Below are 114,234 nucleotides of genomic sequence, written 5' to 3' on the forward strand. Positions count from 1 at the left end.
CGGCTCGCGCCCGCAGGTGGAAGAGCAGCTGGCGCTGCGCCATGTCGAATCGCAATTTGTCGAGGGCGTGCGCGTGACCGACAACGCCGCGCTCGAATGCGCCAAGGAAGCCGCCGGCGAGCTGCGCCTGGACATCGAGGCCGCATTCAGCCAGGGCCTGCCCAACACGCCGATGGCCGGCGCCCAGCTGTCGGTGATCTCCGGCAACTTCGTCACCGCGCGCCCGGTCGGCATCGTCAACGGCACCGACTACCAGCACACCGGGCTGGTGCGCAAGATCGACGCCGAATCCGTGCGCATGTCGCTGTCGCACGGCAAGGTGGTGCTGCTGTCGCCGCTGGGCTTCTCGCCCACCGGCCAGGCCTTCAACCTGTCGATGGAAGACGTGGCCAGCGCCACCGCCACCGCGCTCAAGGCCGACAAGCTGATCTTCATCACCGAGGTGCCGGGCGTGCCCGATCCGGTCGGCAAGATGATGCAGGAAATGTCGTTGCGCACCGCGGTGGAGCGGCTGCAGAACAACCACCTGCCGCCGGACGTGGCCAACTACCTGCAGCACCTGGTCAAGGCGCTCAAGGGCGGCGTGCCGCGTGCGCACCTGATCCCCTACTCGCTCGACGGCGCCGTGCTGCTTGAACTGTTCCTGCACGACGGCGTCGGCACCATGCTGTCCGACACCGACCTGGAAAGCCTGCGCGAGGCCACGCTGGACGACGTCGGTGGCATCGTGCAGCTGATCGCGCCGCTGGAGCAGGACGGCACGCTGGTGCCGCGCGGACGCCACCTGATCGAGCGCGATATCGCCAACTTCTCGGTGATCGAGCACGACGGCGTACTGTTCGGCTGCGCCGCGCTGTACGACTACCCGCGCGAGAACATGGGCGAGATGGCCTGCCTGACGGTATCGCAGGAAGCCCAGGGCACCGGCGACGGCGAGCGCCTGCTCAAGCGCATCGAGCGCCGCGCCCGCGCGCTGGGCCTGGAGCGCCTGTTCGTGCTGACGACCCGCACCGAGCACTGGTTCCTCAAGCGCGGTTTCGTCCACGCCACCGTCGACGACCTGCCCGAGGACAAGCGCAAGCTCTACAACTGGCAGCGCAAGTCGATGGTGCTGATGAAAAAACTGTGAAGCCGTAGGGGCAATCGCCGCTGTGCCGCGGCCGGCTGCCCCGCTTGGCTACAATAGCGCCAGCGCCGAAGCTCTCACGAACATTCCAAGGAGTCCCCATGGCCCGCACGGTCCATTGCATCAAGCTGAACAAGGAAGCCGAAGGCCTCGACTTCCCGCCGCTGCCCGGCGAACTGGGCAAGAAGATCTGGCAGAACGTGTCGAAGGAAGCCTGGGCCGGCTGGCTCAAGCACCAGACCATGCTGATCAACGAGAACCGCCTGAACATGGCCGATGCGCGCGCGCGCCAGTACCTGCTCAAGCAGACCGAGAAGTACTTCTTCGGCGAAGGCGCCGACCAGGCCCAGGGCTACGTGCCGCCGCAGGCCTGATCCGCGCCGGCCAGCAAAAAAAAGGGGTGCCTGAGGCACCCCATTTTGTTTGGCAGCGGGCGTCGGCTCAGTAGTCCGTGCGCTGCACGCCGTCGCCGGTGCCGAGCAGCAGCACGTCGGCGCCACGCAGCGCGAACAGCCCCACCGTGACCACGCCGGGCACCTGGTTGACGGTCTGCTCCAGGCCGCGCGGATCGTCGATCTTCAGCCCGGCCACGTCGAGGATCACATTGCCGTTGTCGGTCTTGTAGATGCCGCCTTCCTTGGTCATGCGCAGGCGCGGCTGGCCGCCGAGCGCCTGCAGCTTGCGCGCCACCGCGGCACGTGCCATCGGCACCACCTCGACCGGCAGCGGGAAGTTGCCCATGGTCTGGACCAGCTTGCTGCCGTCGGCGATGCAGACGAAGCGCCTGGCCACCGAAGCGACGATCTTCTCGCGCGTGAGCGCCCCGCCGCCGCCCTTGATCATGGCGCCGCTGGCGTCGATCTCGTCGGCGCCGTCGACATAGACCGGGATCTCGTCAACCTCGTTCAGGTCCAGCACCTTGAAGCCGTGCTGCTGCAGGCGCCGCGTGGAAGCCTCGGAGCTCGACACCGCACCCGCGAAGCGCTCCTTGAACGCCGCCACGGCGTCGATGAAAAGATTGGCGGTGGAGCCGGTGCCTACGCCGAGCACGGCACCTTCGGGCACTTCCTGCTTCACGTAGTCGGCGGCGGCTTGCGCGACCAGCGCCTTGAGTTCATCCTGAGTCATGACAACAGCCAGATTGCGTTGGGGGAGGGTAGGAGAAGTCCATCACTGGACTCCTCCCCCCTAAGAACCGTACGTGCGAGTTTCCCCGCATACGGCTCAAGCCTTTACAAAGTGATTGAACTTATTCAAACACCGGTTTCACAGCAATTTTACCGTAGTGATGAACTTGGACATGGCAATCGGGGTGCAGCAATACGCGATTTCCTAGAGCATCTGAACCCCCAAGAATCCGGGGTTCGATGTGATGGTCATCCCATCCAGTCTCGTCGTTCAACGCGCCTTGACACACCGCGCACAAGCCCCGCTGAGAAACGTACAGCTTTGCCCATTGCTTACGGTACGACATGCGATCTGCCATGCGTTCCTGTCGCAATTTCTCACCATACATCTCCTGCGCCGGGTCGAAGGGATGGTAGTCCGCCCGCACCTTCTTGTGCCGCCGGATGAGCGTACTCGGAATCGAATACAACTCCATCCAGTAGCGTTCACCTGCCTTGTTCACAGCAGTGGTTCCGAACACCCAGTTCCGATCCCCAACTGAGGCGTAATACTTCTTTCGCACCCATTCGGAGTTCTTCCCTCGATGTCGCCGTTTTGCCCACCTCCATAGAGCCCTAAAAATCAGGTTTTCCATTCGGGTGAACGCCGCCTTCGCTACCACCGGGCAGTGATACTGCGCCCAGCCCCATAGCATCGGGTTCAGCAGTCGAATCAATTTCTCCTGCTTGACCGTCTTGTTTGCACTGATGACCTCCTTCACCTTGCTGTAGAACGCTTTCACGTTCTTCTTGCCTGGCTTGATGAGCAGCTTTCCCGAATACTTCCGGAAATTCCACCCCAGAAAGTCAAAGCCGTCAGCGATATTGACGATCCGCGTTTTCTCCGTCGATAGCGTCAGCCCCCGTACTGCAAGGAACCGTTCTACCCACGGCTTCACTTCGTTTTCTAACACCTCCGGCGTATTACCGGTGATCACGAAGTCGTCCGCATAGCGCACAACATTTACTTTGAGCTTCTTTGTTTTGGCGACGCCCAGCTTAGTTCGGAAGAACTCCTCCAGTTGTCGTTCCAATCCATTCAGTGCCACGTTTGCCAGAGTCGGGGAGATGATTCCTCCCTGCGGTGTTCCAGCGTCGGTCGCCTGAAACTGGCCCTGAAATACCACGCCAGCCTTCAACCACTTCCGAAGGATTGCTTTGTCCATCGGGACATTGCGTTCCAGCCAGTCGTGACTGATATGGTCGAAGCACCCCTTGATATCCGCTTCCAGCACCCATTGGGCCGAAGCCTTCTGGGATAGGGATACGAATAGCTGAGACATGGCATCGTGAGTCGAGCGATTGATCCGAAACCCGTAAGAGTTTGGATCGCTCGTCCCTTCGGACACCGGTTCCAGCGCCAGCAGATACAGCGCCTGCATGGCTCGGTCGTGCAGGGTCGGAATGCCCAGAGGGCGCTTCTTCCCATTCGACTTGGGGATGTAGACCCTCCGTAAAGGCCGTGGCCTGTACCCCCGGCGCTTCAACCTCCCGATGGCTTCCCACCGGGCTTCAGACGTTTCCCACTTTACGCGATCGACTCCCGCCGTCCGCGCACCTTGGTTCATCGCCACTCGCCGCACCGCCGATGCCTTGGCGGACCACGAGCGGGTCAGGGACCTTTGCAAGGCTTTTACCCTGCGCCAATCCCCTTCCTGTGTTGCCTTCGCAATTCGAATCTGCATTACCCGAACGTTCCGGTCGACGCGGCGCCAATCAATGTCGCCCCATCTTTGCGGTACGCCGGAAGGCGCAGATTCATCCTTGCGGATCAATGCTTCCATGCTGCCCTCCTATCTTGAGGATCTTCCCCAACATCGAGAGACAACATGCCCCTTGAGGGACAGGTTGTCCCTCAAGGGAAGAAAAATTAAACAAGCGAGTTTAGTCAGCCGTCTTGCGACGAGAAGACCAGTTGGAAGTCTGCCCGCTTTCGCGTGGGATGATGTTTCAACCCCTATCCGAGCCATTACAGCCCGGCATTCGCTTTTTCCAACCTCCCATACCCGCACAGCCGACAGCGTTCCTTACGGTTCGCCTGCCTGAGTCGTACAGCACTCCGGCAGCCATACGGGCTTACCACGTTCCCCACGCGTTACAAGACTGGGTTAGGACCTGCCTCTTCGCCGATGGTCTACTGACGACGTATCCCGAGTTTCCAGCGGGATAACCGACCACATACCATTTTGGTTAGTGCCACTTAGTAGCGTAAGCACCGTACTACTCACGACGTTTATCAGCAGTTCACATATGTTGCCCTTACCAGTCAGCCTAGCTCCTCGACCGATGCTACTTCGGTCTGCTACCCACGGACCTCACGGCCCCTGAGCACCCTTGCGGGGGCTACATTGTCAGAAGAGCTTCACACCTCACCGTTACCAGTGACGCATGTCTCCCTAGGCTACTACCAGTCGCATGGCAGGTTCTCTATCGAGGCACCCGCACGGGCGTACTCGACCGAACAATAACGCATGGAGCCTTCGGCTCCGGGACCTCACTTCCTTACTCATGTGCCCGAATACGAGCGAGCACTTGACGACGGCCGAGCTCTTGCGAGCGCCAACCACCGTCCCAATGGCGTAGCGCCGATCCAATCCGGACCAGTTTAAAGCTATGTGGCGTTTACGCAACAAAATTGCCGTTGCACACCCGCCCGCACCCTCCGTGGAGGGGCGTTTACAGAGAACTCGCCCAAAGGCGAGCGTCCCCGCCCTTGGGCAATGGCTGGAAATCCATCCAGCAAAAGCAAGCTGTGCGTCAGCCAGTACACCGGCCTTCGCACAACATATCGGACTCCCCCGGCTTTACCGGCCAGGCTTGTCGAAGCAAGTAATGGTTGGGATTGGACGGATCGGGCCGAGGCCCTATCCTTGTCCCAACAAAGGTCGATGCTCCTTACGTTGGAGCTACCCGGACACGAGAGTGCGTGTCGCACGGAAACGCGTAGTGTAGCGGATTGCGGCGGCGGGTCACGCCGGCGACGGCCGCGACGGTACAATGGGCCAGACCGGGTGCCGTGCGCTCCCCCCGAAGCCGGCAATCGATTTTTGCAGACGCACAAGCAGACGACCTAGCGACCATGAACCAGCTCGAACAACTCAGGCAGTTCACCACGGTGGTGGCCGATACCGGCGACTTCCAGCTGATGAAGCAGTACACGCCGCAGGACGCGACCACCAACCCGTCGCTGATCCTGAAGGCGGTGCAGAAACCCGAATACCGCCACCTGCTGGAGCGCGCGGTGCAGGACCACCACGGCAACGGCGGCGTCGACGCGGTGATGGACGAAGTGCTGATCGCCTTTGGCCTCGAGATCCTCGCGATCGTGCCGGGCCGCGTTTCGACCGAGGTCGATGCGCGCCTGTCGTTCGACACCACCGCCACCGTCAACAAGGCGCGCCACCTGATCCAGCTGTACGAGCAGCGCGGCATCGCGCGCGAGCGCGTGCTGATCAAGATCGCCTCCACCTGGGAAGGCATCCGCGCCGCCGAGATCCTGCAGCGCGACGGCATCCGCTGCAACATGACGCTGCTGTTCTCGCTGGTGCAGGCAGTGGCCTGCGCCGAAGCCGGCGCGCAGCTGATCTCGCCGTTCGTCGGCCGCATCTTCGACTGGTACAAGAAACAGGCGGGCGAACAATGGGACGCGACCGCCAACGGCGGCGACAACGATCCCGGCGTGCGTTCGGTGCGCCAGATCTACGACTATTACAAGAAGTTCGGCTATCCCACCGAGGTGATGGGCGCCAGCTTCCGCAGCACCGCGCAGATCCTGTCGCTGGCTGGATGCGACCTGCTGACCATCAGCCCGGAACTGCTGGAACAGCTGGCCGGCGCCCAGGGCCCGGTGGTGCACAAGCTGTCGGTGGACCAGGCCCAGGCCGCCAATATCGCCCGCGTCACCGCGGACGAGCCGTCGTTCCGCTGGCAGTTGAACGAAGACGCGATGGCGACGGAAAAGCTGGCCGAAGGCATCCGCCTGTTTGCCGCGGATGCGGTCAAGCTGGAAAAGCTGATCGCCGAGATTGCGCAATAAGCGCGGCACGCACGGGCGTCGCCACGCCCGGACCTGCGCTTCAGCCGGCCGCTGGCGCCGGCTGCGGCCATAGGTGCGGCAGGCAGGCGCCCGCCGCGGCCGACAGCACGATATCCGCGGTCTGGTCCAGCGCCGACGGCTGCGGATTGACCACGATCACCGGCGCGCCATGCTCGCGCGCCAGCCCCGGCAGCCCCGCCGCCGGGTACACCAGCCCCGAGGTCCCGACCACCAGGCACAAGTCGCAGGTCTGCGCGGCATGCTCGGCGCGGTAGCGCGCCACCCGCGGCAGGTCTTCGCCGAACCACACCACGCCAGGCCGCATCATCGCGCCGCACAGGTTGCAGCGCGGCGGCATGCCGGGCAGCGCGGTCGCCTCGCTGCAGCGGCCGCATCCGTCCAGCCACTTGTTGGCGAACAGGTTGCCGTGCAGTTCGATCACGCCGGCGCTGCCGGCGCGCTGGTGCAGGCCATCGACGTTCTGCGTCACCAGCGTGACCGGTTTCCGCGCGGCCAGCGCCACCAGCGCATGGTGCGCCGGGTTCGGCTTCACCGCCGCAACCAGCTCGCGCCGGTGCAGGTACCACTGCCACACCAGCGCGGGCTGGCGGCGATAGGCCGCCTCGCTGGCCAGCTCTTCCGGATCAAACTGTTCCCACAGCCCGGTCATGGCGTCGCGGAAGGTCGGCACTCCGGATTCGGCGGAAATACCGGCCCCGGTCAGCACGAAGATGTTGCTGGCGCCGTCGATCAGCCGACGCGCTTCCTCTAGCCCCGGGAGTGCCTGCAGAAGGGAATCGTCGGCCATGGTCTCAGCGCGGCAGGCGCCGCTGACGCACGGCCTCGTACAGGCACACGCCGCTGGCCACGGACACGTTCAGGCTTTCCACGCCGCCGGCCATCGGGATGCCGACCAGCTCGTCGCAGGTTTCGCGCGTGAGGCGGCGCATGCCCTCGCCTTCGGCGCCCATCACGATCGCGGTCGGGCCCTTGAAATCGATGTCGTACAGCGACTTCTCGGTGCCGTCGGCGGTGCCGATCACCCAGATGCCACGCTCCTGCAGTTCGCGCAGGGTGCGGGCCAGGTTGGTCACGGTGATGTACGGCACGGTTTCGGCCGCGCCGCTGGCGACTTTGGCCACGGTGGCGTTCAGGCCGACGCTGCGGTCCTTGGGCGCGATCACGGCATGCGCGCCGGCACCGTCGGCCACCCGCAGGCACGCGCCCAGGTTGTGAGGGTCGGTCACGCCATCCAGCACCAGCAGCAGCGGCGTGCCTTCGATGCCATCCAGCAATTCATCCAGGTTCAGCGCCAGGGCCACGTCTTCGGCACGCGCCACCACGCCCTGGTGGCGGTCGGTGCCGGCCATCCCGCGCAGGCGCTCGGCATCGACCGGATGCAGGCGCACGCCGAGGCTTTCGGCCAGGCGCACGAAGTCCTGCATGCGCCGGTCGCGGCGGGCGGATTCTATGTAGATGTCGGACACGCCTTTGGGATCTTGCCGCAGGCGCGCGGTCACGGCGTGAAAGCCGATCAGGAGTTTTTGTTTAGCCATGGGCGCGATTGTACCCGCCCGGCCACCGTCCCCGCGCGTGCGGGGACGGCGATCCGACGGCAATCGGCTAGCGCTTGTGCGGCGTGCGCTTGGCGGCGGTCTTGCCCGCCGGCTTGGCCGGGCGCGCCTTGGAGGCCGGCTTGCGCGGCTTTTCCAGGTGCGCGGGCTTGGGCTTGGCCGCGCGCTTGCCCGGCTTGCCGCCGGTCTTCACATGCGGCTTGAGCGGCGTGATCACCGCCTCGAACACCGGTTGCTCTTCGATCACGCGGTCGAGCGTCTCGTCGAACGATTCTTCCGGCTTGGACGAGCCCCCCAGCAGCGCCGCCAGCTGGCGGCCCTTCTTGCGCGCCGGCACCGCATGGGCGGCGGGCACGCGCGGCTGAGCCTCGGTCCCCGTCGGACGCCCGCGCAGCGTTTTGGCCGAGGGTTCCTGCACCAGGCGGAAGTCGATCTTGCGCGCATCGAGATCGACGCGCGACACCTGCACGCGCACGCGGTCGGTGAGCCGGTAGCGGATGCCGGTGCGCTCGCCGCGCAGTTCGTTGCGGGCCTCGTCGTACTGGAAGTAGTCGCTGCCCAGCTCGGTCACGTGGACCAGGCCCTCGACGTAGAGCTCGTCGAGCTGCACGAAGATGCCGAACGAGGTCACGGCGCTGACCGTGCCGGCATAGTCGCTGCCCAGCTTGTCGCGCATGAAGTAGCACTTGAGCCAGGCCTCGACATCGCGCGAGGCCTCGTCGGCACGGCGCTCGTTGGCCGAACAGTGCAGGCCCAGCTCGTCCCAGATGGCCTCGTTGCGCCGGGCGCGCGCGGCGGTCAGTTCCGCCTTCTGCTCGGCGTCCTTGGCCTGCAGCCGGCGCGCCTTCGGCGAGATCGCCGTGTTCAGCTCGGTGCCGTGGGCAAAGGCCGGCTGGTACTTGGTATGCGCCAGCACTGCCTTGATCGCGCGGTGCACCAGCAGGTCGGGGTAGCGCCGGATCGGGCTGGTGAAGTGCGCGTAGGCCTCGTACGCCAGGCCGAAATGGCCGATATTGTCCGGACTGTACACCGCCTGCTGCATCGAGCGCAGCAGCATGGTCTGCAGCATCGGCGCGTCGGGGCGGGACTTGATCTTGTCCATCACCTCAGCGTAGTCCGACGCCTGCGGCTTGTCGCCGCCGCCGAGCGACAGGCCGGCGGTGCGCAGGAACTCGCGCAGGTTCTTCAGCTTTTCCTCGCTCGGGCCCGCGTGGATGCGGTACAGCGCCGGGTGCTTGAAGCGTTCGAGGAAATCGGCCGCGCACACGTTGGCGGTCAGCATGCATTCCTCGATCAGCCGGTGCGCGTCGTTGCGCGTGCGCGGCAGGATCTGCTCGATCTTGCCCTGCGCATTGCAGACGATATAGGTCTCGGTGGTATCGAAGTCGATCGCGCCGCGCGCGCGCCGCGCCTTGAGCAGGACCTGGAACAGCTCATACAGGTTCTGCAGGTGCGGCACCAGCTCGCTGCGCTTGTGCGCCTCGGGACCCTTGGTATTGGACAGCACCGACCAGACCTCGTTGTAGGTCAGACGCGCCGTCGAATGCATCACCGCCGGGTAGAACTGGTAGCCCTTAAGCTCGCCCTTGGCGGTGATCACGGCATCGCACACCATGCACAGCCGGTCGACGTGCGGGTTGAGCGAGCACAGCCCGTTGGACAGCTTCTCCGGCAGCATCGGGATCACGCGGCGCGGGAAATAGACCGAGGTGGCCCGGTCCAGCGCATCGCCGTCGAGCGGCGTGCCCGGACGCACGTAGTGCGACACGTCAGCGATCGCCACGATCAGGCGCCAGCCCTTGGCACGGCCGATCCTGACCGGCTCGCAATAGACCGCGTCGTCGAAGTCGCGCGCGTCTTCACCATCGATGGTGACCAGCGGGATGTCGCGCAGGTCGATGCGGTGGTCCAGGTCGGCCTGGCGCACCTCGTCGGGCAGTTCGGAGGCTTCCTGGGCAGCGGCCGGCGAGAACGCATGCGGCACGCCGTACTTGCGCACGGCGATCTCGATCTCCATGCCGGGATCGTCGATGTCGCCCAGCACCTCCACCACGCGGCCCACCGGCTGCACATAGCGGTCGGGGAATTCGATCAGCTCGACGCTGACCACTTGCCCCACCCGTGCCTTGCCCTGCGCCTTGGGCGGGATCAGGATGTCCTGGCTGATGCGCTTGTCCTCAGGCGCAACCACCAGTACGCCGCCTTCACTGAGCAGGCGACCGATGACAAAACGGTTGGCGCGCTCGATGATCTCGACGATCTGCCCTTCGGGGCGTCCGCGCCGGTCGTAGCCCACCACGCGCACCTGAGCGCGGTCGTTGTGCATGGCCTTCTGCAGCTCGCGCTCGGGCAGGAAGATGTCGTCCTCGCCGTCGTCGCGGATCAGGAAGCCGAAGCCGTCGCGGTGGCCCTGCACCCGGCCGATGACGAAGTTGGGCTGGTGCGCCAGTTCATAGCGGCCCTTGCGGTTCAGCTCGATCTGGCCATCGCGCTCCATGGCTGCCAGGCGCTTCTGGAAGCCATCATGCTCCTTGCGCGTGACGGCTAGGGCCTTGGCGATATCGCCTGCCGACTGGGGAGATCCCGACGTTCTCAGCACGCCCAGGATTTCTTCCCGGCTGGGGATCGGATAGTTGTTCTGATTCAATTTTTTCTGGAAACTAATTGACAAAATTCTCGCACTCTCTATAATGAGCGCTTCGGTTGTTTCGACACCTGCCCAGGTGGCGGAATTGGTAGACGCACTAGGTTCAGGTCCTAGCGGTGGCAACACTGTGGAGGTTCGAGTCCTCTCCTGGGCACCAGATCACCGGAAAACCCGCAGCGCTTTCGAGCCTTGCGGGTTTTTTGTTTTTGACGCCATTTTCGCGCATCAGATCCGGCAACTTGCACTCCTTGCTTGGCGGCACAGCCGCGATGTCATAACTGCGAGCGTACGGGTTTTTTCCCGTCCGTGAAACCGCGCACCGTACCCCGCGCGGCAGCCGAACCACAACGGTACGGCAATGTCGGGGAGTGTAACAGCTTCAGTGGCGATTCCGGCATTCAGTCGACCGGCACGGACCATTTCGCCGCACGCGCCACGGCTCCGCTTATTTTCCTCCCTAGCCGTTCCATCCTGCTGCTTGACGGCGGCGTCGATATGTAACTATCATGGTTTCACATTGCACCCGACACCATGAGCACAAGCAGCCGGTTTGCCGTCGCCGTCCATATCCTCACCCTGCTGGCCAGTTCCGACGAACCGGTGCCGTCATCGCTGATTGCCGGCAGCGTCGGCACCAACCCGGCGCTGATCCGGCGCCTGGTCGGCCAGCTGGCTGAAGCCGGGCTGGTAACCACCACCATGGGCAGCACCGGCGGCGCCACGCTGGCGCGCGCGGCGGCGTCGATCACGCTGCTGGAGGTGTTCCGCGTGGTGGAGACCACCGCGCTGATCACGCTGCACCAGAGCGCGCCCAATCCAGCCTGCGCGGTCGGTCGCGAGATCACGGGGGCGCTGCGCAAGGTCGCCGACCACGCCCAGGCGGCCATGGACGATGCCCTCGCGGGCATCACCATCGCCAGCATGCTTGCCGATGTCGAGCGCAGCGGCCAGCGCCGCAAGCGCTGATTTTTTTGCCCCGATGTGTAACCACATCGGTTTCATATCCAACTGACCGAAACAAGGAGTGAACATGAAGATCGCAATCATTGGCGCCACCGGCCGCGTTGGCACGCGCCTGACCGACGAAGCCCTGCGCCGCGGCCATCAGGTAACCGCCATTGCGCGCCAGGCGAGCGGGCTGCCCGCGCGTGCCGGCGTGACAACCAGCGATGTGGATGCGACCGACAGCGCAGCGCTGGCCGCCGCCCTCGCCGGCAACGATGTCGTCATCAGCAGCGCGCGCTTTGCGCAGCTGGACGCGCAACAGGTGACCTCGGCGGTGCGCCAGGCCGGCGTGCCGCGCCTGCTGGTGGTAGGCGGTGCCGGCAGCCTTTACGTCGCGCCGGGCGTGCAGCTCGTCGACACCCCGAACTTTCCCGACGCCTACAAGGCCGAGGCACTGGCCGGCCGGGACTTCCTGAACGCGCTGCGCGGCGAGCAGCAGATCGACTGGACCTTCCTGTCGCCGTCCGCGCTGTTCGAGCCGGGCGAGCGCACCGGCAAATTCCGCATCGGCGCGGACGACCTGCTGAGCGACGCGGCAGGCAAGAGCTGGATCTCGATGGAAGACTACGCCATCGCGATGCTCGACGAGATTGAAACGCCGACGCATTCGCGCCAGCGTTTCACGGTCGGCTACTGAGCCGCGGCTGGCAGCCGGCGGCGGTGCTCAGTCGCGCCCGCCGTCGTCCAGCAGGCTGGCGCGCTTGCCGCGCTTGAGCCACGCCGCGAGGTTGTGCGGGCGCAGCGTGTCGTACTCTTCGAACGGCTGGTGGATCCAGGGGTTCGATTCCAGGAAGGTCACGTGGTAGTCGGGTTCCACCTTGGAGCACGCCTTGTACCACAGCACCGCCGAGCGCACCTCGGTCACCGCCGGGTAGCGTTCCTTGAGGTGGCGGCCCACGCGCTCCAGCGTGATGCCCGAGTCGACCAGATCGTCCACCAGCAGGATCTTGCCGCTCAGCTCGCCCCGGGTCATGGTGATGTACTGCGCGATGTCGAGATCGCCCTGCTGCGTGCCGGCGGCCTCGCGATAGCTGCTGGTGGCCAGGATCGCCAGCGGCACGTCGAAGATGCGCGACATCTGGTCGCCCACGCGCAGCCCGCCGCGTGCGAGGCACAGGATCTTGTCGAACTTCCAGCCCGACTCATGCACGTTCAGCGACAGGCGTGCGATCAGGCGATGGTAGTCGTCCCAGGAGACCCACAGGTTCTCGTCGTCGTTGGTAGGCAGGTTCATCGTTCTACTCTTTGTATCTTCGGGTCGGTTGACCGATATGGCTCGGCCCGCTTGCGCGGGCCGATTTTATTCTGGCGGGCCGCTGCGCTCGTGGCGCGGCGGCTTGCAGCCGTACGGCTGGCGGGTCAGGCCGTGTACGGGTGGCGCAGCAGGATGGTCTCGTCGCGGTCCGGGCCGGTCGAGATCATGTCGATCGGGATGCCGACCACTTCTTCCACGCGCTTCAGGTAGACGCGGGCCTGCTCGGGCAGCGCGTCCCAGGCCTTGACGCCGAAGGTGGACTCGTTCCAGCCGGGGAATTCCTCGTAGACCGGTACGCAACGCGCCACGGCGTCAGAGCCGCGCGGCAGGATGTCGACGGTCTTGCCGTCGAGTTCGTAGCCCACGCACAGCTTGATGGTTTCCAGGCCATCGAGTACGTCCAGCTTGGTCATGCACAGGCCGGACACGCCGTTGATCTGCACCGAGCGCTTGAGCGCGGCGGCGTCGAGCCAGCCGGTGCGGCGCGGACGGCCGGTGACCGAGCCGAATTCCTTGCCGACGTTGGCCAGGCGCACGCCGACCGGGTCCTGGCGCGAGGGGTTGTCGTTGTCGTACAGCTCGCTCGGGAACGGGCCCGCGCCCACGCGGGTGCAATAGGCCTTGGTGATGCCGAGGATATAGTTCAGGCGGCCCGGGCCCACGCCCGCGCCGGCTGCGGCCGCACCGGCCACGCAGTTGCTCGAGGTGACGAACGGATAGGTGCCGTGGTCGACGTCGAGCAGCGTGCCCTGCGCGCCTTCGAACATCAGGTTGCCGCCGGCGGCGTTGACCGCGTAGAGCTCGGCCGACACGTCGGCGACCATCGGCGCCAGGCGCGGCGCATAGGCCAGCGCTTCATCCAGGGTCTGCTGGAAATCCACGGCTTCCGCGCCCAGGTACTGGGTCAGCATGAAGTTGTGGTAATCCAGGTTTTCGCGCAGGCGTTCGGCGAACTGCTGCGGATCGAACAGGTCCTGCACGCGCAGCGCGCGGCGCGCGACCTTGTCTTCATAGGCCGGGCCGATGCCGCGGCCGGTGGTGCCGATCTTGGCGGCGCCACGGCGGGCTTCGCGCGCCTTGTCGATGGCAACGTGGTACGGCAGGATCAGCGTGGCCGCCTCGGAAATGCGCAGGCGGCTCTGCACCTGCAGGCCGGCGCCTTCGAGTTCTTCGATTTCACGGAACAAAGCTTCGGGCGACAGCACCACACCGTTGCCGATGTAGCAGACCGTGCCGTCACGCATGATCCCGGACGGGATCAGCCTGAGGATGGTCTTCTTGCCGCCGATGATCAGCGTGTGGCCAGCGTTGTGGCCACCCTGGAACCGCACCACGCCCTTTGCCTGGTCGGTAAGCCAATCGACGATTTTTCCTTTGCCTTCGTCACCCCACTGGGTGCCGATCACGACGACATTGCGTCCCTGGCCTACTGCGGATGCGGACATATTGCTTTGGTCAATAGGTTAAAAACGTATTCTACTCTTGTTGCCGGGCGATTCCGGGTTTTTGGCCCGCCCCGGCATGGATGCGTCAGCGCGGCACCACGGCCCAGCCGTTGCCCTGGCGCACCAGTTGACGGTCGCAATTGAACTCGTCCAGCTCGTGGGTGTGGCCCGGCAGCGACTGGATCACGATCTCGCCAGTAGCGCGCAGCGCGGAAATGGCGGCGCGGAGTGCCGGGTCCGCATCCCAAGGCGCAAAAATCGCCTGGGCGCGCACTTCCACAGGCGACAACGCCGCCACTTCCCGCAGATCGAGCGAGAAACCCGTGGCGGGACGCGCCCGGCCAAAGGCCTCGCCGACCTTGTCATAACGGCCACCACGCGCCACGTAATTGGGCAGGCCGGCCACATAGGCCGCGAACATCACACCGCTGTGATAGTGGTAACCGCGCAAGTCCGACAAGTCGATATTCACGCTGGCGCCCCGCACCTGCACCGCCAGCGCCGCCAGTTCGTCGAGCGCGCGGCCGATGGCCGGGCTGGCCGGCAGCGTCGAGCGGGCGCGCTCGATCACGTCGACGCCCCCATACAGCGTCGGCAACGCCAGCAGCGCATCGCGTTCGGTCTGCGGCATGCCCACGGTCAGCTCGCGCAAGGCGGGCACGTCCTTGGTTTCGAGCGCGGCAAAGAGCGCGTCCTCGATCTTGCGGATCGACGGCAGGCCGGCCAGCAGTGCTTCCAGGATGCCGGCATGGCACAGGTCGATGCGGACCTCCGACAGGCCCGCCGCGGCCAGCGCAGCCAGCATCAGCTCCTGGATCTCGACGTCGGCTTCCAGGCCGGCATGGCCATAGATCTCGGCGCCGATCTGGATCGGCTCGCGGGTGGCGTGGAAACCCGCGGGGCGCGCGTGCAGCACGTTACCTGCGTAGCACAGGCGGGTCACGCCGGGACGGTTCAGCAAGTGGGCATCGATGCGCGCCACCTGCGGCGTGATATCGGCACGCAGGCCCATGGTGCGGCCCGACAGCTGGTCCACCAGCTTGAGCGTGCGCAGGTCCAGGTCATGGCCGGTACCGGTCAGCAGCGACTCGAGGTATTCGAGCATCGGCGGCATCACCATCTCGTAGCCGTAGGTGCGGAACAGGTCCAGCATGCGGCGGCGCAGTTCCTCGATCTTGCGCGCTTCCGACGGGAGCACGTCGGCAATGTTTTCTGGCAGCAGCCAATGGTTGGACATGGTGAATCTCTTCTCAGTCATTCGGTTGCCCGCGGGCGCAGCGCCTGCAGGTGCCGGGTCTTTGCCCCGGGAAAACAAGGTTGCGGGCACCGCGCGCCCGCGCCATCACTCCACGGCAATGGCTCCAGCCGGACAAAACCCCGGCAAGCCGGGGTTTCGTCAATTCGCCACATGGACAAGCGACGGTGCTAGCGCTTGCCTCCCGCGTTGCCGGAGGCCGCGGCGGCAGCGCCACCGCTGGAACGCATGTAGCGGAAGAAGTCGGAGTTGGGCTCCAGCACCAGCACGTCGCGCTTGTCGCGGAAGGTGTTGCGGTAGGCCTCCATGCTGCGCCAGAACTGCGCAAACTGCGGATCGCGGCCGAACGCATCGGCATAGATCTGCGATGCCTTGGCATCGCCCTCGCCCTTGATCACCTGCGCATCGCGATAGGCCTCGGCCAGCACCACTTCGCGCTGGCGATCGGCGTCGGCGCGGATCTTCTCGCCCTCGGCGGCGCCGGTGGAGCGCAGTTCGTTGGCCACGCGCTTGCGCTCGGCTTCCATGCGGCGGTACACCGATTCGCTGATCGCGGGCAGCAGGTCGACACGCTTCAGGCGCACGTCCAGGATCTCGACGCCGACCGACTTGGCATACTCGCTCATGCCGTTGCGGATTGCCTGCATCACCTGCTCGCGCTCGCCGGCGACCACGTCGGCCACGGTGCGCTTGCCAAATTCTTCGCGCGCCACCGAGTCGATACGCTGCGTCATGCGGTCCTGCGCGCCACGCAGGTTGCCGCCGAAGGCGACAAAGAACTTGCGTGGATCGGTGATGCGCCATTTGACGAACCAGTCCACCACCATGCTCTTCTTCTCGGCGGTCAGGAAACGCTCGTTGGCGGCCACGTCGATGGTCTGCAGGCGGCGGTCCATGAACACCACGTTCTGGAACGGCGGCGGCAGCTTGAAATGCAGGCCGGGCTCACGCACCACCTGCTTGATCTCGCCGAAGGCGAACACCACGGCGTACTGGCGCTGGTCGACCACGAACAGCATGGACGAGACCACGGCCAGCAGGATGAAAAAGCCGATCGCGAAGGAAATCAGTCGGTTCATGACGGTCTCCTCAGCGCGAGTCGCGGTCGCGGTTGCGCAGCGATTCGCGCGACCGGTTGTCCGTCGGGGCATCCGGCGCCGGCGCCGGCGTGCCCGCCGCGCCGGGCTGGCCCGGTTGCGGCGTGGCGCGGCCCTCGGCCTGCGCCACCAGCTTGTCCAGCGGCAGGTAGAGCAGGTTGTTGCCCTGGCGCGCGTCGACCAGCACCTTGGTCGAATTGGTGTAGATCTGCTGCATGGTTTCCAGATAGATGCGGTCGCGCGTCACCTGCGGCGCCTTGGCGTATTCGCCCTGTACCGAACGGAAGCGCGACGCATCGCCCTCGGCCTGCGCCACCACGCGGGCGCGATAGGCTTCGGACTCTTCCTTCAGGCGCGCCGCGGTGCCCTTGGCGCGCGGGATGATGTCGTTGGCGTAGGCCTGGCCCTCGCTGATGGCACGCTCGCGGTCCTGGCTGGCCTTGTTGACGTCGTCAAACGCGGCCTGCACCTGTTCCGGCGGCTGCACGCTCTGCACGTTCACCGACAGCACGCGAATGCCGGTCTTGTACGCCGACAGGATGGCCTGGATCGACTTGGCCAGTTGCTGCGCGATCTGTTCGCGGTTTTCGTACAGCACCGCATCCATCTTGTTGCGGCCGACGATCTCGCGCACCGAGGTTTCGGCCGCCTGCGTCACCAGTTCTTCATCGCCACCGCGGTCGGTCTTGTTGAAGAACAGGAACTCGCTGGCGTCCTGGATCACGTACTGCACGGTGAAGCGCACGTCGATGATGTTCTCGTCCTGCGTCAGCATCGACGAGTCTTTCAGGTTGCTGTCCTTGATCGAGGTGGAGCGGCCCACCTCGACCGAGCGCACCGCCGACAGGTTGACCACCTCGGCCGACTGGACCGGCCAGGGCATGCGCCAGTTGATGCCGGGCCCGGTTGAATACTTGAACTTGCCGAACTGCAGGATCACCGCGGTCTGGCCTTCCTGCACCATGAAGAAACCGCTGGCCAGCCAGATGCCGACCACCGCGGCCACGATCACGCCGGCGCCGACGCCCGAGCTCTTGCCCGGCGTGCGCGGACCGCCGAAGCCCTGGTTGCCGCCGCCACCGTTTTCCTTGCGGCCGAGCAGGCCGTTCAGGCGACGGTTGAAGTCGCGCCACAGTTCGTCCAGGTCCGGCGGGCCGCCATCCTGCTGCGGACGCTGGTTCTGCTGGCGGTTGTCGTCGCGGCCGTCCTTCTTGTCATCGTCCTGCCCATCCCGACCCCAGCGCGGATCGTTCAGCGAGAAGATGGCGCGCAGGCGCTGCCAGCCCGCGCGCAGCGCGAAGCGGCCGCCTGGTGTCAGGCTCGAATCAGCATTCCGGGGAAACTGGGGCATGAAGTGCACGGGTCCGGGGAAGTTTGTAACAGGGGGATTCTAGCAGTCATCGGCGCCACATTTGGCCAATTCGCGCAATCCCGGCGGCAACCGCACTGGAATTGGGCAGAACCGGCGCCCATCTGGTACTGAGACGGAGCGGATGGCGGCAAGCCTCTGGCAAGCCGCCGTGCCTACGGCCGTTGCGAATCCCCCGCGTCGGCGTCGTCGCCATTGCGGCCGCCGTCGGCTTCATCAGCCTGCGGCATGTCGTCCAGGCGCGCATCGTAGGGCCGGGGCTCCGCTGGCCGACTGGCCAGCCATTGCGCCACCTCGACCACGGCCTCGCGCAGCGCGTCGAGGCCGAGCCCTTCGCGCGCACTCAGGAACACGCGGGTGGGAATGCCGTCCTCGTCGCGCTCGATGCGCGCGCCCTCGCCCATCAGTTCGGGCGCGGCGTCGATCTTGTTCATCACCACGATCTGCGGGATGTCGAGGGCGTTGATTTCCGCCAGCACCCGGTTGACCTGCTCGATCTGCTCGTGGCGCACCGGGCTCGATGCATCCACCACATGCAGCAGCAGGTCCGCATGCACGGTTTCGTCCAGCGTGGCACGGAATGCCGCCACCAGCTGCGTCGGCAGGTCGCGGATAAAGCCGACCGTGTCCGACAGCACCACGTTGCCCAGGCCGTCCAGGAACAGCCGGCGCGAGGTGGTGTCGAGCGTGGCGAAGAGCTGGTTGGCCGCATACGCGCCGGCCTTGGTCAGCGCGTTGAACAGCGTCGACTTGCCCGCATTGGTGTAGCCCACCAGTGAGATGCTGAGGGTGTCGTTGCGCGCCCGTGCCCGCCGCTGCGTGCTGTGCTGGCGCTGCAGCCGCGACAGATCGGACTTGAGCCGCTTGGCGCGCTCGTCCAGCATGCGGCGGTCCAGTTCCAGCTGGCGCTCGCCAGGGCCGCCGCGCATGCCGATGCCGCCCTTCTGCCGCTCGAGGTGGCTCCACGCGCGGACCAGCCGCGAAGCGCGGTACTGCACCTGCGCCAGTTCGACCTGCACCTTGCCGACGTGGCTCTGCGCGCGCTGCCCGAAGATGTCCAGGATCAGGCCGGTACGGTCGATCACGTGGCGGTTCAGGAAGCGCTCCAGGTTGCGTTGCTGCGCCGGGCTCAGCGCGTGGTTAAAGACCACCACGTCGGCATCCAGCGCATCGGCGGCTTCCTTCAGCTCCTCGGCCTTGCCCGAGCCGATAAACAAAGCCGGGTCCGGCCGCGAGCGGCGGCCCGTCAGCGTGTGCACCGGCAGCGAGCCGGCGGTTGAGGTCAGCAGCGCCAGTTCGCTGAGGCTTTCCTGGAAATCATGCTTGCCGAAGTCGACGCCGACGAGGATGGCGCGCGAAGGGGCGGTATTTGAGGTGGCTCTGGGGTCCAAGGGCGGGCGCGAATGCGCAGGGAAATACGGGTTCAGGGGGAAGGATGGCAGATCTCGGACACTGTCCTGGCCCCTGCCGGGACAGGCCGCCGCATGGTGCGGAACGTGGCGGCAGCGGCGGGCGCCTTGGCAACCACCGGGCCGCGCGGCACCGGGCGCATTGGCACGCCGGCGCCGGGCATCGATGCGGCGCCGCCTGGCGCCCGCGCGATGCCCTCGGGCAGATCAGTCAGATCACGCCTCGGCGGAATCATCCACACGGAAATTGACCGCGCGCGCCGGCACGACAGTGGAGATCGCATGCTTGTAGACCATCTGGGTCACGGTATTGCGCAGCAGGACGACATACTGGTCGAACGATTCGATATTGCCTTGCAGCTTGATGCCATTGACGAGATAGATGGAAACCGGCACGTGCTCTTTGCGCAGCGCGTTCAGGAACGGGTCTTGTAGCAGTTGCCCTTTGTTGCTCATGGCACACTCCAAATTTATAGGTTTAGTGGTGAATGATGGGGATGGAACTCCCCGGTTCAAGTCAGGCGGCGCAAAAACGCGCCAGAAAAAAGATCAAAACGGTACCAAGTTGGCGTCAATGCGCAGGGAACCCCCTGCTACCGTGAATTTAGCCGCAGTTCCAAACGAACGCAAACGAAAACTGGCCCGCACGAATCCGATTCCGGACTCAATCCTTCGAGTCGGCGTACGGATTTTTGTTCGTGCGAAATTCGATGCGCAGGGGCGTGCCCTTGAGCTTGAATGCCGCACGGAAACGGTTTTCCAGGTAGCGCCGATAGGTCTCCGCCACGCCCGACAGGGCATTGCCGTGGACCACGATGATGGGCGGATTGGAGCCGCCCTGGTGCGCATAGCGCAGCTTGGGCCGCGACGCGCCGACGCGCTTGGGCTGCTGGAATTCGACAGCTTCCTGCAGCACGCGCGTCAGTTGCGGCGTCGGCAGCTTGACCATCGCCGCCGCATACGCATCATCGACCGAACGCATCAGCGCGCCGATGCCGGTGCGCTCGCGCGCCGACACAAAATGCATGTTCGCAAAGCTCAGGAATTGCAGCTTGCGCTCCAGGTCGTGCTTGATGCGGTCACGCGTATGACCGTCCAGCCCGTCCCATTTGTTGACGCCAACCACCAGCGCGCGGCCCGACTCGACGATAAAGCCGGCAATATGCGCGTCCTGGTCGGAAATGTCCTGCTGCGCATCGAGCAGCAGGATCACCACGTTGGCATCCGCGATCGACTGCAGCGTCTTGACCACCGAGAACTTCTCGATCGCCTCGAACACCTTGCCGCGGCGGCGCAGGCCCGCGGTATCGATCAGCGTATAGGGCTTGCCGCCACGCTCGAACTCCACATAGATGGCGTCGCGGGTAGTGCCGGGCATGTCGAAGGCAATCACGCGCTCTTCACCGATCAGCGTGTTGACCAGCGTCGACTTGCCCACGTTGGGGCGCCCGACGATGGCGATCTTGACGCCCTTGCCCTCGTCGGAGGCTTCCTCGGCCAGCTCGGGGCGCTCCTGCACCGCCAGCTCGATGGCTTCATCGACCAGCTCGCGCACGCCGTCGCCATGGGCGGCGGAGATCGCGTACGGCTCTCCCATGCCCAGCTCATAGAAGTCCGCCGCCACCGAGGTGTACTTCATGCCCTCGGCCTTGTTGACCACCAGCATGATGCGCCGGCCGGTCTTGCGCAGGTAATCGGCAATGGCGCGGTCCTGCGGCGCCAGGCCCAGGCGGCCGTCGACGATAAAGATCACCACGTCGGCCTCGACCACCGCCTGCTTGGTCTGCTTGGCCATCTCGGCGACGATGCCTTCCTTGACCACCGGCTCGAAGCCGCCGGTATCGATGGCGATGAACGGACGTTCGCCGATGCGCCCTTCGCCGTAATGGCGGTCGCGTGTCAGGCCCGGCAGGTCGGCGACAAGGGCGTCGCGCGAACGGGTCATGCGGTTGAATAGCGTCGACTTGCCCACATTGGGGCGGCCGACAAGTGCGATAACTGGTTTCATGCCATAAACGGAAACGGGGGCCGGCAACTGCCGCCCCCCGGTAACTCCGGAGTCAAGGGTTCCAGCGGCAGCCCGCGCCACCTGGGCGCGGGCTGCCGCTTGTCCTGTCGGGCGCGGCCGGGGTCACCGACCCGCTGCAATTGCCGCGCCAAGGATCATGCTACCGGATTCGGCGCCGGCCGTACCGACAGGTGTACGGCAGCGCGCATTGGGTCCTGTCAGCCAGGCTGGAAACCGTAGACGTCGCCGTCGCGCGTCTGGATCACCAGGGTCTGCCCCGCCACCACGGGCGCGGCGGTGATGGCGCTGCCATCGGTCTTCACGCGGGCAACCACCTGGCCGTCCTCGCGCGACAAGAAGTGGACATAGCCTTCGAAGTCGCCCATCACCACCGAGCGGCCCAGCGCCAGCGGCGCGCCCAGGCGCCGGTTGCGCAGGTCGGCGTTCTTCCAGCGCTCGGCGCCGTTCTGGCGGTCGAAGGCATGCACCACCGATTGCTCGTCGCTGGCGTATAGCGCATTGTCATCTTGCGCGGGCCCGGCCGGCGACGAGAAATCCTTGCCCCACTGCGGCTGGCCGCTGGCCAGCTCCAGGCAGGCGACCCGGCCCTGGAAGGTGGTGGCGCAGACCTGGCGGCCGCTGACCATGGGCAGGCCGGTGACGTCGTTCAGGCGCTCGATCTCGGAAACGCCCTTCGGGTAGGAAATCGCGCTTTCCCAGCGCAGCACGCCGTTGCCCGGCGTCAGCACGCCCAGCTTGCCGCCGGGGAAGCCCATCACGATGCCGTCGCCCGCGAACGCCATGCCCATCGCCGCGCGCAGGTTCAACGGGGTCTGTGAACGCTGGTAGATCCAGCGGCGCTCGCCGGTTTCGGCATCCAGGCCGAACACCCGGGTATCGGTGGTGCGCACCACTACCAGGCCGTTGCCGACCAGCGGCGCCGACAGGACCTCGCCGTTGACCTGTTTCTTCCAGATCTGCTTGCCGCTGGCGTCGAAGGCATAGACCGCGCCCTTCTCACCCGCGACCGCGGTCACCGAGCCGTCGCTGCCCGGCCCGGAGGTCAGGTCCACGTCGGCCTTGGCCTTCCACAGCACCCGGCCGGTGGCGCCTTCGAGCGCCATCACGTTGCCGTTGTTGGACGACACATAGACATTGTTGCCGGCCGCGGCCGGCTGCATCGAATAGGGGCCGCTCTTGCCGACATCGGCCTTCCAGGCCTGGCGCACCGCCAGCGTGGCCGAGACCGGCTTGAGTTCGGCGGGCGGGTGCTTGTTTTCCTTGCTGAACAGAGAGCAGCCGCCCAGCGTGGCCAGGCAGGCAGCCGCCACCAGCGCACGGGAAATGGTGCGGGCAGGCTGGCGATGTACGGCACGGGAAAGCACTGACGTCATAACTTTACGGTCCTGTTGTTCGATCCGCGGGATCAACGGTATGGCAAGGGTTCAAAAGCAGCCGGATCAGGCCGTGCCCAGCGCATCGAGCTTGAACTGGATGATCTGGCGCATTGCCGGCTCGGCCTGGCCCAGCTTGTCCAGCGCCTTGCGATAGGCCGTGCGGGCATCGTCGCGCTTGTCCTGCGCGGCGAGCAGGTCGCCGCGGCGGTCCGCGTACAGCGCCACGAACGCTGCCGGCGGCTCTTCCTTGAGCAGCGCCAGGCCCTGGTCAAAGGCCTTCTCGTCGAGCAGCACGCCGGCCAGGCGCACGCGCGCCAGGTGGGAATAGGCTTCGTCGCCGTGGTCGATGGCCCATTGCAGCTGGCTCTTGGCGGCGGTCAGGTCGCCCGCATCGTACAGCACGCGACTGGCGACCAGTGCGCTCATCTGGCCGTAAGCGGTCCGGCTGTACTTGCCTTCCAGGTCGGTCGCGGCGCGCTTGATGCGTTCGACATCGCGCGCCTCGGCGGCCTTCAGCACCTGCTCGTACAGCACCGCGGCTTCGCCGGCCTGCTTGCGTTCCCAGTACTTCCAGCCGTTCCAGCCGGCAAAGGCCAGCAGCGCGATGATCAGCACCCAGGTCAGCGCATTGCCATACTGGCGCCACCAGGCCTTCAGATTCTCAAGCTGTTCCTGTTCTTCTAGATCGTAAGCCATGTCGAGGCAATCACCTGCGTTGGTTGGATACTCGTGGTCTTGGGCTGCGGCGGCGCACCGTTATTCGCTGGCGCCGACCATGGCGTCGATCAGGTAATCGACCAGGCCTTCGGCCGGCACGGTGGCCTGTTGCCCACCGCCTTCGGCCTGCTCGCGCTGGCGAAGTTCCTTGACCTGGACCACGCCGGCGGCCACTTCGTCGTCGCCAATGATAACGGCATAGGCCGCGCCGCTTGCGTCGGCGCGCTTCATCTGCGACTTGAAGCTGCCGCCCTTGCCGTCCGGGCTGGCGTGCAGCACCACGTCCAGGCCGGCGTCGCGCAGGCGCTCGGCGGCCACCATCGCCTGCTGCGCGGCGGCCTCGCCCTGGTGCACCAGATAAACGTCGCAACCGACCGCCTCGGGCACGACGCCCTCTTCTCGGATCAGCTCGATGATGCGCTCGATGCCCATGGCCCAGCCGCAGGCCGGCGCGGCCTTGCCGCCCATCTGCGCGATCAGCGGGTCATAGCGCCCGCCGCCGGCGATGGTGCCCTGCGCGCCCAGCTTGTCGGTGATCCACTCGAACACCGTCAGGTTGTAGTAATCGAGCCCGCGCACCAGGCGCGGGTTGATCTTGAACGGGATGTTGTTGGCCTTCAGCAGGCGCTGCACGCCCTCGAAGTGCGCCAGCGATGCTTCGCCAAGGAAGTCGATCAGCTTGGGCGCGTTGGCCGCCATTTCCTGCAGCGCCGGGTTCTTGGTGTCGAGCACGCGCAGCGGGTTGGTATACAGGCGGCGCTTGCTGTCATCGTCCAGGATGTCCTGGAAGCCTTCCAGGTACTTGATCAGCTGTTCGCGGTGCGCGGCACGCTCGTCGGCCTGCCCCAGCGAATTGAGCTCCAGGCGCACACCGACCAGCCCCAGGTCGTCCCACAGGCGCTGGCACATCAGGATGATCTCGGCATCCACGTCCGGGCCGGCGAAGCCCAGCGCCTCGGCGCCCAGTTGGTGGAACTGGCGATAGCGGCCGCGCTGCGGACGCTCGTGGCGGAACATCGGGCCGGTGTACCACAGGCGCTTGGGGCCGTCGTACAGCAGGTTGTGCTCGATGGTGGCGCGCACGGCCGCGGCGGTGCCCTCGGGGCGCAGCGTCAGCTGCTCGCCGTTGAGCGAATCGGTGAAGGAGTACATCTCCTTCTCGACGATGTCGGTGACCTCGCCGATGCCGCGCACGAACAGCTGGGTGTGCTCGACGATGGGCGTGCGGATCTGCTGGTAGCCGTAGGCGCGCAGCATCGCCCGCGCGGCATTCTCGAAATGCTCCCACAGCGGCGCGTCGGCCGGCAGCATGTCGTTCATGCCCTTCACGCCCTGCAAAGCCTTGGCGGGGCGTGCCTTCGGTTCGGTCTTGGCAACGCCTTCGGCGGCCATATTCTCGGATTGCGTCATTCTGTTCTAGTCAGGCTGCTTGGCCCCGGCCGGTCCGGCTCAGGCTGCCACTTCTTTGCCGGCCCGTGCAGCGCCCGGGCCGTAATGCGTGCGAACGTATTCGTCTACGATCGCCTGGAATTCTTCTGCAATGCGTTCGCCGCGCAGCGTCTTCACCTTGACGCCATCGACGAACACCGGCGCGGCCGGCGATTCGCCCGAGCCCGGCAGCGAAATGCCGATATTGGCGTGCTTGCTTTCGCCCGGGCCGTTGACGATGCAGCCCATCACGGCCACGTCCATTTCCTCGACGCCCGGGTAGGCGGTCTTCCATTGCGGCATCTGCTCGCGCAGGTAGGCCTGGATGCTGGCCGCCAGCTCCTGGAACACCGTGCTGGTGGTGCGTCCGCATCCGGGGCAGGCAATCACCATCGGGGTGAAATTGCGCAGGCCCATGGTCTGCAGGATTTCCTGCCCGACGTACACCTCTTTCTCGCGCGGCGCGCCGGGTTCCGGCGTCAGCGAGATGCGGATGGTGTCGCCGATGCCTTCCTGCAGCAGCACCGACAGCGCCGCGGTGGAAGCGACGATGCCCTTGCTGCCCATGCCGGCCTCGGTCAGGCCGAGGTGCAGCGCGTAGTCGCAGCGGCGCGCCAGCTCGCGGTACACCGCGACCAGTTCCTGTACCTGCGACACCTTGCACGACAGGATGATCTGGCTGCCCGGCAGGCCGATCTCCTCGGCCTTCCTTGCCGAATCGATGGCCGAGGTGATCAGCGCCTCGATCATCACGCTCTGCGCCGGCCACGGTTCGGTGCGACCGGCGTTCTCGTCCATGATGCGCGCCAGCAGGTCCTGGTCCAGGCTGCCCCAGTTCACGCCGATGCGAACCGGCTTGTTGTAGCGGCACGCCATCTCGATCATCTGCGCGAACTGGGTATCGCGCTTGGCGCCCTGGCCGACGTTGCCCGGGTTGATGCGGTACTTGGACAGCGCCTCGGCGCAGGCCGGATAGTCCTGCAGCAGCTTGTGGCCGTTGTAGTGGAAATCTCCCACCAGCGGCACGTCGACACCCATCCGGTCGAGCTGCTCGCGGATCGACGGCACCGCGGCCGCGGCCTCGGGCGTGTTCACCGTGATGCGGACGATCTCGGAACCCGCGCGCGCCAGTTCCTTGACCTGGATCGCGGTGCCGATGGCATCGACCGTGTCGGTATTGGTCATGGACTGGATCCGCACCGGCGCGCCGCCGCCGATGGTCACCACGTTGTCGCCCCACGCGACCCGCGCCTGGCGGGTCTGGCGGCGCGGCAGCGGGCCCGGCAGGACCGGAAGACAAAGCTGTTGGTTCATAGCGTTACCACCTTGCAAAGACGCACCTTGCCGCACCTCGCACCCGCGTCAGGGCAGCGTCAGGCGCGCCACGTTGTTGCGGTTGGCTGCCTTCAGGTCGACCGGCGTGCCGTTGCGCGTCAGCGATTCGACGCCCTTTACGTTGCCGATCACCACCTTGTACGGGGCCGTGCCACTGCCCGCCATGCTCTGGCCGGCCTTGGCGGTGCCTCCCATGACGACCTTGCCGCTATTGTCCCGGATTTCAAACCAGGTATCCGCGGCAAAACGGATCTGCAACTCGCCCGCCGCAGGCGCCGCAGCCGATGCCGTGGGCGCCGGCGGTGCCGATGCGGCCACGGCTGCAGTGGTTGCCGGGGCTGCCGCGCTGGCCGCGGTTGCCGAACCTGCCGCCGCGCTGGCCGGAATGGTCTCGGCGGACGGCGCCGGCGAGTCGCTGGCTGCCATGACCGGCGGCAGCGCCGCGGTCACAATCCCCGCTTCCGTGCTCGCGTTATCCGCGGCCGGTGCTTCGGTCGCCACGGTTTCGGCAGCGCTGCTGCGCGCATCGATCCAGGCTCGGATATGGTCGAGCCCAAACCAGATGCCCGCGGCCACCACCACCGCCATCAGCGCCAGCCAGACCCAGCGGCCGCCATTGCCACCGGAGCGGAAGCGATTGCGGTCGTCGAAGGCCGCGTTGATGCCGCCCTCGCGCTGGCGGGCGATCTCGGCCACCTGCGCCACCGCGCGCGGCTGGAAGCGCGCCAGCAGCGGATCGATATCGACATGGAGCATGCGGGCATAGGCACGCATCACGCCCTTGGCGAAGGTCACGTCGGGCAGCGCCTGCAGGTCTGCGGCCTCGATCGCGCGCAGCTTGTTGGCGGCCACCTTCAGCCGTGCGCTGACGTCCTCGACCGACATCCGCTGCGCCTCGCGCTCGCGCGCCAGCGCCGCGCCGATTTCGCGCGCCGCGGCTTCACGTTCCCCCTCATGCGCGCCCCCGCCGACTGCTTGCGTCGGTACGGCCTGGCCTGCGGCGCGGTCGTGCTCACTCATCCCATGCTCCTTGTTCGTAGGCGGCCACCTCGCGCGAGTCCGGGAAGCGGCTGCGCAGTTGCGCCCCCAGCGCATCCTGGGTGCGGCCGTCGCCCTGACGGTGGGCAATGCGCGCTCCCAGCCAGAGGGATTGCGCAGTGACAAATTGGCTGCTGTTGACGCGCTGGACATACTGCCGCGCCTGTACATAATCACCGCGCCGGTAGAACACCAGCGCGAGGTTGGTGTTGGCCACCGGGTTGTTGCGGTCGTAGCCGAGTGCGGCTTTCAGGTTTTTCTCGGCCTCGGCGCTATGGCCCTGGCGCAGTTCGCACGCGCCCAGGCTGATCAGCGGCTTGGCCGGGCCACCGGCCGACGGCGCGGACGCCGCTCGCTGCAGCATCGGCACAGCCTCGCCGTAGCGCCCGTCCTGGCACAGGAACCAGCCGTAGTTGTTGAGCAGGTCGCCGTCATTGGCGCGCATCGACGCCGCGGTGCGGAAGCTGTCCTCGGCAAGCGTCCGCTCATTCATGTTCATGTAGATCAGCGCACGTACATGGTAGGCATCGGCCAGCGACGGATCGATGGCGATGGCCTGCTTGATCTCGTCAAGGGCGACCGCGTTCTGGCCGGCCTCGAGATAATTGGTGGCCAGTTGCAGCCGGATGCCGGCCCGGCGCCTGGCCTCGGTCTGGTCGGAAGCGGTCTGGAGATCCTGCGCCGGCGCATGCGGCAGCTGGCACCCGGACAACATCAGCAGCCCGAGCAGGGCCGCAGCGATCAGACGGATCATGCAGGGCGCGCCTCCCGCGGCTGGCCGCTGGCAGTGACCGGCACCAGCGGCGTGATCTTGCCGAACTTGCCGCGTTCGGCCAGGCGCGTGCGGTCCTTCACCTCACCGGCCAGCTGGCCGCAGGCGGCGTCGATGTCGTCGCCGCGGGTCTTGCGGATGGTGGTGACGATGCCCGCGTCCATCAGCACCTGCGCGAAGCGCCGGATCTGTTCGTTGTTGGAACGCTTCAGGCCCGATTCCGGGAACGGATTGAACGGGATCAGGTTGAACTTGCACGGCACGTCGGCAACCAGCTTCAGCAGTTCCCGCGCATGCTCGACGCTGTCGTTGACGCCGTCCAGCATGCAGTATTCGAAGGTAATGAAATCGCGCGGCGCGAATTCGAGGTAGCGGCTGCAGGCCGCCATCAGTTCGGCCAGCGGGTATTTCTTGTTCAGCGGCACCAGCACGTCGCGCAGGGCGTCGTTGGACGCGTGCAGCGACACCGCGAGCGCCACCGGCAAATCCTTGGAGAGCCTGTCCATCATCGGCACCACGCCGGAAGTGGACAGCGTCACGCGGCGGCGCGACAGCCCGTAGGCGTTGTCGTCGAGCATCAGCCGCATGGCCGGCACGACGGCGTCGTAGTTCAGCAACGGCTCGCCCATGCCCATCATCACCACGTTGGAGATGACGCGGTCATCCTTGGGGCCGCGGCCCAGTTGCTCGCGCATGGCGAACTCCGCCATCCACAGCTGGCCGATGATTTCACCGGTGCTGAGGTTGCGCGAAAAGCCTTGCTTGCCGGTAGAACAGAACCGGCAGTTGACGGCGCATCCCGCCTGCGAGGAAACGCACAGCGTGCCACGCGTTTCCTCGGGGATGTACACCGTTTCCACGGCGTTGCCCTCGCCCACGTCGAGCAGCCACTTGCGCGTGCCGTCCGCCGACAGGTTGTCGGTGATGGCGGCAGGCGCGCGGATCTCGGCGCGGGTCGCGAGCTTTTCGCGCAGCGACTTGGCGAGATCCGACATGGCGTCGAAGCGGCTGGCACCGTAGTGGTGGATCCAGCGTTGCAGTTGCCGCGCACGGAACGGCTTCTCGCCGAGCTCGCCGCAATAAGCGGTGAGCGCGTCCGCGTCGAGGTCGAGCAGGTTGACGAGAGTGTTCATGACGGCAAACTCAGCTTGGTGTCAGTCAGCAGCCGATCAGCGGCTGTAGACGTTCATGCCCGGGAAGAAGAACGACACTTCCACGGCAGCCGTTTCAGCAGCGTCCGAGCCGTGCACGGCGTTGGCGTCGATGCTGTCGGCGAAATCGGCGCGGATGGTGCCCTTCTCGGCCTTCTTCGGGTCGGTGGCGCCCATCAGGTCGCGGTTCTTGGCGATGGCGTTCTCGCCTTCCAGCGCCTGGATCATGACGGGGCCCGAAACCATGAAGTCCACCAGGTCCTTGAAGAACGGACGCTCCTTGTGAACCGCGTAGAACTGCTCGGCTTCGCCGCGCGACAGGTGCACCATCTTGGCAGCAACGATCTTCAGGCCGGCGGCCTCGAAACGGGCGTAGATCTGGCCAATCACGTTCTTGGCCACGGCATCCGGCTTGATAATCGACAGGGTGCGTTCAATCGCCATGAAAAACTCCGAAAAATGAAGGGGTTACAAATGGATTAAACGTGCAATTCTAGCACGAAGACCATGACGCTTTCGAGGGGCCTGGCCGCTCCGGCGCATGTCCGCCCGGCCGTGTCGCAACAGCGCGCGGCAAATTGCACCAGCCGCACATTACAACCTTGTCATCCCCGGAACGCAGCGGTCCCGCTAACATCCAATGTGAGCGGCGTCGAACGGATCCGAGTCAGCGCGGAGTGCCTTTTGCATTACACCGCTCTTGCAATTCGGACTACCCGATGCCACATTGACGATGGTTCCGTCCGGGGTCCATACGAAACTTCGCATCTGGAGTTTCGCACCGCCGGCGCCTCACCGTTTTGAGACAGGAGTCACCATGGATAACAAGCTGAATACCTACGGTTTCGGCAATAGTGCGTCGACCGTCACTGACGTTGTCGTTCGCAACCGGGTCTTGCGCAATACTTACTGGCTGCTGGCCCTCTCGATGATTCCGACCGTGCTCGGCGCATGGATCGGCGTGGCCACCGGCTTCAGCTTCATGGCGGGCAGCCCCGGGCTGTCGCTGATCCTGTTCCTCGGGATCGCGTTCGGGTTCTTCTTCGCCATCGAGAAGACCAAGAACAGCAGCATGGGCGTGGTCTTGCTGCTGGCCTTTACCTTCTTCATGGGCCTGATGCTGTCCCGGCTGATCAGCGCCACCCTGGCGTTCTCGAACGGCCCGGCGCTGATCATGTACGCGTTTGGCGGCACCGCGGCCGTGTTCGGCGCGATGGCCACGATCGCCACTGTCAGCAAGCGCGATTTCTCCGGCCTGGGCAAGTTCCTGTTCGTCGGCGTGATCCTGCTGATCCTGGCCAGCGTGGCCAATATCTGGCTGCAGCTGCCGGCGCTGATGATCACGGTGTCGGTGATCGCGATCGGCATTTTCTCGGCCTACATCCTGTTCGACGTGCAGCGCGTGGTGAACGGCGGCGAAACCAACTACATCACTGCTACGCTGGCGATCTACCTGGACGTCTACAACGTCTTCGCCAACCTGCTGGCCCTGCTGGGAATCTTCGGCGGCAACCGCGAGTGACGGCAAACCCCGCGGCATGAAGAAAGCCGGCCAGTTGGCCGGCTTTTCTTTTGCGCGCCCGCCACCATCAGTCGCGGTCGAACACCGCGATCGACTCCACGTGCGAGGTGTGCGGGAACATGTTGACCACGCCGGCGCCGCTCAGGCGATAGCCCGCCTCATGTACCAGCAGGCCGGCATCGCGCGCCAGCGTGGCGGGGCTGCACGAGACATAGACGATGCGCCGCGGCAGCACGTCGCTGCCCTGCTGCGCCAGCTCGCCCAGCGCCTTGCAAACGGACAGGGCGCCTTCGCGCGGCGGGTCCACCAGCCAGCGGTCGAAGCGGCCCAGCGCGGCAATGTCTTCGGCAGTGACTTCAAACAGGTTGCGGCAGGCGAACTCGGTCTTGTCCGCCAGGCCGTTGTAGCCGGCATTGGCCAGCGCCCGCGTGGTCAGCGCCTCGCTGCCTTCGATGCCCATCACCGATTTGCCCTGCGTGGCCAGCGGCAGCGTGAAGTTGCCGATGCCGCAGAACAGGTCGAGCAGGCGGTCCTGCGGCTGTGCGTCCAGCAGGCGCAGCGCACGGCCAATCAGCACGCGGTTGATCTGGTGATTCACCTGGGTGAAGTCGGTCGGCTTGAACGGCATGCGGATGCCGAACTCGGGCAGCGTGTAGGCCAGTTCGGCATCGGCCGGGTAGAACGGATAGACCGTATCCGGGCCTTTCGGCTGCAGCCAGAACTGGACCTGGTGCGCGTCAGCGAATGCACGCAGCAAGTCCTTGTCCGCATCCGTCAGCGGCTCGAGGATACGCAGCACCAGCGCAGTCACTTCCTGGCCAACCGCCAGCTCGATCTGCGGCATACGGTCTCGGATCGAGAGCCCCATCACCAGCTCGCGCAGCGGCACCAGCATCGCCGACACATGCGGCGGCAGGATCTCGCAGCGCGTCATGTCGGCCACGTAACTGCTCTTGCGTTCATGGAAGCCGACCAGCACGCCGCCCTTCTTGGCCACGTAACGCACGGTCAGGCGCGCGCGGTAGCGATAGCCCCAATCCGGCCCGGCAATCGGGCGGAACACCACGTCGGGCTTCACCTTGGACAAATGCCACAAGTTGTCTTCCAGCACGCGCTGCTTGATGGCCAGCTGCGCGCGCGAATCCAGATGCTGCATCGAGCACCCGCCACAGACACCAAAGTGCTGGCAACCGGGTTCCACGCGCATGACGGACGCCTGCCGCACTTCACCCAGGTGGGCCTGCTCGTAGCTGGGCTTGCGGCGAAAGCTGCGGTAGGTGACGGTCTCGCCGGGGAGCGCGCCCTCGACGAAGATCACCTTGCCTGGCGTACCGTCCTCATTGACCAGGCGGCCGACGCCGCGCGCTTCCATGTCGAGGCTGTCGATCGTCACCACGGGGTCGTCCGCAGGCGCACCGCCTTGGGCGGCACCACGGCCACGGGAATGTTTTGCGACGGGAGCAGCACCTTCGACGGCCGCAGCAGCCGGCATGGCCGGCGTTTCTTGTGGGGAGGACACGGCTTGGGACACCAGATGAAAGCTGACGTATTGTTTTACGAAAGCGCGATTGTATGACAGACCGGGCCCGCTCCGGCGGCGGACATCCGGCCAGCAACGGAGAGCAGGCATGGAACTGATTTCCTGGAACATCCAATGGGGCCGCGGTGCCGACGGGCGCGTGGACCTGGCGCGGCAAGTGGCCGTACTGCGCGCCATGGCCGACGCGGACGTGCTGTGCCTGCAGGAGGTGACGCGCGGCTTTGACGAACTGCGCGGCGAGCCCGGTGCCGACCAGGTGTCCGAGCTGACCGCGCTGCTGCCGGGCTATCACTTGCTCTATGCGCCGGCCGTCGACCGGCGCGGGCGCACCGGGGCGCTGAAGCAGTTCGGCAACCTGATCGCCACCCGGCTGCCGGTGCGCGAGGTCTTCCGCCACGCGCTGCCCTGGCCCGCGGATCCCCAGGTGGCGTCCATGCCGCGGGTCGCGCTGGAGGCCACCCTGGAGGCCGGCAGCGCACGGCTGCGCGTAGTCTGCACCCACCTGGAATATTATTCGGCGAGCCAGCGCGCGGCCCAGGCGGAAGCGCTGCGCGCATGGCATGCCGAGGCTTGCGGCCACGCGCGCCGCCCAGGCCGCGCGGAGAAGTGGCCAGGCCCGTTCACACCAGAGCCCCGGCCTGCCGAAGCCATCCTGTGCGGCGACTTCAACAGCAAGCCCGACGACGTCGCCTATCGCCGCATGCTCGAGCCGTTCGAGGACGGCACGCCGGCGTGGCGCGACGCCTGGCTGCACCTGCGCCCCGGCCAGCCGCATGCCCCTACCTGCGCGCTGCACGACAAGGAACAATGGCCGGAGCCACCGTTTGCCTGCGACTTCATGCTGGTGACCGACAATCTTGCCGCCCGCGTCAGGCGCTGCGAGGTCAATGCCGATACCGATGCCTCGGACCACCAGCCGATCGTGTTGTCGCTGGACCTGTAGGCCGCAGCGCGGAGCCTGCCGGCGCCCTCAGTCTTCGAGGTCTTCGGCTTCGGGCGTAAGACGCTGCAACCGGAACGCCTGCAGGTACTCCATCCACTGCTCGCCCGGCAACTCGGCCAGCGATTCCTGGACGAACTCCATCTCGACATCGAACTCGCGCGGCGAGAGCCCGCCGCGCATCAGCTGGAAGCGGCAGTACATCAGGTAAGTGTTGACGACGTCGGTCTCGCAGTAGGCGCGGATCTCGTCGAGCTGTCCTGACTGGTAGGCCTGCCAGACCTTGCTGCCGTCCATCCCCATCTTGCCGGGGAAGCCGCACAGCTTGGCCAGGTCATCGAGGGGGGCACTGGCCCGGGGCTGGTACATCGCCAGCAGGTCCATCAGGTCCAGGTGCCGCATGTGGTAGCGGCTGATGTAGTTGTTCCACTTGAAGTCGCGGCTGTCGTCGTCGCGGCCCTCGCCCATCTCCCAGTAGCGCGGCGCGGTGATGCCGTTGACCAGGCCGCGGTAGTGCAGCACCGGCAGGTCGAAGCCGCCACCGTTCCACGACACCAGCTGCGGGCTGTAGCGCGCGATCAGTTCATAGAACTTCTGGATCAGCGTGGCCTCGCCGTCTTCCGGCGTGCCGAGCGAGCCGACATGGAACACCGACGAGCCATCGCGATGCGTGCGCCGCAGCACGCACGAGATCGCGGCGACACGCTGCAGGTAGTGCGGGAGGAAATCGCTGCCGGTCTTTTCCCGGCGGGCGGAGAACGCATGCTCGGCGACTTCGGCGTCGCTCATCGCATCGGGATGGTCATGCAAACGGCGCAGGCCGGCGACATCGGGAATGGTCTCGATGTCGAATACCAGCACAGGGGTCATAGAACGGCGTCCTTCCTCACACCTTGCGAAGCGAAATGCCGCTTGAGCTTGACCAGCGCCTCCTGCTGGATCTGGCGCACGCGCTCGCGCGTCAGGCCCATTTCCTCGGCCAGCTCTTCCAGCGTGGCGGGCTCGATATGGTTGAGGCCGAAACGGCGTTCCACCACATAACGATGCTTTTCCGACAGGCGCGCGAGCCAGAGCTTCATCAGCCCTTCCAGCTCGCGGTGCGCCACCTCCTGGTCGGGGGCGGCATTGTGCTCGTCGGAGAGGAAATCCAGGAGGCTCGAGCCGGGGTCGAGGTCGAACGGCGTATCGAGCGAGGTGGTATGTTCGTTGAGTGCCAGGACGTCCTGCACTTCGTCCGGCGTCTTGCCCAGCAGGTGGGCGATGTCTTCCAGGCTGGCATCGCGCCCGTCGGTGCCGCCCTTCTCCAGATGCCGCTTGGCGCGCAGCACCTGGTTCAGTTCGCGGATCACGTGGACCGGCAGGCGGACCGTGCGCGCCTGGTTCATGATGGCGCGCTCGATGCTCTGGCGGATCCACCACGTTGCGTAGGTAGAGAAACGGAAGCCGCGCGACGGATCGAACTTCTCGATCGCGTGCATCAGGCCCAGGTTGCCCTCCTCGATCAGGTCGAGCAGCGGCACGCCGCGATTGAGATAGCCCTTGGCGATGCTGACCACCAGCCGCAGGTTGCGCTCGATCATGACCTGGCGCGCGGCAAAGTCGCCGTCCTTGGCCAGTGTGGAGAAATGCAGCTCTTCCGGCGCCGACAGCAGCGGCTTGATGCTGATGCGGTTCAGGTAATGCTGGACGGTATCGGCGGCCAGCTCGGTATGCAGCACCGTGCGGAAATCGTCATGCTCGGCGGCGGCGCTTTCGGTGCCGTTTTCCGCGCTGTCTTCTTCCTCGTCTTCCGCCTCGTCCTCGTCGTCGTCGCGCAGATGGCGCTCGTTGCGCTCATTGTCGTCGCCGAGCAGGTCGGCCTCGCGCAGGCCCACCGAAGCGGACGTGGCGATGGGCTCGTCGGTCGCGGGAATCATCTCGGCGGCGAGATCGGGCCCGAAGCCCTCTGCATCGCCGCGTTCATCGGGATGCGCCACACCAGCCTTCACTTCCGGCTGCTTGGGACGGCGAGCCCTGCTGACGGTTCCGGAGGAGACAGTTTTCTGGCGTGGCATGAACCCTCACTGTGGCGGCAGGTACCGCATCGGATCAACCGGTTTTCCGTTCTTGCGAACTTCGAAGTGAAGCTTCACCCGGTCGGTATCACTGTTGCCCATCTCCGCAATCTTCTGGCCTTTTCGGACCGTGGATTGCTCAGCGACGAGCACCTTGTCGTTGTGCCCGTAAGCGGTAAGAAATGTCTCGTTGTGTTTGATGATGACAAGATTCCCGTAGCCGCGCAAGGGGCCTACGTGAATCACCCGACCGTCATCGGCGGCCAGCACCGAGTCGCCCTTCTTGCCCGCAATATCGATGCCTTTATTGCCCTTGTCGTCGAATTTACCGACCATTTGGCCGGTCGCCGGCCACGCCAGCTTCATCGAGCCGTCGGCTACCGGCGCCGATGCCGGCGCTGATGCCGGCGCGGTCGCAGCGGGCGCTGCGGCCGGCGCCGAAGCGCCCGCGGCAGGCGTGACCGGCGGCGTCACCGGCGTGGCGGCCGGGTGAGCCTGGTCGATCGGCTGGGCCTGCACTGTGCCCGGCGCCACTGGCATGGTCGCCACACCCGGCGCAGTGTTGACGTCGGCACCCGGCGGCACGATGCGCAGCAACTGGCCAACCTCGATCTGGTTCACGTTGGTCAGGTTGTTCCACGCCGCCACATCGCGATACGACTGGCCGTTCTCCAGCGCGATACGGTAAAGGGTATCGCCTCGCTTGACCCGATAGTACCCGGGCGGCGCCGGTTCCAGCGTCGCCGCCGTGGTACCGGAGGTGGAGGTACGGTCGACGACCGGCGCCGGCATCGGCGAATTGGCGCAGGCGGCCAGCAGGGCCGCGAGCGACGTCGCCGCAAGAAGTTGTCCGGTGCGTGCGAAATTTTGCGATTTCACGATGTTGTGCATAGTTCGACTCAGATGGTGCCCGATTTTAAAGGCACAAAGAAAACGGCTTCAAGCGCGGTTCGATGAAAGCGATGACGGTTGCGCCGCTCGATCAGCAGCAGCTGCTGCGTCACGGTCTGGCCGGGCACGCCGGCCGGCGGCACCACCGCCACCGGGGCGATCAGGCGCCCGCCAATGGCCAGCTGCTCCAGCAGCGCCTCGGGCACCTCCATGCCGGCCGCGGCGAGGATGATGGCCGAGAACGGCGCCGCCTGCGGCAGGCCCAGCATGCCGTCGCCGTAATGCAGGCGCAGGTTGGGCACGCGCAAGGGGCGCAGGTTTGCCTTGGCCTGCTCGTGCAGCGGCCGGATGCGCTCGATCGAGAAGACTTCGCGCGCCACCTGGGCCAGCACCGCGGCCTGGTAGCCGCAGCCGGTGCCGATCTCCAGGACGCGCTCCATCGGCGCGTCGGCGCCGAGGCCCTCGCGCAGCAGCTCGATCATGCGTGCCACCACCGACGGCTTGGAGATGGTCTGCTGGTGGCCGATCGGCAGCGCGGCGTCTTCATAGGCCTGCGACGCCAGCCCCGGCTCGACGAACAAATGGCGCGGCACGGTGGCGATGGCCGCCAGCACGCGCTCATCGCGAATGCCCGCGGCGCGCAGCCGCGCCGCCAGTGCCGCGCGCGCGCGCGCCGAGGCCATGCCGCCGCCGCCGGCGGTGGCCGCCGAGGCGCGCTGCTCGACCGCGCTGGCAGGCACCGGCGCGGGTGCCGGCGCCGCGGTGCGCGGCAGGCGGGTCTTGGCCGGCGCGGGCGTGGGCGCGGCCGGCCGCGGCGCGCCCACGGCAGGCATGCCGGCGGTGCGCGCGGGCGCAGGCTTGCGTTCGACCACCGCATCCAGCGGCAGCGGGAACTTGCGAGGGGGCGTGGAACTCATCGGGGGCGCGGCGCGGCGATTCTGCGGCTCGGGACCGGCGGCCCTACTTCAGCCACTGGTCGAGCGCGTCGAGCTGCCCGCGGTGGGTCAGGTCCAGCTGCAACGGCGTGAGCGAGACATAGCCCTGCGCGGTCGCGTGGAAGTCGGTGCCCTCGCTGGCATCGCGTGCGTCGCCGGCCGGGCCGATCCAGTAATTGGTGTCGCCGCGCGGGTTTACCTGCGTGATCACCGGCTGCGACGGATGGCGCTTGCCCAGGCGCGTGGCGCGATAGCCACGGATATGTTCGAACGGCAGGCTGGGGATATTGACGTTGAGCAGGAACGGCTCGGCCGGCGGCGTGCCGATGATGCGCTCGACCACGGTGCGCGCCACGCGCGCGGCGGCGTCAAGGTGTTCCCAGCCCTTGTCGACTTGCGAGAAGGCCACGGAGGGAATCCCCAGCAGGTAGCCTTCGATCGCGGCTGCGACGGTGCCGGAGTACAGCACGTCTTCGCCCATGTTCTGGCCCTGGTTGATGCCGGACACCACCAGGTCGGGCTTTTCCTCGAGCAGCCCGGTGAGCGCGATATGCACGCAGTCGGTGGGCGTTCCGTTGACGAAGCGAAAACCTTTTTGCACGCCTTCGCGCGCCTCGTAGATCGACAGCGGGCGCTGCAGGGTCAGGGAATTGGAAGCGCCGCTATGGTTCTGCTCCGGCGCGATGACCGTGATCCGGCCCAGCGGCGCGAGCGCAGCATGCAAAACGGCCAGTCCCGGCGCGAGATAACCGTCGTCGTTGGCGAGAAGGATATGCATGCCGCGATTGTACCTGAGCGCAGGCGCCCAAGCGGCCCGCGCGCCGCCCGATGTGGGGCCTCGGCGGCGCGGCGCCGGCGCGGTATGCAGGCCGCAAATAACCGCCTCCACGGCTTCCGCATGAAACAGAACGACCGTGCTATTCCTGCGCTACACTTGCCCCGCCGGCCCGCGTAAGCTTGACTGGCGCGGCATGCCAACACCACCACCGGAGACATGATGAAAGCCGTACTGTGCAAAGCCTGGGGTCCGCCCGATTCGCTGACCCTCGAAACGCTGCCCAACCTGGTACCGGGCAAGGGGGAAGTGGTCATCGACGTCAAGGCGGCCGCGGTCAATTTCCCGGATGTGCTGATCATCCAGAACAAATACCAGGCCAAGCCTGAACTGCCGTTCACCCCGGGCTCCGAACTGGCCGGCGTGGTCAACGCGGTGGGTGAAGGCGTCACCCACGTCAAGCCCGGCGACAAGGTGATCGCGTACCTGGGCAATGGCGCCTTCGCCAGCCAGGCCAGGGCGCCGGCGGCATCGGTGGTGCCAATGCCGCCTGGCATCGACTTCGAGACCGCGGCGGCTTTTACGCTGACCTACGGCACCTCGCACCACGCGGTGATAGACCGCGGCGAACTGAAGGCGGGCCAGACCATGCTGGTGCTGGGCGCAGCCGGCGGCGTGGGCCTGGCGGCGATCGAGATCGGCAAGGCCATCGGCGCGCGCGTGATCGCGGCCGCGTCCACCGACGAAAAGCTGGCCGTGTGCCAGCAGCACGGCGCCGACGCGCTCATCAACTACAGCACCGAAGACCTGCGCGAGCGCATCAAGGCGCTGACCGACGGCAAGGGCCCGGACGTGATCTATGACCCGGTCGGCGGCATCTATGCCGAACCGGCGTTCCGCTCGATCGGCTGGCGGGGCCGCTACCTGGTGGTGGGCTTCGCCAATGGCGAGATCCCGCGGCTGCCGCTGAACCTGGCGCTGCTCAAGGGGGCCTCGCTGGTGGGCGTGTTCTGGGGCGATTTCGTGCGGCGCGAACCGAAGGCCAACCAGGCCAACATGGCGCAGATGCTGGGCTGGATGAAGGAAGGCAAGATCCGCCCGCATATTTCGGCGCGCTATCCGCTGGAGCAGGCGGCGCAGGCGCTCAAGGACATGGAAGCGCGCAAGGTCACCGGCAAGATCGTGATCGTGCCGTAACCGCGGCGGCGTATCGGCGCCTCGGCCGATGCCTTGGCGCTGGCCGCAAAAAGACGTAAGGCGCAGGCAGTGCGGCTACACCCTGCGCCTTGCGAGGCAAACCGCGCCAAGCTGCCTGTGTGAACGCCGGCATGAAGTCTGAGCTGGCCCCGGCGTGGATGCCGCCTGCCCTCACCCCCGGCCCCTCTCCCGCAAGCGGGAGAGGGGAGCAAACCCGCGGGAAGGCTTACTTCACAGCTTCTCCGTCTCGCCGCTCTGCGGCTGCCACTTCATCAGCCGCTTCTCGCCGATGCCGACCATCCAGTCCAGCACCAGCGCAAACGCCGTCAGCACCACGATCCCGGCAAACACGGTATTGATGTCGAACGTGCCTTCGGCCTGCAGGATCAGGTAGCCCACGCCGCGCGCCGAGCCCAGGTACTCGCCCACCACCGCGCCGACGAAGGCCAGCCCCACCGACGTATGCAGCGACGAGAACACCCAGCTGGTCGCGCTCGGCAGGTACACATGGCGCAGCAGCTGCTTCTGGTTGGCGCCCAGCATGCGCGCGTTGGCCAGCACTACCGGACTCACTTCCTTGACGCCCTGGTAGACGTTGAAGAAGACGATGAAGAACACCAGCGTCACCGCCAGTGCCACCTTCGACCAGATGCCCAGGCCGAACCAGACCGCGAAAATCGGGGCCAGGATCACGCGCGGCATCGAGTTCATGGCCTTCACGTAGGGATCGAGGATGGCCGAGGTGAGCGGGCTCAGCGCCAGCCACAGGCCCACGCCCAGCCCTGCCACCGTGCCGATGCCGAATGCCAGCACGGTTTCGATCAGGGTCACGCCCAGGTGCAGGTAGATATCGCGCTCGACGATAAACCAGCTCCAGATGCGTTGCGCCACCATCAGGGGCTCGCCAAAGAAAAAGGCAACCTGCTGCGAGCGCGTGGCCGCATGCCACACGCCGAGGATCACCACCAGGACCAGCAGCTGCCAGACGCGCAGCATGCCCTTGGAGTCAGTACGGAAGGCCATCGGGATTCAGTTCTTGTTGAGTTGGGACGCAGGCCGGGACGGTTCAGGCCACCTTGCGCTGCTGCGCGTAGCCCTTGAGCACTTCCTCGCGCAGCACGTCCCAGATCGCGGCGTGCAGCTCGACAAAACGCGGGTGGTTGCGGATCTCGGCGACGTCGCGCGGACGCGGCAGGTCGATCGCGAACTCGCCGATCGGATGCGTGCCGGGACCGGCCGACAGCACCACTACGCGGTCGCTCATGGCGATGGCTTCGTCCAGGTCGTGGGTGATGAAGAGCACGGCCTTGCGCTTGGCGGCCCACAGCTCCAGCACTTCGTTCTCCATCAGCTGGCGGGTCTGGATGTCGAGCGCCGAGAACGGCTCGTCCATCAGGATGATGTCCGGGTCCAGCACCAGCGTCTGCGCCAGCGCCACGCGCTTGCGCATGCCACCCGACAGCTGGTGCGGATAGCGATCGCCAAAGCCGCCCAGGCCTACGCGGCGCAGCCATTCCTCGCCCTGCTGCACCGCCTCGGCGCGCGCCGTGCCGCGGAACTCCAGGCCGGCGACGACGTTGTCGAGCGCGCTGCGCCATGGCATCAGCGCCTCGGTCTGGAACATATAGCCGGCGCGCCGGTTGATGCCGCGCAGCGGCTCGCCGAACACGCGGACTTCGCCGCTGGAAGGCTCCAGCAGGCCGGCACCGACGTTCAGCAACGTCGATTTGCCGCATCCGGTGGGGCCCACCACCGAGACGAATTCGCCTGGCTGGATCGACAGCGTGACGTCCCTGACCGCGGTATAGCGCTGGCTGCGGTCATCGCGCGAGACAAAGGTGCAGGTGACCTGGTCGAGTGAAAGTGCGGGAATGCTCATGGTGAACCGTCTCGGTCCCGCCGCAGCGGCGCCGGGGGCGCGGCGCGGGCGAGTGATGATGGATGGGCCGTCGTTGCCGCAAAGCAAAGGCCCGCTGCGGGCAGCGGGCCGATGGCAGCGACGGCAAGAAAATTACTTGTACTTGGCGTTGGCCTTCTGCACGAAGGCGTTGGTGTAGGTCTCTTCCAGCTTGATCGACTTGCCCTTCAGTTCGGCGTCGAACTGGCCCAGCGCGTTGAGCGCGGTGCGCGGGCCGTCGGCCGGCATGGTGCCGTCCGGCGAGATCGCTTCCTTGACCTTCTCCCACGCCGCCAGGTACAGCGCGCGATCGCCCAGCAGGTAGCTTTCCGGCACGGTCTTGACGATGTCGGACGGGCCCGCCTTTTGCAGCCACTTGAGCGCGCGCACCATGGCGTTGGTCAGCGCCTGCGTGGTGTTGGGGTTCTGCTGGATGAAGGCCTGCGACGCATACAGGCAGCCGGACGGCATGTTGCCGCCGAACACCGCCTGGGTGTCCTTCAGCGTGCGGGTATCCGAGGCCACGCGCACTTCGTTCTTCTGCGTCAGCATCGACACCACCGGGTCCAGGTTGGCCATCGCGTCGATCTGGCCCGAGCGCATCGCCGCCACCGCGCCGGCGCTGGCGCCCACGCCGATGAACGACACGTCCGACGGCTTCAGGCCGGCCTTGGCCAGCACGAAGTTGGCCATCATGTTGGTCGACGAGCCCGGCGCGGTCACGCCGATCTTCTTGCCCTTCAGGTCGGCGATCGACTTGAAGTTGGGCATGGTCTTGTTCGACACCACCAGCACGATCTGCGGGGCGCGGCCCTGCAGCACGAATTCCTGGTAGCGCTGGCCCTTGGCCTGCAGGTTGATGGTGTGCTCGTAGGCGCCCGAGACCACGTCGGCGCTGCCGCCCACCACCGCCTGCAGCGCCTTGGCGCCGCCGGCGAAGTCGACGATCTCGACCTCCAGCCCTTCTTCCTTGAAGTAGCCGAGGCGCTCGGCGATGGTCAGCGGCAGGTAATAGAACAGGTTCTTGCCGCCCACCGCGATGGTGACCTTGGTCTTCTCGGGCTTGCCCTGTGCCTGCGCCTGGCCGAAAGTGAACCAGCCGGCCAGGAACAGCGCCAGCGCGATCAGGAATTGCTTCCAGAATTTCTTGTTATACATGCGAGATCTCCTACCCGTGTGGACTGGCGCAGCGGCAACATGCGCTTGAAAGGGGGCGCGCCGCGGTGCGGCAAATTGCGATGCTACCGGACGGTGCGATGCACCGCATCGGTATCAACACCTAGCAAACCCGCGAGCTTAGCGCCCTTACCTTTCGATCACCTTGCCTCAGCCCTCGCCATCATTCCGCGTGGATGTCGGCGGATTTGATCACCTTGCCCCAGCGCGCCAGCTCCGCCTTCTGGTACTGCCCCAGTTGCTGCGGGTTCATGTACTTGGCCTCGGCGCCCAGGTCCTCGGCCTTCTTGCGGAAGGCTTCGGTGCGCATGATCTTGTCGATTTCGCCAGTCAGCTTGTCGATCACCGGCTTGGGCGTGCCGGCCGGTGCGTACATCGCAAACCACGACGACACGTCCAGGTCGGGGTAGCCGGCCTCGGGCGCCGACGGCACGTCCTTCAGGCTGGGCAGGCGGGTCTTGCTGGTCACCACCAGCGGGCGCAGTTTGCCGGCGGCGATATGGGCCATCAGCGGCGGCGGCGTGGTGATGGTCAGGTCCACCGAGCCGCCCAGCAGGTCGGTCATGGCCGGGCCCGTGCCCTTGTACGGCACGTGCGTGATATGCGTGCCGGCCATCTGGTTCAGCAGCTCGGTCGAGACATGTTGCAGCGAGCCGTTGCCCGACGAGGCGTAGTTCAGCTTGTCGGGATTGGCCTTGGCGTAGGCCACCAGCTCCTTCAGCGACTTGACCGGCAGGCTCGGGCGCACCACCAGCACCTGCGGCGCCGACAGGATGTTGGCCACGGGCGCAAAGTCCTTGACCGGATCCCACGACAGGTTCTTCACCAGCAGCGGCGTGATCACGTGGAAGCCGGAATACTGCAGCATCAGCGTGTAGCCGTCGGGCTTGGCCCGCGCCACCAGTTGCGCCGCGATGCTGCCGTTGCCGCCGGGACGGTTGTCCACCACCACCGGCTGGCCGAGCGCCTTCGACAGCGGTTCCGCAATCATGCGTGCCGCGATATCAGTGGTGCCACCGGCCGCGGCCGATACCACCAGCGTCACCGGACGGGTGGGATAGGTGCCGTCCTGCGCCAGTGCGGCGGGAGCGAACCACGCTGCGCCGAGTACCGCTAGCGCGGCAGCTAAGGCCTTGCGCCGTGCGGGCATCGTGGACATGACTGGCTTGTGTTGAAGGTCTCGCTTCATGAAGGTCTCCGTTATCTTGTGGAAGTGTTGTTCTTGTCCGGGTGCCGGGCTATGCCTGCCCGGCGAAATGCTCTGCCATCCAGGCCGGTGGCTGGTGCGTGCGCAGGCGCGGGCCCGCGCTCAGCAGCTGGCTGTGGATGTCGCGCCCGACCAGAGCCGGCATCGCGGCCACCACGTCGAGCAGCGCGCCCAGGTCGACGCCGGTCTCGACGCCCATGCAATCGAACATGTGGACCAGGTCTTCGGTGCTGACATTGCCGCTGGCACCGGGAGCGTAGGGGCAGCCGCCCAGGCCGCCGGCGGCCGCGTCGAAGCGCGTCACGCCGGTCTGCCAGGCGGCCACGGCGTTGGCCAGGCCCATGCCGCGGGTGTTGTGCAGGTGGATGGTCAGGCCGGTTGTGGGCAGCGCGGCCTGGAAGGCTTCGCACAGCGCCGCGACCTGGTTCGGATAGGCCATGCCGGTGGTGTCGCACAGCGTGATGCCGGCCGCGCCGGCCTCGGCGAAGCCGCTGGCCAGCGCCATCACCTCGGCCGCATCGACTTCGCCCTCGAACGGGCAGCCGAATACGGTCGACAGCGACACATTGACCGGCACGCCGGCCGCGCCCGCCTCGGCGATCATCGCCAGCAACTGCTGCCGTGATTGCGCGCGCGTCATGCGCAGGTTGGCGCGGTTGTGGGTCTCGCTGGCGGACATCACCAGGTTGACCTCGTCGGGCCGGCACGATAGCGCCCGCTCCAGCCCGCGCAGGTTGGGCACCAGCGCGGTGTAGCGCACGCCCGGCTGGCGCCGCATGCGGTGCATCAGCGCCTCGGCATCGGCCAGCGCGGGAATGGCGCGCGCCGAGGTGAACGAGGTGGCTTCAATGCGCGCGAAGCCGCAGGCAGACAGCGCATCGAGGAAGGCAACCTTGGCGTCGGTCGGCACCACCACCGGCTCGATCTGCAGGCCGTCACGCGGCGCGACTTCATTGATCTCCACGCGGGCCGGGCCGCGCAACAGGCTGGCGGCGGCGCTCATGCGATCACCTTGCGCGCACGCAGGTCGGCGATGGCGGCGTCGTCGAAGCCGGCCTGCTTCAGCACCGCATCGGTATGCTCGCCCAGCGCCGGCGCACGGTCATGGATGGCGCCGGGGCTGGCCGACAGCTTGGGCACCACGCCTGGCACTTCCACGGTCAGGCCGCCGGCCGAGGTCACCGACTCGATCACGCCGCGGGCGCGGTAGTGCGGGTCTTCGGCGATGTCCTTGACGGTATAGATGCGGCCGGACGGCACCTGGGCGTCGCGCAGCACTGCCAGGACCGACTCCACGGTCTGCGTGCGGGTCCAGGCGGCGATGGCGGCATCGATCTCGTCGACCCGCTGCACGCGGCCGTCGTTCTGCGCCAGCGCCGGATCGTCAGCCAGATCGGCACGGCCGATGGCCAGCATCATGCGCTTGAAGATGGCGTCGCCGTTGGCCGCGACCAGCACGTATTCGCCGCTGGCGCACGGGTAGGCGTTGGACGGCGCGATTCCCGGCAGCGCGCCGCCTGCGGGCTGGCGCACCGCGCCGAAGGCCGAGTATTCCGGCAGCAGGCTTTCGCTCAGGTTGAACAGCGACTCGTACAGCGCCACGTCGATCACCTGCCCTTCGCCGCCGCGGGCATCGCGCTGGTACAGCGCCAGCAGCACGCCCATGGCGCCGTGCAGGCCGGCGATGGTATCGCCCAGCGACAGTCCGGCGCGCACCGGCGCACGGCCCGGCTCGCCGGTCAGGTGGCGCAGGCCGGCCATGGCCTCGGCCACGGCGGCAAAGCCGGGCTCGTCCTTCTTCGGGCCGGTCTGGCCGTAGCCCGACACGCGCAGCATGATCAGGCGCGGGTTGTCGGCATGCAGCACGTCCCAGCCCAGGCCCCATTTCTCCATGGTGCCGGGGCGGAAATTCTCGATCAGCACATCGGCCTCGGCGGCCAGCTTGCGCACCAGCGCCTGGCCCTCCGGCTGGCGCAGGTCGATGCAGATTGATTCCTTGTTGCGCGACTGCGCCTCCCACCACACCGAAGTGCCTTCATGCAGCATGCGCCATTTGCGCAGCGGGTCGCCCTGCCCGGGCGGCTCCACCTTGATGATGTGGGCGCCAAAGTCGGCCAGGGTCTTGGCGGCGAAGGGGCCGGCGATAAGTTGTCCGAGTTCGAGGACGCGAATGCCCTCGAGGATCTGTTGCGCCATGGGTGTCTCCGTGCGGTGCGGCAGTCTTGTTGCAGTGCGGCAGCGCCATTGACTGGCATGCCATACATTGCGTTCGGACGGAGTTTGCCCCAGCGCGGGGCTTGCCAGGAATCGGCAATCGGAGAAGCGGGCTTTCTTGGAACGCGAAAGGCTTGGCAAAGCCTCCGGGCGGGCGCGTCAGAACGGCGCCCGGTCCCCGCACAGGTGGGTGATCAGCAGCCGTGCGGAGACCGTCAGGCCGGCCGGGTCGCGCAACCCGATCAGCAGCGAGCGGCGCGCCCAGGCGTCCTGCAGCGACACGAGCGACAGCCCCATCGACTTGACGTGCGGCTCGGCCGCGATGCGCGGCAGCACGCCCACGCCCAGGCCGGCCATCACCATGCGGCACATGGCGTCGAAGCTGCGTACCTGGATGCGCAGCCGGAATGGCCGGTCCAGCCGGCTGCTTTCCTCCAGCAGGCGCGCGGCCAGTGAGGTTTCCTGCGGCAGGCTGACGAAATCGAATTCCAGCGTATCGGCGTAGTGCACCGGGCCGCGCGCGGCCAGCGGATGGTTGGGCGGCGTGATGATGACCAGCTCGTCCTGGCGGTACTCGACCGTCATCAGCCCGGCCGCGGGAGTACGGTCGGCAAAGATGCCGACGTCGGCGCGGTTCTCGACCAGCGCGGCAACGATGTCGCGGCTGTTCTGCTCTTCCAGCTCGATGCGGATGGTCGGATGATGCTGCATGAACGAGGCCAGGTCATCGGGCAGGAACTGCGTGATCGCCGAGGTGTTGGCGCACACGCGCACCTGCCCGCGCACGCCCGAGGCGTAGTCCGACATCACGCCGGCCATGCGCTCGACGTCCTGCAGGATGGTCAGCGCATGATGGAAGCAGGCCTGGCCGGCCTCGGTCAGCTGCACGCCGGCGGCATGGCGAAAGAACAGCGGCGCGCCGACCGCCGTTTCCAGGTCGGAAATGCGCTTGCTCGCCGCCGCCACGGCCAGGTGCGACTGGCGCGCGCCGGCCGAGATGCTGCCTTGCCGGGCCACGGCAACGAACAAGCCAAGCGTGACGAGATCGAAGCGGGCCAGGTTCATGGGTGGGGCGAGAAATAAAAGAACGGGAAAGCGGCAAGCGCGCGCCGGCCAGTGGGCGCGACCGCCAAGCCGGCCGGCGCGACGCCGTTCAGAGGTTGCGACGGTCCATCACCGCGCGGGCAATGGTGCCGGCATCAACATACTCCAGCTCGCCGCCCACCGGCACGCCGCGCGCCAGGCGCGACACCTTGAGGCCGCGCGCCTTGAGCATCTCGCCGATGTAGTGGGCGGTGGCCTCGCCTTCGCTGGTGAAATTGGTGGCGACGATGACTTCGCCGACCGGGCCGCCCAGCTCGGGCTCGGTGGCGCGCGCCAGCAGCCGGTCCAGGTGGATCTCGCGCGGGCCGATGCCGTCCAGCGGCGAGAGCCGGCCCATCAGCACGAAATACTTGCCGCGGTAGGTCAGGGTCTGCTCGATCATGACCTGGTCGGCCGGCGTTTCGACCACGCACAGCACCGAGGCGTCGCGGCGGTCATCCAGGCAGGTCTCGCAGATTTCCTGCTCGGTGAAGGTATTGCAGCGCTGGCAGTGGCGGATATGGTCCGCCGCGCCGCGCAGCGCGTCGCCCAGCTTGCGCGCGCCCTCGCGATCGTGCTGCAGCAGGTGGTAGGCCATGCGCTGGGCGGACTTTGGCCCGACGCCGGGCAGCACCCGCAGCGCCTCGACCAGCGCCTGCAGCGAAGTCGGCGACGACGCTTTCACAATGGCCTTAGAACGGCAGCTTGAAGCCCGGGGGCAGCGGCAGGCCCGAGGTCATCGAGCCCATCTTTTCCTGCGTGGTGGCCTCGGCCTTGCGCACGGCGTCATTGAAGGCCGCGGCGACCAGGTCTTCCAGCAAGTCCTTGTCTTCGCCTTCGGCCAGCAGGCTGGGGTCGATGGTGACGCGCTTGACGTCGTTCTTGCAGGTCATGACCACCTTGACCAGGCCGGCGCCGGACTGGCCCTCGACCTCGATCAGGGCCAGCTGTTCCTGCATCTTCTTCATGTTTTCCTGCATCTGCTGGGCCTGCTTCATCAGCCCGGCGAGTTGACCTTTCATCATGATGGAATGCTCCTGGATTCGGTAAGAGTTCGGTGACGGAAATTCGGTAAAGCAAACGCTGGCCGCCGGTCAGGCGGCGCGCGGCTGGATCGAGCCTGGCACGATCTGGCCGCCGAAGTCGCGCAGCAGCCCCTGCACGAAGGGATCGGCCTCGATCGCGGCCTCGGCCTGGCGCTGGCGCTCGGCGCGGGCCTCGGCGTCGGCCGCGGCGGCGGTGACCGTGACCCCGCCCACTTCGCAGACCACGCGCACCGGTTCGCCGAAGTGGTCGCACAGCGCCTGCTGCAGGCGCTCGGCGACGCCGTTCTCGCCCAGCGCCGCGACCGGGATGCGCAGGTGGAAAGTGCGCCCGACCACCTGCGTCAGTTCGCTCTGGTAAGCCAGTTGCTGCGCCAGGCCCTTCAGCGGCAGGCCGGCGGCCAGCACCGGCCAGTCGCCGGTGAAGGCCGGCGGGGTGCCATCCTCGCCCGCGGCAGGCGGGCGTGGCGCGACAAATCTGGCGGATTCCGCCGGCGCCGGCGCCGCCGGCAAGGCAGCGGGCTCGCGGGCCGGCTCGGCCTCGCGCACCGGGGCCGCGGCCGGGCGAACCGCGCCGTTGCGCGGTGTCGCGGCACGCGAGGCGGGCTCGCTGAAACCGTAGTCGTTGTAGCCGGGGTCGCTGTCATAGGGACCGATGACCGGCAGGTCGGGCGGCAGTTCTTCCCACGGCGGCACATCGCTGCCCCCGGCAACTTCCCAGGGCGGCACGGATTCGGGCTGCGGCTTGGGTGTCACGGGCCGCGCCGCGGGCGCTGCCGCGGGCCTGGCGGGCTGCAGCGACTGCGGCGGCGCCGGCCGTGCCGCCGGGGCCGGGGCAGCAGCCGGACGGCTCACCGCTGCGGCCGCAGGGGCCCGCAACGGTTGTGCCGGCGGCCGCTGCGCCGCGGCCGGCGCGGCAGGCATGGCCGGCGCTGGCGCCTTGCGGGCGCCGCCGCCGCGGGCTGCGGAAGCCTGGCGGGCAGCGGCCAGCGCCGCGGCCGCAGGCGACATCGCGCCGGCAGCCGCGCGCGCCGGCGCGGGCTCGGCCGCGGCAGGCGAGGCCATCGGCGCCGCGGCAGGCGCGGCCGTGGCCGCCGCCGGCACCACTGCGGGCACCGGCACGGCATCGCTCATCATTGCGGGAGCGGTGGCAGCCGCTGCCGTCGCCGCCTGGCGTGCCTCGGCCGGACGCGCCGCGGCTGGCGTGCCGGCACTGCGCTGGCGTGCGGCCGCCGCACCGCCGCCCTGTCCCGGCGCGGCGTCCGGTTCCGACGACGGCCGGAACGCCAGCATGCGCAGCAGCGTCATGGTGAAGCCGGCGTACTCGTCCGGCGCCAGCGCCAGCTCGCTGCGGCCAAGGTTGGCGATCTGGTAGAACAGCTGGACTTCCTGCGCGTCGAACACGCCGGCCAGGCGCCGCACCTCGTCAGCCTCGGGCCATTCGTCCTGCACCGAGGCCGGCACGGCCTGCGCCAGCGCCACCTTGTGCAGCAGCGAACCCAGGTCCTGCAGCGCGCCGGCAAAGGACAGGCTGCGGTCAGCCATGGCATCGGCGATCGCCAGCATGGCGGCGCCGTCCTCGGCGGCCAGCGCATCGAGCAGCTGCACCAGGTAGCCCTGGTCGATCGCGCCCAGCATGCCACGCACGGCGTCCTCGGACACCTGCCCGGCGCTGTAGGCGATGGCCTGGTCGGTCAGCGACAGCGCATCGCGCATCGAGCCGTGCGCGGCCTGCGCCAGCAGCCGCAGCGCGTTGCCGTCGTGGGCAATGCCTTCCTGCGCCAGGATATGGTCCAGGTGCGAGACGATATGTCCCGGCGGCATCTGCTTCAGGTTGAACTGCAGGCAGCGCGACAGCACCGTGACCGGGATCTTCTGCGGGTCGGTGGTGGCGAGGATGAACTTGACGTGCCCGGGCGGCTCTTCCAGCGTCTTCAGCATGGCGTTGAAGGCGTGGTTGGTCAGCATGTGCACTTCGTCGATCATGTAGACCTTGAAGCGCCCGGCGGTGGGAGCGTAGACGGCCTTGTCCAGCAGCTGCGCCATCTCGTCGACGCCGCGGTTAGACGCGGCATCCATCTCGATGTAGTCGACAAAGCGGCCGCTGTCGATTTCCTGGCAGGCCTTGCACTGCCCGCACGGCTGGGCGGTGATGCCGCCGCTGCCGTCAGGGCCGGTGCAGTTCAGGGCCTTGGCCAGGATCCGCGACAGCGTGGTCTTGCCGACCCCGCGCGTGCCGGTGAACAGGTAGGCATGGTGCAGCCGCTGTTGTTCCAGCGCGTGCGTGAGCGCGCGGACCACGTGCTCCTGGCCGACCAGCGTGGTGAAATCCCTGGGGCGCCATTTGCGCGCTAGAACTTGATAACTCATGGCGGCGATTGTAGCAAAAGGCGGCCCCCCTCCGGCCGCCGCGGCACCTGCCCCGCGGTCTTTATCCGGCCCCGCCGCCAGCCGCCCTCGCCGGCGGCCGCAAGCCGCCCGCGAGCGGGCTCAGCCGCACTCGCCGACGTAGCCGCAATTGGCACATTTGGCACAGCCGTCGACCTTGTGCAAGGCGTGGGCGCCGCACTCCGGGCAAGGCTTGCCGGTGCCCACCCCAGGCGCGCCCGGCGTCGCGCCGGCCAGGCCGGCAAGGTCCGCCCCCTCCGCCAGCGGCTGCCCGCCGCCATCGCGCTGCGCCAGCCGCGCGGCCAGCGCCGCCACCGGCACCTGACCGCCGTCGGCGTCCAGGAAGCCGCGCTTGATCAGGATGCGCTGCAGCGCATAGCTCAGCGCCGCCACCTCGGAATCATGGAAGCGCGGCACCTCGGTGCCGTCCTGGCGCACCAGCGTGCCGTAGCGCACCGTGCCCTTGTCCCACACCACGTTGCGCATGTCGGCCAGCGCCTTGGCCACCGAGCCGCCCGAGCGCGCCACCATCGACAAGAGCCGCATGGTGGAGGTGATCCATTGCTGGCCTTCGCTGCGCTGGCCCGCCGGCATGAAGAACTCCACCGGGCGCTCGATCTCCACCGGCTTGCCGTCGGCCACGCCGGCAACGCGCATGAAGTTGACGGTCAGGTAGACGGTCTTGTGGCCCTCGTAGGTCAGGTATTCGACCTTGGAGGTCACGCCCTCCAGGTCGCCTACCGGCCGGCTGCCGAACGGGCGCACCAGCGGGTTGTCGTCGGCCGCGGGCGCAGGCGCCGCGGTGGGCGCCCCGACCGACAGCACCGCGCCCAGCACCGGATTCGGCCGGTAAGTGGCCAGCCCCTTCAGGCCGGCCTTCCAGGCCTCGAAGTACAGATTGCGGAAGGCTTCGTAGGGATAGTCCTCCGGCACGTTGACGGTCTTGCTGATGCTGGTGTCGATATACGGCTGCACCGCTTCCAGCATCCGCATATGGTCCAGCGCCGACATCTGCAGCGCGGTGACGAACGCATCCGGCAGCTGCGCCATGTCGGCCCCCATGTGACGGTAAAGCCGCCAGGCATGGTCCGCCACCTCGAAGCTGCGATAGCCATCGTCCGGCATGCGCTTCCTGCGGTGGTAGGTCCACGAGAAGGCGGGCTCGATGCCATTGGACGCATTGTCGGCAAAGGCCAGCGTGATGGTGCCGGTGGGCGCGATCGACAGCAGGTGCGAGTTGCGCAGCCCATGGCGGCCAATGGCGTCGCGCACCGGCTCCGGCAGCCGGCTGGCGAAGCCGCTCTGCAGGTAGGCGCCGGCATCGAACAAGGGGAAGGCGCCCTTCTGCGCCGCCAGCTCCGTCGACGCCAGGTAAGCGTCGTCGCGCATGCGTTCCGAGATCCGCGCCGCCAGCTGCCGCGCCGGCTCGGTGTCGTAGCGCAGGCCCAGCATCACCAGCGCGCTGCCCAGCCCGAGGAAGCCCAGCCCGACGCGGCGCTTGGCGTGGGCCTCGGCCTGCTGTTCGGGCAACGGCCAGAAGGTCACGTCGAGCACGTTGTCGAGCATGCGCACCGCCACGCGCACCACCTCGGCAAAGGCCTCGAAATCGAACGCGGCCTGCGGCGTGAACGGCTGGCGCACGAAGCGGGTCAGGTTGACCGAGCCCAGGCAGCAGCAGCCATAGGGCGGCAGCGGCTGCTCGGCGCAGGGGTTGGTGGCCTCGATGCGCTCGCAGTAATAGAGGTTGTTGTCGGCGTTGATCTGCGACAGGAACAGGATGCCCGGCTCGGCATGGTCGTAGGTGGCCTGCATGACCTGGTCCCACAGGTTGCGCGCCGGCACGCGCCGGTACACCCACTGCCCGTCGTCGCGGCGGTACGCGCCGGCGGCGATCATGTCGGCGCCGGGCTCGGCCTCGTGCACGAGTTCGACTTCGGCGTCGGCCTGCACCGCCTGCATGAAGGCGTCGGTGACGCCGATGGAGATATTGAAGTTGCTGAGTTCGCCCTTGTCCTTGGCGTGGATAAAGCTCTCGATATCCGGATGGTCGCAGCGCAGCACGCCCATCTGCGCGCCGCGGCGCGCGCCGGCCGATTCCACCGTGGCGCACGAGGCATCGAACACCTTCATGAACGACACCGGCCCCGAGGCGCGCGAATGCGTGGCCCGCACCAGCGCCCCCGCCGGGCGGATCGCCGAGAAGTCATAGCCGACGCCGCCGCCGCGGCGCATGGTTTCGGCGGCCTGCGCCACGGCGGTGTAGATGCTGGGGCGGCCGTCGCGCGGCTCCGACACCGAATCGCCCACCGGCTGCACGAAGCAGTTGATCAGCGTCGCCTGGATGCCGGTGCCGGCCGCCGAATTGATGCGGCCGGCCGGCACGAAGCCGTTTTCCTGCGCCCACAGGAAGCGCGCGCTCCAGGCTTCGCGCTGGTCCTCGGGCTCGGCCTGGGCCAGCGCGCGCGCCACGCGCTGCCTGACGTCGGCGATGCTGCGTTCTTCGCCCTTGGCGTATTTTTCGATCAGGACTTCGGTGGAGATTTCCTGCGGCGCCAGCGCCCCGCGAATGATCTGGTCGTTTGCGTTCATGTATTGGCTCACCACGTGTACGGGTCGGTGAATGGTCGGGCCAGCGCGGCCCGCATTGCCTGCGCCAGATCAACCCGGCGCCATGGCGCGGACAATGACCCGCGCCTGCCAAGGGCATTCGATGCAAATCCTGCGCGCGCCCGCGCTCTGGGGTACAATGCGCCTCGGACGGGCCTCCTCGCATGGTGGCGCGGTCAACCTGGTCAGGTCGGGAACGAAGCAGCCACAGCCGTTTTCCGCCAGTGCCGAGGGTCAGGCTCGTCCACCTCACACCCCCTTCCTCAGTACCCCTGCTTCAATCCCCCGTCAAATAGCCAACCGCGCGCGAGCCGCTTGCAGCGCAGTCCCTGTCACTTTAGTACAGACCTGCCGCCATCGCGCGTGCCATGCGCCCCATTTTGCGCCGATTCTGGCACCCTGTCCGGGGCACCGTTCCAGCTTTCAGAACAGCGAACCCTGCTGCGGGGCCGGCGGCGCCAGGCGCTCGGCGGGAATCCATTCGCCCTCGGCGGTGGCCACGCCAGCGTCAATGCGCTTGCCGGGGAACATTGGCGCGATCGCGGCCGCGTAGCGGCCCAGCTGCGCGCGATAGGACGCGTGCTCTTGCGGCAGCAGGCGCAGCTTGTAATCGACGATGACGACGCGGTCGTCGAATTCCACCAGCCGGTCAATACGCAGCAGCCGGCCACGCGCGTCATAGAGTTCGACTTCGTTGCGCGCGCTGCACGCATCACCTGCCCCAAGCAAGGGTGCCAGCGCGGGCGCACGCAGCATTGCGGACACCGCCTCCAGCGCTTCTTCCACCTGTTGCCGCCACGCCTGCCGTGCTGCCTCGGTGTGCGCGCCCGTCAGCGGGAACCAGCGCAATACGGTGTCGATCGCGGGCACGCCGGCAAAGGCGTCGGGATAGCGCGTCAGGCGTTCCAGCAGCGCATGCACCAGTTCGCCATGGCGGGCCGCCGCGGCGTTGAAGACGATGCCTTCGGGCTCGTCACCGGCCTCCGCATCGGCCTCTGCAAAGGCGATCTCCTGGCGCTCATCCACGGCGTCGCGGTAGCGCAGCCGGAAGTCGGTAAAGCGCACCGGCTCGCTCAGGCGCGCGAGCGTTGACGGCTGGTCCTGCGCCACTGCCGCATCGGCCAGGGCCCCCGGATAGGCCGGCACCATCTCGCCGACACCCGCGGCCTGCAGCCGCACATACCAGCTGCCGGCGATCTCGGCATTGCCTTCGCCCGCGCCACTGCGGCTGGCGCGGCCCTTGACGCCGCTGACCAGCAGGCCCTGTTGCGCGCGGGTCATGGCCACATACAGCAGGTTCCAGTTCTCGCGCTCGCCCAGCGCCGCCTCGGCGTCGAACAGCGGCGCCCGCGCCAGCCCGCGCTCACTGCGCTTGCCGTACGCGGAGAAATGCCGTGGCACCGGCGACGACGGCGGCCAGTCGACCAGGATGCCGCCCCGGTCCGCGGCCGGCTCGCTGTGGTTGGCATCGAGCAGCACCACGAACGGCGCTTCCAGTCCCTTGGCCGCATGCACGGTCAGGATATGGACCGCGTCGAGGCCTGCGTAAGCCGGATCATCCTCCGCCGGCTCGAGATCTTCGGCAAGCTCGCCCATGCCGCCTTCGTCGGGGCTTTCGCCTTCGTCGCCGCGGCGGATTTCCTGCAGTTCGTCGATGAACTTCGGCAGGCTCGGATAGCGCCCGCCGTCGAGGTCCAGCGACAGTTTCAGGAACGCGTCGAGGTTGGCCAGCACCTGCTCGCGGATATCCGGCGGCGCGGCTTCGGCGTAGCGGCGCCGCACCTCGCCGCCGTGGAAGATCTGGTCGATCAGGTCATGCACCGGCTGGTGCGGCGCGACGCGCAGCCACTGCCGCAGCCGCGGCACGCCTTCGCGCAGCGCGTCCGACACCTGCGCGGGCAAGCCACCGGCCTCGAGGCGCGCCCACCAGCCGCCCTCGCCCTCCATCTGCGCGAGGGCCAGCAGATCATCGTCGGTCGCGCCCACCAGCGGACTCTTCAGTACGTGCGCGAGATCGAGGTCCGACTCCGGCGTCATCAGGAACGCCAGCAACGCCGACAGGTCCAGCGCCTCGAGCGTCGCCAGCAGGCCGCCGCGGCGCGGGCTCAGGCACGGGATGCCGGCCTCGCGCAAGGCGCGCTCGTAGTCGGCCAGATGGGTCTTGCGGCGCACCAGCAGGTGCATGTCGCTCCAGCGCGCGGGCCGTTGCGTATTGCCTTCATGCACCGGCACGGTATCGCGCACCAGCCGCAGCCACGCCGCCACGCGCCGCCCCTCCTCCAGCCGCAGCGAATCGCCGGCCTGCCGGCGCGGCTGCAGCAGCGTATCGCGATGCGCGCTGGCGGCTGCGGCTGGTTCTTCGTCGGCGGTCTCGGCCGCGCTGTCATCGGCCTCGTCGGGCTCCACCAGCGGCAATAGCCAGACCGGCCCGCCGCAGCCGCCCAGCGCCGTGGTCTGGGTCGAATACAGCGGATAGCGGCCCTCGGCGCGCGCGCTGTCGAACACGGCATTGACCCAGTCGAGCACTTCGGCGCGATTGCGCCGGGTGCGGTTGGTGCGCAGCACGGTGGCGCCGAACGCATCGCGCAGCATCTCGCCGGCGGCGCCGAAGAGCCGGGCATCGGCACGGCGGAAACGGTAGATCGATTGCTTGGGGTCGCCCACCAGGAACACCGTCGGCCGCTCGCCCAGCCCCGCGTAGCCGGCCAGCCAGCCCTGCAGGATGCGCCATTGCAGCGGGTTGGTGTCCTGGAACTCATCGAGCAGCAAGTGGCGGTAGCGCGCATCGAGCCGCACCTGCAGATAGGTGGCGGTCTCTTCGTCCGACATCAGCCGCGCGGCCTGCCATTCGAGGTCGGCGAAGTCCATCGCGCGCTGTTCGTCCTTGTACCGCTGGTAGCGCGTCAGCAGCGCGTCGCCGATGCAGAACAGGGCCCGGTTGATCGCCAGCACGGCGGCTTCGCAGCAGCGCGCGCTGATATCGTCGAGCATCGCGCAGATCGTGGCATGCTCGTCCAGCAGCGCATCGACCATGCCCTCGCCGCCGGCGGCCTTGACCAGCGCCGCGGTGCGCCGCAGCGAGCGCGGCCCGCCCGTGGTGGTGAAGAAGGCGGCGCGCAACTGCGCGAACACCCGTTGGGCAGGCTTACCCGGCGAGGCGCCGGCGGCGCGCCAGGCGGCGATCGCCATCAGCGCCTCGGTGATGCGGCCGGCGTGGGCCTGCTCGCTCTTGCCGGCCGCGCCCAGCCGCGCCGCCAGCGCTTCGCAGGCATCGCGCCAGCCTTCGTCGGCCAGCGCCTGCAGCAGCACGTCGCCCTGCGCGTCCTCGCCGAGGCAGTCGGACAACGCTTGCTGAGGGTCGCCGCCTTCCTGCATTGCCCACCATTCGCTGCGGGCGTGGAACATTGCGTCAAGCAGCGCGCGGGCCTGGAAATCGCCGACGGTATCAACCAGCGTTTCCCAGGCGGCGCGCAGCTCGGCGTATGCCGGCGTGGCCAACGCGCGCCACACCGGCGCCCAGGCCTCGCGCTTCATGCGCAGCGCATCTTCGCGCAGTGCCGCGCCCGGCACGATGCCCGACGCCAGCGGCGCGCCGCGCAGCAGCGTGCCAAACCAGCCGTGGAAGGTGTCGATGGCCATGCGCCCCGGTGCGGCCAGCACCTGCGCATGCAGCCCGCGCGCGCGCGGCAGCGCCTCGCGCGCGGCGTCGGGGGCAAGGCCACGCTGCACCAGCGCGGCGATCACGTCGTCGTCGCTGTCGCGCGACAGTTGCGCCAGCACCTCGAGCAGCCGGTCGCGCATTTCTTCGGCGGCCTTGCGCGTGAAGGTGATCGCCAGGATCTCGTGCGGCGCCCCGCCGGCCAGCAGCAGGCGCACCAGCCGCGCCACCAGCAGCCAGGTCTTGCCGCTGCCGGCGCAGGCTTCCACCACCACCGACCGCGCCGGATCGCAGGCCGCGCGCGTGAACTCGGCCTCGGAAACCGGTGCGCCATCGCGCTGGTAAGGCTGGATCTCGTGCAGATCGTGAGGCGTCATGATGTCAGCGCCGGCACGGCGGTGGAGTCCCAGAAGCCCTTGCGGCACAGGCCGCGGGCGGTGCAATACACGCAGGCCGAGGCATCGCCGAAGGCCGGCAGATTCGCGCCCTGGCGCAGGCGCATCACGTCGTCGCGCATCTGGCGTTCCAGCCAGGTGACCGCGGCCTCGAAGTCCGGCAGGCCGACCTCGCGCTGCGCCGCCGGCGCGCCGTCGCGCGCGCCTTCGAGCGAGACCCAGCTGCCCGCCGCGGCATCGGCGCGCAGCAGGCCGTAGAACGGCAACTGGCAGTCTTCTTCCACCTCGGCCAGCTTGCGCTTGAGCCGGGTGGCGCTCTGGGTCTTGTAGTCGAGCACGGCATGCGCGCCGCCCGGTCCCTGGTCAAGCCGGTCGATGCGCCCGGTCAGGCGCAGCGGCTGGCCGTCCGGCATCGGCAGGTCGATGCCGGCATCGAGCTCGCCGCCCCGCCAGAACCAGCCCTCGGCCTCGCGCGCGGACTGCCATGCGACATACGACGGCAACACCTCGCGCCAGCGCCGGTAGTAGGCAATGGCGTTGCCGTCGGTGGCCATCAGCGCGCCGAAGACTTCGTCGGAGATCTCCGCCAGGCGCGCCAGGCACGCGTCTTCAGACCACGTTTCGCCGCGCTCGCGCCGCGCCTGGAGATCCTTGTGGTAGGTCAGCAGCACGCGGTGCAGGGTCTCCCCGATCTCTCGCTTCTCCAGCTCGTCGCTGACCGTCTCGAGCCCGGCCAGGCCCAGCATGCGGCCGGCAAAAAACTGGTAGGGGCAGCGGCGCAGCATGTTGTACGCCTGCGCGCTCCAGCGCACCGGCACCAGTGCGGGATCGGCGGCGGGGGCCGGCATGCCGCGCACATCGGCGAAGGTCTCGTGCGCCTGCGGTGCAACGGCGGCTTCGATGCTGACGCCTGCGCGCGCGCAGCATGCCGCCAGCCGCTCGATCCAGCCTGACACATGGTGCGGTTCGCCACGGCTGCCGTAGCGCTGCCAGGTCAGCACCACGTCGTCGTTATTCAGCAGCACCTCGGCAAGGTCGCGCGCCTGTTGCGCGAAGCGCGCCTCGCGGTCTTCAAGGTCCAGCTCGCGCCGCATCTGGTTGGAAAAAAACATCAGCTCGGCGGCGCTGGACGGCAACTGCGCGTCATCGCAGCCGACGATCACCACGCCTTCGAAGCGCCGCATGCGCGCGCCGTTTAGCGGCAGGATGGTGATGCGCGCGGGCCCGCCGGCCGACGGTTCCTTGTAGGCGACCGATTCCAGCAGCGCCGACAGCATCGCGCGGAACTCGCCCTGCGACAGCGTGGCGTGGCCGCCGGTCTCGTCGCGCGGCAGTTCCTGCAGCCGCGCCAGGGCATCGAGCAGCTGGCCGCCGGCATCGTCCGCGGCCAGCGCGGCGCGCATGCCGAGGCGGTCGAGCATACCGTCGAGCCGTTCCAGCCACGTCGCCAGCGGATGCTGCGCGAGGCCGCGCGGCCAGCGTTCGGCCTCGTCGGCCAGCAAGCCAATCAGGCCATGGGCCGCGCGGCGCGGCACCTGGTCGGCATCCTCATCGTCGGCCGCGGGCTGCTGCGCGCTTGCCGGCGTGTGTGCGAACAACTGGCGCAGCCGCCCCCAGCCGCCGGTAATGCCTTCGCGCCGCACCTGGCGTTCGAGCAGCGCGATGGCCGCGCCGCGCGCGGCGACATCGGGCAGGCAGAACGGGCTCTTGAGCAGGTCCAGCAGCGCGGCGGTATCGCCATCGCGCACCAGCAGGTCGAACCAGCGCATCAGCGCGGCGGCGGCGCGCGTGGTGGAGAGCTTCCAGCCGGTCTCGTCGCGCACCGGCGCGCCGGCGCGCGCCAGCAGCGCGCGCGCGCGGCGTGCCACCACGCGGTCGTGCGCGACCAGCGCCACCTGGCGGCGGCCCTGGTTGAGCCACTGCACCAGCTGCGCGGCGGCGGCGGCGGCCTCGTCCTCGAAGCGCGCACAGCCAACCACGCGCACCGACGGGCGCTGCGAGGGCAGTGCCGGCATTGCCGGCGCAGCCTCGGTATCTTCGGCGATCCTGGCTTCCGGCCACAGCGTCAGCAGCGCCTGGTACCAGCCGCCCTCGCCCTCGCCCTCGCCCTCGCCCTCGCCCTCGCCACTCCAGTCATAGCCAACCTGAAGCACCGGCGCCAGCTCGGCGGCATCGCGCAGGAACGCCGCTTCGAGCGGCGTCGGTGGCGTCGGCGCAATCCAGACCACCGGGCCGCGCAACTGCTGGGACAGTTCGCGCAACGCGCGGCGCTTCGCCGGCAGCGGATCGTCGGGCCCGGACAGCGCTTGCCAGAATGCCAGCACGATGCGGGCTTCCTCGCCCAGGAAACGCTCTGACAGATGCGAATAGGTCCGCGCCAGCGCGCCCTGCAGCAGGCCGGCGCGATCGTCGCCATCGATCTCGTCGTCGTCGCGGATGGCGGCGTCTTCGAGCCAGCGCGCGCTGAGCTCGTCGCAGATCGTCAGCAGCGTCTGCGACAGCCCCCATGCCGCGGTCTCGTTCTGGGCGCCGAAGGCACGGCGCAGCCAGTCTTGCCCGCGCACCGCCTGCTGCACCGCGAGCAGGCGCGCGGCCGGGCTGCGCACCGGGGCGCCGTCCGGCGGCAGGTCGAGCAGCCAGTGGCCCAGCGTCAGCACGCGCGGCAACAGCCGCGGCCGCCCGGCGGCACGCGCCGCGGCGTCGAGCGACTGGCGCACGCCCGGAATCTGCGCGGCGGTCGGCACCACCACGTGCGCACCCGCCTCGGGCGCGCCGCAGCGGTCAAGGAAATACCAGGCAGCGGTGGCCGCCTGCTCAAGAAAGTCGGGGCCTGGGCGAAAGCTTAGCGACGTCATGGGCCGTCATCGGGGCGCGTGGGCCGCTGTATCAGGTAACAACGGAAGGCAACAAAGGCAGAGCCCCACCAGCCGGCATGGCCGCCAGCGGGGCATCGCGGTACGGGGGCAGACTGCGCCGCTTCAGTCAGATCCGCCTTCCAGGCGGGCGCGGATCTCGCGCGCGGTTTCGAGCAGGCCCTCGTAACCCGAGCGCGCATGTTCGGGCAAGTCCGGGTCGCCGACCAGGGTGCCAAGCGTTTCAATAATGCTGTAGACCAGCCCGCGGGCGGCGCCGCTGGCGATGCTGTTGGTCTCCACGGCGCTGCTGATATGGTCCAGCGCATCGCTCAGGTGGTCGACGTCCGGCGCCTGGCCGGGCTCGGGCTGCGAAGGCTTGTGGGGATCGGTGTTCATGTCGATGACCTAGTCAGGGGCGCAGGGTGCATGGGAATGGTGCCCGCGAGACGCCCACCGGGCGCCGTGCGAACCGCTTCTATTCTACGCGCGCGCTGTACGCATCTGGCACGGCGGCGTGCACAAGTGCATTCTATGACACCCGCTCTACCCGGCCGCCGCCATTGGGCAAATCTCTCGCCGCCATTGAAAATAAGCATTTCAATGAATTAAACCTTTGCACCAGAATAACGGCATTGCTTGCGAGCCCTGCTGCCGCGGGTGCCGGCGGCCGGTCTTGAAAATCGGCAAACTGGTAACATATCGACAGCACCGGGCGCGGTAGCGGCCTCTACCGCCTGCTTCAGGCTGAAGGGGCGGCCCGACGGGTCCGCGCAATCTCGTGTAAGGTAACGGCTCGGCCGTCCAGCCTTCAACATAAACAGAGCGAAACCAGAGGTTTTCCGCCATGAGCGAACAAATCAAGTATGTGAGCGACGCCTCGTTCGACGCTGACGTCCTCCAGTCCGACAAGCCCGTCCTGCTCGATTTCTGGGCGGAATGGTGCGGCCCCTGCAAGATGATCGCGCCGATCCTGGATGAAGTCGCCAAGGACTACGGTGACAAGCTGCAGATCGCCAAGATCAACGTCGATGAAAACCAGCAGGTGCCGGCCAAGTTCGGCATCCGCGGCATCCCCACGCTGATCCTGTTCAAGAACGGCGCGGTCGCGGCCCAGAAGGTCGGCGCGTTGTCCAAGTCGCAACTGACCGCCTTCCTCGACGGCAACCTGTAAGCTGCGCGCCGGGACCCGAACCACGGTCCCGGTTTCGTCACGATCCGACGTGCGTGCGCCACACCCTGGCGCGCCGGTCGGATTGTGCTAAGATGCCACCAACAACTCCCCGAGCGTTCGCTCATTTTCTCCCCCTTCCTTTAGGTCTCGCCCGTCCGGGCCCATCTGTACCCCTCGTCTATGCACCTGACAGAACTCAAATCGCTTCACGTGTCTGCGCTTCTCGAAATGGCGGCTACGCTCGAGATCGACAACGCACAACGGATGCGCAAACAGGAACTGATGTTTGCGATCCTGAAGAAGCGCGCCAAGATGGGCGAAACCATCTACGGAGACGGCACGCTGGAAGTTCTGCCTGACGGCTTCGGTTTCCTGCGCTCGCCCGAGACCTCCTACCTGGCCAGCACGGACGACATCTACATCAGCCCGTCGCAGATCCGTCGCTTCAACCTGCACACCGGCGATTCGATCGAAGGCGAGGTGCGCACGCCCAAGGACGGCGAGCGCTATTTCGCGCTGGTCAAGGTGGACAAGGTCAACGGCCAGGCCCCTGAAGCGGTCAAGAACCGCATCATGTTCGAGAACCTGACGCCGCTGCACCCGAACCGGCCGCTCACGCTCGAACGCGACATCAAGGCCGAAGAAAACATCACCGGCCGCATCATCGACATGATCGCGCCGATCGGCCGCGGCCAGCGCGCGCTGCTGGTGGCGTCGCCCAAGTCGGGCAAGACCGTGATGCTGCAACACATTGCACACGCGATCGCCAACAATCATCCGGAAGCCGACCTGTTCGTGCTGCTGATCGACGAACGCCCGGAAGAAGTGACCGAGATGCAGCGCTCGGTGCGCGGCGAAGTGGTCGCCTCCACCTTCGACGAACCGGCCATCCGCCACGTGCAGGTCGCCGAAATGGTGATCGAGAAAGCCAAGCGCCTGGTCGAGCTGAAGCGCGACGTGGTGATCCTGCTGGACTCCATCACCCGCCTGGCGCGCGCCTACAACACCGTGGTGCCGGCGTCGGGCAAGGTGCTGACCGGCGGCGTCGACGCCAACGCGCTGCAGCGTCCGAAGCGCTTCTTCGGCGCCGCGCGCAACCTGGAAGAAGGCGGCTCGCTGACCATCATCGCCACCGCGCTGATCGAAACCGGCAGCCGCATGGACGACGTGATCTACGAAGAGTTCAAGGGCACCGGCAACATGGAAGTGCACCTGGAACGCCGCCTCGCCGAAAAGCGCGTCTATCCGTCGATCAACCTGAACAAGTCCGGCACGCGCCGCGAAGAGCTGCTGATCAAGCCGGATATCCTGCAGAAGATCTGGGTGCTGCGCAAGTTCATCTCCGACATGGACGAAGTGCAGGCGATGGAATTCATCATGGACAAGATGAAGGCCACCAAGAACAACGCAGAGTTTTTCGATATGATGCGCCGAGGCGGCTAAGCCTTGCTGCGGCCGTGCCGCAACGCAGACAGGAAGGCGTGCCGCGGCACGCCTTTTTTTGTTTTTGACGATGTCATGCTCGGCAAACTGACCACCTTCCTGCGCTCGCGCTCGCGCGCCCGCAAGCTAGAACACTACGCCATCCCCGACGCGCTATGGTCGCGCACCGTGGCCACGCTGCCCTTCGTGCAGCGCTACGGCAGCGCCGACCTGGCGGCGCTGCGCGAGCTGGCCACACTGTTCATCGCCGAGAAGGAATACTCCACCGCGCATGACTTGCCGCTGGCCGACGACATGGTGGTGAGCGTGGCGGTGCAGGCCTGCGTGCCGATCCTGAAACTGGGACTGCCGTGGTACCGCGGCTGGCATGGCATCGTGCTGTACCCGGGCGAGTTCATCATCCGGCGAACCGTGCAGGACGAGATCGGCCTGGTCCACGGCGTGGTCGAGGAAGCCAGCGGCGAAGCGTGGGAGCATGGTCCGGTAATCCTGTCCTGGCCCGACGTGCGCAGCCCGGGCGCGGGCGTCGACAGCGACCATGAACTGCCGGCGGACACCTACAACGTGGTCATCCACGAATTTGCCCACAAGCTCGACATGCTCGACGGCGAACCCGACGGCGTGCCCGCGTTCTCGCGCGTGCTGCATCCGGATGTCGACGCCGAAGCCTGGGCCGAGACCTTCCTGAGTGAGTACGATCGCTTCGCTGAAGCCTGGGACGCGCGCGACGAGGCCGACTGGGAGCATCCGGAGCGCCTGCCCGCGGCACTGCGCATCATCGACCCGTACGGCAGCGAGGCGCCCAGCGAGTTCTTTGCCGTGACGTCGGAAGCATTTTTTGTCGAGCCCGCAGGACTGGCACGGCATTGGCCCATGGTCTACCAGTCGTTGTCGGCCTTCTATCGGCAAGATCCGGCCGCGATGTGAGATAAGCGCCGCTTTCCGGCGCAACACTTTATCGGGCCGATGCGCTTGCGCCCTTCCCCAAGTATTTGTTTTTCTGCCATAATCCCGGTTTGCCCGTAATCGGCAAGTGGTTCGTTCGGCGCCGCGCCATGCCTTCTCATTCTGACGGAGAACTGCGGATTGCAACGGACTGGCTACCTAACCAGAAAGGACTCATCATGAAAGAAGGCATTCACCCGAATTACCGCGAAGTCGTGTTCCAGGACATGTCCAGCGACTTCAGCTTCATCACGCGCTCGACCATCCAGACCAAGGACAAGATCGTGAAGGACGGCAAGGAATATCCGCTGGCCAAGATCGAAGTCTCGTCGGAATCGCACCCGTTCTACACCGGCACCCAGAAGATCATGGACACCGCCGGCCGCGTGGAAAAGTTCCGCCAGAAGTTCGGCAACAAGCTGGGCAAGGCTGCGAAGTAATCGCGTTAGCGACCCCGCTGCGCGCATGCCGCGGACCAGTTCCGGGAGCGCGCGAACCAGCAAAGAGGCAGCATCGGCTGCCTCTTTGCTTTTGTGCCGGCGCTAGCGGCCGGTACTGCCCGTCATTTGGATTTACCCCCACGTTCCGTGAGGCTTCCACGCCATGCCACGGCCATGCGGCCGCCGCATGCGCGATACTGTGGCCTTCGCGCCATGGCGCCACGGCCCGACCTGAGCATCGATGCGTCAAGCCAACACCTCCCCCGTCCAGTTGACCGCAGCCGCCACCGGCGCCCTGCCGCGCGCGCTGCTGCTGGCCATCTGCATCATCTACGGCCTGGTCGGCCTGTTCGGGCGCGACCCGTGGAAGAACGAGGACGCCGCGGGCTTCGGTGTGATGTGGCAGCTAGCCACCGGCAGCATGCACGACTGGCTGATGCCGAACATCGCCGGCCGCCCGTACAGCGAGGACGGCCCGCTGGTGTTCTGGGTCGGCGCGATGATGATTCGCGGTTTCGGCGGCTGGCTGGGCGCGACCGACGCGGCGCGGCTGGCGACGGCGCTGTTCTTCTTCTCGACCTGCGCCTGCATCTGGTACACCACCTACCTGCTGGGCCGGCGCGATGAAGTCCAGCCCTTTGCCTATGCCTTCGGCGGCCAGCCCAATGCGCGCGATTACGGCCGCACGCTGGCCGACGGCGCGCTGCTGATCTTCCTGGCCTGCGTGGGCCTGGCCATGCGCGGGCACGAGACCACGCCGCAGGTCGGCCAGGTCGCGTTTATCGCGCTGGCGCTGTACGGCATGGTGCGCAGCCTCGACAAGCCCACCCAGGGCAGCCTGATCTATGGCGCCGCGCTGGGCGGCCTGGCGCTGGCCAGCGGCCCGCTGCTGGCACTGGCGCTGGCGCTGGGCACGGCGACCTGCGCACTGGTGTGCAAGCCGCTGCCATGGCGGCGCCTGGCCGCCATCGGCATTCCGCTGGCGCTGCTGATCGTGACGGCATGGCTGGCCGCGGCGTACTTCGGCGCGGCCGACCGTGACGAGGCCGTGGCATTTATCCGCGAATGGTCGCGCTATGACCGCCGCAGCTATGGCTCGCCGAATATGGCGACCTTCGGCTTCAACATGCGCAACCTGTTCCTGTACACCTGGCCGGTGTGGCCGATCGCGGGCTGGGCCTGGATCGCCTGGACCGGCATGCGCCGTGCGCCCCACGTGGCCGCTCCGCTGGCGTTGCTGCTGCCGGTGCTGATCCTGCTGTTCCTGCAACGCAGTGCCGGCGACGTGCAGTTCATCCTGCTGCTGCCGCCGATGGCGGTGCTGGCGGCGTTTGCGTTGCCGACGCTGGCGCGCGGCGTGATCAATGCCATCGACTGGTTCGCGCTGCTGTTCTTCACCATCTTCGGCGGCACGGTCTGGTTCATGTGGATCGCCAAGACCACCGGCTGGCCGCCGCGCATCGCGCGCAACGTGTTCCGCCAGCTGCCGGGCTACCAGCATGAGTTCACCATCGCCGCAGTGGTGTTTGCGCTGGCGGCGACGGTGGCGTGGGTATTGATCGTGCGCTGGCGGCTGTCGCGCGCGCCCAAGCAGATCTGGCGCCCGGTGGTGATCTCCGCGGCCGGCACTACCCTGATGTGGGTCATGGCGATGACGCTGTGGCTGCCCTCGATCAATTACGGCAAGACCTATCGCGACGTGGCCCAGGCGGCGTCGATGGCGCTGCCGCCGGCCTACCAGTGCGTGCAGCCGATCCGCATGGGCGATGCGCAGCTGGCATCGTTCGCCTACTTCGGCCATATTCGCTTTGGCGGACCCAACGACGGCTGCGACGTGCTGCTGCGCCACGATGCGGTCGACTACGGCGAGCCGGGCAATATCTCGCACTTCGAGTGGCGGCTGATCTGGGAAGGCCGGCGCCCGGCCGACCGCGACGAGCGCTTCCGCATGTATCGCCTGGTCGATACCGCGCGCGCGGTCCACCCGCACCCCGACCTGCCGCGACGCCGACTGCCGCGCCAGCCCTGAGCGAGCCCTGTCCGTCGATAGCGCCCCGATACGCCGCAGCGCCTGACGCGCCCACGAACCATTCCGGCCGCAGGCGGCTGCGGGGCTGGACTTCCAGCCCGCCCCCTGCAGAGCTCTGAATGACACTGTTCCAAGACCTTCGCCGCATTGCCAGCCTGGCCGCCCCCGTGCTGGCCGGGCAACTCGCCGTGATCGCCTTCGGCGTGATCGATACCGTGATGGCCGGACGCGCGTCCGCCACCGACCTCGCCGCCGTCGGGCTGGGCGGATCGATCTACGTGACGATCTATATCAGCCTGATGGGCGTGCTGCAGGCGCTGTCGCCCATCGCCGGCCAGCTCTATGGCGCCGGCCGCCTCGAGGCCATCGGTGCGGAAGTCCGGCAGGCCGCCTGGCTGGGCGCGGCACTGGCGCTGCCCGGCGTGCTGCTGCTGGCGTTTCCCGGCCCGCTGCTGGCCTTCGCCAAGGCCCCGCCGGAGCTGGTCGAGAAGGCCACCGCCTACCTGCATTTCGGCGCCTTCGGCTTGCCGGCGGCACTGGCCTTCCGCATCTATTCGGCGCTGAACAATGCGCTGTCCCGGCCGATCATGGTAACGATGCTGCAGGTCGGCGGGCTGGCACTGAAGGTGCCGCTCAACGCCTGGTTCATCCACGGCGGGCTGGGCGTGCCGGCGATGGGCGGTCCTGGCTGCGGCCTGGCGTCGACACTGATCAGCTGGGCCTGGTGCATCGCCGGGGTGCTGATCCTGCGCTATGGCAGCGCCTATCATGCGCTGCGCATCTTCGACACCTGGAGCTGGCCCGCCGCCGCGCCGCTGCGCGCGCTGCTGCGACTGGGCGTGCCAATGGGGCTGACCTACCTGATCGAGATCACCTCGTTCACGCTGATGTCGATCTTCATCACGCGCCTGGGCACGGTGACGCTCGCCGGTCACCAGATCATCGCCAACCTCGGGGCGGTGGCCTACATGCTGCCGCTGTCGCTGGGCATTGCCACCTCGACGCTGGTGGCACAGCATCTCGGCGCGCGCGACCGGGCCGGCGCCAGCCGCCTCGCCTGGCGCGGCATCCGCATGGCGGTGGTGCTGGCCGTGCTGACCGGCGCCCTGCTGTGGCTGCTGCGCAAGCCGGTGCTGGACGCCTATGCCAGCGACCCCGCGGTGGTCGCTGCCGCGCTGCCGCTGGTGCTGTTCGTGGCGTTCTACCAGGCCTTCGACGCGGTGCAGGTGATGACGGCCTTTATCCTGCGCGCATACAAGATCGCGCTGATCCCGACGGTGATTTACGCGGGCTCGCTCTGGGGCATCGGCCTGGGCGGAGGGTACGTGCTGGGTTTTGGATTGATCGACGACATGCCGGCCTTCACGCATGGCGCGAGCGGCTTCTGGCTGGCCAACAGCATCAGCCTGGCCATTGCAGGGCTGCTGCTGGTGCGGTATTTCAGCCGGGTCAGCAAGGGGCAGGAGAATTAATCAGATGGGCCGACCACAATGGCGGGCCCGATTCGACGACCGAAAAAGAAAAAGCCCGCTTGCGCGGGCTTTTGAATTGGCGGAGTGGACGGGACTCGCCTACGTGCCGCAGGCCGCTGCTGCGCCTGCAGGCGCAGCCCTTCTCGTCCCGCCGCGAGCCGCGCAGGCGGCTCGCTCCACTCCGTAGAAAAGAAAAAAGCCCGCTTGCGCGGGCTTTTAAATTGGCGGAGTGGACGGGACTCGAACCCGCGACCCCCGGCGTGACAGGCCGGTATTCTAACCGACTGAACTACCACTCCTTAGTCGGCTGCCAACTCTGGCTGATACCTGAGTCGACATGCTGGACGTTTGATTACGCCCTGCTGTTATGGCGTCCCCTAGGGGATTCGAACCCCTGTACTCACCGTGAAAGGGTGATGTCCTAGGCCTCTAGACGAAGGGGACAGAAACTTGTTCTTCAACGCGTTTTCTGTCTTGCGCTGGAAAGTCCGCCATCATAGCAGGCTTTTTCGCGCTTGGGAAGCCTCTTTTCAGACGCTTCCCAAATTCTGGTGGAGCTAAGCGGGATCGAACCGCTGACCTCTTGCATGCCATGCAAGCGCTCTCCCAGCTGAGCTATAGCCCCGTATCCGATACCCTGGACGGTTACTGCTGGATTCTTGCTACTGCCGCCGCTGGTGCAGCGTTTGCAGCGAAGAGAAAATTATATAGCGATTTTCACAACGAATGCAACATATTTTATTGCATTTACCGCGATTCGCAACATAATGTCTCACCCAAAAGAAAAACCCGCATGGTGGATACACCATGCGGGTTTAGTTTTGGCGGAGTGGACGGGACTCGAACCCGCGACCCCCGGCGTGACAGGCCGGTATTCTAACCGACTGAACTACCACTCCTTAGTCGGCTGCCAACTCCGGCTGATGCCTGAGTCGACATGCTGGACGTTTGATTACGTCCTGCTGTTATGGCGTCCCCTAGGGGATTCGAACCCCTGTACTCACCGTGAAAGGGTGATGTCCTAGGCCTCTAGACGAAGGGGACAGAAACTTGTCTTTCAACACGTTCCGTCTGGCACCAACCGATATTGCGTGGCTGGCGCCTGAATCTTGGTGGAGCTAAGCGGGATCGAACCGCTGACCTCTTGCATGCCATGCAAGCGCTCTCCCAGCTGAGCTATAGCCCCATGGTACTGCCATTTACTGCCACTTGCCGCATCGCTTGAATTAACTACCGTTTCAAGCGAAGCCAAGATTATATATCAATCATTAATCTTTGCAAGTTCCCGTTTCAGCTTTTTTCGCCGGCTCTGCGCTTTAATAATCCGCTCAGAGAAGACGAGGATCCTTGCGGATCCGCCGGCCCGCTTGGTCGTTGACCGCGCTGCAGGGAGAACGAGATTATGCGCAAGTCCGCGCCGAAGCGCAAGCCCCGGCGCCGATTTTTTTGCGCCTTTTCAGGCAGCGGCGGCGAGGCGGCGCAGCACTGTGTCACGGCCGAACAGCTCCAGTACCGCGTCGATGCTCGGCGTCTGCAGCTGGCCCGCCACCAGCAGGCGCACCGGCATGGCCAGCCTGGGCATCTTCAGCCCAAATTCGGCCAGCACGGCCTTGAAGGTGGCGCTGATGCCCTCGCGCGTCCACGCCGGCAGCGCAGCCAGTTGTGCCGACAGGGCCGCCAGCGCCGGCTGGATGTCCGGGGTCAGGTGTTCCGCCTTGAGCGCGGCGTCGGGCTGCGGCTCACCGCGGTAAAACAGCAGCGCGGCCTGCGCGACTTCCTTCAGCGTGTTGGCACGATCCTTCACCAGCGCAATCACGCCGACCAGGTCTGCCCCTTCGACCTTGCCGCCAAGCGCCTCGATAAAGGGCTGCGTCAGCGTCGCCAGGCGCTGGTTGTCACCGACCTTGATGTAGTGGTTGTTGAGCCAGGCCAGCTTTTCGGGGTTGTACTGGGCGGGCGACTTGCCCAGGTGTTCCAGGTCGAACCATTCGACAAACTGCTCGCGCGTGAAGATCTCGGCGTCGCCGTGGGCCCAGCCCAGGCGCGCCAGGTAGTTCAGCACGGCCTCGGGCAGATAGCCCTCGTCGCGATAGCCGGTCACGCTCATCGCGCCATGGCGCTTGCTCATCTTCTCGCCCTGCTCGTTGAGCACGGTCGGCAGGTGGGCATAGACCGGCGGCGTGCCGCCCAGCGCGCGGATGATATTGATCTGTCGCGGCGTGTTGTTGACGTGGTCGTCGCCGCGGATCACGTGCGTGATCTTCATGTCGAGATCGTCAACCACCACGCAGAAGTTGTAGGTGGGCGTGCCGTCGGGGCGCGCGATCACGAGGTCGTCGAGCTCGTCGTTGGAAATCTCGATGCGGCCCTTGACCGCGTCGTCCCACACCACACTGCCGCCGATGGGGTTCTTGAAGCGGATCACCGGATCCACGCCGGCCGGCGGTTCGGGCAGCACCTTGCCCGGCTCCGGTCGCCAGAAGCCGTTGTAGCGCGGCTTTTCGCCGCGCTCGCGCTGGGCTTCGCGCAGCGCATCCAGCTCTGCCGTGCTCATGTAGCAACGGTAGGCCAGTCCGGCCTCGACCATCTGCGCCACCACCGCGCGATAGCGGTCCATGCGCTGCATCTGGTAGAACGGCCCTTCGTCGATATCCAGCTCCAGCCAGGCCATGCTTTCGAGGATCACGTCGACGGCTTCCTGCGACGAGCGCTCGACGTCGGTATCCTCGATGCGCAGGATGAAATCGCCCTGCATGCGGCGGGCGAAGGCCCAGGGATAGAGCGCGGAGCGGATGTTGCCGAGATGGATGAAACCGGTCGGGCTCGGCGCAAAGCGGGTGCGGACGCGTTGGGTCATGGTCTGGGGAAAAACAAGAAAGCCCGCGCGCGGCGGCGCGCGGGCTGGTGTATGTGCGGGCCCTGCATTATACCAACGCGTATTGCAACACCCCTGCCCCCCTCATCCCCGCTGCGCGCACCGGCTCCGTGCGGAATCATTTATGCTTGCGCCGGTCTGAGGTGTGGCCGACGATGCGAACCTTGACAGAGAAACGCGCGCATCACATCGCCTCCGCCGGCCCCACCTTGCTACCCATCCCCACTGCATGCAACGACGTCATTTTCTCGGCATTCCCGCCGCCGCCCTGCTGGCGGGCTGCGCCTTCGGCCCGCGCCCCGCGCCGCCGGCCGCGGCCACGCCCTCGCCGGCCGTCCCGCGCCCCATCAAGATCGGCCTGGCCCTCGGTGGCGGCGCGGCGCGCGGCTTTGCCCATATCGGCGTGATCAAGGCGCTCGAGGCGCAGGGCATCCACGCCGACCTCGTCACCGGCACCAGCGCCGGCGCGGTTGTGGCGGCGCTGTACGCCAGCGGCCTCGATGGCTTCCAGCTGAACAAGCTGGCACTGACCATGGACGAAGCCGCGATCGCCGACTGGGCGCTGCCGTTCGGCACCCGCTTCGGCGGCTGGCTCAAGGGCGAGGCGCTGCAGAACTACATCAACCGGCTGGTGCAGAACCGCACCATCGAGGCCATGAAGCTGCCGTTGGGCATCGTCGCCACCGACCTCAAGAGCGGCGAAAAGATCCTGTTCCGCCGCGGCAACACGGGACAGGCCGTGCGCGCCTCGAGCAGCGTGCCGGGCGTGTTCCAGCCGGTGTCGATCCAGGGGCATGACTATGTCGACGGGGGCCTGGTCGAGCCGGTGCCGGTGGATTCGGCGCGCAGCATGGGTGCGGACTTTGTCATCGCGGTCAATATCTCGGCCGACCCGTCGGCGCAGAAGAACGCTGGCCAAAGCGGCGTGCTGCTGCAGACCACGGCAATCATGGGCCAGTCCATCAACAAGATGGCGCTGGCGCGCGCCGACGTGGTGATCCGGCCCGAACTGCCCGACATGGGCGGCAGCGATTTCAACGCGCGCAACCGCGCCGTGCTGGCGGGCGAACAGGCGACCGCGGCAGTCATGGCAACGCTGCGGCAGCGTCTGGAGCAGGCCCGGCTGGCGCCGGCCGGCAAGGTCGCGACGCAGTAGCCGCGCCGACGCTGCTTCGGCAAAACAAAAAGGACTGCGGCAGCAGTCCTTTTTGATTACAGCGGCGCCAGTCCTCAGCCGCCGTACATCGACGCGCGGCCGGCTTTGGGGTCGTAGCGCTTGAGCGTCTCGACCATGTCGCCAAGACCCTCGGCGCTGTGCTCCTTGCCGTCATCGATGCGGCGCGCACCGTTGTAGCGGGTCACCCAATAGGCCGCGCGCATGTCGTCGACGCGGATCTTGCTGCCGGTGGACGGCGCATGCACGAACTTGTTGTCGCCGATATAGATGCCGACATGCGAGAAGGTCTGGCGCATGGTGTTGAAGAACACCAGGTCGCCCGGACGCAGGTCGCTGGTCGCCACGGTGGTGCCGACGCGGCTGATTTCGACAGAGCGGCGCGGCAACATGAAGCCGAAGGTGTCCTGGAACACGTAGCGAACGAAGCCGCTGCAGTCCAGGCCGGATTCGGGCGTGTTGCCGCCGAAGCGGTAACGCACGCCGATCAGGCCCAGTGCATTCATGACCAGGTCGCCAGCCTTGCTGGCAACGTTGCTGGTGGAATTCACCATCGACGACAGCAAGCCGCGCTTGCCTTCCGGATGCGAGTCCGCGGCCTGGGCCGCGGACTCGATACGGGTGTCGGCATCCTTGAATACCGTATCCGCCAGCACTCCATTCGACACAGTCGCACCGCAGGCAATGGCAAATCCGACGGCGGCGTGCGCCAGGGAATGAAGCACCGATCGCTGCATTGGTTCTCCTGTTGATCGTTCCAAAGCAAGCCCCGGCACAAGGTCCGGGGCGGCTGGGTATGGGTGGATGTCGCGCGAACGTTTTCAGTGACGTCGGACGATCATCGTGTGAACTACCGGGGCAAACCCTTTGCAAGCTCCGCGCCAGGAAGGCGCGCCTGCTGCCGCACCGCAATCGTGCATGAAGTGCACAAATGCGCCGGACGGACCACCCCCAAAACTAGTTCTGGCGGGATGGTAAAGGGTTGTCATTCACATGTCAAAGTTCGTTACAAATTCGCGGGATTTGGCTTCCTAATCAACGATATAGACCGGTTTTCGCACCTTCTTTATTGGATTAATCCCATGGTTCGATGCTAGCCCCACCGCCGCGGCGGCGTCGACGCATCGCAATGGAAAAGCACGCCCGCTCAGGCTGCCCCGACCTGCGCCGCCGCCATCAGCTTGCGAGTGTAGGGATGTTGCGGTGCGCCCAGCACCATTTCAGTTTCGCCGGCCTCGACCACCTCGCCCGCCTTCATCACGATGACCCGGTGCGCCATGGCGCGGATCACCGCCAGGTCATGGCTGATAAACAGGTAGCTGAGGTTGTACTTGTGCTGCAGCTGGGACAGCAGCGCCAGCACCTGCTGCTGGATCGACACGTCCAGCGCCGAGGTCGGCTCGTCCAGCACCAGTATCTGCGGCTTGAGGATCAGCACGCGGGCGATGGCAATGCGCTGGCGCTGTCCGCCGGAGAACTCATGCGGATAGCGGCCCAGCGCGGTACGGTCCAGGCCGACCTCGCGCAGCGCCTCGATCACGCGCTGGCGCGTCGCCTCGCGCGACAGTCCGGGCTGGTGCAGCGCCAGGCCTTCGCCGACGATCTGCTCGATGGTCATGCGCGGCGCCAGCGATCCGAACGGATCCTGGAACACCACCTGCATGCGCGCGCGCAATTGGCGGCGGTCGTCGCGCGTGGCGGTGTCGAAGCTGCGGCCCAGGAAATGGATGGTGCCCGCACTCTTGCGCTGCAGCGCCAGCACGGTATGCGCCAGCGTGGTCTTGCCCGAGCCGGATTCGCCCACGATGCCGAGGGTCTCGCCCTCGCGCAACTGAAAATCGACGTCCTTGACCGCCGCGAGCTGGTCCTTGCCGAACCATCCGGCCAGGCCGCGGCGCTTGCGCGCGTAATTGACGCCGAGCTTGCGCGCTTCCAGCAGCACCGGCGCCAGTGGCACCAGCGGCAGCACCTCGCGCCGCGGGCGGCTGTCGATCAGCTTGCGGGTATAGGGATGCTGGGGCGCGGCGAACACCTTGGCGGTCTCGCCGGTCTCCACCAGCACGCCCTTCTCCATCACGCCCACGCGCTGCGCGAACGCGCGCACCAGGTTGAGGTCATGGGTGATCAGCATCACCGCCATGCCGAACTCGGCCTGCAGGTCGCGCAGCAAGTCGAGGATCTGCGCGCGGATGGTCACGTCCAGCGCCGTGGTCGGTTCATCGGCCAGCAGCAGCTTGGGCCGGCACGCCAGCGCCATGGCGATCATGGCGCGCTGGCGCTGGCCGCCCGAGAGCTGGTGCGGGAAACTGTCGAATCGGTGCGCGGCATCGCTGATGCCGGTGCGCTCGAGCAGCGCGATCGCCCGCTCGCGCGCCGCGCGCCGGTCCAGGCCCTCGTGCAGCGCCAGGGTTTCGACGATCTGGTTGCCGATGGTGTACAGCGGGTTGAGCGCGGTCATCGGCTCCTGGAAGATCATCGCGATCTCGGCGCCGCGGATGCCGCGCATCTCGCGATCGGATACCTCCAGCAGGTTCTTGCCCTCGAAGCGGACCGCGCCGTCGTAGTAGGCGTCTTCCACCAGCCGCAGCATGGCCAGCGCCGTCACGGTCTTGCCCGAGCCCGACTCGCCCACCAGCGCATAGCGCTCGCCCGCACGCAGGTCGAAGCTGACTTCGCGCACGGCGCGGGTGGCATGCTCGCCATGGCCGAAGGTAACGGACAGCTTGTCCACGCAGATCAGCGTGGACCCGGGCGCGGGCATCGGCGCCGGCGCCACGTCTGGCACGATCACAGGAGACACCGCGGTCATGGCATGGCCTCCGGGGCCGCCCCGGTGGGCGCGCCCGCCGGGACCTTGGGCTCGACGCGGCCGCGCAGCGCGGCCAGCCCCAGGCGGGTATCGAAGGCATCGCGCAGTGCATCGCCCATGAACGTCAGCAGCAGCAGCGTGACCACCAGCACCGCGAAGGTCGACAGCGAGATCCACCACGCATCGAGATTGGCCTTGCCCTGCGCCAGCAGCTCGCCCAGGCTCGGCGTGGTCGGCGGCACGCCCAGGCCGAGGAAGTCCAGGCTGGTCAGCGCCAGGATCGCCGCGCTCATGCGGAACGGTAAAAAGGTAATCACTGGTGTCAGGCTGTTGGGCAGGATATGGCGCCACATGATCTGCACGTTGGACAGTCCCAGCGCGCGCGCGGCCTTGACGTAGTCGAGCGAGCGGTTGCGGTAGAACTCGGCGCGCACGTAGTCGGACAACCCCATCCAGCCGAACAGCGACAGCAGGATGATCAGCAGCGCCAGGCTGGGCTCGAAGATCGAGGCGAAGATGATCAGCAGGTATAGCTCGGGCATCGAGCTCCAGATTTCGATGGCGCGTTGCGAGAACAGGTCGAAGCGCCCGCCGAAAAACCCCATCAGCGCCCCGGTCAGCGTGCCGACCAGCACCCCGATCACGGTCAGCGCCAGCGCGAACAGCACCGACACGCGGAAGCCATACAGCAGCCGCGCCAGCACGTCGCGGCCACGGTCGTCGGTGCCCAGCCAGTTCTCCGCCGAAGGCGGCGCCGGGTTGGGCTCCTTGGCGAAATAGTTGAGCGAGTCGTACGAATACTGGTTCAGCGGAAACACCGCGAAATTGCCGTTGGTGGTGATGCGGTCGCGGATATACGGGTCCAGGTAGTCGGCGGGCGTGGCGAAATCGCCGTCGAAGGTGGTTTCGGGATAGACCTTGACGATGGGGAAATACCATTCGCCCTTGTAGTGCACCACCAGCGGCCGGTTGCTCGACAGCAGTTCGGCGCCAAGGCTGAGCACAAAGATGGCGACAAAGATCACCAGGCTCCAGTAGCCGCGCCGGTTGCGGCGGAAACGCTGCCAGGCGCGCTGGCGCGGCGAAGGCGAATGCGGCAGGCCGTCGGGCGCCGCGTGCGAGAACGTTTTCATCGGTGCAGGCCCTCGAAATGGATGCGCGGATCCACCAGCACGTAGCAGACATCGGAGATCAGGCGCGTGACCAGCCCGATCAGCGTGAACAGGTAGAGCGTGCCCAGCACCACCGGATAGTCGCGGCGCAGCACTGCCTCATACGACAACAGGCCCAGGCCGTCCAGCGAGAACAGCGTCTCGATCAGCAGCGAACCGGTAAAGAACGCGCCGATGAAGGCCGCCGGGAAGCCGGTCACCAGCGGGATCAGGGCATTGCGGAACACATGCTTCCACAGCACGCGGCGCTCGCCCAGGCCCTTGGCGCGCGCGGTCAGCACGTACTGCTTGCGGATTTCCTCGAGGAAGGCGTTCTTGGTCAGCATGGTCACGACCGCGAAACTGCCCACCACCGACGCCGTGATCGGCAGCACCAGGTGCCACAGGTAGTCCATCACCTTGCCCATCAGCGACAGCTGCTCCCAGTTGTCCGAGGTCAGCCCGCGCAGCGGGAACCACTGCACGAAGGTGCCGCCGCCGAACAGCACCAGCAGCAGCACCCCCAGCACGAAGCCGGGAATGGCATAGCCCACCAGCACGATGATGCTGGTCACCACATCGAAGCGGCTGCCCGCACGGATCGCCTTGGAGATGCCGAGCGGCACCGATATCAGGTAGGTCAGGAAAAAGGTCCACAAGCCCAGGCTGACCGATACCGGCAGCTTGGACTTGACCAGCTCCCACACGCTGCGGTGCTGGAAATAGCTCTGCCCCAGGTCGAACTGCGCAAAGCGCTTGAGCATCAGCAAGTAGCGCTCCAGCGGCGGCTTGTCAAAGCCATAGAGGGCCTGGATCTCCTTGATCTTGTCGGGGTCGACGCCGCGCCGCCCGCGGTATTCGGCGCCGCCGCCGCTGGCTTCGCCAGCACCGCCGCGCCCTTTCAGTTCCATCATCATCTGTTCGACCGGGCCGCCCGGCACGAACTGGATCACGACGAAGGTCAGCGTGATGACGCCGACCAGCGTCGGGATCATCAGCAAAATGCGTTTAAGCAGATAGGCAAGCATGGGGGCCGTCTCTTTCTTTGTCCGCGCTGAACGCGTCAGCGCCCGCGCGCCTCAGCGGGCTTGCGCCTGCACGTCGGTGCGCCACCAGTGGCTCAGGATCCAGCCTTCCGCGGTGTAGTAGTACGGAAGCCGCTCCGGATACGCCAGCGTCTTGCGGTAGGCGACCCGGTGCGAAGCGCTGTACCAGTTCGGCACGATGTAATAGCCGTGCATCAGCACCCGGTCCAGCGCGCGGCCGGCCGTGACCAGCTCCTGGCGGGTATGGGCGTGCAGCACATTGTCCACCAGCTTGTCGACCACCGGCGACTTCAACCCGAACAGGTTATCCGAGCCCGGCGTGCCGGCGGCCTCGCTGGAGAAGCGGTCGCGCAGCTCATTGCCAGGGCTTTGCGAATCGGGGAAGCGGATCGACACCATGTCGAAGTCGAAGTCTTCCAGCCTCTTCTGGTACAGCGCGAAATCGGTGGTGCGCTGGTGCACCTGGATGCCAAGCTTCTCCAGGTTGCGCACGTAGGTGGTGATCACGCGGCTCATGGCGCCGCCGTCATCGAGGAACTCGAACACGAGCGGCTCGCCCCTGGCGTTGCGCAGCGCGCCGTCGGTATAGGTCCAGCCGGCCTGGGCCAGCAGGCGCCGCGCCAGGCGCAGGTTGTCGCGCAGCGAGCGCGGCGCCGCCGTGCTGGGCTGGACCACGTCGGGGCCGAACACCTCCGGCGGCAGTTGTGCGCGCATGGGCTCCAGCAGCAGCATTTCGGCAGGGCCGGGGCGGCCATCGAAGGTGGCGCTGGCGGCCAGCTCGCTGTTGGAGAACCAGCTGTCCAGCCGCTTGTAGGCGCCGTAGAACAGCTGCCGGTTCAGCCATTCGAAATCCAGCGCGAGGATCAGCGCCTGGCGCACGCGCACGTCCTGGAACACCGGCTTGCGCAGGTTCATGACATAGCCCTGCATGCCGGCGCCGTTGCGGTGCGGGAACTCGGTCTTGAGCAGTTCGCCGTTGCGGAAACGCGTGCCCTGGTAGCTCTTGGCCCAGTTCTTGGCCTTGTACTCGACGATGGCGTCGAACTCGCCCGCCTTGAAGGCCTCCAGACGGGCGGTCTCGTCCTTGTACAGCCGGTAGACCACGCGCGCGAAATTGAAGGTGCCGCGCCGCACCGCGAGGTCCTTGCCCCAGTATTTCGGGTCGCGCTGGAAGATGATGCCGCGGCCGGCGTCGAAGCGTTCGATCAGGTAGGGGCCGCTCGCCACCGGAGGCTCGAAGGTCAGCTTCTCGAACGGAACCTTGGCAGTCCATTTGCGCGAGAACACCGGCAGCGAGCCAACGATCAGCGGCAGCTCGCGGTTGCGCTGCTTGAAATCGAAACGCACGGTGCGCTCGCCGGTCACGACCACCGCCTTCACGTCGGTGCACATGCTGCGATAACCCGGGCTCGAAGCCTTGCTCATCAGCATGTCGTAGGAATACTTGACGTCCGAGGCCAGCACCGGATCGCCATTGGCAAAGCGCGCCTGCGGGCGGATCGTGAACGTGACCGACATCTCGTCCGGCGCCACCGTGACGTCGTCGGCAAGCAGGCCATAGGCACTAGCGCTTTCGTCGGCGCTGGCGATCAGCAGCGACTCGAACATCAGCGCATTCAGCCCCGGGGCGGCAGTGCCCTTCAGCGTGAACGGATTGAACTTGTCGAAACTGGTGCGCCGGTCCGGATTGGCGAGCGTCAGCGTGCCGCCGACCGGCGCATTGGGATTGGCGTAATCGAAGTGCGAAAAATCAGCCTGGTACTTGAGGTCGCCATGCAGCGCAAAACCATGCGCCGCCCATGCCGGATCGGAAAAGAGCGAGCCCCCCGCCGCCAGCGTCAGCGCCAGCTTCATGGCCGCCCAACCACGCAGTACTGCATCCCGCCGGAAGCACTGCCATGCCGCCTGAAGCGGCCAACGTGCTTGAATAGGCATCCTGTTGGATTCCTCCACTGTCACCTGTGGGGGCCCGGCGTTCTGCGGCCGGGCCAAGTATGAGACAATTTTACATGCGTCCGGGGTGGCCCCAGCCATCCGGACATTCCCTCTGCGCGGCGCAATAAAAGGGCCGCAAGATAGCCCGGCACCCGCACCGCCGCATGGCGGACGCACGAAGCGTGCCTGATACACCACCTTGGAGAATTTATGGGATTTCTGGCAGGTAAGCGGATCCTGATCACCGGCTTGCTTTCGAACCGCTCGATCGCCTACGGCATTGCCTCGGCGTGCAAGCGCGAAGGCGCCGAACTGGCCTTCACCTACGTCGGCGAACGGTTCAAGGACCGGATCAGCGACTTTGCCAAGGAATTCGGCAGCGACCTGGTATTCGAATGCGACGTCGGCAGCGACGAGCAGATCGCCGCGACCTTCGCGGCGCTGGGCCAGCGCTGGGAAAAATTCGATGGCCTGGTGCACTCGATCGGCTTCGCCCCGCGTGAAGCGATTGCCGGCGACTTCCTCGACGGCCTGTCGCGCGAGGGCTTCCGCATCGCCCACGACATCTCCGCCTACAGCTTCCCGGCGCTGGCCAAGGCCGCCCTGCCGCTGCTGTCGGACAAGGCCTCGCTGCTGACGCTGACCTACCTAGGCGCCGAGCGCGTGGTCCCCAACTACAACACCATGGGCCTGGCCAAGGCCTCGCTCGAGGCCAGCGTGCGCTACCTGGCCTCTTCGGTCGGCCCGCGCGGCATTCGCGCCAACGGCATCTCGGCCGGCCCGATCAAGACCCTGGCCGCTTCAGGCATCAAGGGTTTTGGCAAGCTGCTCGGCCATTTCGAGCAAGCCGCGCCGCTGCGCCGCAACGTCACCATCGAAGAGGTCGGCAACGTGGCTGCCTTCCTGCTGTCGGACCTGGCCAGCGGCGTGACGGGTGAGATCACCTATGTCGACGGCGGCTTCAACGTGGTCGGCGCCAGCGTCGCGGACGCGGAGTAAATTCGGCAGCGGCGACAGCCGCAATACAAAAAGGGGGTGCCGGCATGGCACCCCCTTTTTTCTTCGGCGTCCCGATGAACGGCGCGCACGCGGCAGCTATGCCGTGGCGGGGACGCGCCGCCGGTCCATGCTCAACATCGACCAGGCATAGATCACCAGCCCGCCGAGCGCCAGCAGCAGGCCGACCCAGCCGGTCGATTCCCAGCCGTAGCCGGCCGCGATGGTGAGACCGCCCAGCCACGCGCCCAGCGCATTGGCCAGGTTGAAGGCCGAATGGTTAAGCGCTGCCGCCAGCGTCTGGGCATCGCCCGCTACGTCCATCAGCCGGATCTGCAGCGCCGGGCCCAGCGCCACGGCGGTGCCCACCAGCAGCACGTTGAAGGCCGCCAGCCAGGCATGCGGCGCGGTAAAGGTAAAGGCGCCCAGCACCAGCGCGGTCCAGACCAGCACGCCACCCACGGTCGGCATCAATGCCTTGTCGGCCAGCCTGGCCCCGGCCAGGTTGCCCGCCACCATGCCGATGCCGAACAGCGCCAGCACCACCGGGATGCCCGCCGCCGGCATATGCGCCAGTTCCAGCATGGTCGGCTTGATATAGCTGAACACCGAGAACATGCCGCCAAACCCGATCGCGCCGATGCCCAGCGTCAGCCAGACCTGCTTGCGCTTCAGTGCGGACAGCTCGCGCAGCGGGCTGGCACGCCGGTCGGCCGGCACGAACGGCACCCAGCGCCATACCAGCAGCGCCGTCAGTGCACCCAGCGCGCCCACGATCACGAAGGCCGAACGCCAGCCCAGCCACGTGCCCACCGCTGCGGCAATGGGCACGCCTACCAGCGTGGCAGTGGTCAGGCCCAGCATCACCAGCCCCACCGCCTGCGCGCGCCGCTCGCGCGGGACCAGGCTGGCGGCCACCAGCGCCGCCACGCCGAAATACGTGCCATGCGGAAAGCCCGTGAGCAGGCGCGCCACCATCATCGACACGTAGGAAGGCGCCAGCGCACTGGCGATATTGCCGGCAGCAAACACTGCCATCAAAGCGATCAGCAGATTGCGCCGCGGCCAGCGTGCGCCCAGCACCGCCAGCAGCGGCGCGCCGACGACCACGCCGAGCGCATAGGCGCTGATCAGGTGGCCGGCTTGCGGGATCGAGATGCCGAGGTCGGTCGCGGCATCGGGCAGCAGGCCCATGATGACGAACTCGCCGGTGCCGATGCCGAAGCTGCCGACGCCGAGCGCCAGCAGGGGCAGGCGGCCGGATCGAGGGTGATCGCGGGAAGACAGGGAAGCGTCGGCGCCGCGATCGGGATCCGCGGCGGATTGTGCATGTGGGGCGGCCATGTACAGGATGTGCAGGTGTTCAACAAAATGCCGCCCGCTGACGGGCGAGGTAGTGTCCTCGCCTCTGCTCGATCCAGCGTGCTCCTGTGCGGCGCGCAGGCCGTATTGTGCGGCAAAAACGCAAATCGTGCCGGCGCCGCCCGCACCGGGTGACCACTTCCCTATGACCCGGCGTGCCGGCCCAGCCTGGCCACGTTGTGCTTGATCACGTCCAGCACCGCCGCGGTCATCACTGAGCTGGAGACGCCGAACATCAGGATGCCGTTGGCCGCCTCCAGCGGCCCCAACAGGCGCCACGCGGCGGACATGACGATATCCCCATAGCCCAGCGTGGCAAAGTTGACACCCGAGTGATACAGCGCGGTAGCAAAATCGGAGAATTCGCCGAGCAGCATGAACAGGATCGCCCAGATCGCCATCTGGACGAAATTGCCGAATAGCGTCAGCACCATGACGACCGACAACAGCAGGATGTCCAGGCCCAGCGATTCGCGGCCCAGTCGCGCATGCTTGAAGCGCACGTAGTAGCGCAGGCAGACGGACACGAAGACAGCCTGCAACAGCAGGCAGAGCAGCATCACGGGAAGGCCGACCAGCAGGTTGCGCAGCATGATGACCCGGTTCAGCCAGACAGTTGCCGCGCGCCGCGGGGCTGGTCGAGCCATTCGACCATCAGCCAGGCATACAGCGTGACGCCGATGAACAAGGCCATGCGCACGGCGAAGGCGGTATAGACGTCCTTGCCGGCGGCGCTGTCCTGCACCGACTGGCCCAGCAGGATGATCAGCGTCACGAGGGTATTGAGCCAGAAGCCGGGTGGGTACGACGACGGGCTGAGGCCATACAGCTTGCGCGCTACCAGCAAGCCGAACAGCAGCATCCACAGGAAGTACATCCACAAATGCACAAACAGGCTGAGCGCGGCCCAGAACAGAATGGCCAGGACACCGCCAGACAGCGTCGACCCAAGCAGTTCGCGCCCCGCGCCGCGTGCCGAGGTGGTGCAGCTTTGCCGGCCCAGCACGGCCGCTTTCATGATGATCGGCAGGTACGCCGCCGGATCGTTCAGCGCCAGCAGGAAAGCCGGCATGACCACCAGTGCGGCGCGCAGCGCGATGCGGACGGCCTGGCCTTCCGGCAGGGCAGCGGGCGCAGGCGGGGCGACGGCGCCAGCAGGTTCCGGAAACAGCCAGTGTCCAAGCCCGAGCGCCATCACCGCGACGAGCAAACCCTTGACCAGCGCTTCGATGACGGTGACCGCCAGGCCGAAATCAAAGGTGCCCGCCGCTGAGATCAGGGTCAGTCCCACCACCAGGAAGGTCGACACCAGGCCGTTGCCGCCACGCAGGCCATAGCGAAACGCCATGAACAGGCACAGGCCGACCAGCAGCACGCCACTGGCGGGGTAATAGCGCAGGACCGGGATCAGCAGCAGGCCGGTGCCGGTGGTCAGCATCACGGCCAGCGCCAGGCGCAGCGCGGCCGCGGGCGACATCGGGCGGTTCAGGCTGGTCAGCAGGAACACCCCGAGCACCGGCGCCACCATGGGAACTGGCAGGCCCAGGCCAAAGCTGGCCGCCAGGCACAGCGCGGTGCCGCTGGCCAGGCGCAGCGAGCGCCGGGCGCGTGGATCGGGCGCGGGCAACGGCAGCGCGGGATGGTCAGTAGGCATAGGAAAGCCAGCTCATCAGATACAGGAACACGCGGCCAAGCGGATTGAGCGGATTGCCCTCGGTGGGAAACGCCATGACCTCGGCCTGCCCGCCCACGCGAATGCCGCGCAGCGCGGCAAGTTCGTCTCGGTCAATGTCGACAATGACCGGGAAGCGTTGCGCCGGACGCAGCCAGTCACGGCTGTTCTGCACCGTCGGCAGGGCGCCCGGCGGCGTGCCCGGCCCTACGTTGACGCCGTAGCCGACGCTGCGCACGCGGCCTTTGAAGACCCTGCCGGGCAAGGCATCCAGCACCACGGCAACCGGCGTGCCGGGCTCGACGCGACCCAGGTTGTTCTCGGTCATTTCGGCGTTGACCCACACATCGTGGATGGCGATCAGCGTCATGACCGGATTGCCGGCAGCGGCAAACTGGCCGACGTCGGTGCGCAGGTCGGTGACCAGCCCGGCGGAGCGCGCCCGCACCTGCGTATTGGCCAGGTCCAGTTCGGCTTTCTCCAGGGCCGTGGCGGCGCTGCGCAGCTTGGCGTTGTCGTCCTCGCTGCCGCCCTGCTGCTCGCGCGCCCGCTGGACCTCGGCCCGGGCGGCGGCGACCTGGCTGACGGCCTGCTCGAAGGTGGCCCGTGCCACCTCCAGTCTTCGCAGCGAAATGGTGCCCGGGTCTTCCTGGTACAACCGTTCGAGGCGCTCGCTATCCTGCCGCGCCTTGACTTCGTTGGCACGGGCCGCGCGCAGCGATGCCTGCGCCGATTCGATGCCCGCGGTGCCGGCGCCGATCTGCCGGCGCGTCGATTCCAGGTCAGCGCGGGCGCGGTCCACGGCAATCCTGTAGTGCTGCGGATCCACCTCGAACAGCACCGTGCCTGCCGCGACGTCCTGGTTGTTGCGCACCTGCACCTTGATCACGCGTCCCGACACTTCCGCGGCAACCGGCACCACGAAGGCCTGCACCCGTGCCTGTTGCGTGTAGGGGGTCAGGCGGTCGGCCAGCAGATACCAGGCGAGGCTGATCACGATCAGCAGCAGGACCCAGCGCACGCCCTTTCCTGACGCGTCGGCAGCCGGCGGCGGCGCGCCGGGCGCAGGAGCTGGCGGAACCGGGGGCGCTGCGGGAGGTTGCGGGGTGTCGCTCATCGACGCTCGCTCAAGGATTACCGTTGACTGACAGCGGGACCGGCGCCGGCGCTGGCTCATCCAGCAGGGTCCCCCAGTCGGTGCGTTGCTGCATCTGCTGGCGGGTGGCGGGGTCCAGCAGCGGCAGCTCGCTGGACCAGCCGCCCCCGAGCGCCTTGTAAACGGCGATCAGATCGCTGACCGCATTGCTGCGGTTGACCACGTAGGCGTCCTGCTGGGTCGCCAGCGCGCGCTGGGCATCGAGCACGCGCTGAAAGTCCGAGTAGCCCTCACGGTAAAGCGCGTTGGCCAGCGTCAGCGAACGCCGCGCGGCCAGCGCGCTGTCGCGCAGGATCTGCTCGCGCTCCAGCGCCTTGATCAGCGCGCTGGCGGCATCATCGGCTTCGCGCGCCGCCTGCCGCACGGCATCCTGGTAGGCGACGATCAGTTGCTGGAGCCGGGCGTCCTGCACGCGCACCGTGTTCCGGATGCGGCCATAGTCGAACACGTTCCAGCGCAGGCTGGGTCCGCCAACCAGCGCCAGGCTGTTGGGCGTGCCCGCCAGCGTGCTGGCGGACCAGACAATGCTGCCCAGCAGCGTCAGCGACGGATACAGATCGGCCTCGGCCACGCCGACCAGCGCCGATTGCGCGGCGATCTGCAGCTCGGCGGCGCGGATATCCGGACGGCGCAGCAGCAGGCTGGCAGGCACGTCCTGCAGCACGGCGCGATCGACCAGCGGAATCACGCCTTCCCGGCCGGTCAGTTCCGGCAACTCGGGCAATGGTCCCGGCGGGCGGCCGACCAGCACCGCCAGGGCATTGCGGGTGCGCGTGATCTGGCTTTCAAATTCCGGGATGGTGCTGAGGGTGCCCAGGTACTGCGTTTTCGCTTGCTGCAGGTCGAGCTCGTCGGTCTCACCGCTCTTGAACAGGCGCTCGGTGATTTCAAAGCTGCGCCGCTGCAGCGCCGCGTTGTCGCGGGCGATGCGCAGGCGAGCTTCGGCCGTGCGCAACGCAAAGTAGGTTTCCGCCACCTGGGCGCGCAGCAACACCAGCACATCGTCGCGGTTGGCGCGGGCGGCAAAGTAGGCGGCATCGGCAGATTCGATGGCGCGGCTGAAGCGCCCCCAGAAGTCCAGCTCCCAGCCGATATCGAAGCCCGCGCTGTATTGCCAGAAGCGACTGTTCTGCGGATTGCGGCCGCCGGCCTGCCGGCGCTCCGTGTACAGGACATCGGCGCTGGCCTGCTGCCGTTGCGGAAAGCGCCCGCTCTGGGCAATGCCCAGCTGGGCGCGCGCTTCCATCACGCGCAGGCCGGCAAGCTTCAGGCTGGCGTTGTGGGCATCGGCTTCGGCGATCAGGCGTTCGAGCACGGGGTCGCCGAAGACCTGCCACCACGCGCGGATGTCGGGCAGCGCCTGCTGCACGGTTGCCTGCTCGAGCGCCGGACTGCGCCACTGCTGGGTCCAGGGCTCCTGCTGCGGCTGGAAGTCAGGCCCCAGGCGCGCGCAGCCCCCAACGCAACAGGCGCCGGCCAGCAATGCGCGCAAAGGAGGTTTCCAGCGCGGCATGGGGGCGCGGGTGTTCAGGTCTGTTGCTGGTTCCCAGGCTCGGTCTGCGCGGGCGGCAGCGGCGGATCTTCCACCCATTGCCAGAACAGCTGATAGCCGACGGCCAGCATCACCGGGCCGATGAACAGGCCGATCACGCCGCCGGTCACCATCCCGCCCAGCGCCCCGATCAACACCACCGGCATCGGCACGTCGACGCCACGCCCAAGCAACAGCGGCTTGAGCACGTTATCGGCCAGGCCCGCCACGAAGACATAGACGGCGAAGATGATGGTGGCCATGCTGGCCCCTTCGTTGGCAAAGACAAAGATGATTACCGGCACGGTGATCAGCGTGGCCGGCAACTGCGCGATGCCCAGCAGCAGCACCGCCATGGCCAGCACGCCAGCGGCCGGGACCCCCTTGATGACGAAGGCAACGCCGATCAGCAGCATCTGGATAAAGGCGATGCCGACCACGCCCTGCGCCACCGCGCGAATGGTCGCCGTGCATAGCGAGGCGACGCGCTGCCCCCGTTCCGGGCCAAAGATGCGCGCGGCAATCTGCACGGCGCTGCGGTTGCCGGCCTCGCCGTACGCCATGAAGATGCCGCCGATAATCAATGCGAAGACGAATATCAACAGCCCCTTGCCGATGCCCGCGGCAGCGCCCAGCACGACCAGGCTGATTTCCTTGACCTGGGGCGCATGCGCCTGGATCACGCCGGTCAGGTCGGAAGCGGCCTGCAGCCAGACGTCGTACAGGCGCTGGCCCACCAGCGGCCAACTGGCGACCGACTCGGCCGGTGGCGGAATATGCATGCCCTCTTCCTTGACCATGGCCATGGCGTTGCCAAGCGAGTCGAGCATCGCGTCGCCCAACAGGTATGCCGGCAGCGCGATGATGGCAATGGCGACCAGCACGATCAGCGTGGCAGCACGTCCGTCCCGGTTGCCCAGCCTGCGCCGGAGCCTGACCTGCAGGGGATAAATGGTTACCGCCAGGATCACCGACCAGACAATGAGATCGAGAAAGGGCCGGAATATCTGGAAGCAGAAGATCGCGAGCACCGCGATCAGACCGGCGCGGATCAGCACATCGAGGAGTCCGCGCGACAGCACTCTCTCTGAAGTTGGCGTGGGCATCATCGCTTGTCTCCCGCTGATCACCATCAAGATCCAGGACCGGCAACCTCGCCGCCGCGCAATCGCCTGGCCAGGTTAAGTACTGGCCGCATGGACGGATGAAATCCAGTCTAGGTGAGGGGTGAGGCCGGGACAACCTCAACAGGTATGCTTATCGCTACATGGACCGTGGATGGCCAGATGGCACAGCGATTGGCTTTGCACTTGCCCGTTGAAGACCGGAAGCTGCAGGAACGCCGGGACATCGGCGGCGCGGAGCCAGGGCCTGGCCGCGCGAGACTGGCGCGTCCTAGAGGATTCGAACCTCTGACCGCTCGCTTAGAAGGCGAGTGCTCTATCCAACTGAGCTAAGGACGCGAAGGCGTGCATTCTACCGCAGCGCCTGCCTGCGGTGACAAGCCGTGCGCATCAGGACGCGGCACGCGGCTGGCCGCGCGTGACGTAGCGTCCAGCGCCGGCGGTATCTGCAGACGACGCTGCGCTATCGCCGCCCGCCGGATGCAGCGACACGCAGTTGCGCCCCTTCAGCTTGGCGTCATACAGGGCGCGATCGGCGCGGCGCATCAGCGCGTCGGCACCCTCGCCGGGCTGCCGCGCCGCCACGCCGATGCTGACGGTATAGGCGATCGGATCAGGCTCGGACGGACACGGCGTGGCGCGCACCGCCGTGGCGAGCCGCAGGCAGGCCAGCCGCGCCGGCTCGAGCTCGGTGTCCGGCATCACGATGGCAAATTCCTCGCCGCCCAGGCGTCCAGCCAGCTCACCGTGGCCGAGGGTCTTGCGCAGCAGCCCGGCAAAATGCCGCAACACGCTGTCGCCCGCCAGGTGGCCATAGACATCGTTGATGGCCTTGAAGTGATCGAGGTCGACAAACGCGACCGTCATCGGCTTGCGCTGCCGCTCGGCATGCAGGCAGGCGGCCTCCAGTTCCTCCCAGAAAGCGCCGCGCAGTAGCACATCGGTCAGGTCGTCATGGCGCGCGCGACGCTCCAGCATACGACGCAGCCGGTCGTGCGCCATCAGCGCAAAGCTGACCGACACGCCGACCAGGGCAAAGACATTGAATATGGCGAGCTCGCCGTCCCAGGGCATCGGCCGCGGCCAGGCGCCGCCATGCGCCATGCCCGCCAGCGGCCGCAATACGGTCCATGCGTTGATGGCCGCGGCACCCACCACGATCGCCGCCAGCGACCATGCCGCCAGCCGGCCGGTGCCGCGCGCGGCCGGCACCGACGGCACCACGCTGCGGGCGAGATCCAGCAGCAGCACGATGTGGCAGGCGCTCAGGAGCGGCGCCAGATCTGGCAGCACCACGGCCGCGGCCAGGTATCGCGGCGCCAGGTCACCCCAGGCCACCACTGCCGCGGCCGCCAGGTTCAGCCCCAGCAAGCCCGCGGCGCGGCCTGGCCGCTGCGCAAAGTGACGCGCGCCCACCGCCATTACCGAGAGGGCGGCGAGCAGCGCCAGGTCGGTCGACTCCGGCACCAGCCACATCGGCCGCAATGCCTGCACCGCCGCCAGCGCCGCGGCAAAAGCCGCCAGCACGCTGCCTAGCGCCCAGGATGTCAGGCCGCTGCGCTCCATGCCCGACGACCGGCGCAACACAACGCAAACCACCGCCATCTGCAAGGCAAACAGCCCCGCGATGAGCACAACCACGTGCGACTGAAACATCTTTATTCCCGTCCAAGGCAACCAGCGGCGCTCCGCATGCCACCGCGCTTCCCTGCTTCTTTGCCGATCCTGTGCCGGACCGTTGTTATCGAATGCCGCATCTCCTGTTTCAGGCCGCCCGCGCAGCCATTCGGCAAACGCGGGCAGACCGAGCCGCTCGCCTTGGGGGGGAGCGCCGTTCTTGTTCTGGTGATCAGGTCAGTCCGGAAGGAAATACGAAAAACCGGGCGTTCCCAACAGCACGCCGGTCGGACTGGAGCGGTGTGCGGATTATCGCAGCGCGCAAACCCAAGTCAAGCCAAAGCGCCCCCGCCAGAAGGGGGAGCATCGCGGCAGGCGCGCGTGCCCCGAACCTGCCTGGAGCGACACAGATTGACCGTGGTGCCCCAACGCGGCTACAATGGCCGGCTTCGGAGCGTAGCGCAGCCTGGTAGCGCATCTGATTTGGGATCAGAGGGTCGTAGGTTCGAATCCTATCGCTCCGACCAGAAATAGCTGATGGGAACAACGGCCTGGATCGCAAGATCCGGGCCGTTTTTCTTTTATCGGCCTGAGACGGCTGGGCCCTGCCGTGCAGCATGTGGCGTTTGCGCCGCCGGCCATACGCTGCCTGAGGGTCAGACAGATGCCCGCCAGCCGCCCCCGATCACCACGGGAACAGGTCCGGCCAGATCACCGCGCCGGCGAACAGCATCAGTATCACGGCTGCCATGACCAGTCCACGCCCGGGGCCGTGCTGACTGGCTTCGACTTGCGGCATCCATGAAGATGCGGCCTCCTGCCGCGCCGACGCAGCGAGCGGCGCCGGCGCGCTGCAAGGCCGGGCGGCAGCGCTCGTCGCGAAATCGGCTTCGGCAAGCAGGAAGCCCATGGGTGTCGCCTCTCGACTGGCGCCGATCTGCCGGAATAGCAACTTGGACAGCGCCAGGCAATCGTCCAGCGCAACCTGCGGCCGCGGCCGGAAGATATGCAGGTGCTCGCACAGCGTATCGAGCTTGTGGTTGGCAGCGTGGAAATAGCGGGACCAGTGCACTTGCCGTACCGAGCAGCGCCAGGGCTTGTCCCGGATGCCGGGCAGCACTTTCTCCAGCATCCTAGCGTTGAAGGCGGCACCGTGGGCCACCAGCACGTCGGCATCGTCGACAATGGCGCGGATGGCGCCGATGTCGAAGCGGCGCCCGCGCAGCATGTCCGCGGTCAACCCGTGCGTGTCGGTAGCCGCGGCGCTGATCGGCACGGTGGGCTCTTGCGAACCGTAGTACTCCGCCACTTCGCGCAGCAGGCCGCCGGCGCGCGGCGACACCTCGACCAGCAGCAAGCCAATGCTGACGGGCTCATCCTCTGGCGTGAGCCCGGTGGTTTCAGTACTGACGATTGCGACCCGCATGGGCACTCCGTGTGGCTGTACGCGGGCTTGGTTGGCGCCAGCCGCTATGGTCGTTTGCCTCTAGGGTAGTGCGAGCGCGTTAATCGTCATATCAACCAGATGGGCTAAACGGTTCAGGCAGGCTTCTGGTCCGCCACGCCGCTGCGTCGCCGTTCCAGGTTGCAGTACACATCGGCCGCGACCAGTCCGAACAGCGCATGCGCAAACAGGCTCTCCCAGCCGCGCGCTTCGTCGAACCAGTTGAGATAGCGCCCGAGCACATAAAAGTTGACCAGGTACACCACCACGCCGAACACGATGCCGACCACCGAGGCCAGTCCCAGGCTGGTATCAAGCCGGAACGACGACAGGATCAGCGCCAGCGCCGTCGCCAGGATGATCGACAAGGCAAAATGCACCGTCCCCGCGGCCAGCACGATGGTCCAGTTGAAGGTATCCGCCGACAGCGCCTCGCGGCCCAGGATGATGGCGGCGACCATCTTCACGGTGCCCCAGGCGCCCTGGTAGAGCAGAAAGCGCGCGGTCAGCAGCTCCAGCACCATGTAGACCGCGCCGGCGATCAGCCCCGCCAGCACCGCGGCGCGCCAGTCGGGGCGGCAGCGGACATAGCGGTGCGATTCCAGATGGAGTTCCATGGCAGTCTCCTTGCGAGATCCGGCGCGGCACGGCCGTACGCGTTAGTTCTAGCTCATATGGCATAAATGCCAAGCGCACCGCGATCCGATTTGAGGCTTTATCGCCATTTTATTGCGCGCGGGGCAGGCCGGGTGCAACCCTCGTCCGGGCAATGCTGCATCCGCGTACGTGATACAATGTCGCAGTAGCCCCCGGGGTGTCCGAGCCTCCCTGTAACCGGGCGTTCTCACCAGCGCGCTCTTGCGAGCGAACCACAGCCGCCGGCGCGGGCCATCCGCGACGACAACGAACTGGCGAACCACCGGGTACACCTGCCCGCCTGCTCCGCGAAGCACACGGCCTCTCCGGCTGTCAGCGACCAGGTTTTCGCCCAAGCAATCCGCGCCCGCAGGGCGACACCGCTGACGCCGCCGACTGCACCGGTCATGCAGGCGCCAGCTGCCGCAGGCTGCGCCCTGCCCTAACCGCTCGCGGTTGGCCGCATCGGCGCAATGCGCCGCGGTTGGTGCCGTTGCGGGCGAACCGAAACAGGATTTTTGAAAACGTAACCATGCAGCCTTCGCGGGTTGCCGAAAAGGAAGACAGATTGGCTAAGGAAGAACTCATTGAATTTGGCGGCGTGGTGTCGGAAGCCCTGCCTGACAACCGCTATCGTGTCACGCTGGAAAACGGCGTCGAAATCTGGGCATACGCTTCGGGCAAGATGCAGAAGCACCGCATCCGCATCCTGGCCGGCGACCGCGTGACCCTGGAAATGTCGCCCTACGACCTGACCAAGGGACGCATCAACTTCCGCCACAAGTCCTGAGTTTCCCAACGGCGCCGATGGCAACGCACTCGCGCTGCCGTCCGCGTCGCTGCTGCGTTGCGCCGACGCGCGGTCTCCCCGCTGACACCGCGCGCGGAGACGCTTGCGGGCTGCCCTGACCGGCAGCCCGCTTTTGTTTGCGCCGCGCTTGCGCCGGTCGGGCCGCTTCACCATACTCGAAGCAAGCTCATTGCCCCGTCCGACATGAACCTGATCCTGTGGCGCCATGCCGAAGCCGAAGACCTTCCCGACGCCCTCAGCCTGAGCCGCCATGCCGACCTGCAGCGGCCGCTGACGCGGCGCGGCCGCAAGCAGGCCGAGGCTTCGGCCAAATGGCTGCGTGCCCATCTGCCCGCCGATACCCGCGTCTTGTGCAGTCCCGCCGTGCGCGCCCGTGAAACCGCGGCCGCGCTGACCGGCGCGGCGGAAGTCCTGGACGCCCTGGCTCCCGGCGCCGACGTCAGCACCGTGCTTGCCGCGGTCGAATGGCCGGAGCGCGCCGAGCATGTGGTGGTGGTCGGCCATCAGCCCTGGATCGGCCGGGTCGCGAGCCTGCTGCTGGCGGGCGCCGAAATGGACTGGAGCGTGCGCAAGGGGGGCATCTGGTGGCTGACCGGCCGTACGCGCGAAAGCGAGGCCCAGACGGTGCTGCGCGCGGTCATCAATCCCGAGTTCCTCTGAGTCCGGCCGGGGCGCGGCACCGTCCGGCGCGCCCCTGAAGCGCTCCGGGACGGACCCCGGCAGTCGAAAGTCACGCAACCGTCATCGCCGGGTCACGGCACTGTCACCGGCCCTGACTACATTGCATCGCAACAGTTACGTCACCAAAAGGACATACTGATGCGAGATCTGCCGACGCCTACCCAGCCGCTCTTCGACTCCCTGCCCAATGGCCTCGGCGGCCAGACGGCGCGGAGGCGTCTTCATCGCCCATCGGATACACCGGCACATGAGTCGCCTGTTCTCAGCGTGGCGTGGGCGCGCCACCAGGATGAAGTAATCGAGGCCCAGCGCCTGCGCTACAAGGTCTTTGCCGAGGAAATGGGCGCGCGCCTGACGTCTTCGGTGCCCGAACTGGACATCGACATGTTCGATGCCTACTGCGACCACCTGATCGTGCGCGACCAGGCCACGCTGCGCGTGGTCGGTACCTACCGGGTATTGCCGCCGCACCAGGCGAAGCGCCTGGGCTGCCTGTACGCAGAATCCGAATTCGACCTGGTGCGCCTGTCGCACCTGCGTCCGAAGATGCTGGAGCTGGGCCGCTCGTGCGTGCACCGCGACTACCGCTCCGGCAGCGTCATCATGGCCTTGTGGGGCGGGCTGGGCGAGTACCTGCAGCGCTGGGGCATCGAGTCCATGCTGGGCTGCGCCAGCGTGCCGATGAGCGACGGCGGCCACTACGCCGCCAGCCTGCACCGGCTGTTCAGCGAGCGCTCGCTGGCGCCGATCGAGTACCACGCGTTCCCGCGCCTGCCGCTGCCGGTGGAGGACCTGAACCAGCAGCTGGCAGTCGAGCCGCCCGCGCTGATCAAGGGCTACCTGCGCCTGGGTGCGAAGATCTGCGGCCAGCCGGCCTGGGACCCGGATTTCAACGTGGCGGACTTCCTCACGCTGCTGCGCGTGAACGACATGAACCCGCGCTACGCCCGCCACTTCCTGGGCCTGAACAACGCCGCCTGAGCGGCGCCCCGCCCCAAAGCCCTTCCGATGACGGCCGCCCCCTGGGCGGCCGTTGGACCGCTTCCATCCGCACTCAGTCGTAGACCACCTTGTAGCGCTTGCCGATCCGCTGCCATTCGTCGGCTTCCTGCGCCAGGCTGTATTCGATCAACGGATTGGCGTCGATCCACGCCTTGGGCAGCCGCACGGTAAAGCCTTCGTCCAGCGCCTCGGCCAGCTGCGTGACACGGATGTCCGGCAATGCGACATCCGAGCGGCGCCGGCACAGCACAAAGGCCAGGCGCAGGCTGAACAGCATGCGCCAGTCGACGAACTTGCCGCTGCCCGACAGCTTGCCCAGCTTGCCCGCATGGCCCAGCAGCAGCGTCGCCAGCCGCGCCTGGTCGGTCTTGGAAAAGCCCGGCATGTCGGCATGCGTGGCGATGTAGGCAGAGTGCTTGTGGTAGCCGCTGTGTGAAATCGACATGCCGATCTCATGCAGGCTGGCCGCCCAGCCCAGCAGCGCCAGGTTGTCCTCGCGCCGTTCATTGGCCGGCTCCGGGAACTGTGACAGCAGCGCCTGCGCGGCGCGCCGCACGCGACTGGCCTGGGCGCGATCGACGCCGTAGCGGCGCATGAACTGGTCCACCGTGACCGTGCGCATGTCCTCATGGTGGCTGCGTCCGAGCAGGTCGTACAGCACGCCCAGCCGCAGCGCGCCGTCGGTCACGTCCATGCGCTCGATATCGAGTTCGGCGAACACACCCAGCATGATCGACAGCCCGCCCGGCAGCACCGGGATGCGGTCCGGCTTGAGGCCGGTCAGCTTGACGCGATTGGTGTTCTCGGCCTTGATCAGCGCACGCTTCAGGCGCTCCAGCCCTTCGCGCGTGATGCCGTGCTCGGCATTGCTGTCGTTCATGCCGTTGAGTTCGATCAGCTCGGCCAGCGCGCGCGCGGTGCCCGACGAGCCCACCGCCTGCTCCCAGCCCGCGGCACGGTACTGGCGCACCAGCACCTGGATTTCGCGGCGCGCCGCCAGCTCGGCCTGCTTCATCGCGTATTCGTCGACATTGCCGCTGGGGAAGAACTGGCGGCTATGCGATACGCAGCCGATATACAGGCTTTCCATCAGCTTGGACTGGTAGCCGTTGCCGATGATGAATTCGGTCGAGCCGCCGCCGATATCGACCACCAGGCGGTTGCCCTGGCAGGCCGGCGCATCGTGCGAGGCACCCAGGTAGATCAGCCGCGCCTCCTCGCGCCCGGCGATCACTTCGATCGGGAAGCCCAGCGCGCCTTCGGCCTCGATCAGGAATTCGGAGGCGTTCCTGGCGACGCGCAGCGTATTGGTGGCGACCGCGCGCACCTGGCCCGGCGCGAACTCGCGCAGGCGGTCGCCGAAGCGCCGCAGCGCATCGATGCCGCGTCGCCGCGCGGGCTGGTCCAGGTATTTGTCGGGCGTCAGCCCGGCCGCCAGCCGCACCGGCTCGCGCAGCGCGTCGACCTGGAAGATCTGGCTGGCCGGGCCATTGGCCGTGGGGGTCTCGTCCACCCGCCCGATCATCAGGCGGAAGCTGTTCGAGCCCATGTCGACGGCAGCCAGCAGGCGTGGAGTGTTGTTCATCGTTTGCTTGGAGGGCTGGTTCGCGTTGGCGTTGCGAGTCGCGGCAGGGACACGCTGGTGTCTGCGCCTGCCGGCGTTCGCGCCCGGGAAAAATATGTCGTTGTCATGTCCGCATCATGACAAAATTAAATTGTCATGAAAGTGACACGATTCTATGAAAAAGTCGCCACATTACCAAAAGAAGGTCATGACCATGTCGACGACTCCGTCCAGTACGCTGCTCAATCGCGAACTGGGCATCCTGGAATTCAATGCCCGCGTGCTGGCGCAAGCCGCGGACCCGAAAGTCCCGTTGCTCGAGCGGCTCAAGTTCATCTGCATCGTGTCCAGCAACCTGGACGAGTTCTTTGAAATCCGCATGGCGGGCCTGAAGGAACAGATGCGCGACAATGCCTCGGGCCTGACGCCGGATGGCCTCTCCTTCCAGCAGACCTACCAGCTTGTCACCGAGCGCACGCAACGGCTTGTGGCTTCGCAGTATGACATGCTGCAGAACACCATTTTTCCACTACTTGAAAAAGAAGGGGTCTTTTTCCACCTGACCACCACCTGGACCGACGCCCAACGCGAGTGGGCGCGCCAGTTCTTCCAGCGCGAGCTGGCACCGGTGCTGACCCCCATCGCCCTGGACCCGGCCCACCCCTTCCCGCGCGTGCTCAACAAGAGCCTGAACTTCGTGGTGGAACTGTCCGGCAAGGACGCCTTCGGCCGCGATGCCGATCTCGCCATCGTGCAGGCACCGCGGGCGTTGCCGCGCGTGGTCAAGATGCCGGAGAAGCTGTCGGGCTATCCATACGGCTTTGTCATGCTGTCGTCGTTCATGCAGGGGTTCGTGCACGAGCTGTTCCCCGCCATCGCCGTGCATGGCTGCTACCAGTTCCGCGTGACGCGCAACTCCGACCTGTTCGTCTCGGAGGACGACATCACCGACCTGCGCGAGGCGCTGCAGGGTGAATTGCCCGCGCGCCATTTCGGCGACACGGTGCGGCTGGAGGTTTCGTCGGATACGCCGACTCCGCTGGCGCGCCGGCTGCTGCTGGAGTCCGGGCTTGCCGAACAGGACCTGTACCGCGTTTCCGGCCCGGTGAACCTGGTGCGGCTGATGCAGATCCCCGACATGGTCGATCGACCCGCACTGAAGTTTCCGCCCTACGTACCGGCCCCGGTCAAGGTCTTTGCCGGCGGCGTGTCGATGTTCGACGTGATGCGCCAGCAGGACGTGCTGCTGCACCACCCGTACGAGAGCTTCAGTTCCGTGCTCGACCTGCTGCAGCTGGCCGCGGCCGACCCTAACGTGGTCGCGATCAAGCAGACGGTCTACCGCACCGGCAACGAATCGCTGGTGATGGAAGCGCTGATGACCGCCGCGCGCAACGGCAAGGAAGTGACGGTGGTGGTGGAACTGCTGGCGCGCTTCGACGAGGAAACCAATATCAACTGGGCCGAGCGGCTGGAGTCCGCTGGCGCGCACGTGATCTACGGCGTGGTCGGGCACAAGTGCCACGCCAAGATGCTGCTGATCGTGCGGCGCGAGCCCACCGGGCCCAAGGCCAAGCAAGTCAAGCTGCGCCGCTACGCCCACCTTGGCACCGGCAACTACCACCCGCGCACGGCCCGGCTCTATACCGACTTCGGCCTGCTGACCGCCGACGAGGCCATCTGCGAAGACGTGCACCACGTGTTCCAGCTGCTGACCGGCACGGCCGGCACGATCCGGCTGAACCACCTGTGGCAGTCGCCGTTCACCATGCAGACCAGCCTGGTCGACCATATCCGCGTCGAGGCCCGCAACGCGCGCGCGGGCAAGCCGGCCCACATCATCGCCAAGATGAACGCGCTGCTGGAACCATCAATCATTGATGAGCTGTACAAGGCGTCGCGCGCGGGGGTGAAGATCGACCTGATCGTGCGCGGCGTATGCGCGCTGATGCCGGGCGTGCCGGGCATGTCCGAGAACATCTCGGTGCGCTCGATCATCGGGCGTTTCCTTGAACACCACCGCGTCTATTACTTCCACGCCGGCGGCGAAGAGGTGCTCTATCTGTCCAGCGCCGACTGGATGGACCGCAACCTGTTCCGCCGCGTGGAAGTCGCGTTCCCGGTACTGGACAAGGCGCTCAAGGCGCGCGTCGTCAAGGAAAGCCTGCAGGTTCACCTGCGCGACAATGCGTCGGCGTGGATCATGCAATCGGATGGCAATTACGTGCGCAAGCAGACGCGTTCCAAGCATCCGCATGTAAGCCAGAACGATCTGCTGGTGATGTTCGGCGGTACGCCCTGAGCGCGCGCCGCGAGCAAAAGAAAACCCCGCCGCGGCGGGGTTTTCCTGTTGCGATCAGGCGGCGCGCCGCGAACTGTCCGGTGACTGCGGCGCGATCGTCGGACCCGCCCCGGGCACCGGGCTGTCCGCGCTTTCGGCAGCGGAGCGCTGGCTGCGCTCCTGCGGGAACACCACGCGAAACACGCTGCCCCGGCCCTCCTCGCTGGTGACGCGCAGTTCCGCATGGTGGCGCGACAGCACGTGCTTGACGATGGCCAGGCCCAGCCCGGTCCCGCCGGTGTCGCGCGAGCGGCTGCGGTCGACGCGGTAGAAGCGTTCAGTCAGGCGGGGAATATGCTCGGGCGCGATGCCCAGGCCGGTATCGGTCACTGAAAACACCGCGTGGCCGTCTTCCCAGGCCAGCCGCATGGTGATACGGCCGCCCTCCGGGGTGTAGCGCACGGCGTTCGAGACCAGGTTGCCCAGCGCGGACATCAGTTCGGTTTCCGCGCCCCGCATGCCCACAGTCGGGTCGATCTCGGCCGCGACCTGGTGCCGGCCCTGCGACAGCGCCTCGGCGTCGTGCATCAGGTGCGCCACCATGGCGCGGATCGGCACCACGTCATGGCCCGGCGGCTGCGCGTCGCTTTCCAGCCTGGCCAGCGCCAGCAAGTCTTCGACGATGCTCTGCATGCGCACCGACTGCGCCAGCATCATGTCGATGTAGCGGCGCCGGTCATCCTCCGACACCGGCAGGTCGCGCACGGTTTCGAGGAAGCCGGTCATCACCGTCAGCGGCGTCTTCAGTTCATGCGAGACATTGGCGACAAAGTCGCGCCGCATCGCCTCGGTATTTTCCAGCTTGGTGATGTCCTGCGTGATCACCAGCTTGCGGTTGTCGCCGTATGGCAGGATCTGGACCGCGATCACGCTGTGCTTGTGCTCGCCCATGTCGCGCATCACTAGCGGATCGTCGAACTGCTGCCGCGTCAGGTAGCGGACAAACTCCGGCCGGCGGATCAGGTGGGTAATGCGCTGGCGCACGTCGCGCCGCGCGTTCAGGCCGAAATGCTGCTCGGCGACGTCGTTGCACCACTCGATCTGGTCGGCGTCATCGAGCATCAGCACGCCGTTGGGCGAGGCCTGGATCGCCTGGATAAAGCGCGTGTGCTGCTGCTCGACCTGCAGCACCTGGGTGCGCCAGCGCTTGACCAGCCGGTGCAGGCGGTAATACACCTCGCCCCACAGCCCGAGCGCGCTGGGAATCTCGCCGTAGACCGGCGCGTCCAGCACCTTCCACAGCCGGTTGATCTGGTACAGGTAGTAGAAGAGCAGCCCGAGCAGCGAAACGCAGGCCAGCGCCAGCGCCGGCACCGGGCCGACGGCCAGGTAGACGCCGGCGGACAGCACCAGCAGGCTGATCAGGATGGCCACGGAACGGGCCCAGATGACATTCATGCGCAGGGTTCAGGCTCGCAGCCAGCCGAGAAATTGAAGCTGTCGGCTGGCTGCAGGGTTGCGACGGAGTGTGCCACGATTTCGCCGCGCCCTGCCAGCGGCGTGGGCCCCGCCCGGCGCCTCAGGCGCCCGGGGTGCGCGCCAGCCGGTAGCCGCTGCCGCGCACGGTTTCGATCATGTTGCTGTATCCGCCCGGGGTCAGCGCGGCGCGCAGGCGCTTGATATGGACGTCGACGGTGCGCTCCTCGACAAAGACGTGATCGCCCCACACCTGGTCGAGCAATTGCGACCGGCTGTGCACACGCTCCGGGTGCGTCATCAGGAAGTGCAGCAGGCGGAACTCGGTGGGCCCCAGGTCGAGCTTGATCGGGCCGCTGTCATCCTGGCCGGTGACGCGGTGGGTGGCCGGGTCCAGCCGCAGGCCGTTGATCGCCACCACGTCGTCGGTCAGCTGCGGCGCGCGGCGGCGCAGCACGGCCTTGATCCGCGCCAGTAACTCCTTGGGCGAGAACGGCTTCGTGACATAGTCGTCGGCGCCGGCTTCCAGGCCCATCACCTTGTCCTGCTCCTCGCCGCGCGCGGTCAGCATGATGATGGGAATCTGGCGGGTACGGTCGTTGGCGCGCAACTCCTTGGCGAAGTTCGCGCCTGACTTGCCCGGAAGCATCCAGTCGAGCAGCACCAGGTCGGGCAGCACGTCGCTCATCAGCGACAGCGCTTGCTCGGCGTTATAGGCCCGGATCGGATAGTGCCCCGCGTGCTGCAGGTTCACGGCGATCAGTTCGGCGATCGCCGGTTCGTCTTCGACAACGAGAATACTGCTTGGCATGTGTATGGTTCTCCGTGGGCGGCTGATCTCAGCTCAGCGCTTCGCGCTCCATGTCCTCGCGCGAGACATGGCGGACGTCCGTCCCCTTGACAATGTAAATGATAAATTCCGCGATGTTCTTGGCGTGATCGCCGATGCGCTCGACGGCCTTGGCGATGAACAGGAAATCCAGCGCGACCGAGATCGTGCGCGGGTCTTCCATCATGTATGTGATCAGCTTGCGCACGAAGCCGCGGAATTCCTCGTCGATGGCCTTGTCGTCCTTGACGATGCGCGCCGCCGCCACCGTGTCGAGCCGGGCAAAGGCGTCCAGTGCCTGGCGCAGCAGCGAGATCGCCATCTCGCCCGACAGCTTGACCTCGGCGTAGTTGATGCTGTGCGCCGACGCATCTTCCATGATGTGCTTGGTGCGCTTGGCGATTTTTTCGGCCTCGTCGCCGGCGCGCTCCAGGTTGGTAATGGTCTTCGAGATCGCCATCACCAGGCGCAGGTCGCGCGCGGTCGGCTGGCGCCGGGCGATGATGTTGCCGCAATCGGCATCGATCTCGACTTCCAGCGCGTTGAGCTGGATCTCGCGGGCAATGACCTGGTCGGCGATGTCGGCGTCGAAGTCGGTCAGCGCGCGCATGGCCAGCTCGATCTGCGACTCGACCAGCCCGCCCATCTGCAGCAGCTTGGTATTGATGGCGTTGAGGTCTGCGTCGAACTGGGTCGACAGGTGCTTGTCAGTCATGGGATTCTCCTGGCCGCTTATGGATATGCTAGTCCCTGCCCTGCCCGTCAGCCGAACCGGCCGGTAATGTAGTCTTCGGTTTCCTTGCGGTGCGGCTTGATGAAGATCTTCTCGGTCTCGCCGAACTCGATCAGTTCGCCCAGGTACATGTAGGCGGTGTAGTCGGAGCAGCGCGCCGCCTGCTGCATGTTGTGCGTCACGATCACCACGGTGTACTCGTCCTTCAGTTCCGCGATCAGCTCTTCGATGCGGCCGGTGGAAATCGGGTCGAGCGCCGAGCATGGCTCGTCCAGCAGCAGCACCTCGGGGCGGATGGCGATGCCGCGCGCGATGCACAGCCGCTGCTGCTGGCCGCCGGACAGGCCGTAGCCCGATTGGTGCAGCTTGTCCTTGGCCTCGTTCCACAGCGCCGCCTTGCTCAACGCCCATTCCACGCGGTCGTCCATTTCCGAGCGCGACAGCTTCTCGAACAGGCGCACGCCGAAGGCGATGTTGTCGTAGATCGACATCGGGAACGGCGTCGGCTTCTGGAACACCATGCCGACCTTGGCGCGCAGCAGCGCGATGTCCTGCCTGGCGGTCAGCAGGTTGTCGCCGTCCATGTTGATCTCGCCCTCGGCGCGCTGCTCGGGATAAAGCGCGTACATCTTGTTGAAGGTGCGCAGCAGCGTCGACTTGCCGCAGCCCGAGGGACCGATGAAGGCCGTGACCTTGCGGTCCGGGATCGACATGTTGATGTCCTTCAGCGCATGGAACTGGCCGTAGTAGAAGTTCAGGTTGCGCACGTCGATCTTGGCGCGTACCGAATCGGGAATGTCGATGACGGTGGAGGTCATTGCGTTTTCTCGCTTGCAGTCTTGGGGCGGGGCGGATACCGGCCGCGCCGCTTATTTCTTGAACAGGATGCGCGCCAGGATATTCAGGGCCAGCACACCGATCGTAATCAGGAACACACCCGCCCAGGCCAGCTGCTGCCATTCGGTGAACGGGCTCATGGCAAAGCGGAAGATCGTTACCGGCAGATTGGCCATCGGCTTGTTCAGGTCGCTGGTCCAGAACTGGTTGGACAGCGCGGTGAACAGCAGCGGCGCGGTTTCGCCGGCGATGCGAGCCACCGCCAGCAACACGCCGGTCACAATCCCGGCGTACGATGACTTCACCGTGATCGACAGCACCATCTTCCACTTGGGCGCGCCCAGTGCGAAGGCCGCCTCGCGCAACGCGTTGGGCACCAGGTTCAGCATGTTCTCGGTGGTGCGCACCACGATCGGCACTTGCAGCAGCGCCAAGGCACAGATGCCGGCCCAGCCCGAAAAGTGGCCCATGCGGGTCACCACCAGCGCGTAGACAAAGAGGCCGATCACGATCGACGGCGCCGACAGCAGGATGTCGTTGATAAACCGGATCAGGCTGGCCAGCGGCGAGCTCTTGCCGTACTCGGCCAGGTAGATGCCGGCCAGGATGCCCAGCGGCGTGCCAAACAGCGTGGCCATGCCGACCATCACAAAGCTGCCGAAGATCGCGTTGGCCAGGCCACCGCCGGCGGTGTTAGGGGCCGGGGTCATCTGCGTGAACAGGTCCAGCGACAGCCCGCCCACGCCCAGCGAGACGGTGGTCCACAGGATCCACGCCAGCCAGAACAGGCCGAAGCCCATGGCCACCAGCGACGCGGTCAGCGCGTACAGGTTGACGCGGCGGCGGCGGCCCTGCAGGCGCGCGCGCACCGCATCGGCATCAGGGCGCACCGCGGGAATCGATACAGAAGACACGGCTTGACTCGCTTGGCTCATTTGGCGCCCTCATTTTTTGCCAGTCGCAGCAGCAACAGCTTGGACAGCGCCAGCACCACGAAGGTAATGAAGAACAGGATCAGGCCCAACTCCATCAGCGCGGCCGTATGCAGGCCGGCACCGGCTTCGGCGAACTCGTTGGCGAGCGCCGAGGTAATGCTGTTGCCCGGCGAGAACAGCGAGGCGCTATCCAGCAGGTTGGTATTGCCGATGACGAAGGTGACCGCCATGGTCTCGCCCAGCGCGCGGCCCAGGCCCAGCATCACGCCGCCGATGACGCCGGCGCGGGTGTACGGCAGCACCACGTTCCACATCACTTCCCAGGTGGTGCAGCCCACGCCGTAGGCGGATTCCTTGAGCAGCACCGGCTTGACTTCGAACACGTCGCGCATCACCGAGGCGATGTACGGGATGATCATGATCGCCAGGATCACGCCCGCGCACAGCAGGCCGATGCCCAGCGGCGCGCCCTGGAACAGCTTGCCGATCACGGGCAGCTGGCCCACCGTGGCGGCCAGGGGCTTCTGGAAATACTCGCCGAAGATCGGTGCGAACACCAGCAGGCCCCACATGCCGTACACGATCGACGGCACCGCGGCCAGCAGCTCGATGGCGGTGCCGAGCGGCCGGCGCAGCCAGGCGGGCGACAGCTCGGTCAGGAACAGGGCGATGCCGAAGCTGACCGGCACCGCGATGATCAGTGCGATCAGCGAGGTCACGATGGTGCCGTAGATCGGCACCAGCGCGCCATAGACATCGGCGGGAGGATCCCACTCCGCGGACCACAGAAAGCGCGCGCCGAAGGTCTGGATCGAGGGCCAGGCGCTGATCGCCAGCGAGACGATGATGCCGCCCAGCAGCAGCAGCGTCACGATGGCGGCGCCGCGCGTCAGGCCGCCGAACAGAATGTCGCCGAGCCGGCTCGGAGGCTGGACGCTGCGGGTGTCGGAGGGGATAGTCGCCATGTCGGAAAATTCGGGAGGGTTCGCCGGCCCGCGCGTGCACGCGAGCCGGCGATACCGTCAGATCAGTACAGCGCCTTGCCTGCAGAGTCCTTGACGATCGTCTTCCAGGTCGTGCGGATCTGGTTGACGACGTTTTCCGGCAGCGGCACGTAGTCCAGGTCGGCGGCCATGCCGGTGCCGTTCTTGTAGGCCCAGTCGAAGAACTTCAGCACTTCGGCGCCCTGTGCCGGCTTGTCCTGGTTCTTGTGCACCAGGATGAAGGTCGCGCCGGCGATCGGCCAGGCATCCTTGCCCGACTGGTTGGTCAGGATCTGGTAGTAGCTCTTGCTCCAGTCCGCGCCGGCGGCAGCGGCCTTGAAGGCGTCGTCGCCCGGCTTGACCACGGCACCCGAGGCGTTCTTCATGTTCAGGTGGGTCATCTTGTTCTGCTTGGCGTAGGCGTACTCGACATAGCCGATGGCGCCATTCAGGCGCTGCACGAAGGCGGCCACGCCCTCGTTGCCCTTGCCGCCGGTACCGCCGCCCGGCCAGTTGACCGTGGTGCCCTCGCCCACCGTGCTCTTCCAGTCAGCGCTGACCTTGGACAGGTAGTTGGTGAAGATGAAGGTGGTTCCCGAGCCGTCGGCGCGACGCACCGGCAGGATGTCCTGGCTCGGCAGCTTGGCTTGCGGGTTCAGCGCCTTGATCGCGGGATCGTCCCACTTCTTGATCTTGCCCAGGTAGATGTTGGCCAGCACTTCGCCGGTAATAGTCAGTTCGCCCGGTTTCACGCCTTGCAGGTTGATCACCGGCACCACGCCGCCGATCACCGTCGGGAACTGGACCAGGCCCTGCTTGTTCAGCTCCTCGTCCTTCAGCGGCGCGTCCGAGGCACCGAAATCGACCGTCTTGGCGCCAATCTGCTTGATGCCGCCCGACGAGCCGATCGATTGATAGTTGACCTTGTTGCCCGTTGCCTTGTTATATGCGTCGGCCCACTTGGAATACACGGGCGCCGGGAAAGACGCGCCTGCACCGGTAATTTCCGCCGCGAACGCAGTACCCGCCACCACCATCGAAACGATGCCTGCCACGGCAGTCTTGACCAGCTTCATATGTCCTCCAGAGAACATTGGTTGGGAATGACAAATTTTTGACAAGACGAACTTTATGCTGCCTGTATGACAATTCCGTGACATCTTCAAATCTTCTTGAAGCGGGCCTCCAGCAAGGCATCGTCGGGATGTGCCCGTCGCGGGGCGCGGGGAATATGACGGCGGTTAATTGCGAAGATAGATAAAAAAACGCCGGGACGAGCCCGGCGTTCGTGCCTCGGAGGGGAACCGTCAGGCACCTAGCGCGTCCGCCAGCTTCCTGGCTGCGCGCTCGGCCATGTCGGCCTGCTCCGCTTCGACCATCACGCGCACTACGGGCTCGGTGCCCGAGGCACGGATCAAGACCCGGCCGCGGCCTTCCAGTTCCGGTTCCACCACGGCCCGCGCTGCCTGCAGGCCGGCATGGGTCTGCCAGTCGAAACCCTTCTGCACGCGCACATTGATCAGCGTTTGCGGGAACAGCTTCACGCCGTCGAGCAGTTGCGCCAGCGTCTTGCCGCTGCGGCGCAGCGCGCCGAGCACCTGCAGCGCCGACACGATGCCGTCGCCGGTGCTGTGACGGTCCAGGCACAGCAAGTGGCCTGAACCCTCGCCGCCCAGCGTCCATTTGCGCTTGTTCAGCTCCTCAAGCACATAGCGGTCGCCCACCTTGGCGCGCACGAAATCCACGCCCTCGCGCTTGAGCGCCAGTTCCACCGCCATATTGGTCATCAGCGTGCCAACGGCACCGGGTACCGCCTGCCCGGCAGCCTGCCGGTCCCGCACGATCAGGTACAGCAGTTCGTCGCCGTTGTAGAGCCGGCCATCCGCATCCACCACCTGCAGCCGGTCGGCGTCGCCATCGAAGGCCAGGCCCAGGTCGGCGCCGTTGGCCTTGACCGCCTCGACCAGCTTCTCCGGCGCGGTGGCGCCGTAGCCGGCGTTGATATTGCGGCCGTTCGGCTGGTTGCCGATGGCGACCACGTCCGCGCCGAGTTCATGGAACACCGGCGGCGCGATGTGATAGGCCGCGCCATGGGCGCAGTCGACCACCAGCTTCAGGCCATGCAAGTCCTGCTCGTACGGGAAGGTGCTCTTGCAGAATTCGATATAGCGGCCGGCGGCATCGTCGATGCGGCGGGCGCGTCCCAGGTCGTCGGAGGGGGCGCACACCATGGGCTCGTCGAGGGCTGCTTCGATCGCCGCCTCGACCGCGTCGGGCAGCTTGTCGCCGCTGGCCGAGAAGAACTTGATGCCGTTGTCGTAGTAGGGGTTGTGGCTGGCCGAGATCACCACGCCTGCGGACAGCCGCAGCGCCCGCGTCAGGTAGGCGATGCCAGGGGTTGGCAGCGGCCCGGTCAGCAGCACATGCACCCCCGCCGAAGTGAAGCCGGCTTCCAGCGCGGCTTCCAGCATGTAGCCAGAAATGCGCGTGTCCTTGCCGATCAGCACGGTGGGCTTGCCCTGCCCAGTCCTAGCGCCATGTGCCAGCACCTTGCCCGCGGCATGGCCCAGCCGCATCACGAAGTCTGGCGTGATCGGCGCATCGCCGACCTTGCCTCGCACGCCATCTGTTCCGAAATACTTGCGTGTCATTCCTTGTTTCCCTTCTCTTCTGTGTTCTGTCTTCGTTGCGCGGCGCCGGGCGGCTCAGTCCGCGTTGACGGATTCGTTGCGCACGGCCCACCAGGTCTTCACGGCATCGACGGTCTGCTGCACATCATGCACGCGCACGATCAACGCACCGCGCTCCACCGCACATACCGCCGCGGCGATGCTGGCGGCGATGCGCTGCTGCGGCGGCCGGCCGCCCAGGATGGCACCCAGCGTGGATTTGCGCGAGATGCCCGCCAGCACCGGCAGGCCGTCCAGGGCCAGCTTCGGCAATTGCCCGAGCAGGCGCAAATTATGATCCGGTGTCTTGCCGAAGCCAAACCCCGGATCGAGGCAGATCCGGGCATCGTCGATTCCCGCGGCGCGCAGTACGGCGACACGCCCGGCCAGGAATTGCGCCACTTCGGCGACCACGTCGACGTAGTGCGGATCCTCCTGCATGGTTTGCGGATCGCGCTGCATGTGCATCACGCACAGGCCCGCTTGTCCGCCCGCCACCGCCTCGACCGCGCCTGGCATGCGCAAGCCCCAGATATCGTTGATGAGATCGGCTCCGGCCGCAAGCGCGGCGCGCATGACCTCCGGTTTATAGGTGTCGATCGACAACGGCTTGCCGCAGTCGCGCAGCGCTTCCACCACGGGGATCACGCGCGCCAGCTCGTCCGCGAGCGGTAGCGCCGCCGAGCCGGGCCGGCTCGATTCTCCGCCGATGTCGATGATGTCGACGCCCTCGGCGATCATCTGCTCGGCGTGGCGCAGCGCCCCGTCGCGGCTGGCATGCTGGCCGCCGTCGGAAAAGGAGTCGGGCGTGACGTTGAGGATGCCCATCACCAGCGGCCGCTGGTCCAGGGCAAAGCGGAAACGGCCGCACTGGAAGTGCCGGGTCTGAGTGGTCTGCTGCAAGGTAGGAAGGCTATGGCGATGCGCGCGGTTCGCCGCGCAAAAAAGGAAAAGCCGGTGCACCAGGCACCGGCTTCAGGGAGAGGCACTACACAGCCATCACGACGGCATCGTCACCAGGACGCGCGCCGGCTCAGGCCGTCGCAGGCGCGTTGGTCGGCGCCACCGGCGAGCCGCCCGAAGGCGTGCTGCCGCCACCGTTGGGACCCGACGCGCTACGCGGCGGGCGCGGCGGCTTGCCGGCCATGATGTCGTTGACCTGATCGGCATCGATGGTTTCCCATTCCATCAGCGCGTTGGTCATGGCTTCGACCTTGTCGCGGTTCTCTTCGAGCAGGCGCTTGGCCAGCGCATATTGCTCGTCGATGATGCGGCGGATCTCGGCGTCGACCTTCTGCTGCGTGGCTTCGGACACGGTCTTGGACGACAGCTTGCCGAACATGCCGTCCTGCTCGGTATCGACGTAGACCATCGCACCCAGCGAATCGCTCATGCCGAAGCGGGTCACCATGTCGCGCGCGATCTTGGTGGCGCGCTCGAAGTCGTTGGAAGCGCCCGTGCTCATGGCGTTGAGGAAGACCTCTTCCGCCGCGCGGCCGCCGAAGAGGATGGCCACCTCTTCCAGCATGCTGTCCTTGTACTTCGAATACTTGTCATGCTCCGGCAGCTGCCAGGTCACGCCCAGCGCCCAGCCACGCGGCATGATGGTGACCTTGTGCACCGGGTCGGCCTTGGGCAGCAGCTTGGCAACCACCGCGTGGCCCGACTCGTGGTAAGCCGTGGCGCGGCGCTCTTCCTCGCGCATGACCGTCGACTTGCGCTCCGGACCCATGTAGATCTTGTCCTTGGCGTCCTCGAAGTCCTGCATGTCGACCACGCGCTTGTTGCGGCGGGCGGCGAACAGCGCGGCCTCGTTGACCAGGTTGGCCAGGTCGGCGCCCGAGAAGCCCGGCGTGCCACGCGCGATCACCGAGGCGTCGACGTCGTTGCCGATCGGCACCTTGCGCATGTGGACCTTCAGGATCTGCTCGCGGCCGCGGATGTCCGGCAGGCCCACGTAGACCTGGCGGTCGAAGCGGCCCGGACGCAGCAGCGCCTTGTCCAGCACGTCGGCACGGTTGGTCGCAGCGATCACGATCACGCCCGAGTTGGCCTCGAAGCCGTCCATCTCGACCAGCATCTGGTTCAGGGTCTGCTCGCGCTCGTCGTTGCCGCCGCCCATGCCGGCGCCACGATGGCGGCCGACCGCGTCGATTTCATCGATGAACACGATGCAGGGCGCCTGCTTCTTGGCATTCTCGAACATGTCGCGCACGCGGGCCGCGCCCACGCCAACGAACATTTCAACGAAGTCGGAACCCGAGATGCTGAAGAACGGCACCTTGGCCTCGCCGGCGATGGCGCGCGCCAGCAGCGTCTTGCCGGTGCCCGGAGGGCCGACCAGCAGCACGCCGCGCGGGATGCGGCCACCCAGCTTCTGGAATTTCTGCGGATCCTTGAGGAAGTCGACCAGCTCGACCACTTCTTCCTTGGACTCGTCGCAGCCGGCCACGTCCTGGAACGTGACGGCGTTCTGGTTCTCGTCGATCAGGCGCGCACGCGACTTGCCGAATGAGAATGCGCCGCCTTTTCCGCCACCCTGCATCTGACGCATCATGTAGAACCAGAACACGATGATCAGCAGGGTCGGCCCAAGGTAATACAGGGCCTGGACCAGCACGTTGGGTTCGTCGTCCGCCTTGCCGGTGACCTGCACACCGTACTTCATCAGGTCGCCGACCATCCAGATGTCGCCCGGCGAGATGATGGTGTACTTGGCGCCTTCCTTGGGCGAGATCACCAGGTTGCGGCCCTGCACGTCGACCCGCGACACCTTGCCGTTCTTGGCGTCATCCATGAACTGCGAATAGGTGACGCTGTCCTGCGCACGGGGCTTGTCGAACTGCTTGAAGACGGTAAACAACACCAGCGCGATCACGAGCCAGATTGCCGCCTTTTGAAACAGGTTGTTATTCAAGGCCGAACTCCTTTGCAATTGCCTTGCCAACGGATAGCTGCATTGTAATGCAGCCCCCGCCCTCGAGGGGAAACAGAGAAACTATGATGCCGATAGCACCGGGTGAGGGTATTTCCCTCTACATTTCTTATTCCGCCCTGGCTTGTATCGAGATCGGTCAATCCACTGCCTTGAGGTAGCGCCCAAGGATAAAGGTTTCGGAAGACTTGTCGCGCGACGCCTTGGGCTTGCGCTTCGCGACCACTTTGAACTGCCGTTTGAACTTTTCCACGATCTGGCTGTAGCCGCTCCCGTGGAAACACTTTACCAGCAATGCCCCCTCCGGCTTAAGGTGGGCCTGCGCGAATTCCAGCGCTAGGTCGCACAGGTACTCGATCCGGGCAGCGTCGGCGGAGGCCACACCGGACAAGTTGGGGGCCATGTCCGACAAAACAAGGTCTATCTTGTTGCCCCCGGAGGCGTCCAGCACCACACTTTCGAGTTCGCGGAAGACCGTTTCCTCGCGGAAATCGCCCTGGATGAAAGTGACGTCCGCGACAGCCTCCATGGGGAGCAGGTCGATCGCCACGACGGCGCCGTCAATTTTGCCGTCCTTGGCCCGGGGCGAGTCCGCCAGCTTGTTGCGGGCGTACTGGCTCCAGCTCCCCGGCGCCGCGCCCAGGTCGACAATCACCTGGCCCGGACGGATCAGCTTGTCCTGCTCGTCGATTTCCTTGAGCTTGTACGCCGCGCGGGCGCGATAGCCTTCGCGCTGCGCCATTTTCACGTACGGGTCGTTGATGTGGTCGTGCAGCCACGAATGGTTGAACTTGTTCTTTGCCATGCCAGATACCAGCCTGTTCCCTGCCCGCGCGCGCCGGTTGCGCCGGCGGCAAAGGTTTTCCTACTGTTTTGATGATTTTGCTGCCCGACAGTGCCGGATTGACGGATAATACGCGCCAATCCGCATACCGGCTGGCCGCCAAGCGGCGACCGCCGGCAGCCTGTTCCCGCCCGCCTTGTCCCGAACGGCGCGGGCTGCAGCGCCCGATTACCAGCGCCAAGCGCTCTATCACTATTTCAAGCGCCCTTATTCAGCGCCAACCTATGCCCGCTCTACAACTAGTCCCCGCCCAGCGCTCTGACCTGCGCTCCCGTGCCCATGCCCTGAACCCGGTCGTGATGGTCGGCGCCGAAGGCCTGACCCGCAACGTGCTGGCCGAGATCGACCGCAGCCTCGCTGCGCACGACCTGATCAAGATCCGCGTGTTCGGCGATGACCGCGAAGCCCGCATTGCCATCTACGAAGAAATCTGCGACCAGCTCAGCGCCGCGCCGATCCAGCATATCGGCAAGCTGCTGGTGGTATGGCGTCCGGGCGAAGCGCGCCTGAAGGAAAACCAGGCCGAAGACCTGGGCCGCCATACGCCGGCCCGCCGCGGCGGCGCCGCCCCGCGCACGGTAACCGTAAAGAAGCCCAGCGCCGCGCCGAACCGCCGTCCGACCCGCAAGGAAGTCACCGTGCTTGGCAACGAGCGCGTCACCGCCGGCGGCAATGTGAAGCGCTCGCGCGTACGCCCGACCAGCCAGAAGAAGAAGTCGCTGGGCTGAACGCTACCCGCTGACCGCACCGCGGGGTCGCCGCCAGGCGCCCCGATGCCGGCACGCCACGCTTGTGGCCGGGCCGGCACCGCCTCACTCCCCCGCCGAGCGCGGCGCCGAAGCGCGCCACACCAGCGCCAGCGCAAGCAGGCTTTGCAGCAGGTAGAAGGCGCTGGACACGCCGTGCAGCATGCCGAATTGCGCCTTGTATGGCGACTCCGAAACGCCCACGCCCAGCGCCAGCGCCTTGTCCTTCAGGCTGCCCATGAACGGCTGGATACCGAAGTAGCCGACCAGCACGCAGCACAGCATGCCCAGCACCAGCCAGCGCAGGGCGCGGTAGCGCTGCGCGCCGCGCCGGATCATCACGTTGCACAGCACCAGCTGCAGCACGCCGATGGTCGTGCCGACGATGGCTTCGGTATAAAACAGGTGGCCGGCGATCATGCCTGCCATCTCGCGGCTGGGCAGCACCGAAAACAGCGTCGGCGCCACCATGTAGCCGACGGTCCACAGGCTGCCTGCCCACACCACCGTCAGCAGCAAGAAGATGCGGTGCGGCAGCGGCGGCAGGTTGTTATAGGAACTGGAGAACACAAGCCGGCCTTTCCGGTGGCCGGCGCAGGCGCAAGCCCGCCGGCCGGGCCGGCATCAGATGTAGCGTACGGTAATGACTTCGTACTCGCGCTCGCCGCCCGGGGCCAGCACGGTTGCGACGTCGCCTTCGAACTTGCCGATCAGCGCGCGCGCGATGGGCGAGCTGACCGAGATCTTGCCGGCGTCGAGGTCGGCCTCGTCATCGCCGACGATCTGGTAGCTGACCGGGCTGCCGGACTCCAGGTCCTCGAGATCGACGGTCGCACCGAAGACGATGCGGCCGTCGGTATCCAGCTGGGTCGGGTCGATGATCTGCGCCGCCGACAGCTTGGCCTCCACTTCCAGGATGCGACCTTCGATAAAGGCCTGCTTTTCCTTGGCGGCGTCGTACTCGGCGTTTTCAGACAGGTCGCCCTGGGCGCGCGCTTCCGAGATGGCATTGATCACCGCCGGACGCTCGACAGCCTTCAGGCGCTGCAACTCCTCCTTCAGGAGCTCTGCGCCACGCTTGGTAATCGGAATGGTGCTCATGTCTTCGTTCAACAAAAAAATGAGCCGCAGCGGAGCTGGAGCCATCCCCGGCAAACCCCGCCAGGGCACTTCCGCTCAACCGCGGCTTTCAGACAGGATCGAACGCGGGCACGCCGGTTCGATCGACGAATTTGACGTAGTTTAGGCCAGGAAGCCCGCCGGCAGCAACTGCGGCGGGCTTCCCGGGCAGGGCCGCCGCAATGCGGACGGCCCTTTTACGATGTGTTGCTGACTTACCTTGACGGCATCAGGCCAGCGAGGCATGCAGGCCCTGCAGGTCGTAGACCTCCAGGCTCTGCATGTGCTTCAGGCCTTCCACCGCGGCGCGCGCGCCGGCGATGGTGGTGTAGTAAGGAATGCGATGCGCCAGCGCCGAGATACGAATCGAGCGCGAATCGGCGATCGCACCGCGGGTTTCGTCCACGGTGGTGAACACCAGCGCCAGTTCGCCGTTCTTGATCATGTCGACGATATGCGGACGGCCGTCCTTGACCTTGTTGACCACCTTGACCGGAATGCCGGCGGCCTCGATCGCCGAAGCGGTGCCGCGCGTGGCGACGATCGGGTAGCCCATGTCGTGCAGCATGCGGGCCACGGCCACCGCGCGCGGCTTGTCGCTGTCCTTCACGGTGATCAGCACGGCACCCTTCTCCGGCAGGCGCGAGCCCGCGGCCAGCTGGCTCTTGAACAGGGCCTCGCCGAAGCTCTTGCCCACGCCCATCACTTCGCCGGTCGAACGCATTTCAGGTCCGAGCACCGGATCGACGCCCGGGAACTTGTTGAACGGGAACACCGCCTCCTTGACGCTGTAGTACGGCGGGATCACCTCGTCGCCGATGCCCTGCTCGTCCAGCGACTGGCCGGCCATGCAGCGCGCGGCAATCTTGGCCAGCTGCATGCCGGTGGCCTTGGACACGTACGGCACGGTGCGCGAGGCGCGCGGGTTCACTTCCAGCACGTAGACCGTGTCGACACCGTTGTTCTGCTGGATCGCGAACTGTACGTTCATCAGGCCGACCACGTTGAGGGCCTCGGCCATCGCCGCGGTCTGGCGCTTCAGTTCGGCCACGGTTTCGGCCGACAGCGAGTACGGCGGCAGCGAGCAGGCGGAATCGCCCGAGTGCACGCCGGCCTGCTCGATGTGCTCCATCACGCCGCCGATGAACACGCGCTTGCCGTCGCACAGGGCGTCGACATCGCATTCGATGGCGTCGTTCAGGAAGCGGTCTAGCAGCACCGGCGAATCGTGCGAGACCTTGACGGCCTCGCGCATGTAGCGCTCGAGGTCGCGCGGCTCATGCACGATTTCCATGGCGCGGCCGCCCAGCACGTACGACGGGCGCACCACCAGCGGGTAGCCGATTTCTTCCGCCAGGCGCAGCGCTTCATCCTCGGCGCGCGCGGTGCGGTTGGGCGGCTGGCGCAGGCCGAGTTCCTGCAGCAGCTTCTGGAAGCGCTCGCGGTCTTCGGCCGCGTCGATCATGTCGGGGCTGGTGCCGATGATGGGCACGCCGTTGCGCTCCAGGTCCAGCGCCAGCTTCAGCGGGGTCTGGCCGCCATACTGCACGATCACGCCGACCGGCTTTTCGATCGCGACGATTTCCAGCACGTCTTCGAGCGTCACCGGCTCGAAGTACAGGCGGTCCGAGGTGTCATAGTCGGTCGACACGGTTTCCGGGTTGCAGTTGACCATGATGGTCTCGTACCCGTCTTCGCGCAGTGCCAGCGCGGCGTGCACGCAGCAGTAGTCGAACTCGATGCCCTGGCCGATCCGGTTCGGGCCGCCGCCCAGCACCATGATCTTCTTCTTGTCGGTCGGTGCGGCTTCGCACTCGCCATGCTCGGCCTCGTAGGTCGAGTACATGTAGGCGGTGTTGGTGGCGAATTCGGCCGCGCAGGTGTCCACGCGCTTGTAGACCGGGCGCACGTTCTGGGCGATGCGCGCTTCGCGCACGGCCTTGGCATCGGTCTTCAGCAGCCGCGCCAGACGACGGTCCGAGAAGCCCTTCTGCTTCAGGAAGCGCAGCTCGGCGGTCGACAGGCTGTCCAGCGTGCGCGACTTGACCAGGCCTTCGGTCTTGACGATGTCTTCGATCTGGGCCAGGAACCACGGATCGATGGCGGTCTCGTGATAGACCTCTTCCAGCGACATGCCCAGGCGGAAGGCGTCGCCCACGTACCAGATGCGGTCGGGGCCGGCCTCGCCGATTTCCTCGACGATCTCGTCGCGGTCGGTGGACTTTTCGTCCAGCCCGTCAACGCCGACTTCCAGGCCGCGCAGCGCCTTCTGGAACGATTCCTGGAAGGTGCGGCCCATCGCCATCACCTCGCCGACCGACTTCATCTGGGTGGTCAGGTGGCTGTCGGCCTGCGGGAATTTCTCGAAGGCAAAACGCGGCACCTTGGTCACCACGTAGTCGATCGACGGCTCGAACGATGCCGGCGTCGCGCCGCCGGTGATCTCGTTCTTCAGTTCGTCCAGCGTGTAGCCCACGGCCAGCTTGGCCGCGACCTTGGCGATCGGGAAGCCGGTGGCCTTCGAAGCCAGCGCCGACGAGCGCGACACGCGCGGGTTCATCTCGATGACGATCATGCGACCGTCCTTCGGGTTGATCGAGAACTGCACGTTGGAACCGCCGGTGTCGACGCCGATCTCGCGCAGCACCGCCAGCGAGGCGTTGCGCAGGATCTGGTATTCCTTGTCGGTCAGGGTCTGGGCCGGGGCCACGGTGATCGAATCGCCCGTGTGGATGCCCATCGGGTCCAGGTTCTCGATCGAGCAGATGATGATGCAGTTGTCCTGCTTGTCGCGGACCACTTCCATCTCATACTCTTTCCAGCCCAGCAGCGATTCCTCGATCAGCAGCTCGCGCGTCGGCGACAGGTCCAGGCCGCGCTTGCAGATTTCTTCGAATTCTTCGCGGTTGTAGGCAATGCCGCCGCCGGTGCCGCCCAGCGTGAACGACGGGCGGATCACGATCGGGTAACCGCTGGTGCCGGTGTCCTGCGCGATGCGCGCCTGCACGGCGACAGCCTCGTCCATCGAGTGGGCGATGCCGGACTTGGCCGAACCCAGGCCGATCTTGGTCATCGCGTCCTTGAACTTCTGGCGGTCCTCGGCCTTGTCGATGGCTTCCGGCGACGCGCCGATCAGCTCCACCTTGTACTTGTCGAGCACGCCATGGCGATGCAGGTCCAGCGCGCAGTTCAGCGCGGTCTGGCCGCCCATGGTCGGCAGGATCGCGTCGGGGCGCTCCTTCTCGATGATGCGTTCGACCACTTCCCAGGTGATCGGCTCGATGTAGGTCACGTCGGCTGTGGCCGGGTCGGTCATGATGGTCGCCGGGTTCGAGTTGACCAGGATGACCTTGAAGCCTTCTTCGCGCAGCGCCTTGCAGGCCTGCGCGCCGGAGTAGTCGAACTCGCACGCCTGGCCGATGATGATGGGGCCCGCGCCGATGATCAGGATGCTCTTGATGTCTGTGCGTTTTGGCATTGCACGCTCTCTTTATGGGCCGGCCCGCCTTGCCTGCGGACCGCGCCGGTAATCAGGGAATCCGTCCGGATTCGAAAATATCGTCTGGCTCAGTTCATCGTGGCCGTCGCCAGCTTGGCGCCGAAACCGATGAACATCGCGCCTACCCCGCTGGACATGCCGGCCGACAGCCGGCGGCGGCGCCGGAACGCCTCGGCCAGCTTCGCGCCCACGAAGATGATCGTGGTCAGGTAGGCAAAGCTGCAGATCTGGCACACCAGCCCCAGCACGCCGAACGACAGCACCGGGTACGCAAAGGCCGGGTCGACGAACTGGATGAAGAACGAGATGAAGAACAGGATCGCCTTCGGGTTCAGCAGGCTGATCAGCAGCGCCTTGCGGAACGGGTCGGACTGGTCCGGCGTCGCCGCCGGCACTGCCGCGCCCGCGGCCTCGCCGCGCGCCGCCCAGTTGCGCAGCGCGCCGCGCAGCATGTTGAAGCCGATCCACGCCAGGTAGGCCGCGCCGATGTACTTCACCACGTAGAACAGCGCCGGGCTGGCCTTGAGCAGCGAAGCCACGCCCGCCGCCGACAGCACCATCAGCACGAAGTCGCCCAGGAACACTCCGCACGCACCCTTGTAGCCGGCGCGCACGCCGCGCTGCGCCGCCACCGACAGCACGTACATCGAGTTCG

General features: G+C 66.7%; 93 protein-coding genes, 9 tRNA genes and 1 other RNA gene (2 of these 103 cut by a window edge). 24 read left to right on the plus strand and 79 right to left on the minus strand.

Features of this window, described 5'->3' with window-relative positions:
* Together argA and ACOCMH_RS26575 are read left to right on the plus strand one after the other, a co-directional pair.
* Positions 1 to 1,129, plus strand: the 3' portion of a protein-coding gene (argA, locus tag ACOCMH_RS26570; RefSeq protein ID WP_427310103.1) for an amino-acid N-acetyltransferase. Its footprint begins 341 nt before the window's first position; only the last 1,129 of its 1,470 coding nucleotides appear in the window; its start codon lies beyond the left edge, outside the window; its stop codon occupies positions 1,127 to 1,129.
* Positions 1,130 to 1,227: 98 nt separating this feature from the next.
* Entirely contained in the window at positions 1,228 to 1,500 is a 273-nt protein-coding gene (locus ACOCMH_RS26575) for an oxidative damage protection protein (RefSeq protein WP_116337272.1), read from the plus strand.
* A 67-nt stretch (positions 1,501 to 1,567) separates the two neighbouring features.
* On the opposite strand, the gene rpiA is transcribed toward ACOCMH_RS26575, so the two are convergent.
* Both rpiA and ltrA read right to left on the minus strand, forming a co-directional pair.
* The gene (rpiA, locus tag ACOCMH_RS26580) at positions 1,568 to 2,254 is read right to left on the minus strand and encodes a ribose-5-phosphate isomerase RpiA (protein ID WP_427310105.1); all 687 of its coding nucleotides are present in this window, start codon (positions 2,252 to 2,254) and stop codon (positions 1,568 to 1,570) included.
* 121 nt (positions 2,255 to 2,375) lie between these two features.
* A complete protein-coding gene (gene ltrA / locus ACOCMH_RS26585; RefSeq protein ID WP_427310106.1) occupies positions 2,376 to 4,076 on the minus strand; it encodes a group II intron reverse transcriptase/maturase in 1,701 nt (566 codons plus the stop codon).
* Positions 4,077 to 5,371: 1,295 nt separating this feature from the next.
* Between ltrA and tal the strand changes: the two genes are divergently transcribed.
* A complete protein-coding gene (gene tal, locus ACOCMH_RS26590; RefSeq protein WP_427310108.1) occupies positions 5,372 to 6,328 on the plus strand; it encodes a transaldolase in 957 nt (318 codons plus the stop codon).
* Positions 6,329 to 6,368: 40 nt separating this feature from the next.
* Here the strand turns inward: tal and ACOCMH_RS26595 are convergent, their stop codons facing one another.
* The 3 genes from ACOCMH_RS26595 to rnr form a co-directional block, all read right to left on the minus strand.
* A complete protein-coding gene (locus ACOCMH_RS26595; RefSeq protein WP_427310110.1) occupies positions 6,369 to 7,136 on the minus strand; it encodes an SIR2 family NAD-dependent protein deacylase in 768 nt (255 codons plus the stop codon).
* Positions 7,137 to 7,140: 4 nt separating this feature from the next.
* Positions 7,141 to 7,884: a 23S rRNA (guanosine(2251)-2'-O)-methyltransferase RlmB gene (rlmB, locus tag ACOCMH_RS26600; protein WP_012353149.1), complete on the minus strand. Its 744-nt coding sequence runs from the start codon at positions 7,882 to 7,884 to the stop codon at positions 7,141 to 7,143.
* A gap of 67 nt (positions 7,885 to 7,951) precedes the next feature.
* Positions 7,952 to 10,549 carry a ribonuclease R gene (gene rnr / locus ACOCMH_RS26605; protein ID WP_427310112.1) on the minus strand — a complete coding sequence of 866 codons (2,598 nt, stop codon included), beginning with the start codon at positions 10,547 to 10,549 and terminating at the stop codon, positions 7,952 to 7,954.
* A gap of 70 nt (positions 10,550 to 10,619) precedes the next feature.
* Between rnr and ACOCMH_RS26610 the strand changes: the two genes are divergently transcribed.
* From ACOCMH_RS26610 to ACOCMH_RS26620, 3 genes are all read left to right on the plus strand, one after another.
* Positions 10,620 to 10,706 (plus strand) — tRNA-Leu (locus tag ACOCMH_RS26610).
* Positions 10,707 to 11,080: 374 nt separating this feature from the next.
* A complete protein-coding gene (locus tag ACOCMH_RS26615; protein ID WP_427310114.1) occupies positions 11,081 to 11,515 on the plus strand; it encodes an Rrf2 family transcriptional regulator in 435 nt (144 codons plus the stop codon).
* A 64-nt stretch (positions 11,516 to 11,579) separates the two neighbouring features.
* On the plus strand, positions 11,580 to 12,191 hold the full coding sequence (locus tag ACOCMH_RS26620; RefSeq protein ID WP_427310116.1) for an NAD(P)-dependent oxidoreductase: 612 nt from the start codon (positions 11,580 to 11,582) through the stop codon (positions 12,189 to 12,191).
* Between the two features lie 27 nt (positions 12,192 to 12,218).
* Here ACOCMH_RS26620 and ACOCMH_RS26625 read toward each other — a convergent pair whose 3' ends face one another.
* From ACOCMH_RS26625 to ndk, 16 genes are all read right to left on the minus strand, one after another.
* Positions 12,219 to 12,788, minus strand: a complete 570-nt coding sequence (locus ACOCMH_RS26625; RefSeq protein WP_171516942.1) for a phosphoribosyltransferase — start codon at positions 12,786 to 12,788, stop codon at positions 12,219 to 12,221.
* 125 nt (positions 12,789 to 12,913) lie between these two features.
* Entirely contained in the window at positions 12,914 to 14,254 is a 1,341-nt protein-coding gene (locus tag ACOCMH_RS26630) for an adenylosuccinate synthase (RefSeq protein ID WP_427310117.1), read from the minus strand.
* Between the two features lie 85 nt (positions 14,255 to 14,339).
* Complete coding sequence (locus ACOCMH_RS26635) at positions 14,340 to 15,491, minus strand: ATP phosphoribosyltransferase regulatory subunit (RefSeq protein ID WP_427310119.1); 1,152 nt, start codon at positions 15,489 to 15,491, stop codon at positions 14,340 to 14,342.
* Positions 15,492 to 15,679: 188 nt separating this feature from the next.
* Positions 15,680 to 16,588, minus strand: coding sequence for a protease modulator HflC (hflC, locus tag ACOCMH_RS26640; RefSeq protein ID WP_171516945.1), 909 nt, complete (start codon positions 16,586 to 16,588; stop codon positions 15,680 to 15,682).
* Between the two features lie 10 nt (positions 16,589 to 16,598).
* Positions 16,599 to 17,957: an FtsH protease activity modulator HflK gene (hflK, locus tag ACOCMH_RS26645; RefSeq protein ID WP_427310120.1), complete on the minus strand. Its 1,359-nt coding sequence runs from the start codon at positions 17,955 to 17,957 to the stop codon at positions 16,599 to 16,601.
* Positions 17,958 to 18,130: 173 nt separating this feature from the next.
* The gene (gene hflX / locus ACOCMH_RS26650; RefSeq protein WP_427310122.1) at positions 18,131 to 19,366 is read right to left on the minus strand and encodes a GTPase HflX; all 1,236 of its coding nucleotides are present in this window, start codon (positions 19,364 to 19,366) and stop codon (positions 18,131 to 18,133) included.
* 234 nt (positions 19,367 to 19,600) lie between these two features.
* Positions 19,601 to 19,840 (minus strand): RNA chaperone Hfq, encoded by a 240-nt coding sequence (hfq, locus tag ACOCMH_RS26655; protein WP_012353158.1) that lies wholly within the window; start codon positions 19,838 to 19,840, stop codon positions 19,601 to 19,603.
* A gap of 208 nt (positions 19,841 to 20,048) precedes the next feature.
* Positions 20,049 to 21,392 carry a ribosome biogenesis GTPase Der gene (gene der, locus ACOCMH_RS26660; protein WP_427310125.1) on the minus strand — a complete coding sequence of 448 codons (1,344 nt, stop codon included), beginning with the start codon at positions 21,390 to 21,392 and terminating at the stop codon, positions 20,049 to 20,051.
* A gap of 218 nt (positions 21,393 to 21,610) precedes the next feature.
* Positions 21,611 to 22,786, minus strand: coding sequence for an outer membrane protein assembly factor BamB (gene bamB, locus ACOCMH_RS26665; RefSeq protein ID WP_427310127.1), 1,176 nt, complete (start codon positions 22,784 to 22,786; stop codon positions 21,611 to 21,613).
* A 66-nt stretch (positions 22,787 to 22,852) separates the two neighbouring features.
* Entirely contained in the window at positions 22,853 to 23,485 is a 633-nt protein-coding gene (locus ACOCMH_RS26670) for a YfgM family protein (RefSeq protein WP_427310128.1), read from the minus strand.
* A 60-nt stretch (positions 23,486 to 23,545) separates the two neighbouring features.
* Positions 23,546 to 24,916 carry a histidine--tRNA ligase gene (gene hisS, locus ACOCMH_RS26675; RefSeq protein ID WP_427310130.1) on the minus strand — a complete coding sequence of 457 codons (1,371 nt, stop codon included), beginning with the start codon at positions 24,914 to 24,916 and terminating at the stop codon, positions 23,546 to 23,548.
* 39 nt (positions 24,917 to 24,955) lie between these two features.
* A complete protein-coding gene (ispG, locus tag ACOCMH_RS26680; RefSeq protein WP_427310132.1) occupies positions 24,956 to 26,248 on the minus strand; it encodes a flavodoxin-dependent (E)-4-hydroxy-3-methylbut-2-enyl-diphosphate synthase in 1,293 nt (430 codons plus the stop codon).
* A gap of 48 nt (positions 26,249 to 26,296) precedes the next feature.
* Positions 26,297 to 27,289, minus strand: coding sequence for a helix-turn-helix domain-containing protein (locus ACOCMH_RS26685; RefSeq protein WP_427310134.1), 993 nt, complete (start codon positions 27,287 to 27,289; stop codon positions 26,297 to 26,299).
* On the minus strand, positions 27,282 to 28,061 hold the full coding sequence (gene pilW, locus ACOCMH_RS26690) for a type IV pilus biogenesis/stability protein PilW (RefSeq protein ID WP_427310136.1): 780 nt from the start codon (positions 28,059 to 28,061) through the stop codon (positions 27,282 to 27,284). The genes ACOCMH_RS26685 and pilW overlap by 8 nt, the downstream gene beginning before the upstream one ends.
* Positions 28,058 to 29,212 (minus strand): 23S rRNA (adenine(2503)-C(2))-methyltransferase RlmN, encoded by a 1,155-nt coding sequence (gene rlmN / locus ACOCMH_RS26695; RefSeq protein WP_427310138.1) that lies wholly within the window; start codon positions 29,210 to 29,212, stop codon positions 28,058 to 28,060. The genes pilW and rlmN overlap by 4 nt, the downstream gene beginning before the upstream one ends.
* Positions 29,213 to 29,248: 36 nt before the next feature.
* Positions 29,249 to 29,674 carry a nucleoside-diphosphate kinase gene (ndk, locus tag ACOCMH_RS26700; protein WP_010809422.1) on the minus strand — a complete coding sequence of 142 codons (426 nt, stop codon included), beginning with the start codon at positions 29,672 to 29,674 and terminating at the stop codon, positions 29,249 to 29,251.
* A 373-nt stretch (positions 29,675 to 30,047) separates the two neighbouring features.
* Between ndk and ACOCMH_RS26705 the strand changes: the two genes are divergently transcribed.
* Positions 30,048 to 30,752: a Bax inhibitor-1/YccA family protein gene (locus tag ACOCMH_RS26705; protein WP_427310139.1), complete on the plus strand. Its 705-nt coding sequence runs from the start codon at positions 30,048 to 30,050 to the stop codon at positions 30,750 to 30,752.
* A 67-nt stretch (positions 30,753 to 30,819) separates the two neighbouring features.
* Here the strand turns inward: ACOCMH_RS26705 and rlmD are convergent, their stop codons facing one another.
* The gene (gene rlmD / locus ACOCMH_RS26710) at positions 30,820 to 32,124 is read right to left on the minus strand and encodes a 23S rRNA (uracil(1939)-C(5))-methyltransferase RlmD (protein WP_427313372.1); all 1,305 of its coding nucleotides are present in this window, start codon (positions 32,122 to 32,124) and stop codon (positions 30,820 to 30,822) included.
* Positions 32,125 to 32,380: 256 nt separating this feature from the next.
* Here rlmD and ACOCMH_RS26715 point away from each other — a divergent pair, with 256 nt between their 5' ends.
* Positions 32,381 to 33,235: an endonuclease/exonuclease/phosphatase family protein gene (locus ACOCMH_RS26715; protein ID WP_427310141.1), complete on the plus strand. Its 855-nt coding sequence runs from the start codon at positions 32,381 to 32,383 to the stop codon at positions 33,233 to 33,235.
* A gap of 27 nt (positions 33,236 to 33,262) precedes the next feature.
* Here ACOCMH_RS26715 and ACOCMH_RS26720 read toward each other — a convergent pair whose 3' ends face one another.
* The 5 genes from ACOCMH_RS26720 to surE are packed head-to-tail and all read right to left on the minus strand — an operon-like array spanning position 33,263 to position 37,890.
* Positions 33,263 to 34,102 (minus strand): 3'-5' exonuclease, encoded by an 840-nt coding sequence (locus ACOCMH_RS26720; RefSeq protein WP_427310143.1) that lies wholly within the window; start codon positions 34,100 to 34,102, stop codon positions 33,263 to 33,265.
* A complete protein-coding gene (gene rpoS, locus ACOCMH_RS26725; RefSeq protein ID WP_427310145.1) occupies positions 34,099 to 35,286 on the minus strand; it encodes an RNA polymerase sigma factor RpoS in 1,188 nt (395 codons plus the stop codon). Before rpoS ends, ACOCMH_RS26720 begins: the two co-directional genes overlap by 4 nt.
* Positions 35,287 to 35,292: 6 nt before the next feature.
* Positions 35,293 to 36,177, minus strand: coding sequence for a peptidoglycan DD-metalloendopeptidase family protein (locus tag ACOCMH_RS26730; protein ID WP_427310147.1), 885 nt, complete (start codon positions 36,175 to 36,177; stop codon positions 35,293 to 35,295).
* 8 nt (positions 36,178 to 36,185) lie between these two features.
* Complete coding sequence (locus ACOCMH_RS26735) at positions 36,186 to 37,094, minus strand: protein-L-isoaspartate(D-aspartate) O-methyltransferase (protein WP_427310149.1); 909 nt, start codon at positions 37,092 to 37,094, stop codon at positions 36,186 to 36,188.
* Positions 37,095 to 37,137: 43 nt separating this feature from the next.
* Positions 37,138 to 37,890: a 5'/3'-nucleotidase SurE gene (gene surE, locus ACOCMH_RS26740; RefSeq protein WP_171518315.1), complete on the minus strand. Its 753-nt coding sequence runs from the start codon at positions 37,888 to 37,890 to the stop codon at positions 37,138 to 37,140.
* A 219-nt stretch (positions 37,891 to 38,109) separates the two neighbouring features.
* Between surE and ACOCMH_RS26745 the strand changes: the two genes are divergently transcribed.
* Positions 38,110 to 39,084 carry an NADPH:quinone oxidoreductase family protein gene (locus ACOCMH_RS26745; RefSeq protein WP_427313373.1) on the plus strand — a complete coding sequence of 325 codons (975 nt, stop codon included), beginning with the start codon at positions 38,110 to 38,112 and terminating at the stop codon, positions 39,082 to 39,084.
* A 231-nt stretch (positions 39,085 to 39,315) separates the two neighbouring features.
* Here ACOCMH_RS26745 and ACOCMH_RS26750 read toward each other — a convergent pair whose 3' ends face one another.
* The 11 genes from ACOCMH_RS26750 to ACOCMH_RS26800 all read right to left on the minus strand — a co-directional run bounded on the left by ACOCMH_RS26750 (position 39,316) and on the right by ACOCMH_RS26800 (position 52,681).
* The gene (locus tag ACOCMH_RS26750) at positions 39,316 to 40,107 is read right to left on the minus strand and encodes an ABC transporter permease (RefSeq protein ID WP_171518314.1); all 792 of its coding nucleotides are present in this window, start codon (positions 40,105 to 40,107) and stop codon (positions 39,316 to 39,318) included.
* A gap of 43 nt (positions 40,108 to 40,150) precedes the next feature.
* Entirely contained in the window at positions 40,151 to 40,963 is an 813-nt protein-coding gene (locus ACOCMH_RS26755) for an ABC transporter ATP-binding protein (protein ID WP_025584349.1), read from the minus strand.
* A 132-nt stretch (positions 40,964 to 41,095) separates the two neighbouring features.
* Positions 41,096 to 42,139 (minus strand): ABC transporter substrate-binding protein, encoded by a 1,044-nt coding sequence (locus tag ACOCMH_RS26760; RefSeq protein WP_427310152.1) that lies wholly within the window; start codon positions 42,137 to 42,139, stop codon positions 41,096 to 41,098.
* Between the two features lie 181 nt (positions 42,140 to 42,320).
* Entirely contained in the window at positions 42,321 to 43,346 is a 1,026-nt protein-coding gene (locus ACOCMH_RS26765; protein ID WP_427310154.1) for a Bug family tripartite tricarboxylate transporter substrate binding protein, read from the minus strand.
* Between the two features lie 49 nt (positions 43,347 to 43,395).
* Complete coding sequence (locus tag ACOCMH_RS26770; RefSeq protein ID WP_427310156.1) at positions 43,396 to 44,367, minus strand: hydroxymethylglutaryl-CoA lyase; 972 nt, start codon at positions 44,365 to 44,367, stop codon at positions 43,396 to 43,398.
* A complete protein-coding gene (locus ACOCMH_RS26775; protein ID WP_427310158.1) occupies positions 44,364 to 45,560 on the minus strand; it encodes a CaiB/BaiF CoA transferase family protein in 1,197 nt (398 codons plus the stop codon). The genes ACOCMH_RS26770 and ACOCMH_RS26775 overlap by 4 nt, the downstream gene beginning before the upstream one ends.
* 177 nt (positions 45,561 to 45,737) lie before the next feature.
* Positions 45,738 to 46,643: a LysR substrate-binding domain-containing protein gene (locus ACOCMH_RS26780; RefSeq protein ID WP_427310160.1), complete on the minus strand. Its 906-nt coding sequence runs from the start codon at positions 46,641 to 46,643 to the stop codon at positions 45,738 to 45,740.
* Positions 46,644 to 46,731: 88 nt separating this feature from the next.
* Positions 46,732 to 47,346 (minus strand): recombination mediator RecR, encoded by a 615-nt coding sequence (gene recR / locus ACOCMH_RS26785; protein WP_010814257.1) that lies wholly within the window; start codon positions 47,344 to 47,346, stop codon positions 46,732 to 46,734.
* A gap of 7 nt (positions 47,347 to 47,353) precedes the next feature.
* On the minus strand, positions 47,354 to 47,686 hold the full coding sequence (locus ACOCMH_RS26790) for a YbaB/EbfC family nucleoid-associated protein (RefSeq protein WP_062800650.1): 333 nt from the start codon (positions 47,684 to 47,686) through the stop codon (positions 47,354 to 47,356).
* A 69-nt stretch (positions 47,687 to 47,755) separates the two neighbouring features.
* A complete protein-coding gene (locus tag ACOCMH_RS26795) occupies positions 47,756 to 50,074 on the minus strand; it encodes a DNA polymerase III subunit gamma/tau (RefSeq protein ID WP_427310163.1) in 2,319 nt (772 codons plus the stop codon).
* Positions 50,075 to 50,194: 120 nt separating this feature from the next.
* Entirely contained in the window at positions 50,195 to 52,681 is a 2,487-nt protein-coding gene (locus ACOCMH_RS26800) for an adenosylcobalamin-dependent ribonucleoside-diphosphate reductase (protein WP_427310165.1), read from the minus strand.
* 167 nt (positions 52,682 to 52,848) lie between these two features.
* Here ACOCMH_RS26800 and ffs point away from each other — a divergent pair.
* Positions 52,849 to 52,947, plus strand: an RNA gene (gene ffs / locus ACOCMH_RS26805) — signal recognition particle sRNA small type.
* Between the two features lie 175 nt (positions 52,948 to 53,122).
* Here ffs and ACOCMH_RS26810 read toward each other — a convergent pair.
* The 3 genes from ACOCMH_RS26810 to ACOCMH_RS26820 form a co-directional block, all read right to left on the minus strand.
* Positions 53,123 to 56,734 carry a UvrD-helicase domain-containing protein gene (locus tag ACOCMH_RS26810; protein WP_427310167.1) on the minus strand — a complete coding sequence of 1,204 codons (3,612 nt, stop codon included), beginning with the start codon at positions 56,732 to 56,734 and terminating at the stop codon, positions 53,123 to 53,125.
* The gene (locus tag ACOCMH_RS26815; RefSeq protein WP_427310169.1) at positions 56,731 to 59,607 is read right to left on the minus strand and encodes a PD-(D/E)XK nuclease family protein; all 2,877 of its coding nucleotides are present in this window, start codon (positions 59,605 to 59,607) and stop codon (positions 56,731 to 56,733) included. Before ACOCMH_RS26815 ends, ACOCMH_RS26810 begins: the two co-directional genes overlap by 4 nt.
* Before the next feature lie 123 nt (positions 59,608 to 59,730).
* The gene (locus ACOCMH_RS26820; RefSeq protein WP_171517844.1) at positions 59,731 to 60,003 is read right to left on the minus strand and encodes a hypothetical protein; all 273 of its coding nucleotides are present in this window, start codon (positions 60,001 to 60,003) and stop codon (positions 59,731 to 59,733) included.
* A 448-nt stretch (positions 60,004 to 60,451) separates the two neighbouring features.
* On the opposite strand from ACOCMH_RS26820, the gene trxA reads away from it, so the two are divergent.
* The 6 genes from trxA to ACOCMH_RS26850 all read left to right on the plus strand — a co-directional run bounded on the left by trxA (position 60,452) and on the right by ACOCMH_RS26850 (position 67,107).
* On the plus strand, positions 60,452 to 60,778 hold the full coding sequence (gene trxA, locus ACOCMH_RS26825) for a thioredoxin TrxA (protein WP_010814265.1): 327 nt from the start codon (positions 60,452 to 60,454) through the stop codon (positions 60,776 to 60,778).
* A gap of 180 nt (positions 60,779 to 60,958) precedes the next feature.
* A complete protein-coding gene (gene rho / locus ACOCMH_RS26830) occupies positions 60,959 to 62,221 on the plus strand; it encodes a transcription termination factor Rho (RefSeq protein WP_012353193.1) in 1,263 nt (420 codons plus the stop codon).
* 75 nt (positions 62,222 to 62,296) lie between these two features.
* Entirely contained in the window at positions 62,297 to 63,148 is an 852-nt protein-coding gene (locus tag ACOCMH_RS26835) for a M90 family metallopeptidase (protein ID WP_427310172.1), read from the plus strand.
* 197 nt (positions 63,149 to 63,345) lie between these two features.
* A complete protein-coding gene (locus tag ACOCMH_RS26840; protein ID WP_010814268.1) occupies positions 63,346 to 63,606 on the plus strand; it encodes a type B 50S ribosomal protein L31 in 261 nt (86 codons plus the stop codon).
* Positions 63,607 to 63,847: 241 nt separating this feature from the next.
* Positions 63,848 to 65,635 carry an ArnT family glycosyltransferase gene (locus ACOCMH_RS26845; protein WP_427310175.1) on the plus strand — a complete coding sequence of 596 codons (1,788 nt, stop codon included), beginning with the start codon at positions 63,848 to 63,850 and terminating at the stop codon, positions 65,633 to 65,635.
* A 119-nt stretch (positions 65,636 to 65,754) separates the two neighbouring features.
* Positions 65,755 to 67,107: an MATE family efflux transporter gene (locus ACOCMH_RS26850; protein WP_427310177.1), complete on the plus strand. Its 1,353-nt coding sequence runs from the start codon at positions 65,755 to 65,757 to the stop codon at positions 67,105 to 67,107.
* 222 nt (positions 67,108 to 67,329) lie between these two features.
* Here ACOCMH_RS26850 and ACOCMH_RS26855 read toward each other — a convergent pair.
* From ACOCMH_RS26855 to gltX, 7 genes are all read right to left on the minus strand, one after another.
* A tRNA-Asp gene (locus ACOCMH_RS26855) sits at positions 67,330 to 67,406 on the minus strand.
* A 69-nt stretch (positions 67,407 to 67,475) separates the two neighbouring features.
* Positions 67,476 to 67,551 (minus strand) — tRNA-Glu (locus ACOCMH_RS26860).
* Between the two features lie 105 nt (positions 67,552 to 67,656).
* Positions 67,657 to 67,732, minus strand: a tRNA-Ala gene (locus ACOCMH_RS26865).
* 197 nt (positions 67,733 to 67,929) lie between these two features.
* Positions 67,930 to 68,006 (minus strand) — tRNA-Asp (locus ACOCMH_RS26870).
* A 69-nt stretch (positions 68,007 to 68,075) separates the two neighbouring features.
* Positions 68,076 to 68,151, minus strand: a tRNA-Glu gene (locus tag ACOCMH_RS26875).
* Positions 68,152 to 68,217: 66 nt separating this feature from the next.
* A tRNA-Ala gene (locus tag ACOCMH_RS26880) sits at positions 68,218 to 68,293 on the minus strand.
* Positions 68,294 to 68,563: 270 nt separating this feature from the next.
* A complete protein-coding gene (gene gltX, locus ACOCMH_RS26885; RefSeq protein WP_427310179.1) occupies positions 68,564 to 69,964 on the minus strand; it encodes a glutamate--tRNA ligase in 1,401 nt (466 codons plus the stop codon).
* A gap of 247 nt (positions 69,965 to 70,211) precedes the next feature.
* Between gltX and ACOCMH_RS26890 the strand changes: the two genes are divergently transcribed.
* Positions 70,212 to 71,138, plus strand: a complete 927-nt coding sequence (locus tag ACOCMH_RS26890) for a patatin-like phospholipase family protein (protein WP_427310181.1) — start codon at positions 70,212 to 70,214, stop codon at positions 71,136 to 71,138.
* 74 nt (positions 71,139 to 71,212) lie between these two features.
* Here the strand turns inward: ACOCMH_RS26890 and ACOCMH_RS26895 are convergent, their stop codons facing one another.
* The 5 genes from ACOCMH_RS26895 to ACOCMH_RS26915 form a co-directional block, all read right to left on the minus strand.
* Positions 71,213 to 71,893: a C40 family peptidase gene (locus ACOCMH_RS26895; RefSeq protein ID WP_427310183.1), complete on the minus strand. Its 681-nt coding sequence runs from the start codon at positions 71,891 to 71,893 to the stop codon at positions 71,213 to 71,215.
* A gap of 410 nt (positions 71,894 to 72,303) precedes the next feature.
* Positions 72,304 to 73,917 carry an ABC transporter ATP-binding protein gene (locus ACOCMH_RS26900; protein WP_427313374.1) on the minus strand — a complete coding sequence of 538 codons (1,614 nt, stop codon included), beginning with the start codon at positions 73,915 to 73,917 and terminating at the stop codon, positions 72,304 to 72,306.
* 44 nt (positions 73,918 to 73,961) lie between these two features.
* Positions 73,962 to 75,098, minus strand: coding sequence for an ABC transporter permease (locus tag ACOCMH_RS26905; protein ID WP_171517851.1), 1,137 nt, complete (start codon positions 75,096 to 75,098; stop codon positions 73,962 to 73,964).
* Positions 75,095 to 76,144 (minus strand): microcin C ABC transporter permease YejB, encoded by a 1,050-nt coding sequence (locus ACOCMH_RS26910; protein ID WP_171517852.1) that lies wholly within the window; start codon positions 76,142 to 76,144, stop codon positions 75,095 to 75,097. The genes ACOCMH_RS26905 and ACOCMH_RS26910 overlap by 4 nt, the downstream gene beginning before the upstream one ends.
* Before the next feature lie 51 nt (positions 76,145 to 76,195).
* Entirely contained in the window at positions 76,196 to 78,097 is a 1,902-nt protein-coding gene (locus ACOCMH_RS26915; RefSeq protein WP_427310186.1) for an extracellular solute-binding protein, read from the minus strand.
* Positions 78,098 to 78,307: 210 nt separating this feature from the next.
* Between ACOCMH_RS26915 and fabI the strand changes: the two genes are divergently transcribed.
* A complete protein-coding gene (gene fabI, locus ACOCMH_RS26920) occupies positions 78,308 to 79,096 on the plus strand; it encodes an enoyl-ACP reductase FabI (RefSeq protein ID WP_062800677.1) in 789 nt (262 codons plus the stop codon).
* Between the two features lie 96 nt (positions 79,097 to 79,192).
* Here fabI and ACOCMH_RS26925 read toward each other — a convergent pair whose 3' ends face one another.
* From ACOCMH_RS26925 to ACOCMH_RS26960, 8 genes are all read right to left on the minus strand, one after another.
* Positions 79,193 to 80,452, minus strand: a complete 1,260-nt coding sequence (locus tag ACOCMH_RS26925; protein ID WP_427313375.1) for an MFS transporter — start codon at positions 80,450 to 80,452, stop codon at positions 79,193 to 79,195.
* A gap of 146 nt (positions 80,453 to 80,598) precedes the next feature.
* Complete coding sequence (locus ACOCMH_RS26930; protein ID WP_427313376.1) at positions 80,599 to 81,048, minus strand: ion channel; 450 nt, start codon at positions 81,046 to 81,048, stop codon at positions 80,599 to 80,601.
* A gap of 11 nt (positions 81,049 to 81,059) precedes the next feature.
* Entirely contained in the window at positions 81,060 to 82,109 is a 1,050-nt protein-coding gene (locus tag ACOCMH_RS26935; RefSeq protein ID WP_427310187.1) for a DUF2955 domain-containing protein, read from the minus strand.
* A complete protein-coding gene (locus ACOCMH_RS26940; RefSeq protein ID WP_427310189.1) occupies positions 82,099 to 83,244 on the minus strand; it encodes an HlyD family secretion protein in 1,146 nt (381 codons plus the stop codon). The genes ACOCMH_RS26935 and ACOCMH_RS26940 overlap by 11 nt, the downstream gene beginning before the upstream one ends.
* A 10-nt stretch (positions 83,245 to 83,254) precedes the next feature.
* Positions 83,255 to 84,796: an efflux transporter outer membrane subunit gene (locus ACOCMH_RS26945; RefSeq protein WP_427310191.1), complete on the minus strand. Its 1,542-nt coding sequence runs from the start codon at positions 84,794 to 84,796 to the stop codon at positions 83,255 to 83,257.
* 14 nt (positions 84,797 to 84,810) lie between these two features.
* Positions 84,811 to 85,923, minus strand: a complete 1,113-nt coding sequence (locus ACOCMH_RS26950; RefSeq protein ID WP_427310193.1) for an AI-2E family transporter — start codon at positions 85,921 to 85,923, stop codon at positions 84,811 to 84,813.
* A gap of 277 nt (positions 85,924 to 86,200) precedes the next feature.
* A tRNA-Arg gene (locus ACOCMH_RS26955) sits at positions 86,201 to 86,277 on the minus strand.
* Positions 86,278 to 86,328: 51 nt separating this feature from the next.
* A complete protein-coding gene (locus ACOCMH_RS26960) occupies positions 86,329 to 87,594 on the minus strand; it encodes a GGDEF domain-containing protein (RefSeq protein ID WP_427310195.1) in 1,266 nt (421 codons plus the stop codon).
* A gap of 411 nt (positions 87,595 to 88,005) precedes the next feature.
* Between ACOCMH_RS26960 and ACOCMH_RS26965 the strand changes: the two genes are divergently transcribed.
* Positions 88,006 to 88,082, plus strand: a tRNA-Pro gene (locus ACOCMH_RS26965).
* A 158-nt stretch (positions 88,083 to 88,240) separates the two neighbouring features.
* Here the strand turns inward: ACOCMH_RS26965 and ACOCMH_RS26970 are convergent.
* Both ACOCMH_RS26970 and ACOCMH_RS26975 read right to left on the minus strand, forming a co-directional pair.
* Positions 88,241 to 88,981 (minus strand): exonuclease domain-containing protein, encoded by a 741-nt coding sequence (locus ACOCMH_RS26970; protein WP_427310197.1) that lies wholly within the window; start codon positions 88,979 to 88,981, stop codon positions 88,241 to 88,243.
* Positions 88,982 to 89,094: 113 nt separating this feature from the next.
* The gene (locus ACOCMH_RS26975; RefSeq protein ID WP_427310199.1) at positions 89,095 to 89,616 is read right to left on the minus strand and encodes a hypothetical protein; all 522 of its coding nucleotides are present in this window, start codon (positions 89,614 to 89,616) and stop codon (positions 89,095 to 89,097) included.
* A 587-nt stretch (positions 89,617 to 90,203) separates the two neighbouring features.
* Here ACOCMH_RS26975 and infA point away from each other — a divergent pair.
* The 3 genes from infA to ACOCMH_RS26990 all read left to right on the plus strand — a co-directional run bounded on the left by infA (position 90,204) and on the right by ACOCMH_RS26990 (position 92,108).
* Positions 90,204 to 90,425 carry a translation initiation factor IF-1 gene (infA, locus tag ACOCMH_RS26980; protein WP_008641674.1) on the plus strand — a complete coding sequence of 74 codons (222 nt, stop codon included), beginning with the start codon at positions 90,204 to 90,206 and terminating at the stop codon, positions 90,423 to 90,425.
* Between the two features lie 204 nt (positions 90,426 to 90,629).
* On the plus strand, positions 90,630 to 91,106 hold the full coding sequence (locus tag ACOCMH_RS26985; protein WP_427310202.1) for a SixA phosphatase family protein: 477 nt from the start codon (positions 90,630 to 90,632) through the stop codon (positions 91,104 to 91,106).
* A gap of 159 nt (positions 91,107 to 91,265) precedes the next feature.
* The gene (locus ACOCMH_RS26990) at positions 91,266 to 92,108 is read left to right on the plus strand and encodes a GNAT family N-acetyltransferase (protein ID WP_427310204.1); all 843 of its coding nucleotides are present in this window, start codon (positions 91,266 to 91,268) and stop codon (positions 92,106 to 92,108) included.
* A gap of 73 nt (positions 92,109 to 92,181) precedes the next feature.
* On the opposite strand, the gene ppx is transcribed toward ACOCMH_RS26990, so the two are convergent.
* Positions 92,182 to 93,714 carry an exopolyphosphatase gene (gene ppx / locus ACOCMH_RS26995; RefSeq protein WP_427310206.1) on the minus strand — a complete coding sequence of 511 codons (1,533 nt, stop codon included), beginning with the start codon at positions 93,712 to 93,714 and terminating at the stop codon, positions 92,182 to 92,184.
* 154 nt (positions 93,715 to 93,868) lie between these two features.
* Between ppx and ppk1 the strand changes: the two genes are divergently transcribed.
* Positions 93,869 to 95,995 carry a polyphosphate kinase 1 gene (gene ppk1, locus ACOCMH_RS27000; RefSeq protein WP_427310208.1) on the plus strand — a complete coding sequence of 709 codons (2,127 nt, stop codon included), beginning with the start codon at positions 93,869 to 93,871 and terminating at the stop codon, positions 95,993 to 95,995.
* A 54-nt stretch (positions 95,996 to 96,049) separates the two neighbouring features.
* Here the strand turns inward: ppk1 and phoR are convergent, their stop codons facing one another.
* From phoR to ACOCMH_RS27055, 11 genes are all read right to left on the minus strand, one after another.
* Entirely contained in the window at positions 96,050 to 97,432 is a 1,383-nt protein-coding gene (gene phoR, locus ACOCMH_RS27005; RefSeq protein WP_427310210.1) for a phosphate regulon sensor histidine kinase PhoR, read from the minus strand.
* 121 nt (positions 97,433 to 97,553) lie between these two features.
* Positions 97,554 to 98,261: a phosphate regulon transcriptional regulator PhoB gene (phoB, locus tag ACOCMH_RS27010; protein ID WP_022535813.1), complete on the minus strand. Its 708-nt coding sequence runs from the start codon at positions 98,259 to 98,261 to the stop codon at positions 97,554 to 97,556.
* 28 nt (positions 98,262 to 98,289) lie between these two features.
* Complete coding sequence (phoU, locus tag ACOCMH_RS27015; RefSeq protein ID WP_427310212.1) at positions 98,290 to 98,994, minus strand: phosphate signaling complex protein PhoU; 705 nt, start codon at positions 98,992 to 98,994, stop codon at positions 98,290 to 98,292.
* A 47-nt stretch (positions 98,995 to 99,041) separates the two neighbouring features.
* Complete coding sequence (gene pstB, locus ACOCMH_RS27020) at positions 99,042 to 99,830, minus strand: phosphate ABC transporter ATP-binding protein PstB (RefSeq protein ID WP_427310214.1); 789 nt, start codon at positions 99,828 to 99,830, stop codon at positions 99,042 to 99,044.
* Between the two features lie 51 nt (positions 99,831 to 99,881).
* Complete coding sequence (gene pstA, locus ACOCMH_RS27025; RefSeq protein WP_427310216.1) at positions 99,882 to 100,784, minus strand: phosphate ABC transporter permease PstA; 903 nt, start codon at positions 100,782 to 100,784, stop codon at positions 99,882 to 99,884.
* Positions 100,781 to 101,749, minus strand: a complete 969-nt coding sequence (gene pstC / locus ACOCMH_RS27030; RefSeq protein WP_427310218.1) for a phosphate ABC transporter permease PstC — start codon at positions 101,747 to 101,749, stop codon at positions 100,781 to 100,783. The genes pstA and pstC overlap by 4 nt, the downstream gene beginning before the upstream one ends.
* Before the next feature lie 62 nt (positions 101,750 to 101,811).
* Positions 101,812 to 102,843: a phosphate ABC transporter substrate-binding protein PstS gene (gene pstS, locus ACOCMH_RS27035; protein WP_427310220.1), complete on the minus strand. Its 1,032-nt coding sequence runs from the start codon at positions 102,841 to 102,843 to the stop codon at positions 101,812 to 101,814.
* A gap of 231 nt (positions 102,844 to 103,074) precedes the next feature.
* Positions 103,075 to 104,418: a phosphoglucosamine mutase gene (gene glmM, locus ACOCMH_RS27040; protein WP_427310222.1), complete on the minus strand. Its 1,344-nt coding sequence runs from the start codon at positions 104,416 to 104,418 to the stop codon at positions 103,075 to 103,077.
* A gap of 54 nt (positions 104,419 to 104,472) precedes the next feature.
* Positions 104,473 to 105,264 carry a dihydropteroate synthase gene (folP, locus tag ACOCMH_RS27045; RefSeq protein ID WP_427313377.1) on the minus strand — a complete coding sequence of 264 codons (792 nt, stop codon included), beginning with the start codon at positions 105,262 to 105,264 and terminating at the stop codon, positions 104,473 to 104,475.
* Between the two features lie 205 nt (positions 105,265 to 105,469).
* A complete protein-coding gene (gene ftsH, locus ACOCMH_RS27050; protein ID WP_171517872.1) occupies positions 105,470 to 107,353 on the minus strand; it encodes an ATP-dependent zinc metalloprotease FtsH in 1,884 nt (627 codons plus the stop codon).
* A 157-nt stretch (positions 107,354 to 107,510) separates the two neighbouring features.
* The gene (locus tag ACOCMH_RS27055; protein ID WP_171517873.1) at positions 107,511 to 108,176 is read right to left on the minus strand and encodes an RlmE family RNA methyltransferase; all 666 of its coding nucleotides are present in this window, start codon (positions 108,174 to 108,176) and stop codon (positions 107,511 to 107,513) included.
* Between the two features lie 263 nt (positions 108,177 to 108,439).
* On the opposite strand from ACOCMH_RS27055, the gene ACOCMH_RS27060 reads away from it, so the two are divergent.
* Positions 108,440 to 108,943 (plus strand): YhbY family RNA-binding protein, encoded by a 504-nt coding sequence (locus tag ACOCMH_RS27060; RefSeq protein WP_427310225.1) that lies wholly within the window; start codon positions 108,440 to 108,442, stop codon positions 108,941 to 108,943.
* Between the two features lie 84 nt (positions 108,944 to 109,027).
* Here ACOCMH_RS27060 and ACOCMH_RS27065 read toward each other — a convergent pair whose 3' ends face one another.
* From ACOCMH_RS27065 to leuE, 4 genes are all read right to left on the minus strand, one after another.
* Positions 109,028 to 109,531 carry a DUF4149 domain-containing protein gene (locus ACOCMH_RS27065; protein ID WP_427310227.1) on the minus strand — a complete coding sequence of 168 codons (504 nt, stop codon included), beginning with the start codon at positions 109,529 to 109,531 and terminating at the stop codon, positions 109,028 to 109,030.
* Between the two features lie 54 nt (positions 109,532 to 109,585).
* Positions 109,586 to 110,062: a transcription elongation factor GreA gene (gene greA / locus ACOCMH_RS27070; protein WP_092309418.1), complete on the minus strand. Its 477-nt coding sequence runs from the start codon at positions 110,060 to 110,062 to the stop codon at positions 109,586 to 109,588.
* Positions 110,063 to 110,309: 247 nt separating this feature from the next.
* Entirely contained in the window at positions 110,310 to 113,558 is a 3,249-nt protein-coding gene (gene carB, locus ACOCMH_RS27075; protein ID WP_427310229.1) for a carbamoyl-phosphate synthase large subunit, read from the minus strand.
* A gap of 89 nt (positions 113,559 to 113,647) precedes the next feature.
* Positions 113,648 to 114,234 carry the 3' portion of a leucine efflux protein LeuE gene (leuE, locus tag ACOCMH_RS27080; protein ID WP_427310231.1) on the minus strand. It continues 88 nt past the right edge of the window, so the window shows 587 of its 675 coding nt (coding positions 89–675); its start codon lies off the right edge, out of view — the gene reads right to left on this strand; it ends in the stop codon at positions 113,648 to 113,650.

Origin of the sequence: Cupriavidus sp. H39 (assembly GCF_050271075.1) — a bacterium.
In the GTDB taxonomy this organism is placed as follows: domain Bacteria; phylum Pseudomonadota; class Gammaproteobacteria; order Burkholderiales; family Burkholderiaceae; genus Cupriavidus; species Cupriavidus necator_B.

Excerpts from the sequence above, each read along its gene's own strand:
- ACOCMH_RS26915 (WP_427310186.1), bottom strand. The coding sequence starts at position 78,097 with ATGCCTATTCAAGCACGTTGGCCGCTTCAGGCGGCATGGCAGTGCTTC.
- ACOCMH_RS26735 (WP_427310149.1), bottom strand. The coding sequence starts at position 37,094 with ATGAGTTCCACGCCCCCTCGCAAGTTCCCGCTGCCGCTGGATGCGGTG.
- ACOCMH_RS26575 (WP_116337272.1), top strand. The coding sequence starts at position 1,228 with ATGGCCCGCACGGTCCATTGCATCAAGCTGAACAAGGAAGCCGAAGGC.
- ACOCMH_RS26755 (WP_025584349.1), bottom strand. The coding sequence starts at position 40,963 with ATGAGCATTCCCGCACTTTCACTCGACCAGGTCACCTGCACCTTTGTC.
- rpoS (WP_427310145.1), bottom strand. The coding sequence starts at position 35,286 with ATGCCACGCCAGAAAACTGTCTCCTCCGGAACCGTCAGCAGGGCTCGC.
- greA (WP_092309418.1), bottom strand. The coding sequence starts at position 110,062 with ATGAGCACCATTCCGATTACCAAGCGTGGCGCAGAGCTCCTGAAGGAG.
- rlmN (WP_427310138.1), bottom strand. The coding sequence starts at position 29,212 with ATGAACACTCTCGTCAACCTGCTCGACCTCGACGCGGACGCGCTCACC.
- ACOCMH_RS26685 (WP_427310134.1), bottom strand. The coding sequence starts at position 27,289 with ATGAGTGAGCACGACCGCGCCGCAGGCCAGGCCGTACCGACGCAAGCA.
- pstA (WP_427310216.1), bottom strand. The coding sequence starts at position 100,784 with ATGAGCCAAGCGAGTCAAGCCGTGTCTTCTGTATCGATTCCCGCGGTG.
- hflC (WP_171516945.1), bottom strand. The coding sequence starts at position 16,588 with ATGAACCGACTGATTTCCTTCGCGATCGGCTTTTTCATCCTGCTGGCC.
- ACOCMH_RS26800 (WP_427310165.1), bottom strand. The coding sequence starts at position 52,681 with ATGAACGCAAACGACCAGATCATTCGCGGGGCGCTGGCGCCGCAGGAA.
- ACOCMH_RS26835 (WP_427310172.1), top strand. The coding sequence starts at position 62,297 with ATGCTCGGCAAACTGACCACCTTCCTGCGCTCGCGCTCGCGCGCCCGC.
- ACOCMH_RS26910 (WP_171517852.1), bottom strand. The coding sequence starts at position 76,144 with ATGCTTGCCTATCTGCTTAAACGCATTTTGCTGATGATCCCGACGCTG.
- ACOCMH_RS26750 (WP_171518314.1), bottom strand. The coding sequence starts at position 40,107 with ATGGCCTTCCGTACTGACTCCAAGGGCATGCTGCGCGTCTGGCAGCTG.
- ACOCMH_RS26970 (WP_427310197.1), bottom strand. The coding sequence starts at position 88,981 with ATGCGGGTCGCAATCGTCAGTACTGAAACCACCGGGCTCACGCCAGAG.
- ACOCMH_RS26625 (WP_171516942.1), bottom strand. The coding sequence starts at position 12,788 with ATGAACCTGCCTACCAACGACGACGAGAACCTGTGGGTCTCCTGGGAC.
- ACOCMH_RS26620 (WP_427310116.1), top strand. The coding sequence starts at position 11,580 with ATGAAGATCGCAATCATTGGCGCCACCGGCCGCGTTGGCACGCGCCTG.
- ACOCMH_RS26810 (WP_427310167.1), bottom strand. The coding sequence starts at position 56,734 with ATGACGCCTCACGATCTGCACGAGATCCAGCCTTACCAGCGCGATGGC.
- ACOCMH_RS26615 (WP_427310114.1), top strand. The coding sequence starts at position 11,081 with ATGAGCACAAGCAGCCGGTTTGCCGTCGCCGTCCATATCCTCACCCTG.
- ACOCMH_RS26985 (WP_427310202.1), top strand. The coding sequence starts at position 90,630 with ATGAACCTGATCCTGTGGCGCCATGCCGAAGCCGAAGACCTTCCCGAC.
- ACOCMH_RS26760 (WP_427310152.1), bottom strand. The coding sequence starts at position 42,139 with ATGTATAACAAGAAATTCTGGAAGCAATTCCTGATCGCGCTGGCGCTG.
- phoU (WP_427310212.1), bottom strand. The coding sequence starts at position 98,994 with ATGACTGACAAGCACCTGTCGACCCAGTTCGACGCAGACCTCAACGCC.
- surE (WP_171518315.1), bottom strand. The coding sequence starts at position 37,890 with ATGCATATCCTTCTCGCCAACGACGACGGTTATCTCGCGCCGGGACTG.
- ACOCMH_RS26945 (WP_427310191.1), bottom strand. The coding sequence starts at position 84,796 with ATGCCGCGCTGGAAACCTCCTTTGCGCGCATTGCTGGCCGGCGCCTGT.
- rlmB (WP_012353149.1), bottom strand. The coding sequence starts at position 7,884 with ATGGCTAAACAAAAACTCCTGATCGGCTTTCACGCCGTGACCGCGCGC.
- ppx (WP_427310206.1), bottom strand. The coding sequence starts at position 93,714 with ATGAACAACACTCCACGCCTGCTGGCTGCCGTCGACATGGGCTCGAAC.
- ACOCMH_RS26595 (WP_427310110.1), bottom strand. The coding sequence starts at position 7,136 with ATGGCCGACGATTCCCTTCTGCAGGCACTCCCGGGGCTAGAGGAAGCG.
- ACOCMH_RS26845 (WP_427310175.1), top strand. The coding sequence starts at position 63,848 with ATGCGTCAAGCCAACACCTCCCCCGTCCAGTTGACCGCAGCCGCCACC.
- ACOCMH_RS26960 (WP_427310195.1), bottom strand. The coding sequence starts at position 87,594 with ATGTTTCAGTCGCACGTGGTTGTGCTCATCGCGGGGCTGTTTGCCTTG.
- hflK (WP_427310120.1), bottom strand. The coding sequence starts at position 17,957 with ATGCCCCAGTTTCCCCGGAATGCTGATTCGAGCCTGACACCAGGCGGC.
- rho (WP_012353193.1), top strand. The coding sequence starts at position 60,959 with ATGCACCTGACAGAACTCAAATCGCTTCACGTGTCTGCGCTTCTCGAA.
- ACOCMH_RS26895 (WP_427310183.1), bottom strand. The coding sequence starts at position 71,893 with ATGCAGCGATCGGTGCTTCATTCCCTGGCGCACGCCGCCGTCGGATTT.
- ACOCMH_RS26890 (WP_427310181.1), top strand. The coding sequence starts at position 70,212 with ATGCAACGACGTCATTTTCTCGGCATTCCCGCCGCCGCCCTGCTGGCG.
- carB (WP_427310229.1), bottom strand. The coding sequence starts at position 113,558 with ATGCCAAAACGCACAGACATCAAGAGCATCCTGATCATCGGCGCGGGC.
- ACOCMH_RS26730 (WP_427310147.1), bottom strand. The coding sequence starts at position 36,177 with ATGCACAACATCGTGAAATCGCAAAATTTCGCACGCACCGGACAACTT.
- ACOCMH_RS26630 (WP_427310117.1), bottom strand. The coding sequence starts at position 14,254 with ATGTCCGCATCCGCAGTAGGCCAGGGACGCAATGTCGTCGTGATCGGC.
- ACOCMH_RS26935 (WP_427310187.1), bottom strand. The coding sequence starts at position 82,109 with ATGCCTACTGACCATCCCGCGCTGCCGTTGCCCGCGCCCGATCCACGC.
- folP (WP_427313377.1), bottom strand. The coding sequence starts at position 105,264 with ATGGGCATCCTCAACGTCACGCCCGACTCCTTTTCCGACGGCGGCCAG.
- ACOCMH_RS26940 (WP_427310189.1), bottom strand. The coding sequence starts at position 83,244 with ATGAGCGACACCCCGCAACCTCCCGCAGCGCCCCCGGTTCCGCCAGCT.
- trxA (WP_010814265.1), top strand. The coding sequence starts at position 60,452 with ATGAGCGAACAAATCAAGTATGTGAGCGACGCCTCGTTCGACGCTGAC.
- ACOCMH_RS26705 (WP_427310139.1), top strand. The coding sequence starts at position 30,048 with ATGGATAACAAGCTGAATACCTACGGTTTCGGCAATAGTGCGTCGACC.
- ACOCMH_RS26770 (WP_427310156.1), bottom strand. The coding sequence starts at position 44,367 with ATGAGCGCCGCCGCCAGCCTGTTGCGCGGCCCGGCCCGCGTGGAGATC.
- pstS (WP_427310220.1), bottom strand. The coding sequence starts at position 102,843 with ATGAAGCTGGTCAAGACTGCCGTGGCAGGCATCGTTTCGATGGTGGTG.
- ACOCMH_RS27060 (WP_427310225.1), top strand. The coding sequence starts at position 108,440 with ATGCCCGCTCTACAACTAGTCCCCGCCCAGCGCTCTGACCTGCGCTCC.
- tal (WP_427310108.1), top strand. The coding sequence starts at position 5,372 with ATGAACCAGCTCGAACAACTCAGGCAGTTCACCACGGTGGTGGCCGAT.
- ACOCMH_RS26990 (WP_427310204.1), top strand. The coding sequence starts at position 91,266 with ATGCGAGATCTGCCGACGCCTACCCAGCCGCTCTTCGACTCCCTGCCC.
- ACOCMH_RS26795 (WP_427310163.1), bottom strand. The coding sequence starts at position 50,074 with ATGAGTTATCAAGTTCTAGCGCGCAAATGGCGCCCCAGGGATTTCACC.
- ACOCMH_RS26790 (WP_062800650.1), bottom strand. The coding sequence starts at position 47,686 with ATGATGAAAGGTCAACTCGCCGGGCTGATGAAGCAGGCCCAGCAGATG.
- pilW (WP_427310136.1), bottom strand. The coding sequence starts at position 28,061 with ATGATCCGTCTGATCGCTGCGGCCCTGCTCGGGCTGCTGATGTTGTCC.
- gltX (WP_427310179.1), bottom strand. The coding sequence starts at position 69,964 with ATGACCCAACGCGTCCGCACCCGCTTTGCGCCGAGCCCGACCGGTTTC.
- ACOCMH_RS27055 (WP_171517873.1), bottom strand. The coding sequence starts at position 108,176 with ATGGCAAAGAACAAGTTCAACCATTCGTGGCTGCACGACCACATCAAC.
- ACOCMH_RS26850 (WP_427310177.1), top strand. The coding sequence starts at position 65,755 with ATGACACTGTTCCAAGACCTTCGCCGCATTGCCAGCCTGGCCGCCCCC.
- ACOCMH_RS26950 (WP_427310193.1), bottom strand. The coding sequence starts at position 85,923 with ATGATGCCCACGCCAACTTCAGAGAGAGTGCTGTCGCGCGGACTCCTC.
- ACOCMH_RS26820 (WP_171517844.1), bottom strand. The coding sequence starts at position 60,003 with ATGAACACCGATCCCCACAAGCCTTCGCAGCCCGAGCCCGGCCAGGCG.
- ppk1 (WP_427310208.1), top strand. The coding sequence starts at position 93,869 with ATGAAAAAGTCGCCACATTACCAAAAGAAGGTCATGACCATGTCGACG.
- ACOCMH_RS26975 (WP_427310199.1), bottom strand. The coding sequence starts at position 89,616 with ATGGAACTCCATCTGGAATCGCACCGCTATGTCCGCTGCCGCCCCGAC.
- ACOCMH_RS26720 (WP_427310143.1), bottom strand. The coding sequence starts at position 34,102 with ATGACCCCTGTGCTGGTATTCGACATCGAGACCATTCCCGATGTCGCC.
- ACOCMH_RS26905 (WP_171517851.1), bottom strand. The coding sequence starts at position 75,098 with ATGAAAACGTTCTCGCACGCGGCGCCCGACGGCCTGCCGCATTCGCCT.
- ACOCMH_RS26715 (WP_427310141.1), top strand. The coding sequence starts at position 32,381 with ATGGAACTGATTTCCTGGAACATCCAATGGGGCCGCGGTGCCGACGGG.
- ACOCMH_RS26840 (WP_010814268.1), top strand. The coding sequence starts at position 63,346 with ATGAAAGAAGGCATTCACCCGAATTACCGCGAAGTCGTGTTCCAGGAC.
- glmM (WP_427310222.1), bottom strand. The coding sequence starts at position 104,418 with ATGACACGCAAGTATTTCGGAACAGATGGCGTGCGAGGCAAGGTCGGC.
- ACOCMH_RS26780 (WP_427310160.1), bottom strand. The coding sequence starts at position 46,643 with ATGAACCTGGCCCGCTTCGATCTCGTCACGCTTGGCTTGTTCGTTGCC.
- fabI (WP_062800677.1), top strand. The coding sequence starts at position 78,308 with ATGGGATTTCTGGCAGGTAAGCGGATCCTGATCACCGGCTTGCTTTCG.
- ndk (WP_010809422.1), bottom strand. The coding sequence starts at position 29,674 with ATGGCGATTGAACGCACCCTGTCGATTATCAAGCCGGATGCCGTGGCC.
- ltrA (WP_427310106.1), bottom strand. The coding sequence starts at position 4,076 with ATGGAAGCATTGATCCGCAAGGATGAATCTGCGCCTTCCGGCGTACCG.
- hfq (WP_012353158.1), bottom strand. The coding sequence starts at position 19,840 with ATGAGCAACAAAGGGCAACTGCTACAAGACCCGTTCCTGAACGCGCTG.
- ACOCMH_RS26930 (WP_427313376.1), bottom strand. The coding sequence starts at position 81,048 with ATGCTGCGCAACCTGCTGGTCGGCCTTCCCGTGATGCTGCTCTGCCTG.
- phoB (WP_022535813.1), bottom strand. The coding sequence starts at position 98,261 with ATGCCAAGCAGTATTCTCGTTGTCGAAGACGAACCGGCGATCGCCGAA.
- rlmD (WP_427313372.1), bottom strand. The coding sequence starts at position 32,124 with ATGGAAGCGCGCGGCGTCGGCCGCCTGGTCAATGAGGACGGTACGCCA.
- pstB (WP_427310214.1), bottom strand. The coding sequence starts at position 99,830 with ATGACCTCCACCGTCATCGACATTCCCGATTCGGTACGCGCCAAGATC.
- ACOCMH_RS26765 (WP_427310154.1), bottom strand. The coding sequence starts at position 43,346 with ATGAAGCGAGACCTTCAACACAAGCCAGTCATGTCCACGATGCCCGCA.
- ACOCMH_RS26775 (WP_427310158.1), bottom strand. The coding sequence starts at position 45,560 with ATGGCGCAACAGATCCTCGAGGGCATTCGCGTCCTCGAACTCGGACAA.
- der (WP_427310125.1), bottom strand. The coding sequence starts at position 21,392 with ATGAAACCAGTTATCGCACTTGTCGGCCGCCCCAATGTGGGCAAGTCG.
- rpiA (WP_427310105.1), bottom strand. The coding sequence starts at position 2,254 with ATGACTCAGGATGAACTCAAGGCGCTGGTCGCGCAAGCCGCCGCCGAC.
- bamB (WP_427310127.1), bottom strand. The coding sequence starts at position 22,786 with ATGACGTCAGTGCTTTCCCGTGCCGTACATCGCCAGCCTGCCCGCACC.
- ACOCMH_RS26900 (WP_427313374.1), bottom strand. The coding sequence starts at position 73,917 with ATGCCCGCGCCCGGGTCCACGCTGATCTGCGTGGACAAGCTGTCCGTT.
- ACOCMH_RS26670 (WP_427310128.1), bottom strand. The coding sequence starts at position 23,485 with ATGGCTTACGATCTAGAAGAACAGGAACAGCTTGAGAATCTGAAGGCC.
- pstC (WP_427310218.1), bottom strand. The coding sequence starts at position 101,749 with ATGGCGACTATCCCCTCCGACACCCGCAGCGTCCAGCCTCCGAGCCGG.
- ACOCMH_RS26815 (WP_427310169.1), bottom strand. The coding sequence starts at position 59,607 with ATGACGTCGCTAAGCTTTCGCCCAGGCCCCGACTTTCTTGAGCAGGCG.
- hisS (WP_427310130.1), bottom strand. The coding sequence starts at position 24,916 with ATGACGCAATCCGAGAATATGGCCGCCGAAGGCGTTGCCAAGACCGAA.
- ispG (WP_427310132.1), bottom strand. The coding sequence starts at position 26,248 with ATGAACCAACAGCTTTGTCTTCCGGTCCTGCCGGGCCCGCTGCCGCGC.
- ACOCMH_RS26635 (WP_427310119.1), bottom strand. The coding sequence starts at position 15,491 with ATGTCCAACCATTGGCTGCTGCCAGAAAACATTGCCGACGTGCTCCCG.
- ACOCMH_RS26745 (WP_427313373.1), top strand. The coding sequence starts at position 38,110 with ATGAAAGCCGTACTGTGCAAAGCCTGGGGTCCGCCCGATTCGCTGACC.
- phoR (WP_427310210.1), bottom strand. The coding sequence starts at position 97,432 with ATGAATGTCATCTGGGCCCGTTCCGTGGCCATCCTGATCAGCCTGCTG.